This window comes from Pseudomonas sp. GW531-T4 (genome assembly GCF_017349615.1).
Classification (GTDB): domain Bacteria; phylum Pseudomonadota; class Gammaproteobacteria; order Pseudomonadales; family Pseudomonadaceae; genus Aquipseudomonas; species Aquipseudomonas chlororaphis_I.
The window spans coordinates 1-111,238 of sequence record NZ_JACMZT010000012.1 but is presented as its reverse complement, the minus strand read 5'-3'; the positions used below and the strand labels follow the sequence as shown (position 1 = coordinate 111,238).

Genomic DNA, 111,238 nt, shown 5'->3' with positions numbered 1-111,238 from the left:
CCGGTCAGGTCTTCGGTGGAACCGTTGCCGGCTTCCATCTTCATGCGCACGGTCGGGAACAGCGGCGTCAGGTTTTCGAACAGGATCTTGTTCTTCGCGTTCTCGGGACGATCGTAGTTGATCGTGTCGACCTTCAGCAGTGCGAAGTAACGCTCGCCTTCCTTTGGAGGGCGGATCTTGCCAACGATGGTGTCACCGGTGCGCAAGTTGAAACGACGGATCTGGCTCGGGGAGACGTAGATATCGTCTGGGCCGGCCAGATAGGAGGCGTCGGAGGAGCGAAGAAAGCCGAAGCCGTCCTGGAGGATCTCCAGCACGCCATCACCGGAGATTTCCTCGCCGCTTTTAGCGTGCTTTTTCAGCAGGGAGAAAATCACGTCCTGCTTGCGCGAACGGGCCATATTTTCTATGCCCATCTGTTCGGCCAATTCGAGCAGTTCGGTAATCGGCTTTTGCTTGAGTTCAGTCAGATTCATATAGGAATGACGTAATCATTTATGGAGGGGGGAAATTAAGCTTTTGGCTTAATGATGCCGCGCCGCGGAGAAGGCGACAGGATCGCGTACTTATTCGAAAAGGAGAGCGTCGGCGACGGCTTGCAGGGGGCAGAGGAGAAACCAGTGCGGGGCCGAATGTAACACCTGAGTTTCTGAGCGTCTAGCCCTGAATAATGAAAAAGCCCCGCTATTTACGGGGCTTTTTTGATGCGATTTACAACGACGCTTAGATGTTGGCGTCGAGGAAAGCAGCCAGTTGCGACTTGGACAGTGCGCCGACCTTGGTGGCTTCGACGTTGCCGTTCTTGAACAGCATCAGCGTCGGGATACCACGCACGCCATGCTTGGCCGGGGTTTCCTGGTTTTCGTCGATGTTCAGCTTGGCAACGGTCAGCTTGCCTTTGTAGGTTTCAGCGATTTCGTCCAGGACCGGAGCGATCATTTTGCATGGGCCGCACCACTCAGCCCAGTAGTCGACCAGTACAGCGCCTTCGGCCTTGAGTACGTCAGCCTCGAAGCTAGCGTCGCTAACGTGTTTGATAAGATCGCTGCTCATGGAAGTCTCCAGGTTGTAAGCAAAAAAACGTGGCCCATCATAGCCGCCCTTCCCGCGTTCAGGAAGCCGGAGTTGATTGACTCTCGCTATGGTGCCCGATGAATTTGGGTATAGCTCAACTGGAAACTATGCGGGGGTGACAAAGGCGATTCCGGTGCGCAACGCCGCGCCGCGCACATGCTCCTGCATGGCCTTCTGCGCCGCTCCAGAGGCATGCCGGGCCAGCCCGCGCAGGATCTTGCGGTGCTCCTGCCAGGTTTCCATGGCCCGCTCGGGCCGGATGAACGGTAGTTTCTGGCTCTCCAGGAAGATCTCGGCGCTGGTACTGAGAATGCTCACCATTGCCTGATTGCCGCTGGCCTGCAGGATCTTCTGGTGAAACTCGAAGTCCAGCCGCGCCGCCGCCTCGAAATCCGCCGCCCGCAGCTCGTTGCGCATGGTCTCGACATTGTCCTGCAGCGCATCCAGCTCGTCGGCGGTCAGGGTCACGGCCGCCAGCCCCGCGGCGAAGCCTTCCAGGGCGTAACGCAGTTGGAAGATATCCGTCGGCGAGGCCTGGGCCGCGAACGGCCAGCTCAGCCCCGCGCCATTGACCGGCGACTCCGCGGCCTGCACGAACACGCCCTTGCCGGGCTGCACGCTGATCACGCCCAGGGCACTCAAGGATGACAGCGCCTCGCGCAACGAGGCCCGGCTGACCCCCAGCTGCACGGCCAGATCGCGCTGCGACGGCAGCGCATCGCCCGGGCCGAAGCCGCGCTCGTTGATCAATTGGCGGATGGCTTGCAGCGCCACCTCGGGTACGGCGCGGGAGATCGAGTTCATAAAATTCAGGCTGGCCGGTCCAGGAAAAAGCTAGTTGTAAAGCTATTCGCCGAGCCCGGCAAGTCGTGCCCCAAGGGGGTTCGGGCGCATCGCCGGACGCTCGATAAGGGGGCAGAAACGCCAACAACTGTTCAGACCAGTAAGACCGAACAAAACCAGCAAAACCCAGCACTCCAGGGCTTTTACCGGCGCTTGGCACGGCCTGTGCTGTGTCGCTGCGCAGAAATCACTTCCCGTGAATCCGGAGATTTGCCATGACCAAGCGTTTCAGCGCCCTGCTCTCTGCCCTGTTTGCCAGTCTGATGCTGAGTCAGATGCCCGCCCACGCCAACGGCCTGGACGATGTCGTCGCCCGTGGCACCCTCAAGGTGGCCGTGCCCCAGGATTTCCCGCCGTTCGGCTCGGTCGGTCCGGACATGAAACCCCGCGGCCTGGATATCGACACCGCGAAACTGCTGGCCGACCAGCTCAAGGTCAAGCTCGAACTGACACCGGTCAACAGCACCAACCGCATTCCGTTCCTGACCACCGGCAAGGTCGACCTGGTGATCTCCAGCCTCGGCAAGAATCCGGAGCGCGAGAAGGTCATCGACTTCTCCCAGGCCTACGCACCCTTCTACCTGGCGGTATTCGGCCCACCCGAGGCGCCAATCGCCACCCTCGACGACCTCAAGGGCAAGACCATCAGCGTCACCCGTGGCGCCATCGAAGACATCGAGCTGACCGCCGTGGCCCCGCAAGGCGTGACCATCAAGCGCTTCGAGGACAACAACTCGACCATCGCCGCCTACCTGGCCGGCCAGGTCGACCTGATCGCCAGCGGCAACGTGGTGATGGTCGCCATCAGCGAGCGCAACCCGAAACGCATCCCGGCGATGAAGGTCAAGCTCAAGGATTCCCCGGTCTATGTCGGCGTGAACAAGAACCAGCCGGAGCTGCTGGACAAGGTCAACCAGATCCTCACCACCGCCAAGGCCGACGGCAGCCTGGAAAAGAACGCCCAGCTGTGGCTCAAGCAGCCGTTGCCGGCTGGCCTCTGATCGCGGTCGCGGAGGTTATCCATGGCTTATCAGTTCGACTTTCTACCGGTGCTGGAAAACACCGGCCTGCTGCTGCGCGGCGCCCTGTTCACCCTTGAGCTGACCGCCATCGGCGCGCTGCTCGGGGTCGGCCTGGGCATCGTCGGCGCGGTGGTGCGGGCCTGGAAGATCCAGCCCTTCTCGGCCCTCTTCGGCGTCTACGTCGAGCTGATCCGCAACACCCCGTTCCTGGTGCAGCTGTTCTTCATCTTCTTTGGCCTGCCGTCCCTGGGGCTGCAGATTTCCGAGTGGCAGGCGGCAGTGCTGGCAATGGTGATCAACCTGGGCGCGTACTCCACGGAAATCATCCGCGCCGGCATCCAGGCCATCCCCCGCGGCCAGCTGGAAGCCGCGGCGGCCCTGGCCATGACCCGCCTGGAAGCCTTCCGCCACGTGGTGTTGCTGCCGGCGCTGGGCAAGGTGTGGCCGGCCCTGAGCAGCCAGATCATCATCGTCATGCTCGGTTCGGCGGTGTGTTCGCAGATCGCCACCGAGGAGCTGAGCTTCGCCGCCAACTTCATTCAGTCGCGCAACTTCCGCGCCTTTGAAACCTACGCCCTGACCACGCTGATCTACCTGTGCATGGCCCTGCTGATCCGGCAGCTGCTGAACTGGGTCGGGCGCCGCTATATCGCGAGGAGCAGCCAATGAGTGATTTCAGCTTCTGGGACATCGTGCGCAACCTGCTGACCGGCCTGCAATGGACCCTGCTGCTGTCGCTGGTGGCCTTTGTCGGCGGAGGCCTGATCGGCTTGCTGATCATGACCCTGCGCATTTCCAAGAAGGCTTTCCCCAGCCATTTCGCCCGCCTGTACATCGAGCTGTTCCAGGGCACGCCGCTGTTGATGCAGCTGTTCCTGGTGTTCTTCGGCATCGCCCTGCTGGGTGTGGATATCTCGCCCTGGCTGGCGGCGGCCATCGCCCTGACGCTGTTCACCAGCGCCTACCTGGCGGAGATCTGGCGCGGCTGCGTCGACTCGATCCCCAACGGCCAGTGGGAAGCCTCCTCCAGCCTGGCGCTCAACCCTTATGAACAGCTGCGCCATGTGATCCTGCCACAAGCTCTGCGGATCGCCGTGGCGCCCACCGTGGGCTTTTCGGTGCAGGTGGTCAAAGGCACCGCGGTGACCTCGATCATCGGCTTCACCGAGCTGACCAAGACCGGCGGCATGCTCGCCAACGCCACCTTCGAGCCCTTCATGGTCTACGGCCTGGTGGCGCTCGGTTACTTCTTGCTGTGCTACCCCCTGTCCCTCAGTGCGCGCTACCTGGAAAGGAGACTGCATGCCTCTGCTTAGAATTTCCGCCCTGCATAAATATTACGGCGACCATCATGTGCTCAAGGGCATCGACCTCAGTATCGAGGAAGGCCAGGTGGTGGCGATCATCGGCCGCAGCGGCTCGGGCAAGAGCACTTTGCTGCGCACCCTCAACGGCCTGGAGTCGATCAACGACGGGGTCATCGAAGTCGACGGCGAATACCTCGACGCCGCCCGCGCCGACCTGCGCAGCCTGCGGCAGAAGGTCGGCATGGTGTTCCAGCAGTTCAACCTGTTCCCACACCTGACCGTCGGCGAGAACGTCATGCTCGCGCCGCAAGTGGTGCAAAAGGTGCCCAAGGCCAAGGCCGCCGAACTGGCGCGCGAGATGCTGAAACGGGTCGGCCTGGAGGAGAAGTTCGACGCCTTCCCCGACCGTTTGTCCGGCGGCCAGCAGCAGCGGGTAGCGATTGCCCGGGCCCTGGCCATGTCGCCCAAGGTGCTGCTGTGCGACGAGATCACCTCGGCCCTCGACCCGGAACTGGTCAACGAAGTCCTGAGCGTGGTGCGCCAGCTGGCCAAGGACGGCATGACCCTGATCATGGTGACCCACGAGATGCGTTTTGCCCGGGAAGTGGGCGACAAGCTGGTGTTCATGCACCAGGGCAAGGTGCATGAAGTGGGCGACCCGAAAGTGCTATTCGCCAACCCGCAGACGCCGGAGCTGGCGAACTTCATCGGGACCAACGAAAGCGCTTGATGCTGACTGGAGCCGCTGCCGCAGGCTGCGATAAGGCCCGCAGGGCCTTCCTGGGCCTTCAAGAACAGCGCCTGCTGCGCAGCCTGCGGCAGCGGCTACAGGAGCTGTGGCGCAAGGATTCATGCGTTGAATCAACGCATTGGACACTGCGCGTTGGCGCGAGCGATTGATCGTGGCAGGATGGCAAGGTTATCGACCGAGACCCCCAAACCATGCCGCAAACCCAAGCCAAGAATCTGTCCCTGATCGCCGCCATCGACCTGGGCTCCAACAGCTTTCACATGGTCGTGGCCAAGGCTCACCATAATGAAATCCGCATTCTCGAGCGGCTCGGTGAAAAGGTGCAGTTGGCCGCAGGGATCGACGAAGACCGTCAACTCAACGAAGAATCCATGCAGCGCGGGCTCGATTGCCTGAAGCGCTTCGCCCAACTGATCAACGGCATGCCCTTGGGCGCGGTGCGTATCGTCGGCACCAACGCCCTGCGCGAAGCCCGCAACCGCGGCGAATTCATCCGCCGCGCCGAGGAGATCCTCGGCCACCCGGTGGAAGTCATCTCCGGTCGTGAAGAAGCCCGCCTCATCTACCTGGGCGTGTCCCATACCCTCGCCGACACCCCGGGCAAACGCCTGGTCGCCGACATCGGCGGCGGCAGTACCGAATTCATCATCGGCCAGCGCTTCGAGCCGCTGCTGCGCGAAAGCCTGCAGATGGGCTGCGTCAGCTTCACCCAGCGCTATTTCCGCGACGGCAAGATCACCCCGGCGCGCTACGCCCAGGCCTACACTGCGGCGCGCCTGGAAATCATGAGCATCGAACACGCCCTGCATCGCCTGACCTGGGATGAAGCCATCGGCTCCTCGGGTACCATCCGCGCCATCGGCCTGGCGCTCAAGGCCGGCGGCCACGGCAGCGGTGAAGTCAACGCCGAAGGCCTGGCCTGGCTCAAGCGCCGGTTGTTCAAGCTGGGCGACGTAGAGAAAATCGACTTCGAAGGCATCAAGCCGGATCGCCGGGCGATCTTCCCGGCCGGCCTGGCGATTCTCGAAGCCATCTTCGACGCCCTCGAACTGCAGCGCATGGACCATTGCGAAGGCGCCCTGCGCGAAGGCGTGCTCTACGACCTGCTGGGCCGCCATCACCACGAAGACGTGCGCGAGCGCACCCTTGGCTCGCTGATGGAGCGCTATCACGTCGACCTGGAACAGGCTGCCCGGGTCGAGCGCAAGGCGCTCCACGCCTTCGACCAGGTGGCCGAGGACTGGGACCTGGAGGACGGCGTCTGGCGCGAACTGTTGGGCTGGGCCGCCAAGGTCCATGAAGTGGGCCTGGACATCGCCCACTACCATTACCACAAGCATGGCGCCTACCTGATCGAGCACTCGGACCTTGCCGGCTTCTCCCGCGAAGACCAGCAAATGCTCGCGCTACTGGTACGCGGTCACCGCCGCAACATTCCCAAGGACAAGTTCGCCGAATTCGGCGAGGAAGGCAGCAAGCTGATCCGCCTGTGCGTGCTGCTGCGTTTCGCCATCCTGTTCCACCACATCCGCGGCACCCAGGAAATGCCCCAGGTAAAGCTGCACGCCGCCGGCGACAGCCTGGAGGTGATGTTCCCGGCAAACTGGCTGGACGAGAACCAGCTGACCCAGGCCGACTTCGCCCTGGAAGCGGAATGGCTGACCCGGGTCGGCATCACCCTCAACGTGCACTGATCTCTGCGTAGGAGCCGGCTTGCCGGCGAAGAGGCCCTCGAGCCCTGCATCAGCCTTGAGGACGCCTCGCCGGCAAGCCGGCTCCTACAATCCCCAGCCAAGCGATATAACAACAAAAAGGCCAGCCCGATGTTCGGGCTGGCCTTTTTGTTGGCGGCACCTGAGGTGCTCAGCGCACCGCCAGCACCGGGTTGCTCAGGCGCTCCAGCAATGTGGCCTGGGCGCTGCGCGGGTTCTGGTTGCCGGTCGGCGTGTTGCGGATGTAGCGGCCGTCCGACTGCAGGCTCCAGCTGTGGGTGTTATCGGTGAGATAACTTTCCAGCTCCTTCTTGACCCGCAGGATCAGCTTCTTGCCCTCGACCGGGAAGCAGGTCTCGACACGCTTGTCGAGGTTGCGCTCCATCCAGTCGGCGCTGGACAGGAACATCTGCTCCTCGCCGCCATTGAGGAAATAGAACACCCGGGTGTGCTCCAGGAAGCGACCGATGATCGAACGCACATGGATGTTGTGCGACACGCCGGCGATCCCCGGACGCAGGCAGCACATGCCCCGCACCACCAGATCGATGCGCACGCCCGACTGGCTGGCCTTGTACAGCGCGCGGATGATCTTCGGATCGGTCAGCGAGTTGAACTTGGCGATGATGTGCGCCGGCTTGCCGTCCAGGGCGAACTGGGTCTCCCGGGCGATCATGTCGAGCATGCCCTTCTTCAGGGTGAAGGGCGCATGCAGCAGCTTCTTCATGCGCAGGGTCTTGCCCATGCCGATCAACTGGCTGAAGAGCTTGCCGACGTCTTCGCACAAGGCATCGTCGGAGGTCAGCAGGCTGTAGTCGGTGTACAGGCGGGCGTTGCCGGCGTGGTAGTTGCCGGTGCCCAGGTGGGCATAGCGCACGATCTCACCGGATTCGCGACGCAGGATCAGCATCATCTTGGCGTGGGTCTTGAAGCCGACCACGCCGTAGATCACCACCGCGCCGGCCGCTTGCAGGCGGCTGGCCAGTTGCAGGTTGGACTCTTCGTCGAAACGCGCGCGCAGCTCGATCACCGCGGTGACTTCCTTGCCGTTACGCGCCGCGTCCACCAGCGCATCGACGATTTCCGAGTTGGCGCCGCTGCGGTACAGGGTCTGGCGCACCGCCAGCACGTGCGGGTCCTTGGCCGCCTGGCGCAGCAGGTCGACCACCGGAGTGAAGGACTCGAACGGGTGCAGCAGCAGGATGTCCTGCTTGCTGATCACGCTGAAGATGTTCTCGCTGTTCTGCAGCAGCTTGGGAATCTGCGGGGTGAACGGCGTGTATTGCAGCTCCGGATGGCTGTCCAGGCCGGTGATGCTGAACAGACGCGTCAGGTTCACCGGACCGTTGACCTGGTACAGCTCGGTCTCGCTCAGGTTGAACTGCTTGAGCAGGTAGTCGGACAGGTGTTTCGGACAGGTGTCGGCCACTTCCAGACGCACCGCATCGCCGTAACGACGGGAGAACAGCTCGCCGCGCAGGGCGCGGGCCAGGTCTTCGACGTCCTCGGTGTCCACCGCCAGGTCGGCGTTGCGGGTCAGGCGGAACTGATAGCAGCCCTTTACCTTCATGCCCTGGAACAGGTCATCGGCGTGGGCGTGGATCATCGACGAGAGGAATACATAGTTGTCGCCAGGGCCGCCGACTTCTTCCGGCACCTTGATGATCCGCGGCAGCAGGCGCGGCGCCGGGATGATCGCCAGGCCGGAATCGCGGCCGAAGGCGTCGATCCCTTCGAGTTCGACGATGAAGTTCAGGCTCTTGTTCACCAGCAGCGGGAACGGGTGCGTAGGGTCGAGGCCGATCGGGGTGATGATCGGCGCGATCTCGTCGCGGAAGTAACGACGGACCCAGGTCTTGAGCTTGGTGGTCCAGTAACGGCGACGGATGAAGCGGACCTGATGTTTCTCCAGCTCCGGCAACAGAATGTCGTTGAGGATCGCGTACTGGCGGTCGACGTGACCGTGCACCAGGTCGCTGATGCGCGCCAGGGCCTGGTGCGGTTGCAGGCCATCGGCACCGGCCTGTTCACGGGCGAAGGTAATCTGCTTCTTCAGGCCGGCGACGCGGATCTCGAAGAACTCGTCCAGGTTGCTGGAGAAGATCAGCAGGAACTTCAGGCGCTCCAGCAACGGGTAGGACTCGTCCAGCGCCTGTTCCAGCACGCGGATGTTGAACTGCAGTTGCGACAGCTCGCGATGGATATACAGGCTGCTGTCATCCAGGCTCGGGATGACCAGGGTCGGCATCGCCACATGCGGCGCGTCCGCTTGCACCGGCGGGGCTTCCAGCTCCGGTGGTGTTTCAACAACCTGCTCGACCACGGGTTGAGCTTCTTTTACGGCAACTTCAGTGAGTCCTTCGGTATTCATCGCGTGTTCCTGGGAGGGCTATTTTTGCTCTCGTAACAATTGAGCAGCACGAACGGCAAAGTAAGTCAGGATGCCATCGGCACCCGCGCGTTTAAAGGCGGTCAAGGACTCGAGGATAACCCCTTCGCTCAACCAGCCATTCTGGATCGCCGCCATGTGCATGGCGTATTCGCCGCTGACCTGATAGACAAAGGTCGGCACCTTGAATTCATCCTTGACCCGCAAAAGGATGTCCAGGTAGGGCATGCCCGGCTTGACCATGACCATGTCTGCGCCTTCGGCGAGGTCGACGGCCACTTCATGCAGGGCTTCGTGGCTGTTGGCCGGGTCCATCTGGTAGGAGGCCTTGTTGGCCTTGCCCAGGTTCAGCGCCGAACCGACCGCGTCGCGGAACGGGCCGTAATAGGCGCTGGCGTACTTGGCCGAATAGGCCATGATCCGCACGTTGACGTGCCCGGCCAGCTCCAGGGCTTCGCGGATCGCCTGGATGCGGCCGTCCATCATGTCCGAAGGCGCGACCACCTGGGCGCCGGCTTCGGCATGGGACAGGGCTTGCTTGACCAGCGCGTCGACGGTGATGTCGTTCTGCACATAGCCTTCTTCGTCGAGGATGCCGTCCTGGCCGTGAGTGGTGAACGGGTCGAGCGCCACGTCGGTGATCACCCCCAGCTCGGGGAAACACTCACGCAGCGCGCGGGTGGCGCGCTGGGCAATGCCGTTCGGGTTCCAGGCTTCGGCGGCGTCCAGCGACTTGAGCTCCGCCGGGGTCACCGGGAACAACGCCAGCGCGGGAATCCCCAGCTCGACCCACTGCGCCGCTTCCTCCAGCAGCAGGTCGATGGTCAGGCGTTCGACGCCCGGCATCGACGCCACCGCTTCCCGGCGATTCTCACCGTCGAGCACGAATACCGGCAGGATCAGGTCATCGGTGGTCAGGACGTTTTCACGAACCAGGCGACGAGAAAAATCATCCCGACGATTGCGACGCAGGCGGGTGGCAGGAAACAAACGGTTGGCTGGGGTAAAGCTCACGACAGACTCCTGAGCCCGCGCAGGCGGGCGAGCGTGACAGTTATAAGCGCCCATTATGACGAACGGATGACAGTTGTGCTTAACCCTGTGACCGGTAGTCGCAGCTATTGTCCAGCCAGCATTTGTTCACGTCGAGACACATTTGGATACTTTCCTCCATGGGCTCGAAGGGTTAGGCTGCGCGTTCATTTCGCCAGCATCCAGACAATGCTCCAACAATTTCTTCAGGAATTCGGCTACTTCGCCCTCTTTCTCGGCACATTCTTCGAAGGCGAGACCATCCTGGTTCTGGCCGGCTTTCTCGCGTTTCGCGGATACATGGACATCAACCTGGTGGTGGTCGTGGCCTTCTTCGGCAGCTATGCCGGCGACCAGCTGTGGTACTTCCTGGGACGCAAGCACGGGCGCAAGCTCCTGGCGCGCAAGCCGCGCTGGCAATTGATGGGCGATCGGGCGCTGGAGCATATCCGCAAGCATCCGGACATCTGGGTGCTGAGCTTCCGCTTCGTCTACGGCCTGCGCACCGTGATGCCGGTGGCCATCGGCCTGTCGGGGTATCCGCCGGGACGTTATCTGTTGCTCAACGGCATTGGCGCGGCGATCTGGGCCGCCGCCCTGGCCGCCGCGGCCTATCACTTCGGCGCCGTGCTCGAAGGCATGCTGGGCAGCATCAAGAAATACGAACTCTGGGTGCTCGGCGCCTTGCTGGTCCTGGGCTTTGCCCTGTGGCTGCGCCGCCGCTTCAAGAATGCGCGGCTGGCCAAGGCGATCTACGAAGCCGAACAGGTCAAGCAGAACGATTGCTGCAAGTCTAAGACGCCAGTCGAGTAAGGCGGCCCCGGCAGCAGTAAAGCGCAATGCCACTGAGCAGGCTGTAACTGATCAGGCCGACCCAGCCCAAGGCGCTGGCCGGCCATAGCCCGACCAGGGGCGCCAGCCACACCAGCGGCAGGTTCGACGCCAGCCGCAGCGACTCCATCTTCAGCGCCCACGGGCGATCCTCCAGCGCCACCCCCAGCACGAACAGACCGAAGGCCATGGCGCTCCAGCCCAGCACCAGGGCCGCGACCGGCAGGCTGTCGCCCAGGTTCATCAGGTAGCTGCCAAAGGCGGCGTACACCGCGAACTGCAACACCACATACCCCTGCTGCCAGACATCCAGCGGCACCTCGAACTTGCGGAACTGGCTCAGGTCCGGCTTGCGCAGCGGGTATTTGGCCGCCACATCCGCCGGGCGCCAGCCGGTACGCATGAGCCAGATCCGCAGCTTGTCCCAAACGCGCTCGGTACGCCGCGCATCGTCCAGCAACTGGGCATAGAACTGCAGGTTGGCCCACACCGGGTTCCAGCTGGCCAGGGGCGTGGTGACGCCGAAGATCACCGGCTCGTTGTCGTCCTCCTCCTGAAAGGTGCCGAACAGCCGGTCCCAAATAATGAACACGCCGCCGTAGTTGCGATCCATGTAGAGAGCGTTCTGTGCATGGTGGGCCCGATGATTGGACGGCGAGACAAAAAACCATTCGAACCAGCCGAGCTTGGGAATGTGCCGGGTGTGCACCCAGAACTGATACAGCAGGTTCAACGCCCCCACGCTGACAAACACCAGCAGCGGCACCCCCAGCACGGCCATCGGCAGGTAGAAGATCCAGCTCAGCAGGAAGCCGGTGCTGGTCTGGCGCAGCGCCGTGGAGAGGTTGTAATCCTCGCTCTGGTGATGCACCGAATGCGCCGCCCAGAGAATGTTGCGCTCATGGCCCATGCGGTGCAGCCAGTAGTAGCAGAAGTCGTAGAGGACAAAGGCGAACACCCAGACCCAGGCGCTCTCGGCCGACAGGCTGAAGATCCCCAGGTGTTCCAGGGCAAAGGCGTAGGTCACCAGGCCGACGCCCTTGGTCAGCAGCCCGGTGGTGGTCGACAAGGCCCCGGTGCTGAGGCTGTTGATGGCGTCCGCGACCCGATAGTTGTTCACCCCCCGCCAGCGGTCGACCAGCAGCTCGAGGGCGATCAGCACAAAGAAGAACGGCACTGCATAAAGAATGAAATTCATGACACGACCTGATCGGAATCCTGATCGAAGATTAGGTCGGGCGGCGGGATAACCCTATGGCAACGGGCGACAAATTAGTGGACATTTAACGCCATGAATCTGGAGAAAAAACCATGAGCAAAAAAGTTGCAGTGATCCTTTCCGGCTGTGGCGTCTATGACGGTGCCGAGATCCACGAAAGCGTCATCACCCTGCTGCGCCTGGACCAGCGTGGCGCCCAGGTGCAGTGCTTCGCCCCGAACATCGCCCAGCTGCATGTGATCAACCACCTGACCGGCGCAGAGATGCCCGAGTCGCGCAATGTCCTGGTGGAATCGGCGCGCATCGCCCGTGGCCAGGTGAAAGACATTCGTGAGGCCGACGCCGAAGACTTCGACGCGCTGATCGTGCCGGGCGGTTTTGGCGCGGCGAAAAACCTCTCCAACTTCGCCGTGGAAGGGGCCGGTTGCACGGTCCAGCCGGATGTCCTGGCGCTGACCGAAGCCTTCGCCGAAGCCGGCAAGCCGGTGGGCCTGATCTGCATCTCGCCGGCCTTGGCGGCGAAGATCTACGGCCCGGGCGTCACCTGCACCATCGGCAACGACGCCGATACCGCAGCCGCCGTCAGCAAGATGGGTGCGACCCACACAGAGTGCGCCGTCGGCGACATCATCGAGGACAAGGCACGCAAGCTGGTCAGCACCCCGGCCTACATGCTCGCGCAGTCCATCAGCGAAGCGGCGGCGGGGATCAATAAGCTGGTGGATCGGGTGCTGGAACTGACCCACGAAAACGACGAGTAATCCAAAAACCGTGGCGAGCCGGCAAGCGCCCTCGCCTCGCGGGAATCGTCAGGCCTGGCGCGCCAGCCGCGTCAGGATGCGGTCCAGGGCATTGGCGAAGGCCTGCTTCTCGCGGTCCCCATAAGCGCCTGGCCCACCACCGACCTGCCCCTGCTCGCGCAGATCGGTAAACAGGTTACGCACCGCCAGCCGCTCACCCATGTTCTGCGCATCGAATTCCTTGCCCCGCGGGTCGAGGGCGGCGACGCCTTTCTTCACCAGGCGGTCGGCCAGGGGCACGTCGCTGCAGATCACCAGTTCGCCCGGCACCGCGTGTTCCACCAGGTAGTCGTCGGCCGCATCCGGGCCGCTGGGCACCACGATCAGCTTGACGCAGGCAAAGGCCGGCTTGATCTGCGGCTGCCCCGCCACCAGCACCAACTCGAACTGACGCTTGAGGGCAAACCTCACCACCTGGTCCTTCGCCGCCTTGGGGCAGGCGTCGGCATCGATCCACACACGCATTGCGTTATTCCTCTGAAAGCATCGCGGGCAAGCCGCGCGCCTACAGATCTCGATGAACTGTGGGCGCGCGGCTTGCCCGCGATAATGAGCGAAACGGATGCCTCAGGAAACCTGGGGCCGCCGTTTCTCGGCAATGCGGCTGCGACTGTAGAGCACGATGATCGCCACGATCGCCACCGCCTGTGCCGTCAGCGAGTAGGCATCGGCGTGAATGCCCAGCCAGTCGAAGTCGAAGAATGCCACCGGCCGCGTACCGAAGACTCCGGCCTCCTGCAGCGCCTTGACGCCATGCCCGGCAAACACCACCGACAAGGCGCACAGCAATGCCGCGTTGATGCCGAAGAACAGGGCCAGCGGCAGCTTGGCCGAACCGCGCAGGATCACCCAGGCCAGGCCGAACAGCAGCACCAGCGCCGTGGCGCCGCCGGCCAGCACCGCGTTGTGGCCCGCCGGGCCGGCCTGCAGCCACAGGGTTTCGTAGAACAGGATCACTTCGAACAGCTCGCGATAGACCGAGAAGAACGCCAGCACCGCAAAGCCGAACCGGCCTCCACCGCCCACCAGGCTGCTCTTGATGTAGTCCTGCCAGGCCGCCGCGTGCCGACGGTCGTGCATCCACACGCCGAGCCACAGCACCATGACACTGGCGAACAAGGCCGTGGCGCCTTCCAGCAACTCGCGCTGGGAGCCGCTGACGTCGATCACATAGGCCGCCAGCGCCCAGGTCGCCAGGCCGGCCAGCAAGGCCAGGGCCCAGCCGACGTTGACGCTGCGCACCGCCGATTGCTGGCCGGTATTACGCAGGAAGGCCAGGATCGCCGCCAGCACCAGGATCGCTTCCAGGCCCTCGCGCAACAGGATCAGCAGGCCGGAAATGTAGCTCAGCGACCAGCTCAGGCCGTCGCTGCCCAGCAGGCCCGCCGACTCTGTCAGCTTGGCCTTGGCGGCAGCCAGACGCTGCTCGGCCTGCTCTGCCGGCAAGCCGTCCTGCAGCGCCTGACGATAGGCCATCAGGGCTTTCTCGGTGTCCTTGCGCACGTTGGCGTCGACGTTGTCGAGGGAGCTTTCCACCAGCTCGAAGCCTTCCAGGTACGCCGCCACCGACAGGTCGTAGGCCTGTTCGCGGTCACCGGCGCGGTAGGCGGCCAGGCTCTTGTCCAGGGTCGAGGCGGTGTAGTCGAGCAGTTGCGCCGGGCCGCGCTTGACCTGTGGTGGCTGGGCGCGCTGGGCACGGAAGGTGGCCGCGGCCTGCGGGCCTTCGGCGGCCTCTACTTCGCTTGGGGTCTGGCGGGCCAGGTCGGCGAGGTTGTAGCTCTTGTCGCCCTTCGCCGCGGCCGGGTCGGCGGTGAAGCCGGCGATATAGGTCGCCAGGTCCCAGCGCTGGCGGTCGTCCAGCTGATCGGCGAACGACGGCATGTCGGTGCCTTCGACGCCCAGGCCGAGGGTGTTGTAGATCGCGTAGAGGCTCAGGTGATCCGTGCGCGCCGCATCCCGCAGGTTGGCCGGTGGCGGCGTCAGGCCAACACCGGCCGGGCCGTCGCCGGCACCGGTGTCGCCGTGACACACTGAGCAGTGCTGGGCATACAAAGGCGCGCCACGGCTCGGGTCCGGGGTGATGATCGGGGCCTGGCTGACCTCATAGGCCACCGCCAGCCTGGCGCCCAGCTGCCGCGCCTGGCGGGCGACGAGGGCACCGTCCGCCTTGGCCTTGACCGCCTCGTTCAGGCTGGCGATGCCCTGCTCCAGCTCGGCCTTCTCCGGCTTGGCCGGCAAATCGGCGACCAGCCCCTGCAACACGCCGAGAAACTCGACCTGCTCACGGTACTCGGAGTCATCAATGACCTTGCCCGCCTCGACCGTCGGTGGGTAGTCCGCACCAATGTAGTCGAGCAGGTGCAGCGCCTTGGGCGCGCCTTCTACGGTGTCCGCCAGCAGGTTGGCGCTGCACAGGGCCAATAGCGGCAGCACGAGCCACGCCAGGAAACGGGAGGGGGCAGTCATGAACGAATCTCAAATGGAAATACGAAGTAACACATTGTTCACTTCCAATGAGTTTCACTCAAGCGTTGTCACGCGCGACACCCAGACGCAGTCGCGCCTGATGCCTGGCCAAAGCCTTGAATCACCTGGGGTCCGGGGTTTCCTGAACAAAGATGAAATAAATCCGGACATCACCGGGACCGGTTCATGCTCCCGGATCCCCCGGGGACACAGGCATAAAAAAGGCGCCCTCGATAGGCGCCTTTTTGTAGGGCGAGTCTCTTAGACCGGCGCTTTGCGAATGGTCGCCAGCAAGCCGGCGGCGCCGAGGAACAGACCGGCGAAGGTGCGGTTCATCCGGCGTTGCTGGGTCGGCGTGCGCAGCAGGCGCAGGACCTTGGAAGCCAGGCTGGTGTAGCCGGCCATGACGATCAGGTCGACGGCGATCATGGTCGCACCGAGGATCAGGTACTGCTTCACCAGCGGCGCGTGGGGATCGATGAACTGCGGCAGGACCGCCAGCATGAACACCAGCGCCTTGGGGTTGCTGATGTTGACCAGGAACCCGCGGAACACCAGGGCCAGGGGTTTGCCGATCGGCCGGATCACGGCGTCGTCGCTCAGGTCGCTGGGCAGCGCGCGCCACTGTTTGACCGCGAGGTAGACCAGGTAAGCCACGCCGAACCATTTGATCGCGTAGAAGGCGGTCGAGGATGCCGCGAGAATCGCCCCCACGCCGGCGGCGACAATCGCGATCTGCATGGCCAGGCCCAGTTGCAGGCCCAGGGCGTTCCAGTAACCGCGCCAGAAACCGTATTGCAGACCGCAGGACATCGACGCAATCGCGCCGGCCCCCGGGGAAAGGCTGATCACCCAGCAGGCGGCAAAAAACGCCAGCCATGTCTCAAGAACCATCGCACACCTCGGCTCGAATTCGTCGTAGACGCCTAAGCTAATGCGCTGGCGGGCGGATGACCATAGATTTTTGTCGGACAGATACCCCTGACTGCCGAAGGCTGCGCTAAGGCCCGCAGGACCTTCCTGCGATCTCAAGAGCGCGTCTGCTTCGCAGCCGATCGCTGCCTCGCGATGCTCGGCAGCGGCTACAGGGACGGTACAGGGGGACTATTTCTCGCCGGAGCCTATCGACAGCGCATCGCTGCCACGCCAGCGGCGCACCGAACGCTGGAAGAACAGGCTGTTGGGCACTTGCACCATGACGCCGCCGGTGCCGGCTTCCTCGGCCTCGATCAACGAGGTGTACAGCAGGTTGATTGCCACCACCCGGCCCTTGATGCCCGGTTTGTCGAGGGTGTCCACCAGCTCGACCACATCGCCGATGCGGAACGGGCCCACGGTAAAGATCAGGATGGCGCACAGCAGGTTGGACAGCACGCTCCACATGGCGAAGAAGGCCACCGCCGCCACCGCGACAAAACCGGACAGGGCAGTCCAGAGCACCGTCGCCGACACCCCGAGCCGCTCCAGCACGAAGATCAGCGCACTGCCCATGATCAGCCAGCGCAAGCCACCGCGCAGCGGCATCAGCAGCTGCGGCGGGAACGGATAACGTTCACCCAGGCGGGTCAGGCAGCGCGCGACAAAACGCTGGGTGATGTAGCCAGCCAGCAGGATCAGCAGGATTTGCACGGTGACCCACAGCGGCTCGACCCACGTGATCGGCACAGGCAGCTTGAACGCTTCCATCAGGACAAGGCTTCCAGTTCCGCCTGCATGCTTTCCAGCAGTTCCAGGGCTTCCATCCAGGCCTCTTCCAGCTCGCCTTCGCGCACCTTCAGCTTGGCCTGCTCGGCCAGCAGATCACGCAATTCATCCTTGCGAGCCGCTTCGTAGACACCACTGTCGCCAAGGCTGGCTTCTATTTTCGCCAGCCGCTCGTGGACCTTGCCCAGCTCGGTTTCCAGCTTGTCGGCTTCGCGCTTGTGCGGGGCCAGCTGCTGGCGCAGGGCCGCGGCTGCCTGGCGCTGGGCCTTCTTGTCGGTCTTGTCCGGGTTGACCGTGGTCGTGCTGGCCGGCGCGTTGCGCTGGCGGTAGTCCACCAGCCAGCGTGCGTAGTCGTCCAGGTCGCCGTCGAACTCCTCGACCTTGCCGTCGGCCACCAGGAAGAAGTTGTCGGTGGTGCTTTTCAGCAGGTGACGGTCGTGGGAGACCACCAGTACCGCGCCGCTGAACTCTTGCAGGGCCATGGTCAGGGCCAGGCGCATCTCCAGGTCCAGGTGGTTGGTCGGTTCGTCGAGCAGCAGCAGGTTAGGGCGGTCCCAGGCGATCAGGGCCAGGGCCAGGCGCGCCTTTTCGCCACCGGAGAAGTTCAGCACCGGCTCGTCGATACGCGCGCCGCGGAAGTCGAAGCCGCCGAGGAAATCGCGCAGGGTCTGCTCGCGCTCGGTCGGCGCCAGGCGCTGCAAATGCAGCAACGGGCTGGCCTTGGCGTCGAGCGAGTCCAGCTGGTGCTGGGCGAAGTAGCCAACCACGGTGTTCTCGCCACGGGTCAGGCGGCCGCCCAGCGGCGACAGCTCGCCGGAAAGGTTCTTGATCAGGGTCGACTTGCCGGCGCCGTTGGGGCCGAGCAGACCGATGCGCGCACCCGGGGTCAGTTGCAGCTTGACCTTCTCCAGCACGGTCTTCTCGCCGTAACCCAGGCGGGCATCGGACAGATCGAGCAGCGGGCTGGAGATCTTTTCCGATTCGCGGAAAACGAAGTCGAACGGCGAGTCGACGTGGGCGGCGGACAGCTCTTCCATCCGCTCCAGGGCCTTGATCCGGCTCTGGGCCTGGCGGGCCTTGGTGGCCTGGGCCTTGAAGCGCGCAATGTACTTTTCCATGTGCGCGCGTTGCGCCTGCTGCTTCTCGTAGGCTTGCTGCTGTTGCGCCAAGCGTTCGGCACGGGCCCGCTCGAAGGCGCTGTAGCCACCGCGATAGAGGGTGATCTTGCGCTGATCGACGTGAGCCACATGGTCGACCACGGCATCGAGGAAATCGCGGTCGTGGGAAATCAGCAACAAGGTGCCGGGGTAGCCCTTGAGCCAGTCCTCCAGCCAGAGGATCGCATCGAGGTCCAGGTGGTTGGTCGGTTCGTCGAGCAGCAGCAGGTCCGACGGACACATCAGCGCCTGCGCCAGGTTCAGGCGCATCCGCCAGCCACCGGAGAAGTCGCCGACCTGACGGTCCATCTGCTCGTTGCTGAAGCCCAGGCCGGCCAGCAACTTGCGCGCCCGGGCGTCGGCGGTATAACCGTCGGCGCTGTCCAGCTCGGCATGCAGGCGTGCCAGGGCTGCACCGTCATGGGCCGCTTCGGCGGCGGCCAGCTCACGCTGCACCTGACGCAGGCGCAGGTCGCCATCGAGCACGTAGTCGACCGCCAGCCGCTCGAGGGTGTCGACCTCCTGGCGCATATGGGCGATGCGCCAGTCGGCGGGCAGGAAGCAGTCGCCCGAATCCGGGTGCAACTCGCCACGCAGCAAGGCGAACAGGCTGGATTTGCCGGCGCCGTTGGCACCGATCAGGCCGGCTTTCTGGCCGGCGTGCAGGGTCAGCTCGGCGTCTTCTAGCAGACGTTGCGGACCACGCTGTAAAGTCAGGTTCTGAAGTCGAATCATAATGGCGGCGGAGTCTACCAGCTTCGTTCGCAACTGGCGCGAGTAGCAATATGTCCTCTGACCTGTGGAGCTTCACCCTCAAGACCTACGCCCGCCCAGGCGTCGAAGAAGCCTGCCTGGACCTCCAGGCGGCCGGGGCCAATGTCTGTCTTTTACTCTGCGCAGCCTGGCTCGGCGCGCGTGGGGTGACCTGCACTGCACAGCGCCTGCAACAGCTGCGGAGCCTGGGCCAGCCTTGGCACGACGAAGTCGTCAGGCCGCTGCGCCAGCTGCGCACGCAATGGCGCCCGGCCGCGAGCGCGGATCCGGAACTGGCGGTCTTGCGCGAACAGGTCAAGGCATTGGAACTGGAGGCCGAGCGGCAACTGCTGCTGCGCCTGGAAGCGCTGGCGGGGGGATGGTCGGAGGGTGAAGCGCAGGATCTGACGAACTGGCTGGAAGGACTGGCGGCCGAAGCCGCCAACCTCAACCGCGACGCGCTGCAGGCGCTGCGCGTCGCGGTGACCGGCGCTTAGGAAGCGCTGGTTGGCGTGGTGCTGGCAGGCGCGGCAGTCGGAGCCGAAACTGGCGCAGCAGCCGCCGCTGGAGCGGGCGAAGATACCGGTGCCGCCGGCTTGGCAGCCGGGGTTGCCGGGGTGACTGGCCTGGCGGCCGCTGGAGCGGTGGCCGGTTTGGCTGCGGCAGGTTTGGCGGCGACAGGCTTCTTCGCGGCTGGTTTTGCAGCCGGCTTGGCAGCAGGTTTTACTGCGGGTTTTGCCGCAGGCTTGGCGGCTGGTTTTGCTGCAGCGGGTTTAGCCGCTGCTGGCTTGGCGGCAGTGGAAGCTGCCGGCTTGGCTGCTGCAGGTTTGGCGGCGGGCTTGGCTGCTGGTTTAGCCGCAGGTTTAGCTGCCGCCTTCACCGGAGCTTTTGCCGCAGCCGGTTTGGCGGCCGGCTTCGCAGCAGTTTTTGCCGCCACCGGTTTAGCCGCTGGCTTGGCAGCTGCAGGCTTGGCCGCTGCGGTTTTAGCCGCGGGCTTAGCGGCGGGTTTGGCCGCAGGTTTTGCTGCTGGCTTGGCAGCGGGTTTCGCTGCAGCCGGTTTGGCAGCCGCTGTTTTCGCAGCAGGTTTGGCGGCAGCTTTCGCAGGGGCTTTTGCAGCAGCCGGTTTAGCCGCTGGCTTGGCAGCTGCAGGTTTGGCAGCGGCGGTTTTCGCCACTGGCTTGGCAGCAGGTTTGGCGGCCGGTTTGCTGGCAGCTTTTACCGGTGCTTTAGCAGCAGCTTTGGCAGGGGCTTTTGCCGCTGGCTTGGCTGCGGCTTTCTGTGCTGGAGCGGCTGCCGGTTTGGCGGAGCGAGTGCTCAGCACCTTGGCTGCGGCTTCTTTCACACGACCGACGCCCTGGGCCAGTTTCAGGCTTTCCTGAGCGTCGCGCTTGAGTTGCAGAATGTAGGCGCGGGTTTCGGATTGACGTGCCTTGAGTGCATCGAGCAGGTCTTCAAGTTCTTTCACTGCGTCCTTGGCTTTGGCTTGTGCCTTGGCCTTGCCGGCCGCCGCGGCGTCCTGCAATTTGGTGCGCGATTTGTGCAGTTTTTCCTGTGCCTTACCGCGTTGCTTTTCCAGTTTGGCGAGCAGTTTTTCAGCATCAGCCAAGGCTTGAGAACAAGCGTTTTCCAAGTGTTCGAGCAGGCTGCCCGAAAGCTGTTGGAGCAAATGCAACGGAGTACTTACAGGCTTCTTATTGGCCGACATGGTTTACCTCCTGGCTGACGTGAGTTGCGGCTCATACTAGACCTCTGCTGCTACCGCCGCTAGGGCATGTTGACAGTATCGAATGCCATGCGTTGCAGAGGATCGAAAATGTTCTTCGCGCACAAGAAAGTTACTCACCAGCCGCCACACCCACGCTGGCATAATCCACCTCGTCTCAGGCCGGAGAGCGCCCATGTCGCGTTACCTTTTTTTATCCTTGTGTGTGTTGTTGCCACTGGCTCAGGCCGCCGAAGATTCGCAGAAAAACGATGCTCACGATCTCGCCTACAGCCTGGGTGCCAGCCTCGGCGAACGCCTGCGCCAGGAGGTGCCGGACCTGCAGATCCCGGCATTGCTGGAGGGCTTGAAACAGGCCTACCAAGGCAAGCCTCTGGCACTCAAGGACGAGCGCATCGAACAGATCCTCGCCCAGCATGAGGCACAGGTCAGCGAGCAAGCGGGCAAGCCGCGAATCGAAGTGGCGCTGGAAAACGAACAACGTTTTCTCTCGGCCGAAAAAGCCAAGCCGGGCGTACGCGAACTGGAAAACGGCATCCTGCTGACCGAGTTGGCACCCGGCAGTGGAGCACGGCCGGGGGCCAATGGTTCGGTACAGGTTCGCTACATCGGACGCCTGCCTGACGGCACGGTGTTCGATCAGAATCAGCAGCCGCAGTGGTTTCGCCTGGACAGCGTGATTGCCGGATGGCGCAGCGCGTTGCAGCAGATGCCGACGGGGGCGAAGTGGCGCCTGGTGATTCCTTCGGCCCAGGCTTACGGCGCCGACGGCGCAGGCGACCTGATCGCGCCTTACACACCCCTGGTGTTTGAAATCGAGCTGCTGGGGGCTAGCGGCTAAGGGGCGCAGAAACGAAAAACGGTGCGCAATGCGCACCGTTTCGGTAAAGCTTTCGCTGCAAGTCAGGCCTGAACGGCGGCCTCTTCCTTGTGAGCGTTGTGCAGCACTTCGATCAGGCAATCTTCCAGCTCGAAGCGCTCATGCAGCAGACCACCCAGCTCCTTGAACTTCTCCGCCACGCATTTTCCTTCGTCGCACAAATCGTTGAACGCCAACAGCTTTTCAGTAATGACATCGATCCGAGGATAAATGGTTTCGGCCAGTTCGAGCCCGCGCTTGTCGTTGAAGGCCTTGGCCTCGCCGGTCAGCTGCTCGTAGATTTCAAAGTGGCCGGCGGAGACGTAGTCCACCAGAATTGCGCAGAACTCCTGCAGCGGCTGTCGGTTTTCAGCCAGCGTCTCAGGCTCCGCGCCGAGAGCATCATAGGCCCGAACCAGTTCGTGACGCTCCTGCAACCAGCGATCGATCAGCAGATGCACTCCACCCCAGCGTTCCTGAGCATTCTGACAACTTTCGAGCATGGCGATCTCTCTTCCCTTATGGGTCATGCCGCTCTGAATCCGTCACTGGACTGAACATCAGCATCCGGCCAGGCAGAACAGCATCGAGCAACGTAATTGCGGTGACACGTGCGGGCCAGATTATGCCCGCTCGACAGCCGCTTCAAGGTACGCAGGAGATAAAGTTCATACAAGTGTTTAATCTTTAGCCCCGTCGCAAAACGACGATTCAGGTCGCAGCCGCCCTGCGCCGGCCCCGTGGTAGAAGCCGCACCAGGCGATAGGCACTCAAAATCATCACAGCGATGAAAAACAGCAGGCTCCACTCCGCGGCGCTCATGTCCAGCAGCGTCCAGGTGACCTCCGCGCACTGCGCAGTCCCGGTGAAAACCAACTGCAAGGCACGCCCCCAGGACAGATTGCCCAGCATGAACGGCATGTCCGGCAAGCACGCCAGCAACTGATCCGAAGGAATGTTCTGCAACAGCACATGGCGCCCTGCCGTGATCACACCCGCCAGGCTGCAGAGCAGTTCCAGCAGCCAATACAGGGCACTCGCCGGGTATTGTGGCCCCTGCACGACCGCAACCAGGCTGATCGAAGTCAACAGCAGCGCGAAGAAACGTTGCACCACCCACAGCAGGCAAGGCTCGAGCCCAATCCCGTACTCCAGGTGAAACGAAGCCCACAGGGCCAAGGCACCGGTAAAAAACACAAGGGAGAACAGCAAGCGTGAGCCGGCCAGCGACATGGTGTATCCACAACGGAAGAAACAGGCTGCCACGGTAGAGAAAGCGCTCGGCCCTTTCAAGGCGCGCCATGACAAGATCGAGCGCGGCAAACGGGCACAGAGGCCAGATCGGGGGGAATTGCGGAACGGGCCGCCCCCTCAGGGACGGCCCAGCCCTGCGGGTTTATACCCTGGCGGGCACCGGCAACGGCGATGCCAGGAGGCGCTCGTCCAACAGCCCCAGGCCTTCCTGGAACAGCTGGTTGCTGCGCTCGGTATCGCCCAGCTGCGCCAGCAACCGGGCCAGCTCGGCGCAAGCCTCAGGGTTGCGCTGCAGGCGCAGGCTGCTTTCCAGATAGTCCCGCGCCTTGCCCCATAGGCTGGTTTGCAGGCACAGGCGACCCAGGGTCAGCAGCAGGCTCGGATCGTTCGGATGATCCTTGAGCCACTGCTCGGCGAACTGCAGCTGCCGCGCCGGATCACTGCCGCGCAGCAAGCCGTAAAGCCGCGCCAGATGGCTGTCGTATTTGCGCTTGAGAGCAACGCGCAGCACTTCTTCGGCCTCGGCCTCGGCGCCCAATTGGCGCAGCTGTTCGGCATAGGCCAGCACCAGTTGCGGCTCCTGGCGTTGAGCCGCGGTCAGTTGCTGCCAGGCGCGATTGAGCGATTGCAGGCCAACCGCACCGTCTTCTTCGCGATGCGCCGCAAGGGTCAGGTTCTCGCCCCAGGCCCGACGTTCCAGTTCGGCCAGTTCGTTGGCGGGCAGGACTTTGTCCTTGCGCAGTTCGGGCAGCAGGCGAATCACCGCCGACCAGTCGCCCCGCTGTTGGTGCAGACGCTGCAACTGCCGCAGCACCTGGACACTGTGCGGGTGACGCTCGTGCATGGCTTGCAGGGTGCTCAGGGCGCCTTCGGTATCACCGCGATCGGTCTGCAGTTGGGCATGACTCAAGGCCACCGCCAGCTCGGCCTGGGGCTGCCGTTCGAGGGCACGCTCCAGCAGGCTGTCGCACTGCTCGTAGTTTCCCAGCTCGTTCGCCGCCCGCGCCGCGCCGAGGTAGTACAGAAGAGGCTGGCGCTCGGCTTCCGCGGCACGATGCAAATGCTTCTGGGCGCTGGCCCAGCGGCCTTCGGCAAGATCCATCTGGCCCTGCTCGATGGCGATCTGCACGCGACGGCTGCGGTTGCGCCGTGACCAGGGATTGACCACGCCGCTGGAGGCCATCACCAGTTCGATCAGCGCCTTGATCCCCCAGATCACCAGCCAGATCACCGCGACCAGTGCCAGGGTCGCCCACAGGCTCGACTCATAACGGAAGCTGTCGTAGGCAATCAGGATGTACCCGGAATGCTCGGCAATCGCCAACCCCAGCAATCCCGAGGCGGCGATCACCAGGAACAGAATCACGTACAGGCGCTTCATGGGCTGGTCTCCTGCGGGGTATTCGCAGCAGGCTTGGCCAGTGGTTTCACCGACTCTTCAGCGCTCAGGTTGCGCCGCTCCAGGTAGGCCTGAACGGCGCTCAGGGTCTTGGTCAGGTCCGGCGTCTGCACGGTGACCGGCTGTTTGCTCAGTTCGGACACGCGCTCCAGCATGAGCTTGCTTTGCGGGTTGTCCTGATTGAAGTTGCCCTTCAACACATCGCGGGCCTCCGCCAGCGCCTGGGTGTACACCGGCGCCTGGCCGTTCAGCGCCGCCCACTGGGCCTGTTCCAGGGCCAGGCTCAAGGCCAGGCGCACCTGCGTCAGGCTTTGCCCGGCGAGCAGCGGCCGCACGTTCTTGTCCGCATTGAAGTCGATACGAATGTAGCGCGAGATCTGGTCCCACCATTGCGCCCAGCGGCTGGCGCCATCGCCGTCGGCGGTCAGGCCCAGCAGCGAATCGCCACGGTCACGGTACTCGGGGGCCAGCTCGGTGAGCTCGACCACCTGATCGCGCAGTGCACCCAGTTGCAGGAACAGTCCGGTGCGATCCGGCTGTTCGGTGCTGCGCAGAGCCGCGAGGCTCTTGGCCAACTGCTCGCGCGCGGCGAAAGAACCGGGATCGTTCTGCTCGCGCAGGATCTCGTCGGCGCCCTGCACCAGGGCCTGGGCACTGCTGATGTCCTGCAAGGCCGAAAGGCGCAGGCTGGCCAGACGCAACAGATGTTCCGCCTCGGCCAGACGCCAGTCCTTGCGGCTGGCACCCAGCACGCTCTCCAGCTTCTGATTGAGTCGCTGCTGGTCGCCCTGCAACTGCGCGACCAGACGGCGGCGCTCTTCCAGTTCATCGGCCGCCGGCAACTGCTCCAGGCGGGCCGTCAGGCGCTGCTCGTTGAGCTTCAGGCTCTGCGCCTCGTCACCCAAGGCCTGCAACTGCCCCAGTTGCTGTTGATTGTTGGCCTGCAGGCTGCGCACCTGCCAGACCCCCCAGCCGCCGGCAGCGACACCGGCCGCCCCCAGCAGCAGGGCGAGGATCGCCAACCCGTTGCCGCGACGCTGCACAGCTGGGGTTGCAGATTCAGCCGGTGCATCGATTACCGGCTGGACATCATCTTTAGGCAAGGCTGTTTCGCTCACGTATCCATCCTTTGCGTTTAGAGAACGGGCACGGGTTGCTCCCGTAACGCCGTTAGCAAGGCCGCGGCGCTGGCGCCACGGCAATCCACAACTTTCTCGGCCCCGGCGGCACGCGCCATTTCGGCGACCCGGGGGCTCGGTACAAACAACGGCAGCCGCGCCACCTGTGGCCAGGCCTCGCCGGCCAACTGCTGCAAGTGCTCGAAACCCTGCCCACTGCTGACCACCAGCCCATTCAAGCGTTCCGCCTGGATGCGTTGCATCAGGACCCCGTTGGCATAGCGCGGCAGGTCGCGGCGGTACAGCTCCAGATAATCGACACTAGCACCTTGGCCGCGCAAACGCTCAGCCAGCAGCTCGCGGCCACCCTCCCCGCGCACGATCAGCACCCGTGGAGCAGGCCGTGCAATAGCCTCGCGCAACTGGGGAAGTTCAAGCAAGGCTTCGCTGTCATCGCCTTGCTCGGGGAAAAAAACATCCAGGCCGTGATCGGCCAGAATCTGCGCCGTGGCGGCGCCCACACTGAACCAGCGCTGGCTCGGCGGCTGCGGCCAGAACTGCTCGAGCAGCTGCACGGCCATTCGCGCGGCCGGCTTGCTGACCGCGATCACCGCGCAGTAGCGGTGCAGCTCAAGCACCCTGGCGCGCTGGGTATCGTCAAAAGGCAGGGCCTGGATTTCCAGCAACGGCAGGCTGCTGCTGAACACTCCCGCGTCGCCCAGAACCTCAGCCAGCTGCGCCGACTCGTCCGTGGGCCGGGTCAGCAGCACACGCCAGTCGCTCACTCTTCGCCAGCCTCGCCATAGACCGCGCGCAGAATATCGTCGGCGCCCTGGGCCAGCAGATCCTCCGCGACCTGTACGCCAAGCGCCGCCGCCGCGCTACGTGGAGCACGCGCCTCGGCGCTGAGCAGCACACCGCCGCTCGGTTCGCCGACCAGGCCGCGCAGCCACAGCTGATCGCCTTCGAGCACCGCATAGCAGGCGATAGGCACTTGGCAGCCGCCATTCAGATGCTTGTTGAGGGCCCGTTCGGCGGTGACCCGATCCGCCGTATCGGCATGATGCAGCGGCGCCAACAGCTTGTGGATCTCGCTGTCGGCCGTGCGGCACTCGATGCCCACCGCGCCCTGGCCGCCCGCCGGAAGGCTGTCGTCGACGCTGATCGAAGAGCTGATGCGATCTTCGAAACCAAGACGGATCAAGCCCGCAGCGGCCAGGATAATGGCGTCGTACTCACCGGCGTCGAGCTTGGCCAGGCGGGTATTGACGTTGCCGCGCAGGAAACGGATCTGCAGGTCCGGACGACGAGCCAGCAGCTGCGCCTGGCGACGCAGGCTGGAGGTCCCCACGACGCTGCCCGCGGGCAGCTCGTCGAGACTGGAGTAGGTATTGGAGACAAAGGCATCGCGCGGGTCTTCGCGCTCGCAGATGCAGAACAGGCCCAGGCCTTCGGGGAAATCCATGGGCACGTCTTTCATCGAATGCACGGCGATATCCGCTTCGTTTTCCAGCAGCGCGGTTTCCAGTTCCTTGACGAACAGACCCTTGCCGCCGATTTTCGACAACGGCGAGTCGAGCAGCTTGTCGCCGCGACTGACCATGGGCACCAGCGTCACGATCAACCCCGGGTGAGCGGCTTCCAGACGAGCTTTGACGTATTCTGCTTGCCACAAGGCCAAGGCACTTTTGCGGGTAGCGATGCGGATTTCGCGAGAGGACATGGATCAATCCGTACTGATAGAAAATACGGCAGATGATAACAGCTCAGCCAAATCAGCTTTGACTTGTATCAGGAACCGCAGCCCCTCCCTGGCTGCAGGAACGTTGCGGGCGGGGTGCATGACCCGCCCGACTGTCCGGATCTAGAGCTGCTGCATCATCTTGCGCACGCCGGCCACATGCCGTCGGCTGACGATCAGCGCATCACCATTGAGCCCCTTGAGGAACAGCTGGAAATGCCCCAGCGGCGTACGCTGCAGGCGTTCGATGCGTTCACGGGCCACCAGGGCGTTGCGATGGATGCGAACGAAACGCTCGCCAAACTCGTCCTCCAGCGCCTTCAGGGGTTCGTCCAGCAGGACTTCGCCGCTCTCATGGCGCAAGGTCACGTATTTGTGGTCGGCAATGAAATAGACGACCTGATCCAGCGGGATCAGTTCGATACCTTTGCGGGTCCGTGCACTAATATGGCTACGGGGACCGCTGCCGCTTTCGGCGGCGGGCCGGGTCAGGGCCGCCAGCTGGACCCTGTTGGGGCGGTCGGCCTTTTTCAGTGCCTCGAGCAGATGCTCGGAACGCACCGGTTTGAGCAGGTGACCGACCTCGCTGACATCAAAAGCCTCGAGGGCGAATTCATCAGGGGCGGCACAAAACACCACGGCTGGCGGCGCTTCGCGTTCGCACAGGCGGGCGGCAACCTGCAGGCCATCGAGACCCGGCATGCGGATGTCGAGAAGCACGATATCCGGTTTCAGGCTGTCGATCAGGGCCAATGCCTCTTCGCCATTGGTGGCGCTGGGCTCCAGGACACTGTATCCCTCAAGCTCACTGACCATACGGCTCAGTCGCTCGCGGGCTAGGGGTTCGTCATCAACGATCAGGACATTCATATTGCGCTGGATTCCTGCGTGAGTCTCGCACAAGGATAGCGTAGACAGGTGAAGTGACGTCCGTCACGGCGATCCACGCTAAGACTAGTGCGAGGGCCAAAAAGTGCCCCACGACGGGCACCATTATTTACCCGGGCCTGCCCGACACCGCTCAAGGCCCGCCACTGCACGACATGGTCATGGGGACTGCTGATACAGGACACAAACACCCCCTCTTTTATAGTCGGCTTCCACCCAGGCCGCCTCCCTCGTGACTCGCGAGGCGGTGCCGGGGCCGGAGCGCATGCGACAACGGTTGCGTGATCAGCGACCAGGCTCGATGAAACATCCGAGATTGCGCTGTTCCTTCAGTCCAACTGTAGACGGTTGCCAAGACGATATTGCTCAAACGATAAATATCGTTACATCACCCCTCGCCCCCCGCCTTCGCTCGCCTAGTCTCTGCGCGCCCGAGGTCGGCGACAAGCGCCCGCGGCCCCCATGGCAGAAATAAAAACCTGCCGACCAGTGCCAGCTACAGGATTGGCAACCCTGTTATTATCCGCGGCAACTTTTCACCTCATTTCCCTTCCAGCCGATCACGAGCGAATTCATGAGCACTGACAAGACCAATCAGTCCTGGGGCGGCCGCTTCAGTGAGCCCGTCGACGCCTTCGTCGCCCGCTTCACCGCCTCCGTCACTTTCGACCAGCGCCTCTATCGTCACGACATCATGGGCTCGATCGCCCACGCCACCATGCTGGCCAAGGTCGGCGTACTGACCGATGCCGAACGCGACAGCATCATCGACGGCCTGAAAACCATCCAGGGCGAAATCGAGGCGGGCACCTTCGACTGGCGCGTCGATCTGGAAGACGTGCACATGAACATCGAAGCACGCCTGACCGACCGCATCGGCGTCACCGGCAAGAAGCTGCACACCGGCCGCAGCCGCAACGACCAGGTAGCCACCGATATCCGTCTGTGGCTGCGCGACGAAATCGATCTGATCCTGGCGGAAATCACCCGCCTGCAAAAAGGCCTGCTGGAACAAGCCGAGCGCGAAGCCGACACCATCATGCCGGGCTTCACCCACCTGCAGACCGCGCAGCCTGTGACCTTCGGTCATCACATGCTGGCCTGGTTCGAGATGCTCAGCCGCGACTACGAGCGCCTGGTCGATTGCCGCAAGCGCACCAACCGCATGCCTCTGGGCAGCGCCGCGCTGGCCGGCACCACCTACCCGATCGACCGCGAGCTGACTTGCCAACTGCTGGGCTTCGACGCCGTCGGTGGCAACTCGTTGGACAATGTGTCTGATCGCGATTTCGCCATTGAGTTCTGCGCCGCCGCCAGCGTGGCCATGATGCACCTGTCGCGTTTCTCCGAAGAGCTGGTGCTGTGGACCAGCGCGCAGTTCCAGTTCATCGATCTGCCCGACCGTTTCTGCACCGGCAGCTCGATCATGCCGCAAAAGAAAAACCCGGACGTTCCGGAGCTGGTTCGTGGCAAGAGCGGCCGCGTGTTCGGCGCCCTGATGGGTCTGCTGACCCTGATGAAGGGCCAGCCCCTGGCCTACAACAAGGACAACCAGGAAGACAAGGAACCGCTGTTCGACGCCGCCGACACCCTGCGCGACTCGCTGCGCGCCTTCGCCGACATGATCCCGGCGATCAAGCCCAAGCACGCGATGATGCGCGAAGCGGCGCTGCGCGGTTTCTCCACCGCCACCGACCTGGCGGACTACCTGGTACGCCGTGGCCTGCCATTCCGCGATTGCCACGAAATCGTTGGCCACGCCGTGAAGTACGGCGTGGAAACCGGCAAGGACCTGGCGGAAATGAGCCTGGAAGAACTGCGCAAGTTCAGCGACCAGATCGACCAGGACGTGTTTGCCGTGCTGACTCTGGAAGGCTCGGTCAACGCCCGTGACCACATCGGCGGCACCGCGCCAGCTCAAGTCAAGGCAGCGGTGGTTCGCGGCCAGGCGTTGTTGAGCAGCCGCTAAAAGCCAGCGCGGGCAAGCCACGCTCCCACAAGAGTGTGGCTTGCCCGCGATCAGCGACCTGAAGCCTTTCTACTTCTTGCTGGCGATCATCGCCAGGAACTGCGGCATTGCCACGTCCTTGTCCGCCGCGACCCGCTGCACGTTGGGCATCTGTTCCAGGCGCGCCATCAAGGCTTTGGCTGCCGGCATCTCGGCCAGAAGATCCATACCGAACAGCTTCTGCCCTACCGCGCAGGCCAGGCTCACGCTGTACAGGAAATACAGGTCCGCCACGCTCAGGCTGCTGCCCGCCACATAAGGGGCGAACTTGCCGTGCCTGGCCAGCGAGGCGAATCCCAGCACCAGCTCATTGCGGGACTTCTCCTTGATGGCCTCGGGAACCGCCGTGCCAAAAAACGCCTCGCCGTAACAGGCCCGCGCCGGCAACTCGATGTAAAGCTCGATCTCCTTGGCCAGCGCCAGCACCTGGGCACGCTCGAACGGATCGCTTGGCAGCAGCGCCGGGCCCGGCTGGGTTTCGAGGTATTCGAGGATCACGCTGGTTTCGTTGATAACGCCCCGCTCCACCCCCAGTACCGGCACCTTGCCGCGCGGGCTGATGGCTAATGCTTCAGGGCTTTGCCCGGCGTAGAACGGCACTTCCTCGAAAGGCAGGCCTTTTTCCAGCAATGCCAGTTTCACCATGTTGTAGTAGTTGCTGACGGCGAATCCATAAAGCTTGAGCATGCGTAGCCTCCAGGCCGGGTACGGGGTTGGCAGCCACTCTTATAGATCCTCGACAGCCGACTGGCCAGCAGCATCAGGCTCCTGAATACGAGTAAACTGGCGACCTTTCCTTGAGGAGCCTGCCATGAGCGAGCCAACCCCCGACACCCACGAAGACGACAACGACGAAGAAGCGTTCACCGAAAACACCCTGATCGAAGCGATCGAAAACCAGATCGAAAGCGACAACCCGCCAGCGGCCAAAGCCACCTTCAACAAGCTGACCCTGGTCGGCTATGAGCGTGACGAAATCCTCAACCTCATGGCCCATGTCCTGGCGGTGGAAATCGACGCGATCCTCGAAGAAGACCGCGCGTTCGATACCCAATGGTACGAAGCCGCGCTGCGTGCCCTGCCCGAGCTGCCGCCCGAGAAGAAGTAAGCCCGCCACGCCCCGCGCCCGCGCCTGGCCGGCGCGATTGCGGGCCTTGACTACACTGGTACGCGCCCTGCGGCCAAATACCGCCGCCCAGGGGCGTAAAAGTCCGCAGCGGACACTGGACAGGCTGCACAACTGCGGTCACCTTAAGGACGCTGTCGTCTAATTCCTAGAAAGTCTGGAGTCCTTATGTCGTATACCCCTGAGTTGGTTGCCGAACTGGAAATCCTTGCACTCTTCAACCTGGACAGTTCCCAGGAAGGCCTGAAAATCCATCAGACCGCTGCCCCCCAAGCTATCGCCGCCGCACGACGCCTGTTTGAAAAAGAGCTCATTACCCAGCCCGATGGTGGTTACCTGACCAGCCTGGGCCGCGATGCCGCCGAGCATGCCCAAGGCCTGCTGACCATTCTGACGGTCAAAGAAGCCGCCTGAACGCTCTCCCCTACGGCCCTCGGAATCCCCGCCTGTCGGATTCCGCGGGCAAGCTCCAGCGGCATGTTGGAAATCTGACGTCAAAAATAAAATTCAGCTTAAAGCTCGCCCTCGACTGGCTGTAAACTCCTGCGCACAAGACCTCCCACGTTCAAGCTTCGCGAGCCTGTTTGAATGACCCGCACCCATGAAATCCGCCCAGATCTGGACGAGGGAATCGATCGCAAGGTTCTCAGCCAGTTGCGCGCGCGCTTTCTGAAGCTCAATGAGGGGCGCCTGGGCCGGGCCATGGAAGGGTTGTCGCCACGCCAGCAACTGGTGCTCAACCTGTTGCCGCTGTTCTTTCACGTCAACCACCCGCTATTACCGGGTTATGTGTCGGGCGGCACACCGGCCGGGCTGTCGAACTACGAGCCCGACACACCGACGCTCAACGAAGCCCAGCGCCTGACCCGCTCGTTTTCCTACAAGGCCCGCCCCGGAAATGCGCCGCGGCCTATCCACGGCCTGTTCCTGATGGGCAGCCTGGGCACCCTGGCCCAGGCCGACCAGAGCGATATGGACGTGTGGGTCTGCCATGCGCCCGACCTCGGCGAAAACGAACTGGCCGAACTGCGCAAGAAATGCCTGCTGCTGGAAGCCTGGGCCGCCAGCCAGGGCGCCGAGGCGCACTTCTTCCTGATCGACCCCAGCCGCTTTGTCCGTGGCGATCGCGACACCCAGCTGAGCTCCGACGATTGCGGCACCACCCAGCACTACCTGCTGCTGGACGAGTTCTACCGCACCGCCATCTGGCTGGCCGGACGCACGCCGCTGTGGTGGCTGGTGCCGGTGTACGAAGAAGCCCGCTACCACGAATACACCCATACGCTGCTGTCCAAGCGTTTCATCCCCGCCGACGAAAACCTCGACCTTGGCCATCTGGCCCATATTCCGCCGGGCGAATTCATCGGTGCCGGGCTCTGGCAACTGTTCAAGGGCATCGAGTCGCCGTACAAGTCCGTGCTCAAGTTGCTGCTGACCGAGGTCTACGCCAGCGAACACCCGCGGGTGGAATGCCTGAGCCTGCGCTTCAAGCAGGCGGTGTTCGCCAACCGCCTGGACCTCGACGAGCTGGACCCGTACATCGTGGTCTACCGGCGCATCGAGGAATACCTCAAGGCCCGCGGCGAGCCGGAGCGCCTGGAGCTGGTGCGTCGTAGCCTGTACCTGAAGGTCAACCGCAAGCTCACCGGCAACAACGGTGCACGCAACCCGAGCTGGCAGCGCACGCTGCTCGAACGGCTGGCCCACGAATGGGGTTGGGATCAGCGCCAGCTGGCGATGCTCGACAGCCGCAGCCAGTGGAAAGTCCGCCAGGTCAGCGCCGAGCGCCGGGCCCTGGTCAATGAGCTGAATTACAGCTACCGCTTCCTGACCCAGTTCGCCCGTACCGAGCAGACCCTTGGCCTGATCAACAAGCGCGACCTGAATATCCTTGGCCGCCGCCTGTACGCGGCCTTTGAACGCAAGGCCGGCAAGATCGAGTTCATCAACCCCGGCATTGCCCCGGACCTGGCCGAAGACACCCTGACCCTGGTGCAGTCGCCCAACAAGAAAGAGCCGGGGCAAACCCACTGGGGCCTGTACAACGGCAGCCTGAATGCCCTGGAGTGGGAACACTTCGCGCCGATCAAGCGCAGCCGCGAACTACTGGAGCTGTTGACCTGGTGCCATCGCAACGGGGTGATCGACAGCAGCACGCGCCTGGCGCTGCACCCGGGCAGCAGCGACTTGAGCGAGTTCGAGCTGTTCAATCTGCTGGGCAGCCTGCAACAGACCATCGCCCTGCCCCTGGGCACCGTCAGCGAAGAACACCTGCTGCACAGCAGCGTGCCCAGCGAAGTGCTGATCCTGGTGAACGTCGGCCACGACCCGCTCAAGCACCACCGCGACCTGAACATCCTGATGACCACCGAGCGCACCGACTCTTTGAGCTACGCCGGGGTGCGGGAAAACCTGGTGCTGACCCTCGACCAGGTGACGCTCAACAGCTGGAACGAGGTCTTGGTCGGTCGTTACGACGGCGCCCATGCCCTGCTCGACTGCCTGCGCGACTACCTCAACAACCTGCCGCGCGGCCCCGAGCAGCCGAAGCTGCGAGTGCGCTGCTTCTGCCACAACCGCGCGCAGTTCATCGCCCAACGGGTCGAAGAGCTGTTCGACACGGCGCAGAACCTGTTGCTCAGCCAGCTCAATCACCGCTACCTGATCCAGGTGCAGCAGCATTACCACGTGCTGGAACTGGTGCCGGGCCAGGTCAATCATGTAGCGCTGGCGAGCCTGCCGGCGCTGATTGACTACCTGGGCGAAGAGCAGTCGAGCTACAGCCCGCTGCACCTGGACCCGATGGCCCTGGAAGAACACGACCTGGCGCTGATCCTGCCGATGGGCCAGCCTGATTGCATCCAGGTGTTCTACCGCGTCGTCGAGGCCCAGGCCGAGCTGTACGTGCTGGATGAATTCGATGCGCTCTGGCAGCAACGCCTGCCCTACCACGACGAACAGAGCCTGCTGGTGCCCCTGCAACGCTTCCTGCAGTCGATCCTCTATCGGCGCGACGCCCAGCTGCCGATGGAGGCTTCGCAGCCCCTCGTGCCGCTGGACATTTTGTATTACCAGATATTGCCTTCAGGCAGCACAAGGGCCCGTCGAATCGAGCCACGCCCAGCGCCGCAGACGCCAGCGAACAAAGCCTTTTATGACGTGCAGGGCATCATCGGCAAAGCCGCACCGGGGCAGGTACAGGTCACCCTGTATTGCAATCAACGGGAGTTTTCCGAGCTGGAGCATGGCGACCAGTTGTTCGCCGCAGTCGCCCAGGAGATTGTCGGCCAGCGCCGCGAAGCTGAACGCTATCGCTGCTACATCACCGACCTGGACCTGTCCGGCCTGCTCGGTGACCACCACGGCTCAAGCAATCTTTACCTGCGCTACAAGGCCGACCTGGAGCGCGCCTTGAACGACGCGCTCGAGCAGGTCTAGCCGCTCAGAGACGCTTAATCAGAGGTGAAAATCGCCAGCCGCTTCGGGCTGGTATTCCACTTCCAGCAGGGTCAGCTTCAGGGTCTTGCCGCCCGGTGCTGGCCAGTCGATGTACTGCCCGACCTGCAAGCCGAGCAAGGCGCTGCCCACCGGCGCCAGGATAGAGATCCGGCCTTCGTCGGCATTGGCGTCCTGTGGATACACCAGGGTCAGGTGATAGTCCTTGCCGCTGCCCTCTTCGCGGCAATGCACGCGCGAGTTCATGGTCACGACACCGGGCGGGACTTCATCGTGGCCCACCAGGGTTTCGGCGCGATCCAGCTCGGTCTGCAACGCAATGACGCCAGGCAGCGTGTCGTCCAGGCTGTCGATCAGGCGCTCCAGACGCTGCACGTCGAGGCGGGTGAGAATGATGGAAGGTGCGGTGCTCATGATCCAGGCAGACTCCTTTTTTCGGCACAAAAAAGCAAAACCCCGTCCAGATAAGACGGGGTTTTCACCGGCCTCGATGTGGCGAGGCGTAACCGGACACTACCACAGCAGCACAAATAAACAAGCTACCGGATTTAGGGGCCCGGGCTAGCCGACGCTCGGCGCCGCCGCCCGCTTGCGCTCCAGCGCCTGGCGACAGATGACGCGCCGACGCTCATCGTCCGCCGAGCGCCATTCGCGAATGTCTTCGACATGCCGGAAACAGCCCTTGCAGACTTTTTCCTCGTCCAGCCGGCACAGGCTGATACAGGGCGAGGCCACGGCCGGGCTGACATTGCTGTACAGCGGCTTGGGCGGGCGCACCGGGGCGGTTGGCGTCACGGTCTCAGAGCCCTTCGAACTCGAGCTTGATGTCGGCCTGCTCGAGGACGATGCGCTCGAGCATTTCGCCCAGCTGCTCTTCGCTCTTGTCGCACATCCAGCGCTCGCTTTCTTCGTCGTAGTCGAAGTGGAAACCACCGGAGCGCGCGGCCAGCCACAGCTGACGCAGCGGTTCCTGGCGGCTGAAGATCACCTGGCTACCGTTTTCGAACTTGACGGTGAGCACACCGGCGGAGCTCTCCAGATCGATATCCAGGTCACTCTCCTCGAAAATGTCCTCCAGCGTCTGCTGGGTGGCATCGACCAGGTCGTGGAAACGGGCTTCAGTCAAACTCATTGCGGGAACCTCGAAAAGTGTCTACTCACGCTCAAGCGCCGCAAGATACGGGCGCATCCGGGCGAATGCAAAGGATACCGATCAAGGGCGTGGACAGCAGAGAAAATATCCCCGCAACCGCCGCGCCCACCCCCTGCGCCCGGGGCAAAGGCCCGCCGGACGGGTGTTCCAGCGCATAGGCAAGCCGTCGGGTGGTCGGTATACTCGGGCGCAATTAACGCATTCTCAAGGATTTCGCCATGAAGCGCCTGATCTCTTCCCTTGCTGCGCTCGTCGCGGTTGCCTGCCTTGTCACTGCCTGCGGTCAAAAAGGCCCGCTGTATCTTCCCGATGACAGCAAATCCCCCGAAGACCAGGGTCACTCGCAGTCGCACAAGCACGACACCAACTAAGGGAACCCCATGGACGCTTTTAACTACCGCGACGGGCAGCTGTTCGCGGAAGGTGTAGCGTTGTCCGCCATTGCCGAACGCTTTGGCACGCCGACCTACGTCTATTCCCGAGCGCATATCGAAGCGCAGTACCACGCGTACGCCGATGCCCTCGCCGGCATGCCGCACCTGGTCTGCTTCGCGGTAAAGGCCAACTCCAACCTGGGTGTACTGAATGTCCTGGCGCGTCTGGGCGCCGGTTTCGACATCGTCTCCCGCGGCGAGCTGGAACGCGTCCTGGCAGCTGGCGGCGCGGCCGACAAGATCGTCTTCTCCGGTGTCGGCAAGACCCGTGACGACATGCGTCGCGCCCTGGAAGTCGGTGTGCACTGCTTCAACGTCGAGTCCAGCGACGAGCTGGAGCGCCTGCAACAGGTCGCCGCCGAACTCAATGTTCGCGCGCCGGTCTCGCTGCGGGTCAACCCGGATGTCGACGCGGGCACCCACCCGTACATTTCCACCGGCTTGAAGGAAAACAAGTTCGGTATCGCCATCGCCGATGCCGAAGACGTGTACATCCGCGCGGCCCAGTTGCCGAACCTGGAAGTGGTCGGCGTCGACTGCCATATCGGCTCGCAACTGACCACCCTGGCCCCCTTCATCGATGCCCTCGACCGTCTGCTGGACCTGGTCGACCGCCTGGGCGAATGCGGCATCTACCTGCGCCACATCGACCTCGGTGGTGGCCTGGGCGTGCGTTATCGCGATGAAGAGCCGCCGCTGGCCGCCGACTACGTCAAGGCCGTGCGCGAACGCCTCGACGGCCGCGACCTGGAACTGGTCTTCGAACCCGGCCGCTTCATCGTCGCCAACGCCGGGGTACTGCTGACCCGGGTCGAGTACCTCAAGCACACCGAACACAAGGACTTCGCCATCGTCGACGCGGCAATGAACGACCTGATCCGCCCGGCCCTGTACCAGGCCTGGATGGACGTCAGCGCCGTGCGCCCGCGCAATGGCCAGGCACGTACCTACGACATCGTCGGCCCGATCTGCGAAACCGGCGACTTCCTGGCCAAGGAACGTCAGCTGGCCCTGGAAGAAGGCGACCTGCTGGCCGTGCATTCGGCCGGTGCCTACGGTTTCGTCATGAGCTCCAACTACAACACCCGCGGTCGCGCTGCTGAAGTGCTGGTCGATGGTGAACAGGCTGTTGAAGTGCGTCGCCGCGAGACGGTAGCCGAGTTGTTTGCTGGCGAAAGCCTGCTGCCGGAGTAGAACCATGCTGCTGCGTTTTACCAAGATGCACGGCCTGGGTAATGACTTCATGGTCCTCGACCTGGTCAGCCAGCACGCGCACATCCTGCCCAAACATGCCAAGCAATGGGGTGATCGCAACACCGGTGTCGGTTTCGACCAGTTGCTGATCGTCGAGGCGCCGAGCAACCCGGACGTGGACTTCCGCTACCGGATCTTCAATGCCGACGGCTCCGAAGTGGAGCAATGCGGTAACGGTGCGCGCTGTTTCGCCCGTTTCGTCCTGGACAAGCGCCTGACCACCAAGCGCCAGATCCGCGTCGAGACCAAGAGCGGCATCATCGAACTGGATGTGCGCAACGACGGTCAGATCAGCGTCGACATGGGCGCGCCGCGCCTGGTGCCCGAGCAGATCCCGTTCGTGGCGCCAGCCCAGGCCTTGAGTTACCAGGTCGAAGTCGACGGCCAGAGCGTCGAGCTGGCCGCCGTGTCCATGGGCAACCCCCATGCCGTGCTGCGGGTCAACGACATCAACAGCGCGCCGGTGCATGAGCTGGGACCGAAGATCGAACATCACTCGCGCTTCCCGGCCCGGGTCAATGTCGGCTTTATCCAGGTCATCGACCGTCAGCGCGCGCAGTTGCGGGTCTGGGAACGTGGCGCCGGGGAAACCCAGGCCTGCGGTACTGGCGCCTGCGCCGCCGCAGTGGCCGCGATCAGCCAGGGGTGGATGGATTCGCCGCTATTGATCGACCTGCCGGGCGGGCGCCTGTCCATCGAGTGGGCAGGCCCTGGCCAACCGGTGAAGATGACCGGCCCGGCAGTGCGCGTATACGAAGGACAGGTGCGTCTTTGAATGAGCGAAAACCATGACTGATCAGCCTCAGGTTCCAGCCGAACAGCCCGACGAATCTCCTGCCGAAAACCTCGAGGCGGCGGCGATCGCCGCGTATCTGGAGGCGCATCCGGACTTCTTCGTCGAGCATGAAGAACTGCTCCCGGCGTTGCGCATTCCCCATCAGCGCGGTGACACCATCTCGCTGGTGGAGCGGCAGATGAAGATCCTGCGCGAGCGCAACATCGAGATGCGCCACCGGCTTTCGCAGTTGATGGACGTGGCCCGCGACAACGACCGGCTCTTCGAGAAGACCCGCCGCCTGATTCTCGCGCTGATGGATGCCAACAGCCTGGAAGACGTGGTGATGAGCGTCGAAGACAGTCTGCGCCAGGACTTCCAGGTGCCGTTCGTGAGCCTGATCCTATTCAGCGACAGTGCCATGCCGGTAGGCCGCTGGGTCACCGCCGCCGACGCCCAGACCGCCATCGGCGGCTTGCTGACCGAAGGCAAGAGCGTCAGCGGCAGCCTGCGCGAGCATGAGCTGGACTTCCTGTTCGGCGAAGAACAGCGCCAGCAGATCGGCTCCAGCGCCGTGGTCGCCATCGCCCATCAGGGCATTCACGGCGTGCTGGCCATCGCCAGCCGCGACCCGCAGCACTACAAAAGCTCGGTGGGGACGCTGTTCCTCAGCTACATCGCCGAAGTCATGGGCCGCGTGCTGCCGCGCTTCACTCACTCGCTACGCTCGGTTCGCTGACCATGGAACGACAACTGGACGCCTACTGCGAGCACCTGCGCAGTGAGCGCCAAGTGTCGCCCCATACGCTGCAAGCCTACCGCCGCGACCTGGAAAAAGTGCTGGCCTTCTGTGCCAAGCAGCAGGTTTCCAGCTGGTCCGACCTGGACATCCAGAGCCTGCGCAGCATGATTGCGCGCCTGCACCAGCAGGGCCAATCCTCCCGCAGCCTGGCGCGCCTGCTCTCCGCCGTGCGCGGCCTGTATCACTATCTGAACCGCGAAGGCCTGTGCAATCACGACCCGGCCAACGGCCTGGCGCCGCCCAAGGGCGAGCGTCGCCTGCCCAAGACCCTGGACACCGATCGCGCCTTGCAATTGCTCGATGGCGCGGTGGAAGACGATTTCCTCGCGCACCGCGACCAGGCGATTCTCGAGCTGTTCTATTCCTCCGGGCTGCGCCTGTCGGAGCTGACCAGCCTGGACCTCGAACAACTGGACCTGGCCGACGGCCTGGTGCAGGTGCACGGCAAAGGCAGCAAGACACGGGTCCTGCCGGTCGGCAAAAAGGCCCGCGAGGCGCTGCAACTCTGGCTGCCACTGCGGGCTCTGAGCAATCCGCCGGACGACGCGGTGTTCGTCAGCCAGCAGGGCCGGCGCCTGGGTCCACGGGCGATCCAGCTGCGGGTCAAGGCCGCCGGCGAGCGCGAGCTGGGACAGAACCTGCATCCGCACATGCTGCGACACTCCTTCGCCAGCCACATGCTGGAATCCTCCCAGGACCTGCGCGCCGTACAGGAACTGCTGGGGCACTCGGATATCAAGACCACGCAGATCTATACCCACCTGGACTTCCAGCACCTGGCAGCGGTCTACGACAGCGCCCACCCACGGGCCAAACGCAACAAAGGCGGTGAGTAATGACGATCAAGCTGATCACCTTCGATCTCGACGACACGCTGTGGGATACCGCGCCCGTGATCGTCAGCGCCGAAGCCGTACTGCGCCAGTGGCTGACCGACCACGCTCCGCAGCTGGGCAGCGTACCGGTGGAGCATCTCTGGACCATCCGTGAACGGGTGCTGAACAACGAACCGGGGCTCAAGTACCGCATCAGCGCGCTGCGCCGGCGGGTGCTGTTTCATGCGCTGGAGGAAGCCGGCTACGACCTGGGACAGGCCAATGCCCTGGCTGACCAGAGTTTTGAAGTGTTCCTGCATGCCCGGCATCAACTGGATATCTTTCCCGAAGTGCAGCCGACCCTGGAAGCGCTAGCCAACCACTTCGCGCTGGGCGTGGTCACCAATGGCAACGCCGATGTGCGCCGCCTGGGGCTGGCGGATTACTTCAAGTTCGCCCTGTGCGCCGAAGACATCGGCATCGCCAAGCCCGATGCACGGCTGTTTCACGAGGCCCTGCAACGGGGCGAGGCGACGCCGGACACCGCCGTGCACATCGGCGACCACCCGGGCGACGACATCGCCGGGGCGCAGCAGGCCGGCTTGCGGGCCATCTGGTTCAACCCGGCCGGCAAGGTCTGGGAGGCCGAGCGGCTGCCGGACGCGGAAATCCGCAGCCTGACCGAACTGCCGAAACTGCTGGCGCGCTGGCACAGAGGCGCCTGATAGCTCGATCACCGCAATACGGTGTCATTGCCCAACAAGCGCCCATGAAAAAGCCCGCAGCGACGGCGGGCTTTTTCAGCAAGCAAGTGGCGGGCGCTTAGATAGGCCGGCTACCGTACTTGTTATCAGGCTTCTTGGGCGGATCGGCAACCACATTGGCCTCGACTTCCTGCACTTTACCGCCACGGGCCAGGAACTCCTCCATGGCGCGCGCCAGTGCATCACGCTCTTTGTTCTTGGCTTCGACACTCGGCAACTCGTCTACCGAGACGGCAGCCTTGGCCTTGCCTTTGGCGGTCGGGGCAGGAACATCACTGCCATCGTCTTCCGCCACATCGTCGGCGGCCGCTTCAAGACCTTCTTCGGTTTCGTCTTCGTCGCCTACTTCGAGGTCGTCGTTTTCCAGATCATCGTCGCTCATGTTCTACCTCATGACTTGCGAAAAGCAGATTAGTTATAGCCCAGCTGAGCCGACTGTCGAAGGCCGCTGGAAAAAAATCAACATCCACTGATAACCAGCGGCTTATGCCTTATCACCGTGCAAGGTGGCAAGGACTTTGCGGGCACCGCCATGATCGCGATGCTCGCCCAGATAAACGCCTTGCCAGCTGCCTAACGCCAAGCGACCTGCCGATACCGGCAAGCTCAATTGACAGCCTAGCAAACTGGCCTTGAAGTGCGCCGGCAGATCATCGGGCCCTTCGTCGTCATGTTCATACCCGGCCATGCCTTGCGGCACCAGGGTGTTGAAAAAACGCTCGAAGTCACGACGAACCGCAGGGTCGGCATTCTCGTTGATGGTCAACGAGGCCGAGGTATGCTGCAGCCACAAATGCAACAGACCGACCCGGCATGCCTTCAGTTCAGGCAGGCCGGCGAGCAACTCGTCCGTTACCAGATGAAAGCCCCGGGGCCTTGCCCGCAGGGTAATCAGAGTCTGTTGCCACATACAGTTCTCCGCACATTCGGCGCGCATTCTAGCGCGCTCTGGGAAAAAACAAAGTGCCGAATATTCCTCCAATGCTGTAAGTCATTGACCCGAAAAAAAAGCGCTCATCAAACTGGCTGACAAGCTCTGGGAAAAACCTTTCAGCTGTCTCTCAATGACAAAACGCAGACAAAAAAATGCCCGGCAAGCCGGGCATTTTTTTCAGGCGAAATTACAGGTTGTAACCACGCTCGTTGTGTTGCGCCAGGTCGAGGCCGACCGACTCTTCTTCCTCGGTGACACGCAGCCCGATGACCACATCCAGCACCTTGAGGATGATGAAGGTGACGATCGCGGTGTAGATCACCGTGAAGCCCACGCCTTTGCACTGGATCCACACTTGTGCGGCGATGTCGGTCACGGTGCCGAAGCCGCCCAGCGATGGCGCGGCAAACACGCCGGTGAGGATCGCGCCGAGGATACCGCCGATACCGTGCACGCCGAAGGCGTCCAGGGAGTCGTCGTAGCCCAGTTTGCGTTTCAGGGTGGTCGCGCAGAAGAAGCACACCACGCCCGCAGCCAGGCCGATCACCAGGGCGCCCATCGGGCCTACGGTGCCAGCGGCAGGCGTGATCGCCACCAGGCCGGCAACCACACCCGAGGCGATGCCCAGGGCGCTTGGCTTACCGTGGGTCAGCCATTCGGCGAACATCCAGCCCAGCGCCGCGGCGGCGGTGGCGATCTGGGTCACCAGCATCGCCATGCCGGCGGTGCCGTTGGCGGCGGCGGCGGAACCGGCGTTGAAGCCGAACCAGCCGATCCACAGCATGGCCGCGCCCATCAGGGTGTAACCCAGGTTGTGCGGCGCCATCGGGGTGGTCGGGAAGCCTTTACGCTTGCCCAGCACCAGGCAAGCCACCAGGCCGGCGATACCGGCGTTGATGTGCACCACGGTGCCGCCGGCGAAGTCCAGCACGCCCCAGTCCCACATCAGGCCGCCATTGCCGGACCAGACCATGTGCGCGATCGGCGCGTAGACCAGGGTGAACCAGATGGCCATGAAGATCAGCATGGCGGAGAACTTCATCCGCTCGGCGAAGGCACCGACGATCAGCGCCGGGGTAATGATGGCGAAGGTCATCTGGAAGGTGATGAACACCGCCTCGGGGAACAGCGCCGCCGGGCCGGTCAGGCTCGCCGGGGTGACGCCGGCCAGGAAGGCCTTGCCCATGCCGCCGACGAAGGAGTTGAAGTTGACGACGCCCTGCTCCATGCCGGTGGTGTCGAACGCGATGCTGTAGCCATAAATGACCCACAGGATGCTGATCAGACCGGTAATGGCGAAGCACTGCATCATCACGGAAAGAATGTTTTTCGAGCGCACCATGCCGCCGTAGAACAGCGCCAGGCCGGGAATGGTCATGAACAGCACCAGGGCCGTCGAGGTCAGCATCCAGGCGGTATCGCCGGAATTGAGGACTGGGGCTGCCACTTCGTCCGCCGCCATGGCCAGGCCAGGCATTACGAGGGACAACAGGGCTCCTAGCCCTGCGATTTTACGCAGAGTCATATTGTTTTCTCCTGGGGCGTTGGGTTTGGGGCGGCTTAGATGGCGTCGGTATCGGTTTCGCCGGTACGGATGCGAATAGCCTGTTCCAGATTGACCACGAAGATCTTGCCGTCACCGATCTTGCCGGTGTTGGCGGCCTTGGTTATCGCCTCGATGACCCGATCAAGATCCTTGTCGTCGATGGCGACGTCGATCTTCACCTTGGGCAGGAAGTCGACTACGTACTCCGCGCCGCGATACAGCTCGGTGTGCCCCTTCTGCCGGCCGAAGCCTTTGACCTCAGTAACGGTAATGCCCTGCACGCCGATCTCGGACAGCGACTCGCGCACGTCGTCCAACTTGAACGGCTTGATGATGGCAGTGACTAGCTTCATGAAACTTTCTCCCGAATTGGTGGACTTGCCCCAGGAAAACAAACCCGACTCAAGTCTAAGCGCAGTGCCTGGCTTTGTAACGCATCGTCGGCCTTCCTCGACCAGACCGACGCCAGCTAACCGCTGCCGACGAAACACTTCCCCGCTCCGCCTGCCGCACTGCATTCGTCACAGCGACTGCATCAGTGCATGGGTCATCAGCGACTAAGCAGAAACCTTGCCATCTCATGAAAACCCACTGATTTCAGTCCCTTGGCCGCCGCCACGGAGACCACTTCGCCATCATCGCCACGGATACGCACAACAACGGTGCGCCACTGCCCGGCGCAATGCGCGAAAAGCGTGCATCCCCGCCTGCCAATTGACTATAGACAGTGCGTGATACACTGCCCGCCATTGTTTTCAGGACACCTCCCATGCTCGCGCCCAAAGACCTCCTCGATGCCCTGAGCGGCCATGCCGCCCGCCTGTTCAGCGGCGATACCCCACTGCCCCGCGCCGAAATCGAAAGCCAGTTCAAGGCCCTGCTGCAAAGCGGCTTCAGCAAGCTGGACCTGGTCAGCCGGGAAGAATTCGACAGCCAGATGGTCGTCCTGGCCCGCACCCGCGCCCGCCTGGAAAGCCTCGAGGCGAAGGTGGCCGAGCTGGAAGCGAAGCTCAATCCGAGCGAGCAATAACCAGCTCGACCGCGCTCCTGCGCATAGGCTCGACCGGACAGCACCTGCCATCGGTCGAGCCGGGCCCTGCCAGCAAAGATTTTCCGCCCCGCCCGTTCATTTCCCCCTACTCCGCCGATAACATGTCCAGCGTTTGCGATCCTGGCCCCCCTTGGGCGAGTCATGCCCCGCAACACCGCCAAGCAACGCGAACGCTTGCCTCGACTTAATTGCACCAGGTAGCCCTATGACCGCGCCAAAACCCTTCAGCCGCTTGGCCTTCTTCGTTCATACCGCCGAGATGCTCAATCACTATCAGGCGGTCTGGAGCCTGCTCGGGGCCGACGCTTTCGACGTGGTCCTGCATGGCACCCATGAAGAGCGCGCGCAAAGCCGCGAACTGATCGGCGGCCTGGGTTACAGCTGCCACGGCAGCCTGGATGTGATCAAGGCCAATCACCGCTATGACGTGGTGGTCTCCAACCACAGCATGTACGACCACGGCTCGCAGCCGATGATCAAGGCGCTGGGCCATCGGCAGGTGCGCTTCATGTACGCCCTGGGCAAGTACAAACACAACTTTTCCAGCTGGAACCAACACTACGACCTGATCCTGTGTTTCGGCCCCTGGCAGGCCGAGCGCCTGCGCGAATGCTGCGACGCCGTGACCTTCCAGATGGGTTACCCGCGCTACGACGCCTACTTCCGCGAAACCTCGCTGCAAGGCCAGCACCCGGCGGACCTGGCCCTGGACCGGGCGAAAAAGACCGTGCTGTGGCTGCCGACCTGGATGGAGCTGTCGTCGATCAGCCGCTTCGCCGACGCCATGGCCGGGTTGTGCGATCGCTACAACGTCATCGTGAAGACCCATCCGCTGTCGGCCGAGGCCGATCCCGAGGCGCTGAAACTGCTTGAGCAATACCCGTTCACCGCGGTGATTACCCGCGTCTACGACAACCTGACCCTGTTCCGCTGCGCCGACTATGTGGTTTCGGACTACGGCGGAACCGCGTTCGGCGCCCTGTACCTGGACAAGAACCTGCTGCTGTTGAACGTACCGGACGCCGAGCAGGACGCGCTGACCGGCGAGGAATCGCCCGATGTGCTGCTGCGCAACGACATCGTCAACCTCGACCCTGAGGCGCGTTGGCAACTGGCCGACCTGCTGGGGGACGAAAGCCTCTGGCAACAGCAGGCCGCGGTCCGCCAGCGCCTGCGTCGCCATTACTTCGCGCCCAGCTATGGTTTCTCGGCGGAGCTGGCGGTCCTGGCGCTGCGCAACATCGAAAACATACTCAAGCAGGGGTGAAACCATGGTGATCTGGCTGGTCGGCATGTCAGGAGCGGGCAAAACCACGATTGGCCGGGCCCTGTATGCCAGCCTGAAAGCGCAGCGGCCGCAGACCGTGTTCGTCGACGGCGACGAGATTCGCGCGCTGTTTCGCCATGACCAGCGGGCGGATGCCTACAGCGTCGCCGGACGGCGGGTCAACGCCGAACGGATCCAGGCCCTGTGCGGCTGGCTCGATGGCCAGGGCATCGATGTGGTCTGCTGCATCCTGTCGATGTTCCAGGACATCAGCGACGACAACCGCCAGCGTTTCTCCAGCTACCGGGAAGTGTTCGTCGATGTGCCGCTGAGCACCCTGGTCAGCCGTGACAACAAGGGGCTGTATCAGTCCGCCCTGCGGGGCGAACAGAGCAACGTGGTGGGCGTGGACATCGAATACCCGCCGCCGCAACACCCGGACCTGGTGTTGCACAACCGTCACGAGCCCGACGATATTCCTGGCTACGTGGAACGCATTCGCCAGCTCTGTGGGTATCCACCGTCATGCTGAACTACGCCTACAGCGACGGGGACCTGCTGGAAACCCCGCAGACCTACCGTTACAGCAGCTTCCAGGGCGAAGCCTTAGTCGACGCCTGGCGCACCTCGCGCCTGGCTGCGTGCGCCCACTTGCCGGCGCCGGCCTTGCCCACACTGCATCCACAAGGCCCGGCGCACGCCGAGGACAGCACGGCGCTGCTGAGCCACCTGTGCCTGGAAATGCGCGCGGGCGCCGGAGTCTCCGGCCCGCTGGCAGCCTACTGGCTGCCGCGCCTGCTGAAGAAATTCGAAGTGAGCAAACGCCTGTATACCGGCTACGAAGCCGCGGCTCCGCACCGTCCGCTGCCCCACGGCAGCTACGGGTCCGTACCGCCTTATCTGCTGCTGGCCGAGTGCATGCTGCACGGCTGGCAAGCGAGCGGCGCGGCCTATTACCTCAATGGCCTGCTCAAGCTGACGGACACCCTGGTGTCGCAGCAGGGCCGCCTCGACCCGGACCAGGCCGCCTACCTGGCCTGGCTGCTGACCCAGGAACAACAGGTGCTGGCCACCGTCGCCCGGGAGGCCGGCCTATGAGTCGCGCCCGCCTGCTGATCCTCTGCGCCCACACCGCGCGCTCGGTCGCCTACCTGCAAGGCATGGCGGCAGCCGGTATCGAACCTGACGCGGTGATTGTCTACGGCCAGGGCGGCGGCGCGTTGCAGACCACCCGCGAGTTGCAGGTACAGCCACTTGCAGGGTTGTTCTGCCCGGACCTGAGCCAGGACCTCGACACCTGCCTGGCCGCCCTGGACTGGTCCCACGAGGTGTGCCCGGCCCCGGCTCTCGACGACCCGCAGTTGCTCGCACTGATCGCCCGCCAGGCGCCGGACCTGCTGGTCTACTCTGGGTACGGCGGGCAACTGGTGCCGGCGGCCCTCTTGAGTCGTTACCCGGTGCTGCATATCCATTCCGGCTGGCTGCCGGATTATCGCGGCAGCACCACCCTGTACTACCAGATCATCGAACAGCGTGAATGCGCCGCCAGCGCCCTGCTGCTCGACGAGCAGATCGACACCGGCCCGGTAATGGCGCGCAAGGCTTATCCGCTGCCGCCGCCAGGCATGGACGTCGACTACCTGTATGACAATGCGATCCGCGCCGACCTGCTGGTACAAGTCCTGAGCCACTGGCGTCGCGAAGGCGCCCAGGCCCTGCGACCCCTGCCGGCCGAGGCCGAGAAGCCGCCTTACTTCATCATTCACCCGTTGCTCAAGCACCTGGCCCTGTTGGCGGTGGACAAGCACGAGGACGCGCCATGAACCAGGCCGCCGCGAACACCATTCGTTTCGGGACCAAGTCCGAAACCCTGGAGCGCCTGCAACCACGGGTCACTCGCTCGCGAATCCTGCCGCTGTATTTCTTCACCGCGCGGCAGTGGCTTGATGCCCCCGCGAACGTGCTGCAGAACATCGCCAGGATGGAGCATGGCGGTTGCGTGATCGTGCGCAGCAGCGCGCAGAACGAAGACAGCGTCAACAGTTCCATGGCCGGCCTGTTCACCAGTTGCCTGAATGTCAGTATCACCGACCCTCGGGCCTTGAGCGTCGCCATCGAACAGGTGATCGCGTCCTTTGCCGAGCACCGCTGCGAGGACAACCAGATCCTGATCCAGCCGATGCTGACCTCGATCCAGATGAGCGGCGTGGTGATGACCCACGACCTGGAACATGGCGCCCCTTATTACGTGGTGAACTACGACGACGAGAGCGGCCTGACCGATACCATCACCGGCGGCCAGGGCATCCAGAAAACCGTGCTGGTCTACCGCGACACCGAGAGTGCCCAGTTGCGCTCGCCACGCCTGCAGGCAGTGATCGACGCCTGCAGGGAGCTGGAAACGCTCTGCGGCAACGTGCCGCTGGACATCGAATTCGCCGTCGACCACCACCAGCAGGTGTATGTGTTGCAGGTACGGCGCATCACCCTGTGCAACACCTGGCATCCGGTCACCGAACGGCGGGTGGCGCGCCAGCTCGAGCACATCCAGCGCTTCCTGGGCAAACGCCTGGCGCCCCAGGCCGGTCTGTATGGCGACAGCACCTTGCTGGGGGTGATGCCCGACTGGAACCCGGCGGAAATCATCGGCACCACTCCGCGCCCGCTGGCGGCCTCGTTGTATCGGCGCCTGGTGACCGATTCGACCTGGCGCGAAGCGCGCGCCCTGATGGGCTATCACCACCCGCGGCACCAGGCGCTGATGGTGATGCTAGGCCATCACCCGTATATCGACGTGCGCTGCAGCTTCAACTCGTTCCTGCCGGCGGGCCTGGAACCGGGGTTGTGCACCAGGCTGGTCAACGCCTGGCTACAGCGACTGCAAGCCCACCCGCAATGGCACGACAAGGTCGAGTTCGAAGTCGTCCAGACCTGCCTGGACTTCACCTTCGACGCCGACTTCGCCGAGCGTTATGGCGACAGCCTCAGCGCCGCCGAGCAACGGGCCTATCGCTCGGCCCTCGACCAACTGACGCTGCGCGCGCTGAGCGGTAACGGCGCCGGCGCTCTGCCGCCCTTGCTGGACCAGGTGCGCGCCCACGAGCGCCAGCAGCAACGCCGGCGTCTCGATGCCATTCCAGCCGACCTCGACAGCATCCACCGCCTGCTGCTGGACTGCCGCGAGCAAGGCACGCTGCCGTTCGCCATGCTCGCCCGGCATGCATTCATCGCCGAAGCCCTGCTGCGCTCGGCCTGCCGCCGTGGCGCCCTGAGCAACGAGCGCCTGCTGTCCTGGAAGCAGTCGATCCACACCGTCACCACCGAACTGACGCGCGAATACGCCCAGGTCTGCGCCGACGTCCGGACACTGCCAGCCTTTGTCGCCAAGTTCGGCCATCTGCGTCCCGGTACCTACGACATCACCTCATTGCGTTATGACGAGCGCCACGACCTGTTCGCTGCCGCGACCGTCGAGCTAGGTCATGGCGAGAGTTCGCAAGCAACCTTCCAACTGCAACCCGAAGAGCGCCAGGCCCTGCAGCAGTTGATCGACGAACAAGGCTGGCCGCTGTCGACCGAACACCTGCTGGACTATGCCAGCCAGGCCATCCAGGCCCGGGAATACGCCAAGCTGGTGTTCACCCGGGACCTGTCCGACGCCCTGCAACTGCTGGTGAGTTGGGGCGCCGACGTTGGCCTGGCCAGGGAAGACCTGTCCTTTCTCGATATCCACCCGCTGCTCGACAGCCTCACCACGCCGCTGATGGACGACACCGACCGGGTCCTGCTGGAGTCGGCCAGCCAGGCGCGACGCAGTTATGAGCAGGGCATCTCGCTGAAGCTCGGGCACCTGATCAGCGCCGTCGACGATGTGTTCGTCGCGCCGCTGCATCGCAGCCTGCCCAACTTCATCACCCGGCAGAACGTCGAAGCCGTCGGCATGGAATTGCGCCAGGACACCCCGGCCTCGGCGCCGCTCAAGGGCAAGATCGTCTGCATCGAAAATGCCGACCCCGGCTATGACTGGGTCTTCACCCGCGGTATCGCCGGGCTGGTCACCCAATACGGCGGGGCCAACTCGCACATGGCCATCCGCTGCGCCGAATTCGGCATTCCGGCGGCCATCGGTTGTGGCGAACAGCTGTTCAACCGGATCCTGCGCAGCCCGCGCATCGCCCTCAATTGTCGCGACAAGACCCTGAACCCGGTGCAGCCATGAAACGCCTCGGCATCACCCTGAGAACCTGCAACCCGCAGGCCTATCACGAACCGCGCGACGGCCTGGCCAGGGACTGGTACCGCTTTTTTGCCGAACTCGGCTGCGGCAACCAATGGCTGCTGCTGCCCCACCTGGGCGAGGACACCGTGGCCTATGCCCGTGCCCAGGGCGTGCAAGGCGTGATCTTCAGCGGTGGCGACGACCTCGGCGGCGACCCGTTGCGCGACCGGAGCGAACAGGCGCTGCTGGCCCATTGCGTGGCCGAGCGGTGGCCGGTGCTGGGGGTCTGCCGCGGGTTGCAACTGATCCACAGCTTTTTCGGCGGCCGGCTGGCCGATGCCGACCGCGACGTGCACGTCGCGCAACGCCACCTCATCACCTTGCTGGCCGCCGACGAGCTGCCCTGGCTACCGGGCCAGGCCGCTTCGCGCTCGGTCAATTCCTTCCACGGCAAACAGTTGCTCGACCCGCTGCCCGCCACCCTGCGCCCCTGGGCCCTGGACGCAGCCGGAACCTGCGAGGCCCTGGTGCATACCAGCCTCAAGGTGGCCGGCATCATGTGGCATCCCGAGCGCGAAGCAACGCTGGACGAAGCCGATCGACAACTGTGCCAATGGCTCTTTGAGTGACCTGACATGAAAGCCGTAATTCTCGCCGCCGGCCGCGGCTCCCGCCTGAAACACCTGACCGCCGCGCAACCCAAGCCCCTGGCCCGCCTGGCTGGCAAGCCGCTGCTCGAATGGCAACTGCAAGCCCTGGAAAACGCCGGTGTCGACGAGGTGCATCTGGTCAGCGGTTATTGCAGCGAAGCCCTTGAAGGCTATGGCCAGAGCCGGCTGTACAACCCGCATTGGGCCAGCAGCAACATGGTGCGCAGCCTGATGCGCGCCGATGCCCTGCTATCCAGCGAACCGACCCTGGTGTGCTACGGCGATATCGTCTACCGCCCGGACATCGTCCGTGACCTGATGGCCTCCCAGGCCCCCCTGAGCATCACCTACGACCTCGACTGGTGGGACCTGTGGTCGGCGCGCTCCGATGATCCCCTCAGCGACGCCGAAAGCTTCCGTCAACAGGCTGGCCAGTTGCTGGGTATCGGTGAAAGGGTCGCCAGCCGCGAGGAAATCGAGGGCCAGTACATGGGCCTGCTGAAATTCACCCCCGAAGGCTGGAGCCAGGTCCGGGCGCTGCTGTCCGGCATGAGCGACCCGCAGATCGACAAACTGGACATGACCAGCCTGCTGCGTGCCCTGCTCCAGGCCGGCACCGCTATCGCCACCGTGGCCATTCGCGGCGGCTGGGTGGAAGTCGACAATCAGTCGGACATCGCCCTGTACGAACAGCGCATCGCCCAACCGGGCTGGTCCCACGACTGGCGCGGCTGAGCCGCCCGCCGCAACATCCTGAGTCTATTTGCTGGTGCGGCGTAGCCTCGGCCGGGGCTAGGCTTGCACAACCGCAGGACGCGGTTTCCCAGCCTCAAGGAACGAGTCATGTCTCTGGCCATCGTCCACAGCCGTGCCCAGACCGGCGTGCAAGCGCCGGCCGTGTCGGTCGAAGTCCATCTGGCCAACGGCCTGCCGGCCCTGACTCTGGTGGGCCTGCCCGAAGCGGCGGTCAAGGAAAGCAAGGACCGGGTGCGCAGCGCCATTCTCAATGCCGGCTTCGATTTTCCGGCCCGGCGCATCACCCTCAACCTCGCCCCGGCCGACCTGCCCAAGGACGGCGGGCGCTTCGACCTGGCAATTGCCCTGGGCATTCTTGCCGCCAGCGTGCAGGTGCCGACACTGGCCCTGGAGAATGTCGAATGCCTGGGCGAGCTGGCGCTTTCCGGCGCGGTTCGCCCGGTGCGCGGCGTGCTGCCGGCGGCCCTGGCCGCGCGCCAGGCCGGCCGCATGCTGATGGTGCCGCGCGCGAATGCCGAGGAAGCCTGCCTGGCCTCAGGACTGAAGGTGATTGCCGTCGAGCATTTGCTGGAAGCCGTCGCTCACTTCAACGGCCACACCCCGATCGAGCCCTATGCCTCGGACGGCCTGCTCTACCAGAACCGCCCCTATCCCGACCTGAATGAAGTGCAGGGCCAACTGGCTGCCAAACGCGCGCTGCTGGTGGCCGCGGCCGGTGCGCACAACCTGCTGTTCAGCGGCCCACCAGGCACCGGCAAGACCTTGCTGGCCAGCCGCCTGCCTGGCCTGTTGCCGCCGCTGGAGGAACAGGAAGCCCTGGAAGTGGCCGCCATCCAGTCGGTCACCAGCCACATTCCCCTGAGCCATTGGCCGCAACGGCCCTTCCGTCAACCTCATCACTCGGCTTCTGGACCGGCGCTGGTGGGGGGTGGCTCGAAACCGCAACCCGGGGAAATCACACTCGCCCATCACGGTGTGCTGTTCCTCGATGAATTGCCGGAATTTGATCGCAAGGTGCTGGAGGTGCTGCGCGAACCCCTGGAGTCGGGGCAGATCGTCATTGCCCGGGCCCGCGACCGGGTACATTTCCCCGCGCGCTTCCAGTTGGTGGCAGCAATGAACCCCTGCCCCTGTGGATATCTGGGCGAACCCAGTGGCCGCTGCCGCTGCACACCGGAGCAGATCCAGCGTTATCGCAACAAGCTCTCGGGGCCGCTGCTCGACCGCATCGACCTGCACCTGACCGTGGCCCGGGAAAGCACGGCCCTCAACCCCAAGCCCCCGGCTGGGGACAACACCGCGCAAGCCGCGGCCCTGGTGGCCCGCGCCCGGGAGCGGCAACAGCGACGCCAGGGTTGCGCCAATGCTTTTCTCGACCTGCCGGGCCTGCGCCGGCATTGCCAGTTATCCACAACCGACGAGCGCTGGCTGGAAACCGCCTGCGAACGCCTGACCTTGTCCCTGCGCGCCGCCCACCGCCTGCTCAAGGTCGCCCGCACCCTGGCGGACCTCGAGCAGGTCGAGCAGATCAGCCGCGAGCACCTGGCCGAAGCGCTGCAATACCGGCCGGCCGCGAGCTGAGGAGGATCACTCCTTGCTCAGGTCCACCAGTGGCGTCGGCCGTACTTCGGTCTGCCGGCCGTTCTGGATCTGGCTGATCTCGGCCAGGGACTTATCCACAGCCGCCTTGTCGGCCAGCAGGCTGTAGCGGATCTGGAATTGCTTGCTCTGCCTGGCCTCGATGGTCGGCACCAGGCCCAGCGGGCGCTGGTAGCGGCGGTTGTAGGAGAAACTGGTGCCCGGCTCCAGGCCGGTCACATAGCCCTGGCCCTGGGTGTCGGTGTTTTTCCACAGGGAGAACACCGGCAGCTGCCGGGTATTGAAGCCCACCGCCACGCCAAGGCTGCCGGCCTTGTTATGCAGCACCGTCAGGGTATCGCCCTGGGCATCGGCATAAGGCACCACGTTGTAGACGGTCTCGTCGTAGTCCCGGGTCGGGCCGCGGTAGGTTTGCCAATCGGTAAGGTCGGCCTTGGCCTTGTCATTGAAGGGCGACACCTGCTTCACCGGTGCAGTGAACTTCGCGCCCTCTTCGAGGAACGGCGTGCTGAAGTTGCTGTGATACAGCGCCTGGTATTCCTTCGGGTAATCGCCGTTGTTGGTCAGGGTGTCGTTGAGGGCGAAACTGACACTGCCCGGCTCGGTCACCAGCTCAGTGGCCACCGAGAAATCGACCTTCTTGAACGCCTGTTCCTTGAGCTCGCCGCGCAGGCTGATGGTGTACGGCGGCTTCTCGTCGATATGCAGGGTGACCTTGTTCGCCGGGATGTTCGCCGCGCGACCGTGCAGGGTCAGCAGCTCGCCGTTATCCATGCCCGGGTGCCCGACCCACTCGTAGCCACAGCGGGTCACCAGCTCGTTGAACCCTTCCAGCCAGCCCAGGCCGCCACGACCGTTGAGCTCGATGAACGACGGATTGACCACCTCCTTGACCGGCGAATCCCACCCCATGCGCACCGGGCCGACGGAAGCCTGCAGCACGTTCATGCCGCGGGTCGGCACTACCGAGAGTTTCATCGCACCGTTGTCGATATCGACAATGCTCACCCCCTCCTGGCGCCCGCCATGCAGGGTACGCAGGGTCACGGAAAAGGGCTTGGCGGTTTTCACCCCCAGCTGCGCGCTGGTGATATGGAAGTCCTGGGCGGCCTTGTCGGTATCGAGCAGAACATAGTCCCAGGCCATGGCGTGGGAAGCAGCGGTGAATGCGGAAAGAGCGACCAGCAGTCTGAGTGGAGTCATGGGCGTGTGCCTTTATTGGAGTTGTGGGATTTTTATAGCGCTGATGAATCGTTTCAGCAACCTAATTTCCGCAACCGGTCGGCACACTCGAACGCCTCTCCCGGGCTCAGCGAATCTTCAATAACAACTCGACCACTTCCATCACCTCGTCCATCGCCGCTGCGGCGGCCTCGGCCGAGGGTCGCAGCAACAGGCCGTCGGCATAGCCCATGATCTGGGCGAAGATCTGCCGGGCTGCGCGTGCGGGTGATGCGCACTGGAACACCTGGGCCTGCACGCCGGCTTCGATGATGCTGGCGAGCATGGCCTGCCACTGCTCATCCACCTTCTGGTAGGCCTCGGCCAGCGCGGTGTCGTGCATGGCTTCATCCCAGGCATCGAGCCACAGCGCCCAGCTGTCTTCGGCGGAAACCGGCAGGCAATCGCGCAGGAATCCATGCAGGGCCGCAAGCGGCGGCAAGCCAACCAGGGGGGCGCCTACGGCGTCCAGTTGCTCTGTGGCAAAACGCACGAAGGCTTCGCGACGCAATTCGTTCCAATCGCTGAAGTAGTGATAGATGTGGCTACGGGACAGGCCAGCGTGGTCCGCCAGGTCGCGGGTGGAAACGGCGGCGAAGCCCTTGCTGAGAAACAGCTCCAGGGCGGCGGCGATGATCTGGTCTTTGCGGTCGGTACGGGACATACGGGCATTACCTCAGGGCGCCGGTGGATGGATGGCGCTTGCATTTTGAGCGATCGCTCAAATACCATTGAGCAGTCGCTCAATAATAGCGTTTATCTTCCCTCCGGTGCACCCATGTCAGCCGTTACCCCGCAAGTCCTGATCGATGAAAGCAAGAAAATCGGCCAGCAATCCGCCAGCCAGACCCTGAAAGCCATCGCCCGCGCCTACCCCGGCAAGCTGTTCTGCACCTTGTCACTGGTGGCGCTGGAGAACGCGTTGCTGCTGGCCTACCCGCTGTTTGCCGGGTTCGCGGTGGACTCGATCATTCGCGGCGACGCCGGCAGCGCCCTGGTCTATGCCCTGGTGGTGCTGGGGTTCTGGGTGGTCGGGGCCGCGCGGCGGGCGGTGGATACCCGCACCTTCACGCGGATCTACGCCGACCTGGCGGTGCCGGTGATCCTCAACCAGCGCCTGCAGAACCAGAGCACCTCCACCGCCGCGGCGCGGGTGGTGCTGGCTCGGGAGTTCGTCGACTTCTTCGAGAAGCACGTACCGACCATCGCCACCGCGCTGGTCTCGATTGTCGGCGCGGCGGTGATGCTGCTGGTGATCGAACCCTGGGTCGGCCTGGCCTGCCTGGTGGCCTTGCTGCTGTGCATCACCCTGCTGCCGCGTTTTGCCCGGCGCAATCAGGAGCTGCATGAGCGCCTGAACGACCGGCTGGAAAAGGAAATCGGCCTGGTGGCCAAGGTCGGCGCCACGTCCCTGCAACGGCACTACCGGCTACTGTCGCGGCTGCGGATCTGGCTGTCGGACCGCGAGGCGGCGGCCTATCTCCTGCTTGGCTCGGCGGCCGCGCTGCTGTTCGTGATCGCCATCAGCCAACTGGCCCTGACCGAAGGGGTCAAGGCCGGGCATGTGTACGCGGTGATGACCTACCTGTGGACCTTTGTCAGCAGCCTGGATGAAGCACCGACCATGGTCGACCAGCTGGCGCGCCTGCGGGATATCGGCAAGCGGGTGGACCCGGGGCTCGCCGAACCGGACGAGCCCCGCTGAAACATTAGAACGGCCGGATGCGATAGCCGTTGCCATCCTTGGCTTCGGCGAACTTGTAATACGCCGACAGATTGACCTTCTCGGCGATGTGCTGGGTGAATGACACGCCGTCATCACCCCACACCCGACCGATGTGGCTGTAGGCAAAGGCTTGTGCGGCCCACTGCTTGTCGCCCTTGCCCATGTTGTTCATGGCCACGTAACCGGACGACGTCCGGGACATGCCGCTGACCTCGCCACTGACATCGTTCTGGCCGTTGGTGACCGGTGAAATGAACACCTTGGCGCTGGTGGTTCGGGCTTCGGCGTATTGCGAGAGCTTCTGGTTCTCCGAGTGGTTGAGCACCAGCAGCACCTTGCCCTGCAGTTGGCTAGCGGTCGGCCAGGACTTGCCCTTGAGCGAGCCCTGCAAGGCACCGCTGCTGACACCCAGGTGCTGGGCCAGGTCGCCCGGGGTATAGAGCTTGCCCTGGAAAATCCGGCTGACCAGATCATCGAAGTCTTTCGGCGTACGCCCGGAGCTTTCCTTCGACCAGCCCTGCTTCTTGTCGAGGATCAGGGTAATCGGGAAGTGCCCGGGATGGCTGTCGCTCCAGAGCCTGATGTCGTTGAGGCAGGCCTCGAGATCGTTGGTGCCTTTGCCGTCGCCGGTGCAGTTGTTGTCATTGCCGGACTGGAACAGCGTGCCGGGGTTGTGCCGCACGAACCAGTGACCGGCCGAACCACCGGTGACCGCATCGCGCTGGTCCCAGAAATCCAGCTCCAGGGTACGCACGCTGTCGAGCACACTGGTGAAGGTGCTGGCGTACTGTTTTTCGTAGCAGTTATGGCACGCCACCTGGGCGATAGCGTTGAAGGCGCTGTACCAGGAAGCCGGAGAAATGAATCCCGCGGCCTCCTGGCTGGACGCCATCTGGCTGGCCAGCGCCAGGGGCAGTACGGCTGTACGGAGGGCAAAACGAGTGAGACGGGACATGTCAGCTCCTGCCGGGAAGGCATCCTGTAGGGAAATTGCCCCTATGTTTTAGCCCAGCCCCACGCATTTGCAATCGGCCTCCCCGCCGCTGCCCAGCGGCCACGCGATCGGAGCACGCAACCGGTATCAACGGAACCGATCGACCTCCTGGCGCAAGTCCGCCGCCAGCTTCTCCAGTTCCTTGGCGGTGATCGCCAGGTTCGACACCACTTCGCGCTGTTCGCTGTTGGCCAGGGCAATGCTTTGCAGGTTGCTGCTGAGCAGGGTTGCGGTGCTGCTCTGCTCCTGGGTCGCGGTGGTGATCGCGGCGAACTGCTGGCCGGCCGAGCGGCTCTGCTCGTCGATGCGCGCCAGGGCCGAGGCGACATTGGCGTTGCGCGACAGGCCTTCCTGCATCAGCACATTGCCCTGCTCCATGGTGGCGATGGCGTTGCCGGTTTCCTGCTGGATGCTGTTGATCATCCCCGAGATTTCGTCGGTGGCCTCACGGGTCCGCGACGCCAGGTTGCGCACCTCATCGGCGACCACGGCAAAACCACGGCCCTGCTCACCAGCACGCGCGGCTTCGATGGCAGCGTTGAGCGCCAGCAGGTTGGTCTGGTCGGCAATCGCGGTGATCACCCCGACGATGCCGCCGATTTCCTCGGAGCGCTGGCCCAGGGTATTGATCACCGTCGCGGTGCTGTTCAAGGCGCCGGCGATCTGCTCCAGCGAGGCCGAGGCCTCTTCCATCGAGGTGCGGCCGATCCGGGTCTGCTGGGCATTTTCCTGGGCCAGGCGTTCGGTGTTGCCCATGTTGTCGGCGATGTTCAGCGAAGTGGCGCTGAACTCCTCCACCGCCCCGGCCATGCTGCTGATTTCGCCCGACTGCTGCTCCATGCCCTCGTACGCCCCGCCTGACAGCCCGGACAGCGCCTGGGCCCGGCCATTGACCTCCTCGGCGGCCCTGCGGATGTGCTCGACCATGGTCGACAGGGCCTGGCCCATCTGGTTGAAGCTGCTCGCCAACTGGCCGATTTCATCCTGGCTGGAGACATTCAGGCGCGCGCTCAGGTCGCCCTTGCCCAAAGCGTCGGCCTGGCGCACCAGGTCGCCCAGGGGCGCAAGCTTGCTACGCAGCAGCCAGACCGTGGCGCCCACCGCCAGTAGCATCGCCAACAGGCTGCCAATGACCAGGCGCGTGCCGACGCTCCAGGTCACCGCACGGATCTCGGCCTTCGGCATGCTCGCCACCACCGACCAGGGCCCGCCTTCGAAGGGGACGGCGACACTGTAGAAGTCCTCGCTTTTGTCGCTCCAGAAGCGGCCCTTGCCCGGCTGCCCGGCCAGTTCGGTAATGGTCGTGGCCGACTGCTCCAGTGCCTGTACGCCAGCCGGCGGCACCAGCCATTTATGCTGCTCGTCGAGCAACGCCAGGGAGCCGGTCTGGCCGATGCGGAAGCGCTTGAGGTTGTCGAACTGGGCGTTCTGCGCGTCGGTGTAGTCGAAGCCGACGAACAACACCGCAATCACCTTGCCGGCGCTGTCCCGCACCGGCGTGTACTGGGTCATGTACAGGCGCTCGAAGAGCAGCGCGCGACCGACATAGCTCTGCCCCGCCATGAGTTTCTGGTAGGCCGGGTGCGCGTGGTCCAGCAGGGTGCCGATGGCGCGGCTGCCATCCTGCTTGCTCAGCGAGGTGCTGACGCGGATGAAATCGTCGCCGCTGCGCACGAACACGGTCGCCACGCCGGCGGTCATCTGCTTGAACTCGTCGACTTCCTCGAAGTTGTTGTTCAGCACCACGTCACCCAGGTGCAGGCCCGGGGTCTGGGTACCGGCCACGGTCACCGGCTGGTCCGGGTGCAGGCTCAGGCCGCCGCTGAAACGCTTTTCGAACAGCCCGCTCAGGCGCTGGGTGCTTTCGCGCAGGGTGCCGTGGAAGGTATTGAGCTGGTCGGCCAGCAGCCGTGCCTCACTGGCCAGGTGTTCTTCCCGGGTGGCGAGGTTGGCGGCGTCCAGCGAGCGCAGGGCGAAGACGGTACTGCCGCTGATCACGATCGCCAGTACCACGGCGAGTGCGAGACCAAGCTGCGAGGCGATCCGGGCACGAGGTTGAGGCATGACAGCTCCTGGCCGAGAGACCGGATCGTCCTGATCGCGTCACACGCTCGGCAATGGTTCTAATAAGAATGAGATGTCGGAACCGATCAGAACGAAGGTTCCACTTCCAAGGATTCGGCGGCGCCGCTCAATACTTGAGCGAGTCGCACGGGTATCGCGCAGGCCCCTGGTCATGGGGCCTTCATCGTTTCAGCCGAGCCGCTCTACGTCGGGCAATTGCATGGCCCGGACCTCGTTCTGGAGAAAGTCGCTGAGGCGGCGCAAACGTTCACCTCCAGGCCGGGTCTTGGGCCAGACCAGGTAGTAATTCTCGCCACTGGCCACCGCCGTCGGCCAGGGCAGGCTCAGCCGCCCCTGGGCCACATCCTCGGCCACCATCAGCAGATCACCCATGGAAACCCCGTAACCCCGGGCCGCGGCGATCATGCCCAGCTCCAGGGTGTCGAACACCTGCCCACCCTTGAGCGAGACCTGTTCGGACAGCCCCATGCGCTCCAACCAGTTGCGCCAGTCGCGGCGATCCGGGGTCGGGTGCAGCAGCTCGGTGGCGGCCAGTCGCGCCACGTCCCACGGCTGGTCGTTGAGCAGGTTCGGCGCACCCACCGGGATCAGCAATTCCGGAAACAGGTAGCTGGCCTCCCAGTCCGGCGGAAAGTGGCCGTTGCTCAGCAGCACCGCGCAGTCGAAGGGCTCCTGGTTGAAGTCCACCGAATCGACGTCCATCCAGGCGCTGGTCAGTTGCACCTCGTTGCCCGGCTGCAGATGGCGGAAGCGGCTCAGACGCGCCAGCAGCCAGCGCATGGTCAGGGTCGAGGGCGCCTTCATGCGCAGGATGTCGTCTTCGGCGCGCAGGGTATTGCAGGCGCGCTCGAGGGCGGTGAAGCCTTCGCGGATACCTGGCAGCAGCAGGCGCGCGGCCTCGGTCAGCTGCAGGTTGCGCCCGCTGCGCTGGAACAGCCGGCAGGCGAAGTGGTCTTCCAGGGTGCGGATATGCCGGCTGACCGCACTCTGGGTGATCGACAGCTCCTCCGCCGCGCGGGTGAACGAGCTGTGTCGCGCCGCGGCTTCAAAGGCGCGCAAGGCATACAGGGGCGGAAGACGACGGGGCATGGCAGCACTCCACAGGCGCAATGGCGCCAACTTACCAGAATCGGCAAAGCATGAGTTTTAATCATGCCACCAATCGTTTTTATCCCTTTGTGAAAGTCGCCGAGAGCGCCGAGAATCAACCCTCTTAACTGCCTCCCCCGTATCGAGACCGATGACCATGCAGCATCCAGCACGCACCGAACTCTGGGCCATCCTGCGGCTGGCCGGGCCGCTGATCGCCTCACAGTTGGCGCACATGCTGATGGTGCTGACCGACACCCTGATGATGGCCCGCCTGAGCCCGGAAGCCCTGGCCGGCGGCGGTCTCGGCGCGGCCACCTATTCGTTCGTGTCGATCTTCTGCATCGGCGTGATCGCGGCGGTCGGGACCCTGGTCGCGATTCGCCAGGGCGCCGGCGACATCGAAGGCGCCGCGCGCCTGACCCAGGCCGGGCTCTGGCTGGCGTGGCTGATGGCGCTGGTCGCCGGCCTGCTGCTGTGGAACCTCAAGCCGGTGTTGCTGCTGTTCGGCCAGACCGAAACCAACGTGCAGTCCGCCGGCCAGTTCCTGCTGATCCTGCCGTTCGCCCTGCCCGGCTACCTGAGCTTCATGGCCCTGCGCGGCTTCACCAGCGCCATCGGCCGCGCCACGCCGGTGATGGTCATCAGCCTGGCCGGCACGGTGGCCAACTTCCTGCTCAATTACGCCTTGATCACCGGCATGTTCGGCCTGCCGAAACTGGGGCTGGTGGGGATCGGCCTGGTCACCGCGATCGTCGCCAACTGCATGGCCGTGGCGCTGGCCTGGCACATCAAGCGCCACCCGGCCTACGCCGCCTACCCGCTGCGCCAGGGCCTGGCGCGGCCCAATCGCCAGTACCTGCGGGAACTCTGGCGCCTGGGCCTGCCCATCGGCGGCACCTACGCGGTGGAAGTCGGGCTGTTCGCCTTTGCCGCGCTGTGCATGGGCACCATGGGCAGCACCCAGCTGGCGGCGCACCAGATCGCCCTGCAGATCGTCTCCGTGGCCTTCATGGTGCCGGCCGGGATTTCCTACGCGATCACCATGCGCATCGGCCAGCACTACGGTGCTGGGCAACTGCTACACGCGCGCATGGCCGGGCGGGTCGGGATCGCCTTTGGCGGCGCGGCCATGCTGGGTTTCGCCATGATTTTCTGGCTGCTGCCGAACCAGTTGATCGGGCTGTTCCTCGACCATGACGACCCGGCCTTTCGCGATGTGATCAACCTGGCGGTCAGCCTGCTGGCGGTCGCGGCCTGGTTCGAGCTGTTCGACGGCACGCAGACCATCGCCATGGGCGCGATTCGCGGGCTCAAGGACGCCAAGACCACCTTCCTCGTGGGCCTGGGCTGCTATTGGCTGATCGGTGCGCCGGCGGCCTGGCTGATGGCCTTCACCCTGGGCTGGGGCGCGACCGGCGTGTGGTGGGGCCTGGCATCGGGGCTGGCGTGCGCCGCCATCAGCCTGACCCTGGCCTTCGAATGGAAGATGCGGCGGATGATTCGCCGGGAAGGCGCGGAACCCGCGCCACGGGATAACTTCCAGACCGCCCAGGATTCCCTGTAGCGACAGGAGCTCGAGGGCTCCTGCCGCTACAGCGGGATGCCGTCAGCTGACCTCGCCGACCAGGACTTGCTGGCTTGCGCCGAACGTCAGGTATTCCACCAGTTCCGCCAGCGGCAGCGGCTTGCTGATCAGGTAGCCCTGCGCCTGATCGCAACCAAAGCTGCGCAGCAAGGCCAGCTGCTCGGGGGTTTCCACGCCCTCGGCCACCACCTCGAGATGGAGGTTGTGAGCCAGGTTGATCATGGCGTGCACCAGCTTGCGGTTCTCTTCGCGCTGCTCCATGCCGCCGACGAAGCTTTTGTCGATCTTGAGCAGGGCAATCGGCAGGCTGTTGAGGTGCACGAAAGACGAAAACCCGGTGCCGAAGTCGTCCAGGGAAAACCGCACTCCCAGACGCCCCAGCGCATCCATGGTCTGCTTGACCAGGTCGCTGCGGCGCATCACCGCGGTTTCGGTCAGCTCGAACTCCAGCCATTGCGCCTCGACACCCCGCTCGGCAATCAGCCGGCTGAGGGTCGACAGCAGCTGGCTGTCCTGGAACTGGCGGAACGACAGGTTGACCGCCATGTGCAGCGGCGCCAGGCCGCGTTCGCGCAGGGCCTGCATGTCGCGCAGCGCCCGGGAAATCACCCAGTAGCCCAGCGGCACGATCAGGCCGCTCTGCTCGGCCAGCGGCACGAATTCGCTCGGCGGCAACAGCCCGCGCTCGCCATGGCGCCAGCGCACCAGGGCTTCGAGGCCGACGATCTGTCCGTCATGCAGGTTCAGGCGCGGCTGGTAGTGCAGCTCCAGCTCGTCGCGGCGCAAGGCCCGGCGCAGTTCGCTTTCCAGGTCGGCGAGGCTGCGGGCATTGCGGTTGATGCGTTCGTTGAAAATATGAAAGGTACAGCCCTGGGTGCTTTTGGCCTGCTGCATGGCGATGTGCGCGTGCCACATCAGCGGGTCGGCGCCGGCATTCGCCCTGGCGTGGGCGATGCCCAGGCTGCAGCCGATCAGCAGGCTTTCACCGTCGATCCAGTACGGCTCGGCCATGACTTCGGCGATGCGCTCGGCCATCCACTCGGCGCGTTGCGGCGCCCGGCGGGTATCGATCAGCAGGGCGAATTCGTCGCTGCCCAGGCGCGCCAGCTGGTCCCCGGCCTCAAGCTGGCTCTTGAGCCGCGAGACCACTTGCAGGATCAACCGGTCGCCGGCCTGGTGGCCCAACGCATCGTTGGCATGCCGGAAGTTGTCCAGGTCCAGGTGCCCCAGCGCCAGTCCGCGCCCTTCGTTTTCCGCCAGGCGCGCCGCCAGCAGGGTCTGGAAACCCTGGCGGTTGGCGATGCCGGTCAAAGGGTCCTGCTCGGCCAGGCGCAACAGGGTGCTTTCCAGCACCCCGCGCTCACGCACATGGCGCAGGCAACGGCGCACCGTATCGGTACTGAGGCTTTTATTCACCAGCCAGTCGCTGGCGCCGGCTGGCGTGTTCAGCGGCTCCTGCTCCAGCAGCAATACCGTGGGCAGGCTGCAACGACCGGGAGCCGGTTGCAGTTGGGGAACGGTTAACAAAATCGCAGAGCGATCTTCATCGAACAGACGGCTGACAGATTCCCAGGTCGGCGCACTGATCAGCACCACCGAGTCTCCCAACGGAGCGAGACACTCGCGCAACAACGCTGCCCATGCCGGCTCTTCGGCCAGCAGCAGCAAGCGCAAGGGTTCGACAGGCTTGGACAAGCTAGCTCCCTAGACTCTGTAATAGAAGTTGGCGGCGGGCATTATGACGCGTGGATAAACAATGACAAATGATATTGATTATCAAACGCGGTTTCTTGTATCGCTCTAACTCGAACATTAGACGCATATTCAGCGCGCATCCTGAGGGAAAGTATCAAAACCGGCAAATTTAGATAGCGTGCTGCGTCACAAGTCGGAGAGAGCAGCAGAATCCGTCCAGCCTGTTAAAATGCCCGCCCATTTCGTTACAGACCCCTTTTTTCGTCATGTCCCGACTCAATCCCCGGCAGCAAGAAGCCGTGAACTATGTCGGCGGCCCTCTTTTGGTGCTCGCCGGTGCAGGCTCCGGCAAGACCAGTGTAATCACGCGCAAGATCGCCCACCTGATCCAGAACTGCGGCATTCGCGCGCAGTACATCGTCGCCATGACCTTCACCAACAAGGCCGCGCGGGAGATGAAGGAGCGGGTCGGCACCCTGCTGCGCAGTGGCGAGGGCCGTGGCCTGACCGTGTCGACCTTCCACAACCTGGGGCTGAACATCATCCGCAAGGAGCATGTGCGGCTGGGCTACAAGCCGGGCTTCTCGATCTTCGACGAGACCGACGTCAAGGCCCTGATGACCGACATCATGCAAAAGGAATACTCGGGCGACGACGGCGTCGACGAGATCAAGAACATGATCGGCGCCTGGAAGAACGACCTGATCCTGCCGGCCCAGGCCCTGGAGAACGCGCGCAACCCCAAGGAACAGACCGCGGCCATCGTCTACACCCACTACCAGCGCACGCTCAAGGCGTTCAATGCAGTGGACTTCGACGACCTGATCCTGCTGCCGGTGAAGCTGTTCGAGGAACACGCCGACATCCTGGAGAAGTGGCAGAACAAGGTGCGCTACCTGCTGGTGGACGAATACCAGGACACCAACGCCAGCCAATACCTGCTGGTGAAAATGCTCATCGGCAAGCGCAACCAGTTCACCGTGGTGGGCGACGACGACCAGTCGATCTACGCCTGGCGCGGTGCCCGCCCGGAAAACCTGATGCTGCTCAAGGAGGACTACCCATCCTTGAAGGTGGTGATGCTCGAGCAGAACTACCGCTCCACCAGCCGCATCCTGCGTTGCGCCAACGTGCTGATCTCCAACAACCCCCACGAGTTCGAGAAACAGCTGTGGAGCGAGATGGGCCATGGCGACGAGATCCGCGTGATCCGCTGCCGCAACGAGGACGCCGAGGCCGAGCGGGTGGCCATGGAAATCCTCAGCCTGCACTTACGCACCGACCGGCCCTACAGCGATTTCGCGATCCTCTATCGCGGCAACTACCAGGCCAAGCTGATCGAGCTGAAGCTGCAGCATCACCAGATTCCCTATCGCCTGTCCGGCGGCAACAGCTTCTTCGGGCGCCAGGAAGTGAAGGACCTGATGGCCTACTTCCGCCTGATCGTGAACCCGGACGACGACAACGCCTTCCTGCGGGTGATCAACGTGCCGCGCCGGGAAATCGGCTCGACCACCCTGGAAAAGCTCGGCAACTACGCCACCGAACGCAAGATCTCGATGTACGCCGCCACCGACGAGATCGGCCTGGGCGAGCACCTGGACAGCCGCTTCACCGACCGCCTGGCGCGCTTCAAGCGCTTCATGGACAAGGTGCGCGAGCAGTGCGCCGGCGAAGACCCGATCTCCGCCCTGCGCAGCATGGTCATGGACATCGACTACGAGAACTGGCTGCGCACCAACAGCTCCAGCGACAAGGCCGCCGACTACCGCATGGGTAACGTGTGGTTCCTGATCGAGGCGCTGAAGAACACCCTGGAAAAAGACGAAGACGGCGAAATGACCGTCGAAGACGCCATCGGCAAGCTGGTGTTGCGCGACATGCTGGAGCGTCAGCAGGAAGAGGAAGACGGCGCCGAGGGCGTGCAGATGATGACCCTGCATGCCTCCAAGGGCCTGGAATTCCCCTATGTGTTCATCATGGGCATGGAGGAGGAAATTCTCCCCCACCGCTCCAGTATCGAAGCCGACACCATCGAGGAAGAACGCCGCCTGGCCTACGTGGGCATCACCCGCGCGCGCCAGACCCTGGCCTTCACCTTCGCCGCCAAGCGCAAGCAGTACGGTGAAATCATCGACTGCGCCCCCAGCCGCTTCCTCGACGAACTGCCGCCGGACGACCTGGCGTGGGAAGGCAACGACGACACCCCGACCGAGGTCAAAGCCGTTCGCGGCAATAACGCGCTGGCGGATATACGGGCGATGTTAAAACGCTAGAATTGAACACTTTTTAGCCGCAGCATTTTCAACCCAAGCATTTTTAACCGAACACCTTTTATCAGAGCTCAGGCGCACAAGGCGCCAAAAGAGGAAAGCTTCATGGAAGCACTGCACAAGAAAATTCGCGAAGAAGGCATCGTGCTTTCCGACCAGGTCCTGAAAGTCGACGCCTTTCTGAACCACCAGATCGACCCGGCCTTGATGAAGCTGATCGGCGACGAATTCGCCACGCTGTTCAAGGACTCGGGCATCACCAAGATCGTCACCATCGAAGCCTCGGGCATCGCTCCGGCGATCATGACCGGCCTGAACCTGGGCGTACCGGTGATCTTCGCGCGCAAGCACCAGTCCCTGACCCTGACCGAGAACCTGCTGTCGGCGACCGTGTATTCGTTCACCAAGCAGACCGAAAGCACCGTGGCGATTTCCCCGCGCCACCTGACCAGCAGCGACCGCGTGCTGATCATCGATGACTTCCTGGCCAACGGTAAGGCGTCCCAGGCGCTGATCTCGATCATCAAGCAGGCGGGCGCCACCGTGGCCGGCCTGGGCATCGTGATCGAGAAGTCGTTCCAGGGCGGCCGCGCCGAACTGGACGCGCAAGGCTATCGCGTGGAATCCCTGGCCCGGGTCAAGTCCCTGGCCGGTGGCGTGGTGAGCTTTATCTAAAGAGGCGTTGCCTCTTCAATCGCAAGCACGTCTCGCACCTACAGATGCCGCCCGCTTCTGTAGGAGCGAGGCTTGCCCGCGATGACGCTGCCAGGCGTCTACCTTATGCCTGCGCTGTCTCGCGTAAGGCGGCCAGCAGCAAACGCTGATAGATCTCCTCGCGCCAACCATCGGGTTTCACCAGTTGCATCCGCTGCAGATGCGCCGGGAAGGCTTCCGGTGGTGGCGCATCCAGCGCCGCCTTGCCCAATTCGAGAATCTCGCTGAGCTTGAACTTGCTCTTCAGCCAGTTCAGCGCCCGCAGCAAATCCCGCTCCTCCACGCTGAAGTCGCTGCCCAGCGGATATTCCGGGAACAGGTGCCGGTGCTGCGCCTGGATCGCCAATAGGCGTTGTGGGTGGTTATCGGTGAAGCGCGGATCGAGGCGGAAGTCCTTGGGCAGCTTGCCGGCCTTCTGCGCCTGTTCGATCAGGCCCGGCTGGAACCGCGAGTCGCTGATATTGAGCAACGCTTCGACCACTTTCGCATCGGTCTTGCCGCGCAGATCGGCGATGCCATATTCGGTGACCACGATGTCCCGCAGGTGCCGCGGGATGGTGCAATGGCCGTATTCCCAGACGATGTTGGAGCTGACCAGGCCCGCGGACTCGCGCCAGCTGCGCAGGATCAGGATCGAGCGCGCGCCTCGCAGCGCATGGCCCTGGGCGACAAAGTTGTACTGCCCGCCGACGCCACTGAGCACCCGGCCGTCTTCCAGCTGATCCGCCACCCCGGCGCCGAGCAGGGTGACCATGATCGAGCTGTTGATGAACCGCGCATCCTGGCGCTGCAGGCGCTTGAGCTCTTCCTGGCCATACAGCTCGTTGATGTAGCTGATGGCGGTCATGTTGAACTCGCCAAGCTTGCTCTTGGGCAGATCCCTGAGGCGCTGGTAGAAACTGCGCGGCCCGAGGAAAAAGCCACCATGCACCGACACCCCGCCCGGCGCCTGGTCTTCATCCAGGGTCCCGGCGTTGGCCTGTTGCTGCAGGGCCACCGAGGGATAGACCTTGCGCCGCACAATGCCAGCATCGGCCAGGGCCAGCAGGCCGTTGACGAACATCTCGCTGCAGCCATACAGGCCCTTGGCGAAAGGCTCCACCCCGCCTTCGCGCTCGATCAGCGGTTTCCAGCACTGGATCTCCAGGTCCGCCAGCAGCGCCCGATAGCCGTCGTTGTCCGCCTGGCGCGCCAGCAACGCCGCCGTCAACGCATCGCCCATGGAGCCGATGCCGATCTGCAGGGTGCCGCCGTCGCGCACCAGGGTGCTGGCGTGCAGGCCGATAAAATGATCCTGGAACCCCACCGGCATGTTCGGCGTGGAAAACAGCGTGCTGCCTTCCTCTTCGTCGATCAGCAGGTCGAAGGTGACGGCGTCGATCTCGGCGTCGCCCGGCATATAAGGCAGGTCGCGATGCACCTGGCCCAGCAGCAGGATGGTTTCGCCGGCGGCACGTCGCTCGGCGATCATCGGCAGCAGGTCGAGGGTGATGTCCGGGTTGCAGCTCAGGCTCAGGCGGTCGGCCTGTTGCGGGTCCCGGGCCACCAGTTGCGCGACCAGGTTCAGGCCGGCGGCATTGATGTCGCGCGCGGCGTGGCTGTAGTTGCTGCAGACGTAATCCTGCTGCGCCGTTGCACTGTTGAGCAGGCTGCCGGGTTGCATGAAGAACTGTTCGATATGGATATTGGCCGGCACCTGGTTGCGGTGCAGGTCGGCGAGGAATTCCAGCTCGGGGTAGTCGCCGAATACCTGCTCGATGAAAGGCTCGAGGAAGCGCCGTTGCAAGCCATCACCCAGTGGCGGGCGGCCCAGGCTCAGGGCGGTGTAAATGGTCAGTTGGCGTTCGGGCAGCTGTGCAACCCGACGATACAGGGCATTGGCGAAGCGGTTGGGTTTGCCCAGCCCCAGCGGCATGCCCATGTGAATATGCGCCGGCAAGCGTGCCAGGACCTCATCGACCGCCCGCTCGATAGAACATGACTGCACCATCCGATCCTCCAGAACCTTCCATGAATTGAGGTTGGACCGAGCTTGCCGGGTCTTTGCTGCAATGAACAGCCCCGGCCGGATCGCAGGCATGAAAAAAGCCGCTCGTAAGCGGCTTTTTTGCGGAAGATACAGGCTTATTTCAAGCCGGACATCTTCTGGATGGCGCCCTTGAGCTCTTCGTCGGAGCAATCGGCGCAGGTGCCTTTAGGCGGCATCGCGTTGATACCGGTAATGGCCTTGGCCAGGATGCCGTCGAGACCGCCCTGGTGATCCGCGCGCTCTTTCCAGGCAGCGGCGTCGCCGATTTTCGGCGCGCCCAGCAGGCCGGAACCGTGGCAAGCATTGCAATGCTTGGCAATCACTTCGTCTGGAGTCTTCGCACCACCGCCACCGGCGGCAACAGCGACTTCCATACCCTTGCATTCCTGCCCCTGGACGCAGACCTGGCCAACCGGCTCGAGGCGCTTGGCAATATCGTCGTTGGTCGCAGCTTGAGCGCTGACAGCCCAGAGGGCCAATACGGTTGCTGGTGCAGCCAGCATTTTCATAATTAGGTTCACGCGTACACCCTCAATGGTGGCTAGTCACGCCCACGGCCACGGTTTCGCGGGCGGGCGCAAGTATAACGGTTAGCCCGCCACTCTGAAACAACCCTAGATTCAAAGGGGGATTAGAGAGGGGCGAAATACTGCTTCGGGCACCGCTGCAATCCTTGCAGGACGCCTCTTCTATTAGAAGTTCGCGGGCGTGGCTGCGCTGATTAGTCGCGCGGGTGCATCGAAAGGATTACGGAAACGGTGTGGCTTGGTGCTTTCGAAATAGTAGCTGTCACCAGCTTCGAGCACGAATGTCTCAAGGCCCACCACCAGTTCCAGGCGCCCTTCCACGAGAATCCCGGTTTCCTCGCCTTCGTGGGTGAGCATCTCTTCACCGGTGTCGGCGCCCGGTGGGTAGATCTCGTTGAGAAAAGCGATCGCCCGACTCGGATGTGCCCGGCCCACCAGTTTCATGGTCACCGCGCCATCGGAAATATCGATCAACTCGTTGGCTTTGTAGACGATCTGGGTAGGTTTTTCCTGGAGGATTTCTTCCGAGAAAAACTCGACCATCGACATGGGAATGCCGCCAAGAACCTTTCTCAGCGAACTGATCGAGGGGCTGACGCTGTTCTTCTCGATCATCGAAATGGTGCTGTTGGTGACGCCCGCGCGCTTGGCGAGTTCACGCTGGGAAAGGCCTTTGAGTTTACGGATGGATTGCAGTCGTTCACCGACGTCCAATGCGGCAGCCTCCTAGGGATCAGGCGTTGTTGTAGTTGAGCGTTATCATGGCGATAGCGTTCAGTATTTACAACACTTGGGCCCCAATCCCGGGGGCAAGGCGACTTTCGGCAGTGCGCGGCGCCGCTCAGTCCCCGGAATAGATGCGTGGCACCCGACGCAGGTTGCAGAACAGCTGGTAAGGAATGGTATCGGCGGCGGCCGCCAGCTCGCTGGCGAGGATGTGCTTGCCCCACAGCTCGACAGTAGAACCCAGCCCAGCCTCTGGCACATCGGTCAGGTCGATGCACAACATGTCCATGGAGACCCGGCCGAGCAGTTGGGTACGCTGCCCCGCCACCAGCACCGGCGCACCGGTCGGCGCATGCCGCGGATAACCGTCGGCGTACCCCATGGCCACCACGCCGATCCGCATTGGCCGCGGCGTGACAAATTTGGCGCCATACCCCACCGGTTCGCCGGGCGGCAGTTCGCGCACGCAGATCACTTTCGATTCCAGGGTCATCACCGGTTGCAGGCGCGCGGCCAGCGGATGTGGCTCTTCGAACGGGGTCGAGCCATACAGCATGATGCCGGGGCGTACCCAGTCGCTGGGGATATTCGGCCAGCCGAGCACGGCTGGCGAGTTGCGCAGGCTGATCTCGGCGGACAAGCCCTGGCGCGCCGCCTCGAACACCGCGACCTGCTCGTCGCTGCGGCTGCAGCTGAGCTCGTCGGCGCGGGCGAAGTGGCTCATCAGCACGATCTTCGCCACCTTGCCGCTGGCCAGCAGTCGTTGATAAGCCGGTTGGTAATCCTTGGGATGCAGGCCGACGCGGTGCATGCCCGAATCCAGCTTGAGCCATACCGTCAGCGGCTTGGCGACGCTGGCCTGCTCGATGGCTTCCAGCTGCCACAGCGAATGCACCACGCACCAGAAATCATGCTCGACGATCAGGTCCAGCTCATCGGCCTCAAAAAAACCTTCGAGCAGCAATATCGGCGCGCGAATCCCCGCCGCCCGCAGCTCCAGGGCCTCTTCGATACAGGCTACGGCAAAGCCGTCGGCCTCGGCTTCCAGCACCTGGGCGCAGCGCACCGCGCCATGGCCATAGGCATCGGCCTTGATCACCGCGAGCGCACGGGCGCCCGGCGACGCTTCGCGGGCCAGTTGGTAGTTGTGACGCAGGGCTTGAAGATCGATCAGGGCACGGGCAGGACGCATGGCGGCAGACTTCTAGGCGGTCATGTGGGAAGAAAAAACCGGCGCCGGCCGACAGCGTTAACCATCGGTGGCGCCGGGAGAGGGATCTTGCTTAAGGCAGAGCGGCCACGACGGACAGCTCGACCAGGATTTCCGGTTCGCAGAGCTTGGCTTCGACGGTTGCGCGGGCCGGGGCGACGCCTTTTGGCAGCCACTGGTCCCATACGCTGTTCATCCCGGCGAAGTGCGCATCGATGTCCTTCAGGTAGATAGTCACCGACAGCAGGCGCGACTTGTCGGTGCCGGCCAGGTCCAGCAAACGCTCGATGTTGGCGAGGGTTTCACGGGTCTGCTGTTCAATCCCGGCGTTCAGGTCGTCGCCGACTTGCCCGGCCAGATACACGGTACCGCTGTGAACGACGATCTGACTCATGCGCTCATTGGTGAGCTGGCGCTGGATTGACATGTTTTGCAGGCTCCTGAGAATTACCGTAACGAGAAATATCGAGACCTTCGGCGCTGATCTGCGGCTTTTTCTTCGCCATCAGGTCAGCCAGCAGACGACCGGAACCACAAGCCATGGTCCAGCCAAGCGTGCCATGCCCCGTGTTCAAGAACAGGTTGCGCATGGGCGTGGCGCCGACGATCGGCGTGCCGTCCGGAGTGGTAGGACGCAGGCCGGTCCAGAAACTGGCCTCGGACAGATCGCCGCCCTGAGGATAAAGATCGTTGACGATCATCTCCAGCGTTTCGCGCCGGCGCGGATTCAGCGAGAGGTCAAAACCGGCGATTTCCGCCATGCCGCCAACGCGAATACGGTTGTCGAAACGGGTGATCGCCACCTTGTAGGTTTCGTCGAGGATGGTCGAAGTCGGGGCCATGGCCGGGTTGGTGATCGGCACGGTCAGCGAGTAACCCTTGAGCGGGTACACCGGGGCCTTGATGCCCAGCGGCTTGAGCAGTTGCGGCGAATAGCTGCCGAGGGCCAGCACGTAGCGATCGGCGGTTTCCAGCTTGCCGTCGATCCAGACGCCGTTGATGCGGTCGCCGGCGAAGTCCAGGCGCTGGATGTTCTGGTCGAAGCGGAATTCCACACCCAGCTTGGTGCACATTTGCGCCAGGCGCGTGGTGAACATCTGGCAGTCGCCCGTCTGGTCGTTCGGCAGGCGCAGGGCGCCGGCCAGGATGTCGGTCACGCTGGCCAGGGCCGGCTCGACGCGGGCGATGCCTTCGCGGTCCAGCACTTCGAAAGGTACGCCGGATTCCTTGAGCACGGCGATATCCTTGGCCGCGCCATCCAGTTGCGCCTGGGTGCGGAACAGCTGGGTGGTCCCCAGGCTGCGGCCTTCATAGGCGATGCCGGTCTCCAGGCGCAGTTCGTCGAGGCAGTCGCGGCTGTACTCGGACAGACGGACCATGCGTTCCTTGTTCACCGCGTAGCGGGCAGCGGTGCAGTTGCGCAGCATCTGCGCCATCCACAGGTATTGATCGATGTCGGCGGTGGCCTTGATCGCCAGCGGCGCGTGGCGCTGCAGCAGCCACTTGATGGCCTTGAGCGGCACGCCCGGCGCAGCCCAGGGCGAGGCATAACCCGGCGAAACCTGGCCGGCGTTGGCGAAGCTGGTTTCCATGGCAACGGCCGGCTGACGGTCGACAACCGTCACTTCGAAACCGGCACGGGCCAGATAGTAGGCACTGGTGGTACCGATCACGCCGCTACCCAAGACCAGAACGCGCATTTTCATATCCCTCATCGCGGATAACCGCTGACGTTTGTTATTCAGAGCGAAGATGCGCGCAGTATAAAAAGCAATGACCAGTGCTTTTCACTATATAAACGCCTATATTTGGCGAGAATTCTCGGCAAAAACCCTTTTCACGGAGGCGCATCCCCTATGCGGACCAACCACCAGACGAAGCGCGAGCTGGACAAGATCGATCGCAATATCCTGCGCATCCTGCAAGCCGATGGGCGCATCTCCTTTACTGAGCTGGGGGAAAAGGTCGGGCTGTCGACCACGCCGTGCACCGAGCGGGTCCGCCGCCTGGAGCGCGAAGGCATCATCATGGGCTACAACGCCCGGCTCAACCCGCAGCACCTCAAGGGTAGCCTGCTGGTGTTCGTCGAAATCAGCCTGGACTACAAGTCCGGCGACACCTTCGAGGAGTTCCGCCGTGCGGTGCTGAAACTGCCGCACGTACTGGAATGCCACCTGGTGTCGGGGGACTTCGACTATCTGGTGAAGGCGCGGATTTCCGAAATGGCCTCGTACCGCAAACTGCTGGGCGACATCCTGCTCAAGCTGCCCCACGTGCGCGAATCCAAGAGCTATATCGTGATGGAAGAGGTGAAAGAGAGCCTGAGCCTGCCGATTCCGGATTGATTGCAACGGCCCGGAGACCCTGTCGTCAGGGCAATCGCTTTCGCGGGCAAGCCTCGCTCCTACCGGACTTGTGCAACCTGTAGGAGCGAGGCTTGCCCGCGATGGCTTTGGATCAGACCAGCACCTGCCGGGTGCTCGCCATGTATTCATGGATCTGCTTTTCCACCCGCGGGTGGATCAGTTCCACCGGGCGCCGGCCATTGGGGCATGGCAGGCTCGGCGTGGTCCCGAACAGGCGACAGATCAGCGGCCGCTCGTCATACACCGTGCAGCCGTTGGGCCCCAGGTGCACACAGTTCAGCTCCTCCATCGCCGCGTCCTGCTCGGCCCGGGTCTTGCGCGGCAGGCGCGACATTTCTTCGGTCGAGGTGGTGACCGGGCCGCAGCAGTCGTGACAGCCGGGCACGCACTCGAACGAGGGGATCTGCTGTCGGAGCATGCGGACTTTCTGGCTGTTGCAGCTCATCGAAACGCTTACCGGGAGTATGGAGAGACAGCGATTTTGCCCTAAAAGCCCTGTTCCAGACAGCACTGGCCGACTAGTGTTGCCGCGCCGGAAAGGTCCGGCTTATGCTCCGTCAAATTTTCCAAACACACGAATCAGGATGATCCACATGAACACCCGTGTTCAGCCGTCGGGGCCAGGCCATTCGCACCCCGCCTCCTACTACGCCGCCAGCAGCCTGCCCCAGCCCGATTATCCGGCGCTGACCGGCGAGCAGGTGGCGGATGTCTGCGTGGTCGGCGGCGGCTTTTCCGGGCTCAACACCGCGATCGAGCTGGCCGAGCGCGGGCTCAGCGTCATTCTGCTGGAAGCGCGCAAGATCGGCTGGGGCGCCAGCGGGCGCAACGGCGGGCAACTGATTCGCGGGGTCGGTCATGGCCTTGAGCAGTTCGCCCCAATAATCGGCGAAGACGGCGTACGCCAGATGAAGCTGATGGGCCTGGAAGCGGTGGAAATCGTCCGCCAGCGCATCGAACGCTTCCAGATTCCCTGCGACCTGACCTGGGGTTATTGCGACCTGGCCAACAAGCCGCGCGAGCTCGAAGGTTTCGCCGAAGATGCCCAAGAGTTGCGCGACCTGGGCTATCGCCATGAAACCCGCCTGCTGCAAGCCCATGAGATGCACAGTGTGGTGGGCTCCGACCGTTATGTCGGCGGCCTGATCGACATGGGCTCGGGGCACCTGCACCCGCTGAACCTGGCCCTGGGCGAAGCCGCGGTCGCGCAGCAACTGGGCGTGCGCCTGTTCGAACACTCGGCCGTGACCCGCATCGACTACGGGCCGCAGGTCAAGGTCCATACCGCCCAGGGTTCGGTGCGCGCCAACACCCTGGTGCTGGGCTGCAACGCCTACCTCAACGACCTCAACCCGCAACTGGGTGGCAAGGTGCTGCCGGCCGGCAGCTACATCATCGCCACCGAACCCTTGAGCGAAGAGCTGGCCCACGCCCTGTTGCCCCAGAACATGGCGGTCTGCGACCAGCGAGTGGCCCTGGATTACTACCGCCTTTCCGCCGACCGCCGCTTGCTGTTCGGCGGCGCCTGCCATTATTCCGGCCGCGACCCGCGGGACATTGCTGCTTATATGCAGCCGAAGATGCTGCAGGTGTTCCCGCAACTGGCGGCAGTGAAGATCGACTACCAATGGGGCGGCATGATCGGCATCGGCGCCAACCGCCTGCCGCAGATCGGCCGGCTCAAGGACCAGCCCAATGTGTATTACGCCCAGGCCTATTCGGGCCACGGCGTGAATGCCACGCACCTGGCCGGCAAGCTGCTGGCCGAAGCCATCAGCGGCCAACAGAGCGGCGGTTTCGACCTGTTCGCCCAGGTCCCGCACATCACCTTCCCGGGCGGCAAGCACCTGCGCTCGCCCCTGCTGGCGCTGGGGATGCTCTGGCATCGGTTGAAAGAATTGCTCTGAAGGTGCCTGTAGCCGCCACATGGCAGGCATGAAAAAGGCCGCATCCGGTGAAATCGGATGCGGCCTTTTGCGGTTGCTACGCAACCGATCGCAGGCTGCGCCAGCGGCTACCGATCAGCGGGGCTTTCACAGCCGCCAGAACGGCTTGAGCCCTTCCTGCCGCGCCTGTTCGCGACTCAGGCCGATATCGCGCAACTGTTCGGTGCTCAACTCAAGCAGTGCCTTGCGTGTACGCAGTCGATGCCAGTACAGGCCCCAGAGACCGAGACCGGACGGCGCATTGCGGGCGGACGTCGCCCCTGCTGCCCGCTCCTGCCCAGCCGCCAGTTCCTGACTGTGTAACGACAGACGCACATCGCTCAAGCCGTTCATGTTTGCTGCTCCTGTTTACTTGGGTCGCTATGAGCAGACATCATGCGCGGGTGCTAAAAACCATTACAGATTCAAAGCACCGCTATTATTTCCATACAGAATTTCCCCTATCCGGGCTGAATCCTGTAATTTTGCGCCATCTGTACCGGTCACCCGATTAAATCACCCCGAGGCTGCGCCATGACCCTGTACGTCAATCTCGCTGAACTGCTGGGCACACGTATCGAACAAGGCTTCTATCGCCCCGGCGACCGGCTGCCGTCGGTACGGGCCTTGAGTGTCGAACACGGGGTCAGCCTGAGTACCGTGCAACAGGCTTATCGGGTGCTGGAAGACAGCGGCCTGGCGACGCCCAAGCCCAAGTCCGGCTACTTCGTGCCGGTCAGTCGCGAGCTGCCGGCATTGCCCGCGGTGGGCCGCCCGGCGCAGCGGCCGGTGGAGATTTCGCAGTGGGACCAGGTGCTGGAGCTGATCCGCAGCGTGCCGCGCAAGGACATCGTCCAGCTGGGCCGCGGCATGCCCGATGTCACCAGCCCGACCCTCAAGCCCCTGCTGCGCGGGCTGGCCCGCATCAGCCGGCGCCAGGACATGCCTGGCCTGTATTACGACACCATCTACGGCGTGCACGAACTGCGTGAACAGCTGGCGCGGCTGATGCTCGATTCCGGCTGCCAGCTCGGCGCCAACGATCTGGTGATCACCACCGGCTGCCACGAAGCCCTGTCCACCAGCATCCGTGCCACCTGCGAGCCCGGGGATATCGTCGCCGTCGACTCGCCGAGCTTCCACGGCGCCATGCAGACCCTCAAGGGCCTGGGCATGAAGGCCCTGGAAATCCCCACCGACCCGCTCACCGGCATCAGCCTCGATGCCCTGGAACTGGCCCTGGAGCAATGGCCGATCAAGGCCATACAGTTGACCCCCAACTGCAACAACCCGCTGGGCTATATCATGCCGGAGTCGCGCAAACGGGCCTTGCTGACCCTGGCCCAGCGCTTCGACGTGGCGATCATCGAAGACGATGTGTATGGCGAGCTGTCCTACACCTACCCACGCCCGCGGACCATCAAGTCGTTCGACGACGATGGCCGGGTGCTGCTCTGCAGTTCCTTCTCCAAGACCCTGGCACCGGGGCTGCGCATCGGCTGGGTCGCCCCCGGGCGCTACCTGGAGCGGGTGCTGCACATGAAATACATCAGCACCGGCTCCACCGCGCCACAGCCGCAGATCGCCATCGCCGAGTTCCTCAAGAGCGGTAATTTCGAGCCGCACCTGCGGCGCATGCGCACCCAGTACCAGCGCAACCGCGACCTGATGATCGACTGGGTCAGCCGCTACTTCCCCACCGGCACCCGCGCCAGCCGGCCGCAGGGCGGGTTCATGCTGTGGGTCGAGCTGCCGGAAGGCTTCGACACCCTGCGCCTGAACCGTGCGCTGCTCGGCCAGGGCGTGCAGATTGCGGTGGGCAGCATCTTTTCGGCCTCGGGCAAGTACCGCAATTGCCTGCGGATGAACTACGCTGCCAAGCCAACCCCACAGATCGAGGAGGCCGTGCGCAAAGTGGGGGCCGCGGCCATCAAGCTGCTGGCTGAAGAGTGCGCAACGGACTGACCTTTTCCTGTGAAACCGGCGTCACAGCTAGACCATCGCAGCGATTCGAGATGAGCTGACTTGAGATCCCGACAGGCCCTGGCCTTCCTTATGCTGATCGCGCTGTGCCTGAGCGGCTGCGTCAGCCTCAATGTGCCTCGCGAGCCCAGCCAGGCACTGCCGGCCGCCGACTCGGCCTTCGGTCGCTCGATCCAGGCCCAGGCCGCGGCCTATCAGGGACGCTCCGGCTTTCGCCTGCTGTCCGACAGCAGCGAAGCCTTCATGGCCCGCGCCGAACTGATCCGCAATGCCCAAAGCAGCCTCGACCTGCAGTACTACATCGTCCATGACGGCATCAGCACCCGGATGCTGGTGGACGAACTGCTCAAGGCTGCCGACCGCGGCGTGCGCATCCGCATTCTGCTGGACGACACCACCAGCGACGGCCTGGACCAGATCATGGCCACTCTCGCCGCCCATCCGCGGATACAGATCCGCCTGTTCAACCCCCTGCACCTGGGGCGCAGCACCGGCGTGACCCGTACCATGGGGCGCCTGTTCAACCTGTCGCTGCAGCATCGGCGGATGCACAACAAGCTGTGGCTGGCGGACAACAGCGCGGCCATCGTCGGCGGGCGCAACCTGGGGGATGAGTACTTCGACGCCGAACCCAACCTGAATTTCACCGACATCGACATCCTCGGCGTCGGCCCGGTGGCCGAACAGCTCGGACACAGTTTCGACCAGTACTGGAACAGCGCCCTGAGCAAACCCATAGGCGAGTTTCTGTCGCGCCTGCCATCGGCCAGGGAGCTGGCCAACACCCGGCTGCGCCTGGAGCAATCGCTGGACGAGGCGCAGCAACAGAACCATGCGCTGTTTCAGGAGCTCAAGACCTATCGGACCCAGCCGCGCATGAACACCTGGCGCAAGGAGCTGATCTGGGCCTGGAACCAGGCGCTGTGGGATGCTCCGAGCAAGGTCCTGTCCAACGGCGAGCCCGACCCGCGCCTGCTGCTGACCACCCAGCTGGCACCGGAGCTGCAGAGCGTCAGCAAAGAGCTGATGATGGTTTCGGCCTACTTCGTTCCCGGCCAGCCGGGCCTGGTCTACCTCACCGGGCGCGCCGACGCCGGGGTTGCAGTGAGCCTGCTGACCAACTCCCTGGAAGCCACCGACGTACCGGCGGTCCACGGCGGCTACGCACCGTATCGCAAGGCGCTGCTGCAACACGGCGTGAAACTCTACGAACTGCGGCGCCAACCCGGTAACGGCGGCGGCAGTGGACCTCATCTGTTCCACAGCGCGTCGTATCCTGGCTCGGACTCCAGCCTGCACAGCAAGGCGATGATTTTCGATCGCCAGAAGTCCTTTATCGGCTCCTTCAATTTCGACCCGCGCTCGGTGCTGTGGAACACCGAAGTCGGGGTACTGGTGGACAGCCCCGAGCTGGCCGAACGCGTTCGCAGCCTGGCGCTGCAAGGCATGGCGCCGGCCCTGAGCTACGAAGCGAAGCTGCAGGACGGCAAGCTGGTCTGGGTCACCGAAGACAACCAGCAACTGCACACCCTGACCCGCGAGCCGGGCAGCTGGTGGCGGCGCTTCAATGCCTGGATGAGCAATACCATCGGCCTCGAACGGATGCTCTGACCCCGGCCCTTGTAGGAGCGAGGCTTGCCCGCGATGAGGGACTGACAGTCAACATCTTGATTGAATGCAGTTCCGCTATCGCGGGCAAGCCTCGCGCCTACAGAGCTTGTGGCTGGACCGCGCCAAACGCGCCTTCACGCAACAACAGCACAATCAGCCCCATGGCCCCGGCAGCCATCAGCAACAGCAAGGCATGCCCGCTGATCCACTGGCTGCCCGCCCCCGCCACCAGCGGCCCGATCAGGCAGCCAATGCCCCACAGCTGGGCGACGTGGGCATTGGCGCGCACCAGCGCATCGTCGCGGTAGCGTTCGCCGATCAGAATCAACGACAAGGTGAACAGCCCCCCGGCGCTGGCGCCGAACAGCACCCACAGCGGCCAGATCAGCAGGGCGTCGAGCAGCAACGGAATGGCCAGGCTCGACAGCAGCAGGATCACCGCACAACCGGCGAACAAGGCGCGCCGCGATATGCGGTCGGCCAGGGCGCCGATTGGCAACTGCAACAAGGCATCGCCCACCACCACGGTGCTGACCATTGCCAGGGCGATTTCCTCGGTAAACCCCTGGCGCAGGCAGTAGACCGGCAGCAGGGTCAGGATCATCGCTTCAAACGCGGCGAACAGCGCCACCGCCCAGCCAATGGCCGGCAGGCCACGGCAGAACCGCCATAGGTCACCGAAGGTCACGCTGCAGGACTCGCTGCTCGGCGCGCCGCTGCGGCCCATCAGCAGCAAGGGCGACACCACCAGCAGCACGACGCCCACCCAGAAACCGTAGTCATGCTCGGTGCCCAAGGCCCCCAGCAGCAGCGGGCCGGCCAACTGGCTCAGGGCATAGCTGCTGCCATACAGCGCCACCAGGCGACCGCGCCACCGCTCCACCACCAATTGGTTGATCCAGCTTTCGCCAAGAATGAAGACAATGGTCAGCACCACGCCAATCATCAGCCGCAGCACCAGCCATAGGGGATAACTCGGCAACAGCGCCAGCAGGCCAATGGAGATCGCCCCGCCCCACAGGCACAGGCGCATCAGCCCCGCCGTGCCAAAGCGCGCCGCCAGGCGGCTGGACACCTTCGCCCCGAGCAAGACGCCAATCGCCGGCATCGAGGCCATCACCCCGATTGCAAAGGGCCCATATCCCCAGCTCTCCAGGCGAAACGACACCAGCGGCATGCTCACGCCCAGGGCCAGGCCCACACTCAGGACAGCCGCCAAAACGGCGAAATAAGTTGCCCAGCGCATTTCCACGCTCCTGTGGATGGTTTTTTTCATGACAGAGACAACGCAGCCGGACCTCCCTGGCGGAAAGTCCGGCTGCGATATGGATCGGCTAACGGTGCGCGGGGTGGCGTCTGTTCAGATGCCCGAGATCCGCGCCCCTTGAATTACAGCTTGATCCAGGTCGCCTTCAGTTCGGTGTACTTGTCGAACGCGTGCAGCGACTTGTCGCGGCCGTTGCCCGACTGCTTGAAGCCACCGAATGGCGCGGTCATGTCGCCGCCGTCGTACTGGTTGACCCAGACACTGCCGGCACGCAACGCCTTGGCGGTCAGGTGGGCCTTGGAGATATTGGCCGTCCATACCGCCGCGGCCAGGCCATACGGCGTGTCGTTGGCGATCTGGATGGCTTCTTCCACCGTGTCGAAGGCGATGACCGAAAGCACCGGGCCGAAGATTTCTTCCTGGGCGATCTTCATCGCGTTGCTGACGCCGTCGAAGATGGTCGGCTCGACATAGGTCCCGCCGGTTTCCTGCAGGGTGCGCTTGCCGCCCACCACCAGCTTGGCGCCGTCGGCATGGCCAGACTCGATGTACGACAGCACGGTGTTCATCTGCTGGGTATCCACCAGCGCACCGACGTTGGTGGCCGGATCCAGCGGGTTGCCCGGTTTCCAGGCCTTGAGGGCCTCGATCACCAGCGGCAGGAATTTATCCTTGATCGAACGCTCCACCAGCAGGCGCGAACCGGCGGTGCAGACTTCGCCCTGGTTGAAGGCAATGGCGCTGGCCGCGGATTCGGCCGCGGCCTGCAGGTCCGGGGCATCGGCGAACACGATGTTCGGGCTCTTGCCGCCAGCTTCCAGCCAGACACGCTTCATGTTCGATTCGCCGGAGTAGACCATCAGTTGCTTGGCGATCTTGGTCGAACCGGTGAACACCAGGGTATCGACGTCCATGTGCAGGGCCAGGGCCTTGCCCACGGTGTGGCCATAACCTGGCAGCACGTTGAGCACGCCAGCCGGAATCCCGGCCTCGACAGCCAGCGCAGCGATACGGATAGCGGTCAGCGGCGATTTTTCCGATGGTTTGAGGATCACCGAGTTACCGGTGGACAGCGCCGGACCGAGTTTCCAGCAGGCCATCATCAGCGGGAAGTTCCACGGCACGATGGCGCCGACTACGCCCACCGGTTCGCGAGTCACCAGGCCCAGTTGATTGTGGGGCGTGGCGGCGACTTCGTCGTAGATCTTGTCGATGGCTTCGCCGCTCCAGCTCAGCGCTTGCGCAGCGCCCGGAACGTCGATACCCAGGGAGTCACTGATCGGCTTGCCCATGTCCAGGGTTTCGAGCAGGGCCAGCTCTTCGGCGTGCTGCTTCAGCAGGCCGGCAAAACGAATCATGGTGGCCTTGCGCTTGGCCGGCGCCAGGCGCGACCAGACGCCGGAGTTGAAGGTGGCGCGGGCGTTTTCCACGGCACGTTGCGCGTCGGCGGCGTCACAGCTGGCAATACTGGCCAGCAGACGGCCATCGACCGGACTGATGCATTCGAAGGTGTCATTGGAAACGGCGGCGGTGTATTCGCCATTGATGTAGGCGCGGCCTTCGATTTTCAGTTCGCGGGCGCGTTGTTCCCAGTCGGCTCGAGTCAGGGTGGTCATGCGAGTGTCCTCCTCTTGTTGGATACAGGCGCCACGCGATCGATGCCGGCACCTTCAGGAATTCTGCCCGGCCAGCCTGCTTCGGCCCATGGCATTCGCCACCCTAAACCAGCGGCACCCGAAGTTTCAATATATTTGACAGAGGCCGGGCAAACGCCATTGCTATGTTCATTTTAATAAACATAGACTTTGGGCTTTCCAGCCACTCGCAGCACAACCAGGGGGGAATACCAGCATGAGCATCCAGGACATCGTCGACTTCAATCAGGCCAACACTGCAGCCGAGCGGTATCGCCCCGCCCAGGAAAAAGTCCTCAAGGGCGACCCCGAGCAAACCGTGTTCAACCACTACAACAGCCCGTGCGGCCAGATGAACGCCGGAGTGTGGGAAGGCGAGGTCGGCCAGTGGACGGTGAACTACACCGAGCATGAGTATTGCGAGATCGTGCAGGGGGTTTCGGTCCTGCGTGATGGCGAGGGCAATGCCAAGACCTTGCGCGCTGGTGACCGTTTCGTCATTCCCGCCGGTTTCCGCGGCACCTGGGAGGTGCTGGAGCCGTGCCGCAAGATCTATGTGATCTTCGAACCGAAAGCCTGAATCGCAGGCACAAAAAAACCCGCTTGAAGGCGGGTTTTTTTGTCAGAAGAAAAATCAATTACTTGATTTTGCCTTCCTTGTAGATCACGTGCTTACGAACAACCGGATCATATTTCTTGATCTCGATTTTGTCCGGAGTAGTGCGCTTGTTCTTGTCGGTAGTGTAGAAGTGACCAGTACCGGCGCTCGAAATCAAACGAATCAATTCACGCATGATTAGCTCCCTTAAACCTTGCCATCGCGACGAAGTTCGGCCAGCACGACATCAATGCCACGCTTGTCGATGATACGCATGCCCTTGGCAGATACGCGCAGACGCACAAAACGTTTCTCGGACTCAACCCAGAAGCGGTGATGCTGCAGGTTCGGCAGGAAACGACGACGGGTTTTGTTGTTTGCGTGGGAAATGTTATTCCCAGTCACCGGACCCTTACCGGTAACTTGACAGACTCTCGACATGCCTCAGCCCTCTAAAACCACATGCCCAACCCGGCATGGGTTGGCCGCTTAATCTCTCAGTCATTTGGCGCCAGGCGCCGCGTTTCTTTAGGGTCTTACCGGCTACACCTACAAGCGAAGGAACCGGGCCCCTAGAAAAGAGCGCTGCTTTATACCAGAAAGACCCCGTAGCAACAACAGCCGGTGTGCTTTGGATTTCGAAAACTCCCTGTTTTCTTGCTCCGGATGCCTGCACCAAGGGCTGGGGCCATGGCTGACCGCTCGTCGCAGAATAAATTTTCCGTGGCCGAAACAAACGGCAAAACCAGCATGAACCGCCGCTGCGCCGGTCACTCCAGGTCAATATATGGAAAAAACTCTGTCAATTTATGCCTAATGTGACCATGGCAGCCGGCCGCAGAGAGGCTTGGCGCAGTAATAAATGCAAACCTTTCCGGTCCGCAGGCCCAAAAAGGGGATAGTCATTTTCCAGCGAGGCCACTAGGGTAGGCCTTTTCCAGACTGCACTCGCAGATGGGCCTTCGATCTGCAAAGGAAGCCAAACATGCGCCTCGCTGCCCTCCCGCTCCTGTTCGCCCCTCTTCTTCTGAGCCCGCTGGCCCACGCCGCCGCGTTAAGCGTGTGCACCGAGGCCAGCCCGGAAGGTTTCGACGTAGTGCAGTACAACTCGCTGACCACCACCAACGCCTCGGCCGATGTGCTGATGAATCGTCTGGTGGAGTTCGACGCCAGCAGCGGCAAGGTGGTGCCGAGCCTGGCCGACAGCTGGGAAGTCTCGGCTGACGGCCTGACCTATGTGTTCAAGCTGCACCCGAGAGTGAAGTTTCACCGCACCGCGTACTTCAACCCAAGCCGCGAGCTGACTGCCGAAGACGTGAAGTTCAGCTTCGACCGCATGCTCGACCCGGCCAACCCCTGGCATAAAGTGGCGCAGAGCGGCTATCCCCATGCCCAGTCGCTGCAACTGCCGGCGCTGATCAAGAAGATCGACGCCCTGGATCCGCTGACCCTGCGCTTTACCCTCGACCACGCCGATTCGACCTTCCTCGCCACCCTGAGCATGGGGTTTGCGTCGATCTACTCCGCCGAATACGCCGACCAGTTGCTCAAGGCCGGTACCCAGGACAAGCTCAACAGCCAGCCGATCGGCACCGGGCCCTTCGTTTTCGGCCGCTTCCAGAAAGACGCCTCGATCCGCTACAAGGCCAACCCCGACTACTTTGCCGGCAAGCCGGCGGTGGACTCGCTGATATTCGCCATCACCCCGGACGCCAACGTGCGCCTGCAGAAACTGCGCCGCAACGAATGCCAGATCGCCCTGTCGCCCAAGCCGCTGGACGTGACCGCCGCACTTGAAGAGCCTGCGCTCAAAGTCGAGAAAACCGCGGCTTTCATGACCGCGTTCGTTGCTATCAACAGCCAGCACCCACCGCTGGACAAACCTGAAGTGCGCCAGGCCATCAACCTCGCCTTTGACAAGGCCAACTACCTGAAAGCGGTCTTCGAAAACACCGCGGAACCCGCCAACGGCCCCTTCCCGCCCAACACCTGGAGCTACGCCAAGGAGTTGCCGGGCTACGCCCACGACCCGGCGAAAGCGCGCCAGCTGCTGGCCAAGGCCGGCCTGAAGGACGGCTTCCAGACCACAATCTGGACCCGCCCTTCCGGCAGCCTGCTGAACCCCAACCCGAGCCTGGGCGCGCAACAGCTGCAAGCAGACCTGGCGGAAGTCGGGATCCAGGCGGAGATCCGCGTAATCGAATGGGGCGAACTGATTCGTCGGGCCAAGGCCGGCGAACACGACCTGCTGTTCATGGGCTGGGCCGGCGACAACGGCGACCCGGATAACTTCCTCACCCCGCAGTTCACCTGCGCGGCAGTGAAGTCCGGGACCAACTTCGCCCGCTACTGCGACCCGGGCCTGGACAAGCTGATCACCGCTGGCAAGACCACCACCGAGCAGGGCGTGCGCAGCAAGCTTTATCAGCAGGCGCAAACCCAGATCCAGCAGCAGGCCCTGTGGCTGCCGCTGGCCCATCCGACCGCCTTCGCCCTGACGCGCAAGGATGTCCATGGGTATCAGGCCAGCCCATTCGGGCGCCAGGATTACTCGAAGGTCAGCCTCAAGCCCTGACCGATGGCTACATCCATCCGTACTCGGCCATCGACAGCGGCTCGCCCTCGCCGACGATGAAATGGTCGAGTACGCGCACATCCACCAGGTCCAGCGCCTCCATGAGCCTGCGGGTCAGCACCCGATCCGCCTGGCTCGGCTCGGAAACGCCCGAAGGATGGTTGTGACACAGGATCAGGGCTGCCGCGTTGTGCGCCAGGGCACGCTTGACCACCTGCCGCGGATAGACGCTGGTGGTGTTGATGGAGCCCTGGAACAGCGCTTCGAACGCCAGCACCCGGTGCTTGGAGTCGAGAAACAGGCAACCGAAGACCTCATGCGGCTCATGCCGCAACATCGCCTTGAGGTAGTCGCGGACCGCCACCGGGCTTTCCAGCACCGAATTGCGACTGAGCTTTTCCGCCAGATGCCGCCGCGCCATTTCCAGCACCGCCTGCAATTGCGCGAACTTGGCCGGGCCCAGACCCAGTTGCCGGCTGAAGGTCAATTGGTCCGCCTCGAGCAGGCCACGCAGGCTGCCGAACTGATGCAACAGGTGTCGCGCCAGGTCGACCGCGCTTTTTCCAGCGACCCCGGTGCGCAGGAAGATCGCCAGCAATTCGGCGTCGGAAAGGGCCAGCGCGCCCTGCTCGAGAAGCTTCTCCCGCGGGCGCTCCGCCGCAGGCCAGTCGCGAATGCTCATAGCACCTCCATGTGTGTGGGCGCCGCTGTTCCATAGCGGTCGCTGTGCTATCTTAGCCCATCTTTTTGCGTGGGATTTCCCCTGGGGAGGGGGTGTTACACGCAGCAATCATTGAACTGAAAGGCAGGCCTATGCAGCGGCTGTATCGGAAACGCATCGTTCTCGGCGTCGGCGGCGGCATCGCTGCCTATAAGAGCGCCGAGCTGGTTCGCCGACTCCTCGACCATGGCGCGGAAGTGCGTGTGGTCATGACCCGTGGCGGCAGTGAATTCATCACCCCGCTGACCATGCAGGCCCTGTCCGGGCACCCGGTCCACCTGGACCTGCTCGACCCCGCGGCCGAAGCCGCCATGGGTCATATCGAACTGGCCAAATGGGCCGACCTGGTGCTGATCGCCCCGGCCACGGCCGACCTGATCGCCCGTCTGGCCCAAGGCATCGCCGACGACCTGCTGACCACCCTGGTCCTGGCCACCGATGCCACTGTCGCCATCGCCCCGGCCATGAACCAGGCCATGTGGCGTGACCCTGCCACCCAGGCCAATACCCAGCTGCTGCAAAGCCGTGGCCTGAAGGTCTTCGGTCCGGCGTCCGGCAGCCAGGCCTGCGGCGACGTCGGCCTGGGCCGCATGCTCGAAGCCAACGATCTGGCACTGTGCGCCGCCGACTGCTTCCAGCACCTGGCGCTGACCGGCAAACACGTGCTGATTACCGCCGGCCCGACCCAGGAAAACATCGACCCGGTGCGCTACATCACCAACCACAGCTCCGGGAAAATGGGCTTTGCTCTGGCCGAAGCCGCGGTCGAAGCCGGCGCCCGGGTGACCCTGATCACCGGCCCTGTGCACCTGCCGACCCCGGATCGTGTGACCCGCATCGACGTGGTCAGCGCCCGCGATATGCTCGCCGCCTGTGAGGCCGCCATCCCCTGCGACCTGTTCATCGCCTCGGCCGCGGTCGCGGACTACCGCCCGGAAGTCGTCGCCCCACAGAAATTGAAGAAAGACCCTACGAACGGCGACGGCCTACTGCTGCAGATGGTGCGCAACCCGGACATCCTGGCCACCATCGCCACCCGCCCCGACCGCCCGTTCAGCGTCGGCTTCGCCGCTGAAACCGAACACTTGCTCGACTACGCTGCGCGCAAACTCAAAGACAAGAACCTCGACCTGATCGTCGCCAACGACGTGGCCAACCCGAGCATTGGCTTCAACAGCGAGGAAAACGCCTGCAGCGTGATTGACCGGGAGTTGCACGCAACTCTCTTCGCCCAGACCAGCAAGGGCAAGATTGCCCGCCAACTGATCTCTTTCATCGCCGAACGGCTGAACCAGGTTTAACTCGCATGCACGCTTTACAAGCCAAGATCCTCGACCCACGCATCGGCAACGAATTCCCTCTGCCGCAGTACGCCACGCCAGGCTCCGCCGGCCTCGACCTGCGCGCCATGCTCAAGCAGGACACTATCCTGGAACCGGGCCAGACCCTGCTGATTCCTACCGGCCTGTCCGTCTACATCGGCGACCCTGGCCTCGCCGCGCTGATCCTGCCGCGCTCCGGCCTGGGCCACAAGCACGGCATCGTCCTGGGCAACCTGGTCGGCCTGATCGACTCCGATTACCAGGGTGAACTCATGGTCTCCTGCTGGAACCGTGGCCAGACCGCGTTCAACATCGCAGTGGGCGAACGCATTGCCCAGCTGGTGCTGGTACCTGTGGTCCAGGCGCACTTCGAAGTGGTCGAAGCCTTCGACGAAAGCCAGCGTGGCGCCGGCGGTTTCGGTCACTCCGGCAGCCATTGAGCAAAAAAACGGGCCGAGCCAACAGCTCGGCCTGAGATTGGTGGGTTGTGTTTCAACACTAAAATTCTGCTGCTTTACTCAGAGACTGAGCCGCCCGGAATCAAGGCTGAAGGTGGTCGAAAAAGAGCTGACGCTCATCAGATGGCATTTTTGCACCATGAACCCAAGGGCAAAAACGCCGTCATACCCTTCAGTTTGAGCCTTCCGGTCAGTATTCCGGCCTGTCCTGCCCCCTTTTAGACGGAGCACCCCCAGTGATGAGCAATGCAGCCCAAGTCGTACCCAAGTTCCCTGAAAGCATCTTTCGCGCCTACGACATTCGCGGAACCGTTCCGGAAACCCTGAACGCAGAAACCGCCTACTGGATCGGTCGCGCCATTGGCTCCGAGAGCCTGGCCCAGGGCGAACCCAACGTTTGCGTAGGCCGTGACGGTCGCCTGTCCGGCCCCGAGCTGGTGGAGCAACTGATCCAGGGCCTGCACGACAGTGGTTGCCACGTCAGCGATGTCGGCCTGGTACCGACACCGGCGCTGTATTACGCGGCCAATGTGCTGGCTGGCAAATCCGGGGTGATGCTGACCGGCAGCCACAACCCGTCGAACTACAACGGCTTCAAGATCGTCATCGCCGGCGATACCCTGGCCAACGAACAGATCCAGGCCCTGCACGATCGCCTCAAGACCAACAACCTGAGCAGCGGCCAGGGCAGCATCACCAAGGTCGATATCCTCGATCGCTACAACACTGAAATCGTTCAAGACATCAAACTCGCCCGCCGCCTGAAAGTGGTGGTCGACTGCGGTAACGGTGCTGCCGGCGTCATCGCGCCTCAGTTGATCGAAGCCCTGAACTGCGAAGTCATCCCGCTGTTCTGCGAAGTGGACGGCAACTTCCCCAACCATCACCCGGATCCGGGCAAGCCCGAGAACCTGGAAGACCTGATCGCCAAGGTCGCCGAAACCAACGCCGATCTCGGCCTGGCCTTCGACGGCGACGGCGACCGTGTCGGCGTAGTAACCAACACCGGCAGCATCGTCTTCCCCGACCGCCTGTTGATGCTGTTCGCCAAGGACGTGGTAGCCCGCAACCCGGACGCGGAGATCATCTTCGACGTCAAATGCACCCGCCGCCTGATCCCGCTGATCAAGGAATACGGCGGTCGCCCACTCATGTGGAAGACCGGCCACTCGTTGATCAAAAAGAAAATGAAGCAGACCGGCGCGTTGCTGGCCGGTGAAATGAGCGGGCATGTCTTCTTCAAGGAACGCTGGTTCGGTTTCGACGACGGTATCTACAGCGCCGCGCGGCTGCTGGAGATCCTCAGCAAGGAAAAATCCAACGCGGAAGAGCTGTTTGCCACCTTCCCGAACGATATTTCTACGCCGGAAATCAATATCCATGTGACCGAAGAGAGCAAATTCAGCATCATTGATGCGCTGCACGACGCGCAGTGGGGCGAAGGCGCCGACCTGACCACCATCGACGGCGTACGAGTCGACTACCCCAAAGGCTGGGGCCTGGTTCGCGCCTCCAACACCACGCCGGTGCTGGTGCTGCGCTTCGAGGCCGATGACGAAGCCGAACTGCAGCGCATCAAGGATGTGTTCCACACCCAGCTGAAACGTGTTGCACCTGACCTCCAACTACCGTTTTGATTTTCTTCAAGCGCCTTTATTGAAGTGCCGGAGCCCTGAATGACCCTCGAACGCGATGCCGCCGCCAATACCGCCAAGGTCCTGTCCGAAGCGCTGCCTTATATTCGCCGCTATGTCGGCAAGACCCTGGTGATCAAATACGGCGGCAACGCGATGGAAAGCGAGGAGCTGAAGACCGGCTTCGCCCGCGACATCGTGCTGATGAAGGCTGTCGGGATCAACCCGGTGGTGGTGCACGGCGGCGGTCCGCAAATCGGTGACCTGCTCAAGCGCCTGTCCATCGAAAGCCACTTCATCGATGGCATGCGCGTCACCGACGCGGCGACCATGGACGTGGTGGAGATGGTCCTCGGCGGCCAGGTGAACAAGGACATCGTCAACCTGATCAACCGGCATGGCGGCAGCGCCATCGGCCTGACCGGCAAGGACGCGGAGCTGATTCGCGCGAAGAAGCTCACCGTCACCCGCAAGACGCCGGAAATGACCACCCCGGAAATCATCGACATCGGCCACGTCGGCGAAGTGGTCGGCATCAACACCGACCTGCTGAACCTGCTGGTCAAAGGTGATTTCATCCCGGTGATCGCGCCGATCGGCGTCGGCGCCAACGGCGAGTCGTACAACATCAACGCTGACCTGGTAGCCGGCAAGGTGGCCGAGGCGCTGAAAGCCGAGAAGCTGATGCTGCTGACCAATATCGCTGGCCTGATGGACAAGTCGGGCAAGGTCCTGACCGGCCTGACCACCCAGCAGGTCGATGCCCTGATCGAAGACGGCACCATCTACGGCGGCATGCTGCCGAAGATTCGCTGTGCGTTGGAAGCAGTACAGGGTGGCGTGGGCAGCTCGTTGATCATCGACGGCCGCGTACCCAATGCGATTCTGCTGGAGATCTTCACCGATACCGGTGTCGGCACCCTGATCAGCAATCGCAAGCGCCCTTAAGCGCTGCAAATAAAAAGACCCCGCCTGGCCAAGCCAGGCGGGGTCTTTTTATTGCGCCTTCCGTAGGAGCGGAGCTTGCCCGCGATAGCGGTGTATCAGGTTAGACCGCTATCGCGGGCAAGCCTCGCTCCTACAGAACAGGGTCAAACGCCGAATTGCGCGCGGTAGGCTTCCACCGCCGGCAGATGCTGCTTGAGTGCCGGATCGTCCGCCAGGAACTGCAGGACCTGGGTCAGGGAAACGATGCTCACCACCGGAATGCCGAAATCGCGCTCGACTTCCTGGATCGCCGACAACTCACCGTTGCCACGCTCCTGACGGTTCAGGGCAATCAACACACCCGCCGCCTTGGCGCCTTCCTGGGACTCGATGATCTGCATCACTTCGCGAATCGCGGTGCCCGCGGTGATCACGTCGTCGATGATCAACACATCGCCAGTCAATGGCGCGCCGACCAGGCTGCCGCCTTCGCCGTGAGCCTTGGCTTCCTTGCGGTTGAAGCACCATGGCAGATCGCGCTGATGATGCTCGGCCAGGGCCACGGCCGTCGCTGCCGCTAAAGGAATACCTTTGTACGCAGGACCGAAAAGCACATCGAAAGGAATGCCGCTGTCGACGATCGCCGCGGCATAAAAACGCCCCAGCTGCGCCAGGGCCGAACCGCTGTTGAACAGGCCGGCATTGAAGAAGTAAGGACTGGTACGCCCGGACTTCAGGGTGAACTCACCGAAGCGCAAAACCCCGCGATCGATGGCAAAACGAATGAAATCGCGCTGATACGCCTGCATGAAAAAGCCCCAAATACCACGGATTTAGCTAATTAGGTAGACCTCGGGTATCATACACGCACGTGATTTTTGGGGCCATTTATGCGGATCATCAGTGTGAACGTCAATGGTATTCAGGCTGCAGTGGAGCGAGGTTTGCTCAGTTGGCTGCAAGCACAGAATGCCGACGTCATCTGCCTGCAGGACACCCGCGCCTCCGCCTTTGAACTGGACGATCCAGCCTTCCAACTGGATGGCTACTTCCTTTATGCCTGCGATGCCGAAGTTCCCGCCCAAGGCGGTGTGGCTTTGTACTCGCGGTTGCAACCGAAGGCTGTCATCAGCGGTCTCGGCTTCGAGACGGCCGACCGCTACGGGCGCTACCTGCAAGCCGATTTCGACAAGGTCAGCATCGCGACCTTGCTGCTTCCTTCCGGGCAGAACGGCGATGAAGACTTGAACCAGAAGTTCAAGCTTATGGACGACTTCGCCCGTTACCTGGATAAACAGCGGCGCAAACGTCGCGAGTACATTTATTGTGGCTCGCTGTACGTGGCGCAACAGAAGCTGGATATCAAGAACTGGCGTGACAGCCAGCAATCTCCGGGTTTCCTGGCGCCTGAGCGTGCCTGGATGGACGAGATTGTCGGCAACATGGGTTATGTCGACGCCCTGCGCGAAGTCAGCCGTGAAGGCGATCAATACAGCTGGTGGCCAGATAACGAACAGGCCGAGATGCTCAACCTGGGCTGGCGCTTCGACTATCAGCTGCTGACCCCAGGCCTGCGTCGCTTCGTGCGCAGCGCACGCCTGCCACGCCAGCCGCGCTTCTCGCAGCACGCGCCGCTGATCGTGGACTACGACTGGACGCTGACCATCTAAGCGTCTTTTCGCAGCCACAAAAAAGCCGACATCACTGTCGGCTTTTTTGTGGGCGCTCGGCCTATTTGATCAATCGCCAGGTGAACGGGTAGCGGTACGCCATCCCTTCATTGGCCTTGACCCCGGCGATGATGGTCAGCACCAGGGCGCCGATCGCCAGCAGACCGAAGAGCAGGAAACCCACCAGCACCACCATCAGCAGGAAACAGACCAGCGAGGCAAGAGCCACGGTGATCTGAAAGTTCAGCGCTTCCTTGCCCTGGGCATCGATGAACGGGTCCGTCTCGCGCTTCATCTGCCAGAGCACCAGCGGGCCGATCAGGGTGCCGAACGGAATCCAGATGCCCAGCAACGCCGACAGGTGACAGAACATCGCCCACTGACGCACCTCATGGCTCGGGACAGGTTGCGGAAGCTGGTCGTCGTTCATGCTGCTCTCCTTGCTGAAAGCTACCGGGCAATCAGTCAGCCAGGGCTGCCTGTTGCAATTCAAAGATCTCGCTCATGCCTTTCTTGGCCAAAGCCAGCATGGCGTTCAGTTCTTCCGGCTGGAACGGCGCGCCTTCGGCAGTGCCCTGGACTTCGATGAAACCGCCAGTGCTGGTCATGACCACGTTGAGGTCGGTCTCGGCCGCCGAGTCTTCCAGGTAATCCAGATCCAGCACCGGCTCACCCTGGTACATGCCCACGGACACCGCCGCGATCATTTGCTTGATCGGGTCGCCGCCCTTCAGGCCGCCACGCTTCTTGATCACTTTCAAAGCGTCCACCAAGGCCACCATGGCACCGGTGATCGACGCGGTACGGGTACCGCCATCGGCCTGGATCACATCGCAGTCGACATACAGGGTGACGTCGCCCAGCTTGGTCATGTCCAGCGCAGCGCGCAGGGAACGACCGATCAGACGCTGGATCTCCAGGGTACGGCCGCCTTGCTTGCCGCGACTGGCTTCACGCTGGTTACGCTCGCCGGTGGCGCGCGGCAGCATGCCGTATTCGGCGGTCAACCAGCCCTGGCCCTGACCCTTGAGGAAGCGGGGCACGCCGTTCTCGACGCTGACCGTGCAGATCACTTTGGTATCACCAAACTCGACCAGTACAGATCCCTCGGCGTGTTTGGTGTAGTTGCGGGTGATGCGGATCGAGCGGAGCTGATCGGCAGCGCGACCACTTGGACGTTTCATAGGGAATACCTGTACGGGGACGGAAAACTGCCGATCATTATAGAGCCCACGGCCTTGCCTGGGCAGTTCTAAAAACCCCGGCCCGTCGGCGATACCTCTGGAACGGCCCTCCGGTCGCTTCGCAGCGCTTTGTCACACCCGCGGTTTGGGAGCATCCACCGCACTGCGCTACAATCCTGCGCCTTCGCAGCCTGTCGGCTTCAATTCATTCATATCGGGCCCGTACAACCCTTTGCGGTTGGTGGCGGACCTGTATCGGAGGTACCTCCATGGTGCACAGCATGACCGCCTTCGCCCGGGTAGAACGGGCCGGCACTCAGGGCACCCTGAGTTGGGAACTGCGCTCGGTCAACAGCCGTTACCTGGAACCGCACCTGCGCTTGCCGGAATCCTTTCGCGATCTGGAAGGCGCGGTCCGCGAGGCGCTGCGCCAGGGACTGTCGCGCGGCAAGCTCGAATGCACCTTGCGCTTCACCGAAGAAACCACCGGCAAACCACTGCAGGTCGACCGGGAGCGCGCCGCGCAACTGGTGGCGGCAGCCGAGTCCGTTGCCAGCCTGATCAAGCAGCCGGCGGCGCTGAACCCACTGGAAGTGCTGGCCTGGCCCGGCGTCCTGGTGGCCGATGCCAGCGACCCGCAGGCGCTGAACAACGAAGCCCTGAGCTTGTTCAACCAAGGGCTGAAAGAGCTGAAGAGCGGCCGCGAGCGCGAAGGCGCGGAGCTGGCCCGGCTGATCAACGAACGCCTGACCTCCATCGAGGAAGATGTCGTGACCCTGCGCGAACTGGTCCCGCAGATGCTCGCGACCCAGCGCCAGAAGGTTCTCGATCGCTTCGCCGACATGCAGGCCGAACTGGACCCTACCCGCCTGGAACAGGAAATGGTGCTGCTCGCCCAGAAGAGCGACGTCGCCGAAGAACTGGACCGCCTGAGCACCCACATCATCGAAGTGCGCCGCGTACTCAAGTCCGGCGGCGCCGCTGGACGGCGCCTGGACTTCCTGATGCAGGAACTCAACCGCGAAGCCAACACACTGGGCTCCAAGGCCTTCGACCCGCGCAGCACCCAGGCTGCGGTCAACCTCAAGGTGTTGATCGAGCAGATGCGCGAACAAGTACAGAATATTGAGTAAGGCTACCCAGACATGAACCACAGCACCGGCACCCTCTACATCATTTCCGCCCCCTCGGGCGCGGGCAAGACCAGCCTGGTCAAGGCCCTGATCGACGCCGACCCGTCGATCCGCGTTTCCGTTTCCCACACCACTCGCGCCATGCGCCCGGGCGAAGTGGACGGCGTGAACTACCACTTCGTCTCCCGCGAAGCGTTCGTGAAGATGGGCGAACACGGCGACTTCCTCGAGCGCGCCGAAGTCTTCGGCAATCTCTATGGCACCTCCCAAAGCCACTTGCAGCAGACCCTGGACGAAGGTCACGACCTGATCCTGGAGATCGACTGGCAAGGTGCCGAGCAAGTGCGCAAGCTGATGCCCCAGGCGCGTTCGATCTTCATCCTGCCGCCGTCCCAGCAGGCCTTGCGCCAGCGCCTGACCAACCGCGGCCAGGACAGCGACGAGATCATCGAAGGCCGGATGCGCGAAGCCGTCAGCGAAATGAGCCACTACGTCGATTACGACTACCTGATCATCAACGACGATTTCGCCCATGCGCTGGACGACCTGAAGGCGATTTTCCGCACCAACCAGCTGCACCAAAAGCACCAGCAACAGCGTTTCGGCAAATTGCTCGCCGAATTGCTGGGCTGAATAGCACTTCCCAAAACCGCTGCAAGGGCTTTACATTGGCGCTTGTAGCGCGTCGGAAAGCTTGGTTAAAAAATCAGCGCTTCCCTAATCGCTGGTGATTTTTTAAACTGTTGAGTCCGCTCGCCCATCCGGGCAGCGCGCATATTGCATTTGCTACGAGGAAGACCATGGCCCGCGTAACCGTTGAAGACTGTCTAGAACACGTGGATAACCGCTTTGAGCTGGTCATGCTCTCTACCAAGCGTGCCCGTCAACTGGCAACCGGCGGCAAAGAGCCGAAAGTAGCATGGGAAAACGACAAGCCTACCGTCGTCGCCCTGCGCGAAATCGCTGAAGGCCTGATCGACTACGCAGCTATCGCCGAAGCCGAAATCGTTGAAGATGAACCGCTTTTTGCTGCTTTCGAGGACGAGTCCAACGAGGCCGTCTAAGCCTATGCCTGGTCGACGTAGCACGGCGCGGGATCACAGCCTACGGCAGGAGTCATCATGCCGAGCATAGACGCCCTCGCCGATCGCTTATCGACCTATCTCGGCACGGACCAGGTCAATCTGGTCCGCCGAGCGTATTTCTACGCCGAACAAGCCCATGACGGTCAGCGCCGTCGCAGCGGCGAGGCGTACGTCACGCACCCATTAGCGGTCGCAAACATTCTCGCCGACATGCATATGGACCATCAGAGCCTGATGGCGGCCATGCTGCATGACGTGATCGAAGACACCGGTATCGCCAAAGAAGCGCTGCAAGCGCAGTTCGGTGAAACCGTGGCCGAACTGGTCGACGGGGTCAGCAAACTGACCCAGATGAACTTCGAGACCAAGGCCGAAGCCCAAGCGGAAAACTTCCAGAAGATGGCCATGGCCATGGCGCGCGACATTCGCGTGATCCTGGTCAAGCTGGCCGACCGCCTGCACAACATGCGCACCCTGGAAGTGCTGTCCGGTGAAAAACGCCGGCGGATCGCCAAGGAAACCCTGGAGATCTATGCGCCCATCGCCAACCGCCTGGGCATGCACAGCATCCGCATCGAATTCGAAGACCTCGGTTTCAAGGCCATGCACCCGATGCGTTCCGCGCGGATCTACCAGGCGGTCAAGCGCGCCCGGGGCAACCGCAAGGAAATCGTCAACAAGATCGAAGAATCCCTGAGCCACTGCCTGGCCATCGACGGCATCCAGGGAGAAGTCAGCGGCCGCCAGAAACACTTGTACGGCATCTATAAAAAGATGCGCGGCAAACGCCGGGCCTTCAACGAGATCATGGACGTCTACGCGTTCCGGATCATCGTCGACAAGGTCGACACCTGCTACCGCGTGCTCGGCGCCGTACACAACCTGTACAAGCCGCTGCCAGGTCGCTTCAAGGATTACATCGCGATTCCCAAGGCCAACGGCTACCAGTCGCTGCACACCACGCTGTTCGGCATGCACGGCGTTCCGATCGAGATCCAGATCCGCACCCGCGAAATGGAAGAGATGGCCAACAACGGCATCGCCGCCCACTGGCTGTACAAATCCAGCGGCGACGAGCAGCCAAAGGGCACTCATGCCCGGGCTCGTCAGTGGGTCAAGGGCGTGCTGGAGATGCAGCAACGCGCCGGCAATTCCCTGGAGTTCATCGAGAGCGTGAAGATCGACCTGTTCCCGGACGAGGTCTACGTGTTCACGCCGAAGGGCCGGATCATGGAGCTGCCCAAAGGCTCCACCGCAGTGGACTTCGCCTACGCGGTGCACACCGACGTGGGCAACAGCTGCATCGCCTGTCGTATCAATCGCCGCCTGGCGCCGCTGTCCGAACCGCTGCAAAGCGGCTCCACCGTGGAAATCGTCAGCGCCCCGGGCGCACGCCCCAACCCGGCCTGGCTCAACTTCGTGGTCACCGGCAAGGCTCGCACCCACATTCGCCATGCGCTGAAACTGCAACGCCGCTCCGAGTCCATCAGCCTGGGCGAACGCCTGCTGAACAAGGTGCTCAACGGTTTCGACAGCGCGCTGGAAAAGATCCCCGCCGAACGCGTGCAAGCGATGCTCACCGAGTATCGCCTGGAACTGATCGAAGACCTGCTGGAAGACATCGGCCTGGGCAACCGCATGGCCTATGTGGTCGCCCGCCGCCTGCTCGGCGAAGGCGAACAGCTGCCAAGCCCGGAAGGTCCGCTGGCCATTCGCGGTACCGAAGGCCTGGTCCTGAGCTACGCCAAGTGCTGCACGCCGATCCCGGGCGACCCGATTGTCGGCCACCTGTCCGCGGGCAAGGGGATGGTGGTGCACCTGGACAACTGCCGCAATATCAGCGAAATCCGCCACAACCCGGAAAAATGCATCCAGCTTTCGTGGGCCAAGGATGTCACCGGCGAATTCAACGTCGAGCTGCGCGTCGAGCTGGAACACCAGCGCGGCCTGATCGCCCTGCTGGCCAGCAGCGTCAACGCGGCCGACGGCAATATCGAGAAAATCAGCATGGACGAACGGGATGGTCGCATCAGCGTGGTCCAACTGGTGGTCAGCGTGCACGACCGCGTGCACCTGGCTCGTGTGATCAAGAAACTGCGCGCCCTGACCGGGGTCATTCGCATCACTCGCATGCGTGCATAGCTCGCTATACAGCCCGCCCATTACAAGGAGTCATTCATGACCAAGACCGTTATCACCAGCGACAAGGCACCCGCCGCGATCGGCACCTATTCCCAGGCGATCAAGGCAGGCAACACCGTCTACATGTCCGGCCAGATCCCGCTCGATCCAAAGACCATGGAACTGGTGGAAGGCTTCGAAGCCCAGACCGTCCAGGTATTCGAGAACCTCAAGTCCGTGGCCGAGGCCGCCGGTGGTTCGTTCAAGGACATCGTCAAGCTCAACATCTTCCTCACCGACCTGAGCCACTTCGCCAAGGTCAACGAGATCATGGGCAAGTACTTCCAGCAGCCTTACCCTGCCCGCGCCGCCATCGGCGTTGCCGCCCTGCCAAAAGGCGCGCAGGTTGAAATGGATGCCATCCTGGTCATCGAGTAACACGTCCGGCGCGGCTACCCAGGCCGCGCCGTCTTCGTTCTGAAAGGATTTCCTCATGCGCAAAGCGCTAGCCCTCTCGTTGTGCGCCCTGTTCCTCGGCGGCTGTGCCAGCGATCCCGCCGACCGTGACATCAGTGGCACCTGGATCAATCAGGTCGCCATCGACGCCGCCGCCAAAGGCGGACCGCTGCGCGAAGCCCTGCAAGGCTACGGCCCGAACCTGGAATGGGACGTCAACACCAAGGCCAGCCAGGCGCGCTACACCAACGGCTTCGAAAATGTCGAAGGCAAGGTGCTGGCTGAAGAGTCCGGCTCCTGGAAAATCGATTTCTACGGCAGCTCTGCCAGCGAATTGAAACGCGACGGCAAACAATTGCTGCAAGAAGCCAACGACAACGAGCCGGAACAGGTCTTCGATCGTCCCAAGGACCCGGCCCCGGAAGGCGCGCCACTGGGCGCCAACTTCGAGCGCGCGCTGTACTCGGCCTACCTGGGCGGCGAATGGAAAATCGTCAACGGCCCGGGCCAAGGCGGCACCGTACTGTTCCAGTCCAACGGCCAGGTCATGGGCCTGCCGGGCGCCGATCGCTATGCACTCTGCCTTGCCGGCGACTGCGCGTCGATGAGCGGCGGCTACGACAACCTCTGGCTGCAGCTCAACGGCCAGGGCAACCCGTGGATCTTCGCGCGTAACGGTGAGCAACTGGAGATCTTCCAGACCATCAACACCGCCCAGGCGGACGAGGTACCTTCCCTCACCCCGGGTACGCGCCAGTGGCTACTGGAAAAACAGTGATCCCCGCCTCCCTGTAGGAGCGAGCTTGCTCGCGATCAGCGGTGTCTCAGGTTAGACCGCTATCGCGAGCAAGCTCGCTCCTACAGTTTCAGCCTTCGATAATCTCCGCATACCCCTCGCGAAAACTCGGATAACGCGGCTCCCAGCCCAGGGCCCTGGCGCGGGCATTGCTGCAGCGCTTGCTGCCGGAGCGCCGCACACTCGAATTATCCGCCCACTCGGTCACGCCCAGGTACTCGCGCAGCCAGCCCACCACCTCCGCCAATGGCACCGGCGCGTCGTCGACCCCGATGTAGCAGTCCTCAAGCTGCACGCCACGCCGATCGGCCTGCAGCAGGAAGGCCAGCAACCCCGCGGCGTCGTCGGCATGGATGCGGTTGCCATACAACGGCGGATCGATGGCCACGCGATACCCCTGGCGCACTTGGTTCAACAGCCATTCCCGCCCCGGGCCGTAGATCCCGGTCAAGCGCACCAGGCTGGCTGGAATGCCACTCTGCAACGCCACTTGCTCGGCCTCGAGCATCAGCCGGCCGGAATAGCCGCCGGCCTGCGCCGGCGAAGTTTCGTCGATCCACTCGCCGTCTTTCTGCCCATAGACGCTGCTGCTGGAAACGAACAACAGGCGCTTCGGAGACTGCCCGTTCTGCTTGAGCCAGCCCAGCACATGGGTCAGCCCCTCGACATAGGCCGCGCGATAGCCCGCCTCGTCATGCTCGGTAGCGGCCGCGCTGTACACCAGGTAATCCAGCGATGTGGTGGGCCAGGCTGCCGGGCACTGCTCGCTGAAAAGATCGCCCGCCACGCCGATCACCCCTTCCGGCAATTGCGAAACCGTGCGCCGCAGGCCGTAGACCTGCCAGTTTTCAGCCAGCAGTTGCTTCGCCAGACGGCTGCCGACATCACCACAGCCAGCGATCAGAACAGAAGGGGCGGACATCAGAAAACTCCTATCAGAAAGGCACAGACTAGCGTCGGCAATGGACGAGCGGCTAGCAATCAAAGAAAAAAAGATACTCTATTACTTCTGTTAACAAGAATTAGTTGCAATAATGACGGCCCATTTGTTCTCGGCCCTGCGAGGCCTAGAAGGACACTTACCCTTTTCCCTCTCAGGTCCGGCCAGCATGACACGCAATCCATTCTCCGCTTCGCCAACCCAACGCCCAAGCCCGCTGCGCGCCATGAGTGCGGCCGCGGCGTTGCTGTTCAGCCTGCTGCTGGCACCGACCGCGGCCTTCGCCGATGAGCAGGCCCCGACTGGCGCCTCGACACCTGCGGCAGCCCACGCGCCGGCCGATGCCACGGCGCCGGTAGCCACCCCGGTCGCCGCAGCGCCGGCACCTGCCGAAGGCGAGCCGGCCGACGACGCACCTGAAGTCCTCGAAGCGGACAACAGCCTGGGCATGGCGCACGACCTGTCTCCTTGGGGCATGTACCAGAACGCCGACATCATCGTGAAGCTGGTGATGATCGGCTTGGCCATCGCCTCGATCATCACCTGGACCATCTGGATCGCCAAAGGCTTCGAGCTGATGGGCGCCAAGCGTCGCCTGCGCGGTGAGATCCTCGCCCTGAAAAAGGCCACCACCCTCAAGGAAGCCAGCGTCACCGCCGCCAAAGAAGGCACCCTGGCCAATCTGCTGGTCCACGATGCCCTGGAAGAAATGCGCCTGTCGGCCAACAGCCGCGAGAAAGAAGGCATCAAGGAACGCGTCAGCTTCCGCCTCGAGCGCCTGGTAGCCGCCTGCGGCCGCAACATGAGCAGCGGCACCGGCGTGCTCGCCACCATCGGTTCTACCGCGCCCTTCGTCGGCCTGTTCGGTACCGTGTGGGGCATCATGAACAGCTTCATCGGCATCGCCAAAACCCAGACCACCAACCTCGCCGTCGTCGCCCCCGGCATCGCCGAAGCCCTGCTGGCCACCGCCCTGGGTCTGGTCGCGGCCATTCCGGCGGTGGTCATCTACAACGTCTTCGCCCGCTCCATCGCCGGCTACAAGGCCCAGGTCTCCGACGCTTCCGCAGAAGTCCTGCTGCTGGTCAGCCGTGATCTCGATCACCTGCCGACCGCCGAGCGCTCTGCGCAACCTCATGTGGCCAAAGTAGGGTAATCCGCCATGGGCCTGCATTTGAAAGAAGGCGCAGAAGACGATCTCGCCGAAAACCACGAAATCAACGTCACGCCGTTCATCGACGTGATGCTGGTGCTGCTGATCATCTTCATGGTCGCGGCGCCGCTGGCCACCGTGGACATCAAGGTCGACCTCCCGGCCTCGACGGCCAAACCGGCGCCACGCCCCGAGAAACCGGTGTTTCTCAGCGTCAAGGCCGACCAACGCCTGTACCTCGGCGACGACGAAGTGAAGGCCGAAGCCCTCGGCGCCACCCTCGACGCCAAGACCCAGGGCAAAAAAGACACGACGATCTTCTTCCAGGCCGACAAAGGCGTGGATTATGGCGACCTGATGAGCGTGATGGATGCCCTGCGGGCCGCCGGATACCTAAAGGTCGGCCTGGTCGGACTTGAGACGGCTACCAAGAAATGATCACGACGCGCCAAAAACTGACGCGTTACAGCGGTAGCCTGGCCATCGTACTGGGGGTCCATGCGGTCGCGATCCTGCTCGCGCTCAACTGGAGTTCCCCCACGCCGGTCGAGCTGCCACCCCAGGCGATGATGGTCGAGTTGGCGCCGCTTCCGGCACCGCCTCCTCCCGCACCGCCCAAGGTCGTGACGCCACCGCAGCCGCCGGCTCCGGTCGAAGAGTTGCCGCTGCCCAAGCTCGCGGAAGCGCCGAAGCCGACGATTTCCGTGCCCAAGCCGGTCAAACCCAAGCCCAAGCCACAACCGCCCAAGCCTGTGGAGAAAAAACCGGAACCGCCGAAGGAAAAGCCCAGCGAAGAGAAGCCCAGCGACGCTCCGCCGACGCCCACTGCGGCACCGTCCTCGGCACCTGCTCCGGGCCCCTCGCCGGCCCAGATCGCCGCCAAGGAAAGCTGGCAAGGCACGCTGCTGGCGCACCTGGCCAAGTACAAGAAGTACCCGCCGGGCGCTCAGGCACGCGGCAAGGAAGGCCTGAACCGGCTGCGCTTCGTGGTCGATGCTCAAGGCAACGTGCTGTCCTATGAACTGGTAGGACGCTCGGGCAACGCCGATCTGGACCGGGCCACCCTGGAAATGATCCGCCGCGCCCAGCCGCTGCCCAAGCCACCGGCGGACATGCTCAACAACGGCTCGATCGAGATCGTCGCGCCCTTCGTTTACTCCCTGGAGAAACGTCGCCGCTGAGCATGACGCACAGGCGATCCCCAGCAGAAAGGCACCCTAAAGGTGCCTTTTTGCTTTTCCAGGCATGACCCGCATGCATTGCCCGGTGTCACAGCGAGCATTGAGTCTGATAACGTGCGTCTATCGATTGCAGCCGGTATGCTTGGCCCGCAACCTCATGGACGTCCGCTATGACTCTTACTGAATTACGCTACATCGTTACCCTCGCCCAAGAGCAGCACTTCGGCCACGCGGCCGAGCGTTGCCATGTCAGCCAGCCGACCCTGTCGGTGGGCGTGAAGAAGCTTGAAGACGAACTCGGTGTGCTGATTTTCGAGCGCAGCAAGAGTGCGGTACGTCTGACGCCGGTCGGCGAAGGCATTGTCGCCCAGGCGCAAAAGGTCCTCGAACAGGCCCAGGGCATTCGCGAACTGGCCCAGGCTGGCAAGAACCAGCTGACCGCCCCGCTGAAAGTCGGCGCGATCTACACCGTCGGCCCGTACCTGTTCCCGCACCTGATCCCGCAACTGCACCGGGTCGCCCCGCAGATGCCGTTGTACATCGAAGAGAACTTCACCCACGTACTGCGCGACAAGCTGCGCAACGGCGAACTGGACGCGATCATCATCGCCCTGCCGTTCAACGAAGCCGACGTGCTGACCCTGCCGCTGTACGACGAACCCTTCTACGTGCTGATGCCAAGCACCCACCCCTGGACCCAGAAAGAGAGCATCGACGCCAACCTGCTCAACGACAAGAGCCTGTTGCTGCTGGGCGAAGGCCACTGTTTCCGCGACCAGGTACTCGAGGCTTGCCCGACCCTGGCCAAAGGCAACGACGGCGCCAAGCACACCACGGTGGAATCCAGCTCCCTGGAAACCATCCGCCACATGGTCGCTTCCGGCCTTGGCGTCTCGATCCTGCCGCTCTCAGCGGTGGACAGCCATCACTACGCCCCCGGCGTGATCGAAGTACGGCCGCTGAGCGCGCCCGTGCCGTTCCGCACCGTGGCGATCGCCTGGCGCGCCAGCTTCCCGCGGCCGAAAGCCATCGAGATCCTCGCCGACTCGATCCGCCTGTGTTCGGTGGCCAAGCCGCCTGCCGCGAGTTAAACCGTCGCGATGACTGAGCTGTCGAAAGTGCCGGTCACGGCACTCAAGGGCGTCGGCGAAGCCATGGCCGAAAAGCTGGCCAAGGTCGGCCTGGAGAACCTGCAGGACGTGCTGTTCCACCTGCCCCTGCGTTATCAGGACCGCACGCGCGTGGTGCCGATCGGCGCGCTGCGCCCCGGCCAGGATGCGGTGATCGAAGGCACCGTCAGCGGCGCCGACGTGGTGATGGGCAAGCGCCGCAGCCTGCTGGTACGCCTGCAGGATGGCACCGGCGGGCTCAGCCTGCGCTTCTACCATTTCAGCAACGCGCAGAAGGAAGGCCTCAAGCGCGGCACCCGCGTGCGCTGTTATGGCGAAGCCCGCCCTGGCGCCTCGGGGCTGGAAATCTACCACCCGGAATACCGCGCCATCAGCGGCGATGAACCGCCGCCCGTGGACCAGACCCTGACCCCCATCTACCCGCTCACCGAAGGCCTGACCCAGCAACGCCTGCGCATGCTGTGCCAGCAGAGCCTGGCCCTGCTCGGCCCGCGCAGCCTGCCGGACTGGCTGCCGCAAGAGCTGGCGCGGGATTACCAGCTGGCGCCGCTGGACGATGCGATTCGCTACCTGCACCACCCGCCGGCCGACGCCGATGTCGACGAACTGGCCCTGGGTCACCATTGGGCACAGCATCGCCTGGCGTTCGAGGAACTGCTGACCCATCAGTTGTCCCAGCAGCGCCTGCGCGAAAGCCTGCGCTCGCAACTCGCTCCGGCGCTGCCCAAGGCTACCCGGCTGCCGGCGCAGTACCTGAAGAACCTCGGCTTTCCACCCACCGGCGCGCAGCAGCGGGTCGGCAACGAGATCGCCTACGACCTCAGCCAGCCCGAGCCGATGCTGCGGTTGATCCAGGGTGACGTAGGCGCCGGCAAGACCGTGGTCGCCGCCCTCGCCGCCCTGCAGGCGCTGGAGGCTGGCTACCAGGTGGCGCTGATGGCGCCGACCGAGATCCTCGCCGAGCAGCACTTCATCACCTTCAAGCGCTGGCTCGAGCCGCTGGGGCTGGAAGTCGCCTGGCTGGCCGGCAAGCTCAAGGGCAAGAACCGCACAGCGGCCCTGGAGCAGATCGCCGCCGGCGCGCCGATGGTGGTCGGCACCCACGCGCTGTTCCAGGACGAAGTGCAGTTCAAGAACCTGGCGCTGGTGATCATCGACGAACAACACCGCTTCGGCGTACAGCAGCGCCTGGCCCTGCGCCAGAAAGGCGTGGGTGGGCGCCTGTGCCCGCACCAACTGATCATGACCGCCACGCCGATCCCGCGGACCCTGGCCATGAGCGCCTACGCCGACCTGGACACCTCGATCCTCGACGAACTGCCCCCAGGCCGCACGCCGGTGAACACCGTGCTGGTGACCGACTCGCGCCGCGTCGAGGTCATCGAGCGGGTGCGCGCCGCCTGCGCCGAAGGGCGCCAGGCCTATTGGGTGTGCACGCTGATCGAGGAATCCGAAGAGCTGACCTGCCAGGCTGCGGAAACCACTTACGAAGACCTGCGCAGCGCCCTGGGCGAACTGCGGGTCGGCCTGATCCACGGGCGCATGAAGCCGGCGGAAAAGGCCGAGGTCATGGGCCAGTTCAAGGCCGGTGAGTTGCAACTGCTGGTGGCCACCACGGTGATCGAAGTCGGCGTCGATGTGCCCAACGCCAGCCTGATGATCATCGAGAACCCCGAGCGCCTGGGCCTGGCCCAGCTGCACCAGCTGCGCGGTCGCGTTGGTCGGGGCAGCGCCGCCAGCCATTGCGTCATGCTCTACCATCCTCCTCTGTCGCAGATCGGCCGCCAGCGCCTGGGCATCATGCGCGAAACCAACGACGGTTTTGTCATCGCCGAAAAGGATTTGGAACTGCGCGGCCCCGGCGAAATGCTCGGCACCCGCCAGACCGGCCTGCTGCAATTCAAGGTCGCCGACCTGATGCGCGATGCCGACCTGCTGCCGGCCGTGCGCGATGCCGCCCAGGCCTTGCTGGAGCGCTGGCCGCATCACGTCAGCCCGCTGCTGGAACGCTGGCTGCGCCACGGGCAGCAATACGGCCAAGTGTGAGCAGCGTCTCAGTTAAGGGGCGAATGCCCCGATCAAGCTGGTTATACTCCTGAAATTGTTTGAAAACGGATACAGACCATGACAGAAGTTGCCCTCGCCACCGCAGCCCCGCACGCTCCGTCTGTAATCCGGCTGCTGCTCGGCAAGCTGGACATCGGCTTCACGGAAGTCCTCGATCACCCGAACCTGCCAGCCGCGCGCAAGGTACAGGCCGTCCTGCTGGATGATGCCGTCGGCGCGCTGATGGTGCTGTTCCCGCAGAGCCAGCTGCTGGACCTCAATCGCCTCGCCGAACTGACCGGCCGCCGCCTGACCGCCGTCTCCACGGAACGCCTGGAGCGCATGCTCGGCAAACACAACCTGAGCCTGCTGCCCGGCCTGCCGGCGCTCACCAGCTCGCCCTGCCTGTACGAAGAAAGCCTGCTGCGCGAGCCGCACCTGCTGATCAACTCCGGCGAGCCGGGCCTACTGCTGGAAATCACCAGCGACGCCTTCAAGAGCATGCTGAGCAAGGCCAGCGCCGGCAACTTCGGCGAAGCCCTGAGCAGCATCCGCCCGAACCTCGACCGCCCGGACGACGACCGCGAGGAAATCACCCAGGCCATGCAGGCCTTCACCGCCCGGCGTATCCAGCAACGCCTGGAAGCGACCATCGAGATTCCGCCGCTCGCCGAAACCGCGCAGAAGATCATCAAGCTGCGGGTCGACCCCAACGCCACCATCGACGACATCACCGGCGTGGTGGAAACCGACCCGGCCCTGGCCGCGCAAGTGGTGAGCTGGGCGGCTTCACCCTATTACGCTTCGCCGGGCAAGATCCGCTCGGTGGAAGACGCCATCGTCCGCGTGCTGGGCTTCGACCTGGTGATCAACCTGGCGCTGGGCCTGGCCCTGGGCAAGACCCTGAGCCTGCCCAAGGACCACCCGCAACACAGCACGCCGTACTGGCAGCAGTCGATCTACACCGCCGCCGTCATCGAAGGCCTGACCCGCGCCATGCCGCGCGCGCAGCGCCCGGAATCCGGCCTGACCTACCTCGCCGGCCTGCTGCACAACTTCGGCTACCTGCTGCTGGCCCACGTCTTCCCGCCGCACTTCTCGCTGATCTGCCGCCACCTGGAGGTCAACCCGCACCTGTGCCACAGCTACGTCGAACAGCACCTGCTGGGCATCAGCCGCGAGCAGATCGGCGCCTGGCTGATGCGCTACTGGGATATGCCGGACGAGTTGTCCACCGCCCTGCGCTTCCAGCACGACCCGAGCTATGACGGTGCCTACGCCGAATACCCGAACCTGGTATGCCTGGCCGTGCGCCTGCTGCGCAGCCGCGGCATCGGCTCCGGCCCCGTCGAAGACATCCCTGACGCCCTGCTCGAACGTCTCGGTCTATCCCGCGATAAAGCCGAAGACGTGGTCAGCAAAGTCCTGGAAGCCGAAGTGCTGCTGCGCGAACTGGCCTCGCAGTTCAGCCAGCACTGAAAACAAAACGGACAAGCCCCGCCCCTGTAGGAGCGAGGCTTGCCCGCGATGAATCCACCTCGGTCTACCTGACCGGCCTCACGCCTTCGGCTTGGCCTTCTTCGGCTTCAGGTACTTGGTCAGCCCCTGGAACCAGATCACCAGCGCCGGGTTGCCCTTGATCTGGATCGACTTGTCCTGAATCCCGGTCATAAAGGCCAATTGCTTGTTCTTCGCCTGCATCGTGGCAAAACCATAAGCCGCGTCTTTAAAGGCAATGGCGAACGCCGGCTCGGGATAGACACCGGACTTGCTGGTAATCCGCTGATCCTTCACCCGGAAATGCCGCGCCACCTTGCCATCCAGCGTCTGCAGCTGGAATACCAGTTCCTTGTCACCCAACTGCTGCTGGAACGCAGGATTGGTCCGGCTGGCCTTGCCCATCAACAGCCCCATCATCCACAGCAGAAAACGAAATTTCATGCGCAAAGCCCCAAAGAAAAAATGAACGGCTGGCGCAGTGTAGCGGCTTCGGAAGGGAACGCCACAGTTATGCAGCGTTAAGGGAAGATGAACGCGTTATTGGGGATTATGACTGCCAAGTCACGCTCGTTTTCGAGCAGCCTTTATAAGTCGTCACGAAGAGACCTGCTCATAACCCTGCGAATCCTGAAACCTGCTCCAGCCTTATCCACTCCTGGGCCAGGCAATAGCCAGCACTCCAGACAACAGGCTCAAGGCGAGCAGCACTTTGGCAACCAGGAACGCAACGTCGACAGAGTCGGAAATGCCCCCACTGCCGCTTGCCCCGCCAGCAATGCCAGCCAACCCGAGCAAAGCGCTGAGTATCGAGATGGCAAGCAGCAAAATCGCCAGTACCGTGAATATCTTATGCATTGTGCGGCTCCTTTCTCGGGACAGCTCATCAATCCGTTTTGATACTTCGCATAGGCTCGTTGACGCTATTTTTTTCGGGATATTTCTCGTTGTGGGTTTTCCCCTAATAATCGTCATCACGTCCGGTTGGCTTCCAGTTGATGTCTTTGTCGGCGTGATAGCCCTGCACAGGGTTCGGTGGCAGCGGGTGATCTTTGGCCAGATTGGGAAAGCGCAAATCTGGATTTTTAGCAAGTTCCCTGGATACTTTGTAGTATGCATCTTCAGTCTTCTTGTCTTTATTATAAGAAAACTTACCATTTTGAAATACATCTTCTATTTCCATGGCACCTTTCCGCTCACCTAGAGCTGCAGCTCTTTGATAATAATGCAAGGCTACAGGGTAATTCCTATCCAAGATCTCGTAGTATGTGGCCAATTCATAATTCGCGCTTGCATCGTTTTGATCTGCAGCACAGCGTAGATAGGAAACCCCTAGGTCTCTTTTTTTGGTCTCATAAATATAGATATTTCCCAGCCTGACTTGAGCTATCGGACTACCTACATCTCCCGCCTTGAGCAAATATATTACTGACTGCCTATCAGACTGCACCACACCGATGCCTCTTTTGATCATTGCACTCATATCGTAATAACCCAGCGGCACCTGTAGCTTGATCATTTCCAGATACAGATCAATAGCCTTATTCGTATCCTTGACTACCCCGTCACCGCGTAAATATAGCTCTGCAAGGTTGTGCATCGCTTTCCAATGGTTCTTTTCTACAGCCTGCTGGTACAGGCTGGCCACTTTGCTCCAGTCAGCCGGGCGTTTTTTGCTAAGCACCCGAGCTTGCTTGAACCATTGGTCTGCTTGCTGGTCCAGAGGCGGGGCAGTGTCTTTTTCATGAACACACTTGAAATCGTATGCCATGGAAAAACCACTGCTGCCCAATAGCACAACAGCCAGCAGTGCTTTAATAGTCGTCATCACGTCCGGTCGGTTTCCAGTTGATGTCTTTGTCGGCGTGATAGCCCTGAATGGGGTGCGGTGGAAGTGGATGCTCTTTGGCTAAATCAGGAAAGCGAAGGTCGGGTTTTTTGTACAACTGACTGGAAATATTACTGTACGCAAGTGCTATTTTTTCATCTTTTTTATAACCAAAGTCGCCATCCGCAAAAGTGCTTTCAATTACCAATGCTGCCTTCCGCATGCCCAACGCAGTAGCCCGCTGATAATAATACATTGCAACTGGATAGTTCTTATCAACATTACTGTTATAAGATGCAATTTTATAGCTAGCATCTGCATAACTTTGCCTGTCAGCACATTTAAGAAGCTTCAACCCCAACTGATCATTATTTTTTTCATATATATATATGTACCCAATATGGGTTAAAGCCTGAGGATTACCTAAATTTGCGGCCTTAATTAAATACTGCATTGCACTCTTATCGGACTGAACAACTCCTACGCCCCGTTGTACCATCACACTCATATCGTAATAGCCCAACGGAACCTCAAGCTCGACCATTCGCATATAAAGATCGATAGCTTTATTTGTATTTTTCGGCACACCATCTCCACGCAAATATAATTCCGCCAAATTATGCATGGCCTTCCAGTGGTTTTTTTCTACAGACTTTTGGTACAAATCAGCAACCTTCGCCCAATCCGGCAGCCGTTCTTTGCTAATAGTACGAGCCTGTTCAAAAAACTGATCTGCCTGTTTATCTAAAGGGGGTGCAACATCTGTTTCATGGACACACTTAAATTCGTCAGCCATGGCCTCTACTCCAGTCAAACAAAAAAATATGGCAAATATTGTATTAATCAAGAGCTTTTGCATAAGGTGTCACCACATCCCAGAATCGAACTATTGTTCCAACCAACGGAAGTTTTTTCTTCTGTTTCTCCCAATTGTCCGTTATTACTCGATCCCATATTTCATAATCATCTGCAACATTCTCACTCAAGGTAGGCTTATTGCTTTTAATTGCTTTCCCCGAATGCATCCCCCACAACCGCTCCCGCCAGGTCCGGGTGGTTTGCGGGCTTGGCATGGCGATATTCAGTTCGGAGTCGGAGTTCAGACTGCGTTCGTTGATGTTGGCGGAGCCTAGGGTGAAGAACAGGTCGTCCACCAGCAGCAGCTTGCTGTGTACATAGATGGACTTGTACTGCGCCATGCCTTGTTCCGGGCCGAGGTGTTCGGTGATATCGCGTTCTGTCTGGCGTTGCTCGCGCGTCTTGGCAGTCGCAGTTTCGCCGCCGTCCTTGCAACTGACCAGGGTCGCGACAATGATTTTCAACCCCTTGGGCGGCAGCAGCTCCGGCTCCAGCTCGCGAGCCGCGGCCTGGTTGTAGTGTTTGTTGGGGTCCATGGCCAGGAGTTCATCCGCGCGACTCGGATCGATACCCTGCTCATGCATTTGCGTCTGTACCTTGGCCAGTTCCTGATCGCGTGTCGGTGATGCGTCGCGGGCCTTCAGTTCGCGCTGGCGATAGGCAAGCTGGCGTTGATCGTAGAGCATGTCGCGGTGGGCCAAAGGCATCAGTTCGCCCTGACCAAGGGTGTCGAGCATCTCGTAGGTGGAACTGGAGAAGTGCCCGCTCTCCGGGTTGTTGGTGACCACGAACAGGTGCAGATCCTGTTGTTTGCCAGCAGCGACATAGTCGGCGGCAACTTTCTTCAGGCGTTCGGCCAGCGGTTTGTAGCGGAAGTACTGGTTTTCGATATAAGCGTACTGGTGCACATTGCCCAAGGCCTTTTCATATACCTCGAGAATGGTTTTTTCCGGGCCTTCTTCCGGTTGGGTCCGGCAAATCTGCGCGGGCTCTCCACCGTCACGAATCAGGCTCAGCGGTTTCACCGACGAGCGCTCGTGATTCAGGGTGCCCTTGAAGACCCGGCGTATCCAGCTGCTGCTCTTGTCCCAGGCATTGCAGAAGTTGTGATTGAGGTCGAACAGCACCGGACCGAGTACGTGCAGTGAGAGGTCCTGCCAGGGGCCGAAGCCCAGGTCGCGCTTGCCGGCTGCATCGTCGTAGGCGTGGGCGGTGGTGTCCCAGTAGTTGCGCTGCAGGTTGTGGCCCATCACGAGACCTTCCGCCTTTTGCGGGTCCATGTAGTCGACCACCAGAGTTTTCTGGTGATGGCTGGGAAACAGGCTCAGGAGCATCATCTGCATGAAGGACACATCGTGAGACTCGTCCTTGAGCAGTCGCCACAGGATGGCAAGGCGCCCCCAATGCATGCGCAGGCCATTTTGATCGTCGTAGGTCAACTGTCCTATGAACTCGAAATCCCGCGTACGAAACTCGATATTGCGGGCTTCGCGGCTGTTTACCCAGCGATACCAATCTCGGGTCTCGACCTGTTCGTTCGGGGCTTGAACCGTCCCTCCCGAATCACGGCCCTTGGTGTACCCGCTGTTCAGGGCATCCAGGCTTTGCTGGATGTCGATCAGACGGTCGCGCGTGGCTCGTCGGCCAGCCTCGTCGTTTGCCGGAAGTTTTTCCAGGCGTGCCTGCTCCTGCTGCTGTTTTTCCAGAAGCTTTTTCCGTTTTTCACCCAGGGCGCTGGTGTCAGCCGGCTTGCCCGCGGTCATTCCGGAACCCATCGATGTTCCGCCGGCGCCGCTCCAGCCCTCGCCGATCACCGAGTTTTCACCGAGCTGGGCCAGTCGGTTGTTCCAGATCAGTACCCGTACCTCGACACCACTTTCGGCCTTCTGCCTGAGCAGTTTTCCCAGACTGGGGCTGTCGGTCGAGGCCCGGTCGAGACGCAATCCAGGGTCGAAGCCCCAACTGATGAGGTCGATGCTTTTCGTAGCTGCCTGGATGCATTCATAGACCTTCTTGAAGGCTTCCTCGCCACACACCAGCGGCGTCACCACGTTGCCTGCCGGACGTGGCGGGCTTAGCGGATTGTTCTTGTGAGCGAACCAATCCGAGGTCAGGGTTGCGGCGCTTTCTTCAAGCGAGATCGACAGTTTCTGATCGAGGTATGTCATGGAGTGCTTCCTTTACTCTTTCTGCTCGCTTTGATCCGCCCACAATTGGCGGAACGCCTCACTGCTGCTCAACGCCTCCAGAGAGGCCGCCGCGCCCGGGAAGTCGCGATATCCCTCACGCCCCAGGCGCTCACTGCGTTGGCGCGTCTGTTCGGTCGAGGTCTCGCTCATGTCCAGGTTGAAGCGGTGTCCATTCACCGTTTCCACCGAGTAGTTGCGGGTACCGGGAATATGCTGGAAAAGCACATTGCCCTTCTCGTCGCTGAAACCTTTGTCGATAAGTGCGCCATCGGCGTAGAGCTGATAGGGCTCATCCGGATACCCCGGCATGTTGGGCAACGGGGAAATACGAATGCACAGCTGACCCGGCACGGTTTCTTTCGCCGGGTTGGCCAATGCCTCCTCCATCAGGCTGCCAGCCTTGTCCGCATCGGCCGCCCCCG

The 111,238-nt window shown here is 62.9% G+C and carries 109 protein-coding genes and 3 pseudogenes (1 of these 112 cut by a window edge); 55 read left to right on the top strand and 57 right to left on the bottom strand.

The features are described 5' to 3' along the window. From rho to J4D28_RS12470, 3 genes are all read right to left on the bottom strand, one after another. On the bottom strand, positions 1-476 hold the start of the coding sequence (gene rho / locus J4D28_RS12480; RefSeq protein WP_007926725.1) for a transcription termination factor Rho. 784 nt of this gene lie to the left of the window's left edge; only the first 476 of its 1,260 coding nucleotides appear in the window; its start codon is at positions 474-476; the stop codon falls past the left edge of the window. Between the two features lie 247 nt (positions 477-723). Next, on the bottom strand, positions 724-1,053 hold the full coding sequence (trxA, locus tag J4D28_RS12475) for a thioredoxin TrxA (RefSeq protein WP_003206727.1): 330 nt from the start codon (positions 1,051-1,053) through the stop codon (positions 724-726). A 126-nt stretch (positions 1,054-1,179) separates the two neighbouring features. Continuing rightward, positions 1,180-1,878, bottom strand: a complete 699-nt coding sequence (locus J4D28_RS12470) for a FadR/GntR family transcriptional regulator (RefSeq protein ID WP_038635974.1) — start codon at positions 1,876-1,878, stop codon at positions 1,180-1,182. A 254-nt stretch (positions 1,879-2,132) separates the two neighbouring features. Here J4D28_RS12470 and J4D28_RS12465 point away from each other — a divergent pair, with 254 nt between their 5' ends. The 5 genes from J4D28_RS12465 (at position 2,133) to ppx (ending at position 6,691) form a co-directional block, all read left to right on the top strand. Continuing rightward, on the top strand, positions 2,133-2,918 hold the full coding sequence (locus J4D28_RS12465; RefSeq protein ID WP_028683681.1) for a transporter substrate-binding domain-containing protein: 786 nt from the start codon (positions 2,133-2,135) through the stop codon (positions 2,916-2,918). 21 nt (positions 2,919-2,939) lie between these two features. Beyond that, positions 2,940-3,608: an amino acid ABC transporter permease gene (locus tag J4D28_RS12460; RefSeq protein WP_007926722.1), complete on the top strand. Its 669-nt coding sequence runs from the start codon at positions 2,940-2,942 to the stop codon at positions 3,606-3,608. Beyond that, the gene (locus tag J4D28_RS12455; protein ID WP_023967887.1) at positions 3,605-4,255 is read left to right on the top strand and encodes an amino acid ABC transporter permease; all 651 of its coding nucleotides are present in this window, start codon (positions 3,605-3,607) and stop codon (positions 4,253-4,255) included. Before J4D28_RS12460 ends, J4D28_RS12455 begins: the two co-directional genes overlap by 4 nt. Then, positions 4,242-4,976 (top strand): amino acid ABC transporter ATP-binding protein, encoded by a 735-nt coding sequence (locus J4D28_RS12450; RefSeq protein ID WP_009051420.1) that lies wholly within the window; start codon positions 4,242-4,244, stop codon positions 4,974-4,976. Before J4D28_RS12455 ends, J4D28_RS12450 begins: the two co-directional genes overlap by 14 nt. A gap of 212 nt (positions 4,977-5,188) precedes the next feature. Then, complete coding sequence (gene ppx, locus J4D28_RS12445) at positions 5,189-6,691, top strand: exopolyphosphatase (protein ID WP_009051421.1); 1,503 nt, start codon at positions 5,189-5,191, stop codon at positions 6,689-6,691. A 169-nt stretch (positions 6,692-6,860) separates the two neighbouring features. Here the strand turns inward: ppx and ppk1 are convergent, their stop codons facing one another. Then, positions 6,861-9,080 (bottom strand): polyphosphate kinase 1, encoded by a 2,220-nt coding sequence (gene ppk1 / locus J4D28_RS12440; RefSeq protein ID WP_009051422.1) that lies wholly within the window; start codon positions 9,078-9,080, stop codon positions 6,861-6,863. Between the two features lie 18 nt (positions 9,081-9,098). Next, on the bottom strand, positions 9,099-10,112 hold the full coding sequence (hemB, locus tag J4D28_RS12435) for a porphobilinogen synthase (RefSeq protein ID WP_103330866.1): 1,014 nt from the start codon (positions 10,110-10,112) through the stop codon (positions 9,099-9,101). Between the two features lie 207 nt (positions 10,113-10,319). Here hemB and J4D28_RS12430 point away from each other — a divergent pair, with 207 nt between their 5' ends. Then, complete coding sequence (locus J4D28_RS12430) at positions 10,320-10,943, top strand: DedA family protein (protein ID WP_041985046.1); 624 nt, start codon at positions 10,320-10,322, stop codon at positions 10,941-10,943. On the opposite strand, the gene J4D28_RS12425 is transcribed toward J4D28_RS12430, so the two are convergent. Next, on the bottom strand, positions 10,924-12,159 hold the full coding sequence (locus J4D28_RS12425) for a sterol desaturase family protein (protein WP_103330865.1): 1,236 nt from the start codon (positions 12,157-12,159) through the stop codon (positions 10,924-10,926). The two genes, J4D28_RS12430 and J4D28_RS12425, sit on opposite strands and share 20 nt — an antisense overlap. A 113-nt stretch (positions 12,160-12,272) precedes the next feature. Here J4D28_RS12425 and elbB point away from each other — a divergent pair, with 113 nt between their 5' ends. Then, positions 12,273-12,941, top strand: a complete 669-nt coding sequence (gene elbB / locus J4D28_RS12420) for an isoprenoid biosynthesis glyoxalase ElbB (protein ID WP_101283906.1) — start codon at positions 12,273-12,275, stop codon at positions 12,939-12,941. Between the two features lie 48 nt (positions 12,942-12,989). Here the strand turns inward: elbB and J4D28_RS12415 are convergent, their stop codons facing one another. The 5 genes from J4D28_RS12415 to abc-f all read right to left on the bottom strand — a co-directional run bounded on the left by J4D28_RS12415 (position 12,990) and on the right by abc-f (position 19,042). After that, on the bottom strand, positions 12,990-13,445 hold the full coding sequence (locus J4D28_RS12415; RefSeq protein WP_016703198.1) for a YaiI/YqxD family protein: 456 nt from the start codon (positions 13,443-13,445) through the stop codon (positions 12,990-12,992). Positions 13,446-13,547: 102 nt separating this feature from the next. Beyond that, positions 13,548-15,446: an FTR1 family protein gene (locus tag J4D28_RS12410; protein ID WP_041985053.1), complete on the bottom strand. Its 1,899-nt coding sequence runs from the start codon at positions 15,444-15,446 to the stop codon at positions 13,548-13,550. 261 nt (positions 15,447-15,707) lie between these two features. Beyond that, complete coding sequence (locus J4D28_RS12405) at positions 15,708-16,340, bottom strand: LysE family transporter (protein WP_103330864.1); 633 nt, start codon at positions 16,338-16,340, stop codon at positions 15,708-15,710. 210 nt (positions 16,341-16,550) lie between these two features. Next, on the bottom strand, positions 16,551-17,132 hold the full coding sequence (locus tag J4D28_RS12400) for a mechanosensitive ion channel family protein (protein WP_009046137.1): 582 nt from the start codon (positions 17,130-17,132) through the stop codon (positions 16,551-16,553). Further along, on the bottom strand, positions 17,132-19,042 hold the full coding sequence (gene abc-f / locus J4D28_RS12395; protein WP_041985056.1) for a ribosomal protection-like ABC-F family protein: 1,911 nt from the start codon (positions 19,040-19,042) through the stop codon (positions 17,132-17,134). Before abc-f ends, J4D28_RS12400 begins: the two co-directional genes overlap by 1 nt. Positions 19,043-19,092: 50 nt before the next feature. Between abc-f and J4D28_RS12390 the strand changes: the two genes are divergently transcribed. Beyond that, positions 19,093-19,557, top strand: a complete 465-nt coding sequence (locus tag J4D28_RS12390) for a TIGR02444 family protein (protein WP_053270167.1) — start codon at positions 19,093-19,095, stop codon at positions 19,555-19,557. Here the strand turns inward: J4D28_RS12390 and J4D28_RS12385 are convergent. Beyond that, positions 19,554-20,765 carry an AlgP family protein gene (locus J4D28_RS12385; RefSeq protein ID WP_009051431.1) on the bottom strand — a complete coding sequence of 404 codons (1,212 nt, stop codon included), beginning with the start codon at positions 20,763-20,765 and terminating at the stop codon, positions 19,554-19,556. The genes J4D28_RS12390 and J4D28_RS12385 overlap by 4 nt on opposite strands. Positions 20,766-20,958: 193 nt before the next feature. Between J4D28_RS12385 and J4D28_RS12380 the strand changes: the two genes are divergently transcribed. Continuing rightward, complete coding sequence (locus tag J4D28_RS12380) at positions 20,959-21,624, top strand: FKBP-type peptidyl-prolyl cis-trans isomerase (RefSeq protein ID WP_009051432.1); 666 nt, start codon at positions 20,959-20,961, stop codon at positions 21,622-21,624. A gap of 62 nt (positions 21,625-21,686) precedes the next feature. Here the strand turns inward: J4D28_RS12380 and J4D28_RS12375 are convergent, their stop codons facing one another. From J4D28_RS12375 to J4D28_RS30690, 8 genes and pseudogenes are all read right to left on the bottom strand, one after another. Continuing rightward, complete coding sequence (locus J4D28_RS12375) at positions 21,687-22,145, bottom strand: Rsd/AlgQ family anti-sigma factor (protein ID WP_009051433.1); 459 nt, start codon at positions 22,143-22,145, stop codon at positions 21,687-21,689. 208 nt (positions 22,146-22,353) lie between these two features. After that, positions 22,354-22,875 (bottom strand): disulfide bond formation protein B, encoded by a 522-nt coding sequence (locus J4D28_RS12370; protein ID WP_009051434.1) that lies wholly within the window; start codon positions 22,873-22,875, stop codon positions 22,354-22,356. A 163-nt stretch (positions 22,876-23,038) separates the two neighbouring features. Then, positions 23,039-24,277, bottom strand: coding sequence for a heme biosynthesis protein HemY (locus J4D28_RS12365; RefSeq protein ID WP_038635956.1), 1,239 nt, complete (start codon positions 24,275-24,277; stop codon positions 23,039-23,041). Next, positions 24,274-25,413: a uroporphyrinogen-III C-methyltransferase gene (locus J4D28_RS12360; protein ID WP_009051436.1), complete on the bottom strand. Its 1,140-nt coding sequence runs from the start codon at positions 25,411-25,413 to the stop codon at positions 24,274-24,276. Before J4D28_RS12360 ends, J4D28_RS12365 begins: the two co-directional genes overlap by 4 nt. Positions 25,414-25,430: 17 nt before the next feature. Beyond that, complete coding sequence (locus tag J4D28_RS12355) at positions 25,431-26,198, bottom strand: uroporphyrinogen-III synthase (protein WP_041985067.1); 768 nt, start codon at positions 26,196-26,198, stop codon at positions 25,431-25,433. Then, entirely contained in the window at positions 26,195-27,136 is a 942-nt protein-coding gene (gene hemC, locus J4D28_RS12350; protein ID WP_038635950.1) for a hydroxymethylbilane synthase, read from the bottom strand. Before hemC ends, J4D28_RS12355 begins: the two co-directional genes overlap by 4 nt. A 141-nt stretch (positions 27,137-27,277) precedes the next feature. Then, on the bottom strand, positions 27,278-28,024 hold the full coding sequence (locus tag J4D28_RS12345) for a LytTR family DNA-binding domain-containing protein (RefSeq protein WP_016703190.1): 747 nt from the start codon (positions 28,022-28,024) through the stop codon (positions 27,278-27,280). Next, positions 28,021-28,173, bottom strand: a pseudogene (locus J4D28_RS30690) (sensor histidine kinase); the annotation flags it as partial. The pseudogene J4D28_RS30690 and the gene J4D28_RS12345, both read right to left, overlap by 4 nt. Positions 28,174-28,616: 443 nt before the next feature. Here J4D28_RS30690 and argH point away from each other — a divergent pair. Continuing rightward, a complete protein-coding gene (argH, locus tag J4D28_RS12340) occupies positions 28,617-30,011 on the top strand; it encodes an argininosuccinate lyase (RefSeq protein ID WP_009051440.1) in 1,395 nt (464 codons plus the stop codon). A 69-nt stretch (positions 30,012-30,080) separates the two neighbouring features. Here argH and J4D28_RS12335 read toward each other — a convergent pair whose 3' ends face one another. Next, positions 30,081-30,737, bottom strand: a complete 657-nt coding sequence (locus tag J4D28_RS12335; RefSeq protein ID WP_016703189.1) for a glutathione S-transferase family protein — start codon at positions 30,735-30,737, stop codon at positions 30,081-30,083. A gap of 124 nt (positions 30,738-30,861) precedes the next feature. Here J4D28_RS12335 and J4D28_RS12330 point away from each other — a divergent pair, with 124 nt between their 5' ends. The 3 genes from J4D28_RS12330 to J4D28_RS12320 all read left to right on the top strand — a co-directional run bounded on the left by J4D28_RS12330 (position 30,862) and on the right by J4D28_RS12320 (position 34,614). Further along, on the top strand, positions 30,862-31,158 hold the full coding sequence (locus J4D28_RS12330; RefSeq protein WP_016703188.1) for a hypothetical protein: 297 nt from the start codon (positions 30,862-30,864) through the stop codon (positions 31,156-31,158). A gap of 186 nt (positions 31,159-31,344) precedes the next feature. After that, complete coding sequence (locus J4D28_RS12325) at positions 31,345-31,590, top strand: TIGR02647 family protein (RefSeq protein WP_007926676.1); 246 nt, start codon at positions 31,345-31,347, stop codon at positions 31,588-31,590. A 174-nt stretch (positions 31,591-31,764) separates the two neighbouring features. Continuing rightward, entirely contained in the window at positions 31,765-34,614 is a 2,850-nt protein-coding gene (locus tag J4D28_RS12320) for a class I adenylate cyclase (RefSeq protein WP_103330863.1), read from the top strand. An 18-nt stretch (positions 34,615-34,632) separates the two neighbouring features. Here the strand turns inward: J4D28_RS12320 and rnk are convergent, their stop codons facing one another. The 3 genes from rnk to cyaY form a co-directional block, all read right to left on the bottom strand. Beyond that, positions 34,633-35,046 (bottom strand): nucleoside diphosphate kinase regulator, encoded by a 414-nt coding sequence (gene rnk / locus J4D28_RS12315; RefSeq protein WP_007926672.1) that lies wholly within the window; start codon positions 35,044-35,046, stop codon positions 34,633-34,635. 147 nt (positions 35,047-35,193) lie between these two features. Beyond that, the gene (locus tag J4D28_RS12310; protein ID WP_009051444.1) at positions 35,194-35,427 is read right to left on the bottom strand and encodes a DUF1289 domain-containing protein; all 234 of its coding nucleotides are present in this window, start codon (positions 35,425-35,427) and stop codon (positions 35,194-35,196) included. Positions 35,428-35,431: 4 nt separating this feature from the next. Then, complete coding sequence (cyaY, locus tag J4D28_RS12305; protein WP_007926670.1) at positions 35,432-35,764, bottom strand: iron donor protein CyaY; 333 nt, start codon at positions 35,762-35,764, stop codon at positions 35,432-35,434. Positions 35,765-36,003: 239 nt separating this feature from the next. Here cyaY and J4D28_RS12300 point away from each other — a divergent pair, with 239 nt between their 5' ends. The 6 genes from J4D28_RS12300 to J4D28_RS12275 are packed head-to-tail and all read left to right on the top strand — an operon-like array spanning position 36,004 to position 40,590. Then, on the top strand, positions 36,004-36,156 hold the full coding sequence (locus J4D28_RS12300) for an LPS translocon maturation chaperone LptM (RefSeq protein WP_007926668.1): 153 nt from the start codon (positions 36,004-36,006) through the stop codon (positions 36,154-36,156). Between the two features lie 9 nt (positions 36,157-36,165). Next, positions 36,166-37,413, top strand: a complete 1,248-nt coding sequence (gene lysA / locus J4D28_RS12295) for a diaminopimelate decarboxylase (protein WP_009051446.1) — start codon at positions 36,166-36,168, stop codon at positions 37,411-37,413. 4 nt (positions 37,414-37,417) lie between these two features. Then, the gene (dapF, locus tag J4D28_RS12290; RefSeq protein WP_009051447.1) at positions 37,418-38,248 is read left to right on the top strand and encodes a diaminopimelate epimerase; all 831 of its coding nucleotides are present in this window, start codon (positions 37,418-37,420) and stop codon (positions 38,246-38,248) included. A 13-nt stretch (positions 38,249-38,261) separates the two neighbouring features. Then, on the top strand, positions 38,262-38,987 hold the full coding sequence (locus J4D28_RS12285; RefSeq protein WP_009051448.1) for a DUF484 family protein: 726 nt from the start codon (positions 38,262-38,264) through the stop codon (positions 38,985-38,987). A 2-nt stretch (positions 38,988-38,989) separates the two neighbouring features. Next, entirely contained in the window at positions 38,990-39,886 is an 897-nt protein-coding gene (xerC, locus tag J4D28_RS12280) for a tyrosine recombinase XerC (protein WP_009051449.1), read from the top strand. Next, a complete protein-coding gene (locus J4D28_RS12275; protein WP_103330862.1) occupies positions 39,886-40,590 on the top strand; it encodes an HAD family hydrolase in 705 nt (234 codons plus the stop codon). The genes xerC and J4D28_RS12275 overlap by 1 nt, the downstream gene beginning before the upstream one ends. Positions 40,591-40,687: 97 nt before the next feature. Here J4D28_RS12275 and sutA read toward each other — a convergent pair whose 3' ends face one another. The 4 genes from sutA to glnK form a co-directional block, all read right to left on the bottom strand. Next, the gene (gene sutA, locus J4D28_RS12270; RefSeq protein WP_007926654.1) at positions 40,688-41,011 is read right to left on the bottom strand and encodes a transcriptional regulator SutA; all 324 of its coding nucleotides are present in this window, start codon (positions 41,009-41,011) and stop codon (positions 40,688-40,690) included. A gap of 102 nt (positions 41,012-41,113) precedes the next feature. Then, complete coding sequence (locus tag J4D28_RS12265) at positions 41,114-41,539, bottom strand: secondary thiamine-phosphate synthase enzyme YjbQ (protein WP_016703180.1); 426 nt, start codon at positions 41,537-41,539, stop codon at positions 41,114-41,116. 211 nt (positions 41,540-41,750) lie between these two features. Next, positions 41,751-43,088 carry an ammonium transporter gene (locus J4D28_RS12260; protein ID WP_009051452.1) on the bottom strand — a complete coding sequence of 446 codons (1,338 nt, stop codon included), beginning with the start codon at positions 43,086-43,088 and terminating at the stop codon, positions 41,751-41,753. A gap of 35 nt (positions 43,089-43,123) precedes the next feature. Beyond that, complete coding sequence (glnK, locus tag J4D28_RS12255) at positions 43,124-43,462, bottom strand: P-II family nitrogen regulator (protein ID WP_002555808.1); 339 nt, start codon at positions 43,460-43,462, stop codon at positions 43,124-43,126. A 416-nt stretch (positions 43,463-43,878) separates the two neighbouring features. On the opposite strand from glnK, the gene J4D28_RS12250 reads away from it, so the two are divergent. The 9 genes from J4D28_RS12250 to J4D28_RS12210 all read left to right on the top strand — a co-directional run bounded on the left by J4D28_RS12250 (position 43,879) and on the right by J4D28_RS12210 (position 52,633). Continuing rightward, positions 43,879-44,139: an accessory factor UbiK family protein gene (locus J4D28_RS12250; protein ID WP_007926648.1), complete on the top strand. Its 261-nt coding sequence runs from the start codon at positions 43,879-43,881 to the stop codon at positions 44,137-44,139. Positions 44,140-44,365: 226 nt separating this feature from the next. Beyond that, positions 44,366-45,427, top strand: a complete 1,062-nt coding sequence (locus J4D28_RS12245) for a CDP-glycerol--poly(glycerophosphate) glycerophosphotransferase (protein ID WP_038635928.1) — start codon at positions 44,366-44,368, stop codon at positions 45,425-45,427. 4 nt (positions 45,428-45,431) lie between these two features. Continuing rightward, positions 45,432-45,959, top strand: a complete 528-nt coding sequence (locus J4D28_RS12240; RefSeq protein WP_103330861.1) for an adenylyl-sulfate kinase — start codon at positions 45,432-45,434, stop codon at positions 45,957-45,959. Further along, positions 45,953-46,525, top strand: a complete 573-nt coding sequence (locus J4D28_RS12235; protein ID WP_103330860.1) for a hypothetical protein — start codon at positions 45,953-45,955, stop codon at positions 46,523-46,525. The genes J4D28_RS12240 and J4D28_RS12235 overlap by 7 nt, the downstream gene beginning before the upstream one ends. Beyond that, the gene (locus J4D28_RS12230) at positions 46,522-47,250 is read left to right on the top strand and encodes a formyltransferase family protein (RefSeq protein ID WP_103330859.1); all 729 of its coding nucleotides are present in this window, start codon (positions 46,522-46,524) and stop codon (positions 47,248-47,250) included. Before J4D28_RS12235 ends, J4D28_RS12230 begins: the two co-directional genes overlap by 4 nt. After that, positions 47,247-49,646 (top strand): PEP/pyruvate-binding domain-containing protein, encoded by a 2,400-nt coding sequence (locus J4D28_RS12225; RefSeq protein WP_053270177.1) that lies wholly within the window; start codon positions 47,247-47,249, stop codon positions 49,644-49,646. Before J4D28_RS12230 ends, J4D28_RS12225 begins: the two co-directional genes overlap by 4 nt. Then, on the top strand, positions 49,643-50,275 hold the full coding sequence (locus J4D28_RS12220; RefSeq protein WP_103330858.1) for a gamma-glutamyl-gamma-aminobutyrate hydrolase family protein: 633 nt from the start codon (positions 49,643-49,645) through the stop codon (positions 50,273-50,275). The genes J4D28_RS12225 and J4D28_RS12220 overlap by 4 nt, the downstream gene beginning before the upstream one ends. Positions 50,276-50,281: 6 nt before the next feature. Beyond that, positions 50,282-51,031 carry a phosphocholine cytidylyltransferase family protein gene (locus J4D28_RS12215; RefSeq protein WP_009051459.1) on the top strand — a complete coding sequence of 250 codons (750 nt, stop codon included), beginning with the start codon at positions 50,282-50,284 and terminating at the stop codon, positions 51,029-51,031. A 108-nt stretch (positions 51,032-51,139) separates the two neighbouring features. Continuing rightward, the gene (locus tag J4D28_RS12210; protein ID WP_041985083.1) at positions 51,140-52,633 is read left to right on the top strand and encodes a YifB family Mg chelatase-like AAA ATPase; all 1,494 of its coding nucleotides are present in this window, start codon (positions 51,140-51,142) and stop codon (positions 52,631-52,633) included. Between the two features lie 6 nt (positions 52,634-52,639). Here the strand turns inward: J4D28_RS12210 and J4D28_RS12205 are convergent, their stop codons facing one another. Together J4D28_RS12205 and J4D28_RS12200 are read right to left on the bottom strand one after the other, a co-directional pair. Further along, positions 52,640-53,854, bottom strand: coding sequence for an aldose 1-epimerase family protein (locus J4D28_RS12205; protein WP_101283938.1), 1,215 nt, complete (start codon positions 53,852-53,854; stop codon positions 52,640-52,642). 106 nt (positions 53,855-53,960) lie between these two features. Further along, complete coding sequence (locus J4D28_RS12200) at positions 53,961-54,536, bottom strand: TetR/AcrR family transcriptional regulator (protein ID WP_009051542.1); 576 nt, start codon at positions 54,534-54,536, stop codon at positions 53,961-53,963. A gap of 114 nt (positions 54,537-54,650) precedes the next feature. Between J4D28_RS12200 and J4D28_RS12195 the strand changes: the two genes are divergently transcribed. Then, on the top strand, positions 54,651-55,577 hold the full coding sequence (locus J4D28_RS12195) for an ABC transporter six-transmembrane domain-containing protein (protein ID WP_173424530.1): 927 nt from the start codon (positions 54,651-54,653) through the stop codon (positions 55,575-55,577). A gap of 4 nt (positions 55,578-55,581) precedes the next feature. Here J4D28_RS12195 and J4D28_RS12190 read toward each other — a convergent pair whose 3' ends face one another. The 3 genes from J4D28_RS12190 to J4D28_RS12180 all read right to left on the bottom strand — a co-directional run bounded on the left by J4D28_RS12190 (position 55,582) and on the right by J4D28_RS12180 (position 59,766). Next, positions 55,582-56,553 carry a Ca2+-dependent phosphoinositide-specific phospholipase C gene (locus J4D28_RS12190; RefSeq protein ID WP_028683659.1) on the bottom strand — a complete coding sequence of 324 codons (972 nt, stop codon included), beginning with the start codon at positions 56,551-56,553 and terminating at the stop codon, positions 55,582-55,584. Positions 56,554-56,679: 126 nt separating this feature from the next. Continuing rightward, complete coding sequence (locus J4D28_RS12185) at positions 56,680-58,656, bottom strand: methyl-accepting chemotaxis protein (RefSeq protein WP_028683658.1); 1,977 nt, start codon at positions 58,654-58,656, stop codon at positions 56,680-56,682. Between the two features lie 189 nt (positions 58,657-58,845). Further along, on the bottom strand, positions 58,846-59,766 hold the full coding sequence (locus J4D28_RS12180) for a LysR substrate-binding domain-containing protein (RefSeq protein ID WP_009051546.1): 921 nt from the start codon (positions 59,764-59,766) through the stop codon (positions 58,846-58,848). 157 nt (positions 59,767-59,923) lie between these two features. On the opposite strand from J4D28_RS12180, the gene J4D28_RS12175 reads away from it, so the two are divergent. Next, the gene (locus J4D28_RS12175; protein WP_172833386.1) at positions 59,924-61,333 is read left to right on the top strand and encodes a NorM family multidrug efflux MATE transporter; all 1,410 of its coding nucleotides are present in this window, start codon (positions 59,924-59,926) and stop codon (positions 61,331-61,333) included. A gap of 42 nt (positions 61,334-61,375) precedes the next feature. Here J4D28_RS12175 and J4D28_RS12170 read toward each other — a convergent pair whose 3' ends face one another. Then, positions 61,376-63,049 (bottom strand): bifunctional diguanylate cyclase/phosphodiesterase, encoded by a 1,674-nt coding sequence (locus J4D28_RS12170; RefSeq protein ID WP_028683656.1) that lies wholly within the window; start codon positions 63,047-63,049, stop codon positions 61,376-61,378. Positions 63,050-63,315: 266 nt separating this feature from the next. Between J4D28_RS12170 and rep the strand changes: the two genes are divergently transcribed. Together rep and J4D28_RS12160 are read left to right on the top strand one after the other, a co-directional pair. Continuing rightward, complete coding sequence (rep, locus tag J4D28_RS12165; protein WP_009046172.1) at positions 63,316-65,325, top strand: DNA helicase Rep; 2,010 nt, start codon at positions 63,316-63,318, stop codon at positions 65,323-65,325. A gap of 102 nt (positions 65,326-65,427) precedes the next feature. Then, on the top strand, positions 65,428-65,997 hold the full coding sequence (locus tag J4D28_RS12160; protein WP_009051549.1) for a xanthine phosphoribosyltransferase: 570 nt from the start codon (positions 65,428-65,430) through the stop codon (positions 65,995-65,997). A gap of 103 nt (positions 65,998-66,100) precedes the next feature. On the opposite strand, the gene J4D28_RS12155 is transcribed toward J4D28_RS12160, so the two are convergent. From J4D28_RS12155 to dadA, 6 genes are all read right to left on the bottom strand, one after another. Continuing rightward, entirely contained in the window at positions 66,101-68,026 is a 1,926-nt protein-coding gene (locus tag J4D28_RS12155; protein WP_009051550.1) for an acetyl-CoA hydrolase/transferase C-terminal domain-containing protein, read from the bottom strand. Between the two features lie 134 nt (positions 68,027-68,160). Then, positions 68,161-68,574 carry a cytochrome c5 family protein gene (locus J4D28_RS12150; protein WP_009046174.1) on the bottom strand — a complete coding sequence of 138 codons (414 nt, stop codon included), beginning with the start codon at positions 68,572-68,574 and terminating at the stop codon, positions 68,161-68,163. Positions 68,575-68,757: 183 nt separating this feature from the next. Further along, entirely contained in the window at positions 68,758-69,306 is a 549-nt protein-coding gene (locus J4D28_RS12145; RefSeq protein WP_007932420.1) for a cupin domain-containing protein, read from the bottom strand. Positions 69,307-69,433: 127 nt separating this feature from the next. After that, positions 69,434-70,510 (bottom strand): alanine racemase, encoded by a 1,077-nt coding sequence (alr, locus tag J4D28_RS12140; protein ID WP_103330857.1) that lies wholly within the window; start codon positions 70,508-70,510, stop codon positions 69,434-69,436. A 91-nt stretch (positions 70,511-70,601) separates the two neighbouring features. Then, entirely contained in the window at positions 70,602-70,955 is a 354-nt protein-coding gene (locus J4D28_RS12135) for a RidA family protein (RefSeq protein ID WP_009046176.1), read from the bottom strand. Then, positions 70,927-72,228, bottom strand: a complete 1,302-nt coding sequence (gene dadA, locus J4D28_RS12130) for a D-amino acid dehydrogenase (RefSeq protein ID WP_009051552.1) — start codon at positions 72,226-72,228, stop codon at positions 70,927-70,929. The genes J4D28_RS12135 and dadA overlap by 29 nt, the downstream gene beginning before the upstream one ends. A 156-nt stretch (positions 72,229-72,384) precedes the next feature. Here dadA and J4D28_RS12125 point away from each other — a divergent pair, with 156 nt between their 5' ends. Beyond that, positions 72,385-72,873, top strand: coding sequence for an Lrp/AsnC ligand binding domain-containing protein (locus J4D28_RS12125; RefSeq protein ID WP_007932443.1), 489 nt, complete (start codon positions 72,385-72,387; stop codon positions 72,871-72,873). 112 nt (positions 72,874-72,985) lie between these two features. Here the strand turns inward: J4D28_RS12125 and J4D28_RS12120 are convergent, their stop codons facing one another. Beyond that, positions 72,986-73,339, bottom strand: a complete 354-nt coding sequence (locus J4D28_RS12120; RefSeq protein WP_009051553.1) for a YkgJ family cysteine cluster protein — start codon at positions 73,337-73,339, stop codon at positions 72,986-72,988. 148 nt (positions 73,340-73,487) lie between these two features. Here J4D28_RS12120 and J4D28_RS12115 point away from each other — a divergent pair, with 148 nt between their 5' ends. Further along, positions 73,488-74,801, top strand: a complete 1,314-nt coding sequence (locus J4D28_RS12115) for an FAD-binding oxidoreductase (RefSeq protein WP_103330856.1) — start codon at positions 73,488-73,490, stop codon at positions 74,799-74,801. A 126-nt stretch (positions 74,802-74,927) separates the two neighbouring features. Here the strand turns inward: J4D28_RS12115 and J4D28_RS12110 are convergent, their stop codons facing one another. Continuing rightward, entirely contained in the window at positions 74,928-75,173 is a 246-nt protein-coding gene (locus tag J4D28_RS12110) for a DUF1127 domain-containing protein (RefSeq protein WP_016703163.1), read from the bottom strand. Positions 75,174-75,353: 180 nt separating this feature from the next. Between J4D28_RS12110 and J4D28_RS12105 the strand changes: the two genes are divergently transcribed. Further along, complete coding sequence (locus J4D28_RS12105) at positions 75,354-76,784, top strand: PLP-dependent aminotransferase family protein (protein ID WP_016703162.1); 1,431 nt, start codon at positions 75,354-75,356, stop codon at positions 76,782-76,784. Positions 76,785-76,844: 60 nt separating this feature from the next. Further along, positions 76,845-78,413, top strand: a complete 1,569-nt coding sequence (locus tag J4D28_RS12100) for a phospholipase D family protein (RefSeq protein ID WP_173477467.1) — start codon at positions 76,845-76,847, stop codon at positions 78,411-78,413. Between the two features lie 97 nt (positions 78,414-78,510). On the opposite strand, the gene J4D28_RS12095 is transcribed toward J4D28_RS12100, so the two are convergent. Further along, on the bottom strand, positions 78,511-79,659 hold the full coding sequence (locus J4D28_RS12095) for an MFS transporter (protein WP_103330855.1): 1,149 nt from the start codon (positions 79,657-79,659) through the stop codon (positions 78,511-78,513). Positions 79,660-79,802: 143 nt separating this feature from the next. Next, positions 79,803-81,296: an aldehyde dehydrogenase gene (locus J4D28_RS12090; RefSeq protein ID WP_038635886.1), complete on the bottom strand. Its 1,494-nt coding sequence runs from the start codon at positions 81,294-81,296 to the stop codon at positions 79,803-79,805. Between the two features lie 235 nt (positions 81,297-81,531). On the opposite strand from J4D28_RS12090, the gene J4D28_RS12085 reads away from it, so the two are divergent. Next, entirely contained in the window at positions 81,532-81,894 is a 363-nt protein-coding gene (locus J4D28_RS12085) for a cupin domain-containing protein (RefSeq protein ID WP_016703158.1), read from the top strand. A gap of 58 nt (positions 81,895-81,952) precedes the next feature. Here the strand turns inward: J4D28_RS12085 and rpmG are convergent, their stop codons facing one another. Continuing rightward, on the bottom strand, positions 81,953-82,108 hold the full coding sequence (gene rpmG / locus J4D28_RS12080) for a 50S ribosomal protein L33 (protein ID WP_003177274.1): 156 nt from the start codon (positions 82,106-82,108) through the stop codon (positions 81,953-81,955). Positions 82,109-82,119: 11 nt separating this feature from the next. Beyond that, positions 82,120-82,353 (bottom strand): 50S ribosomal protein L28, encoded by a 234-nt coding sequence (gene rpmB / locus J4D28_RS12075; protein ID WP_007921114.1) that lies wholly within the window; start codon positions 82,351-82,353, stop codon positions 82,120-82,122. Positions 82,354-82,897: 544 nt separating this feature from the next. On the opposite strand from rpmB, the gene J4D28_RS12070 reads away from it, so the two are divergent. Beyond that, positions 82,898-84,487 (top strand): ABC transporter substrate-binding protein, encoded by a 1,590-nt coding sequence (locus tag J4D28_RS12070; protein ID WP_103330854.1) that lies wholly within the window; start codon positions 82,898-82,900, stop codon positions 84,485-84,487. A 7-nt stretch (positions 84,488-84,494) separates the two neighbouring features. On the opposite strand, the gene radC is transcribed toward J4D28_RS12070, so the two are convergent. Beyond that, positions 84,495-85,169: a DNA repair protein RadC gene (gene radC / locus J4D28_RS12065; RefSeq protein WP_009051562.1), complete on the bottom strand. Its 675-nt coding sequence runs from the start codon at positions 85,167-85,169 to the stop codon at positions 84,495-84,497. A 131-nt stretch (positions 85,170-85,300) separates the two neighbouring features. Between radC and coaBC the strand changes: the two genes are divergently transcribed. The 4 genes and pseudogenes from coaBC (at position 85,301) to argB (ending at position 89,570) form a co-directional block, all read left to right on the top strand. Next, positions 85,301-86,509, top strand: coding sequence for a bifunctional phosphopantothenoylcysteine decarboxylase/phosphopantothenate--cysteine ligase CoaBC (coaBC, locus tag J4D28_RS12060; RefSeq protein ID WP_007921117.1), 1,209 nt, complete (start codon positions 85,301-85,303; stop codon positions 86,507-86,509). 5 nt (positions 86,510-86,514) lie between these two features. Next, positions 86,515-86,970 (top strand): dUTP diphosphatase, encoded by a 456-nt coding sequence (gene dut / locus J4D28_RS12055; protein ID WP_016703155.1) that lies wholly within the window; start codon positions 86,515-86,517, stop codon positions 86,968-86,970. Between the two features lie 251 nt (positions 86,971-87,221). Further along, positions 87,222-88,625: pseudogene (locus J4D28_RS12050) on the top strand (phosphomannomutase/phosphoglucomutase); the annotation flags it as partial. A 39-nt stretch (positions 88,626-88,664) separates the two neighbouring features. Further along, complete coding sequence (argB, locus tag J4D28_RS12045) at positions 88,665-89,570, top strand: acetylglutamate kinase (RefSeq protein WP_007921120.1); 906 nt, start codon at positions 88,665-88,667, stop codon at positions 89,568-89,570. Between the two features lie 143 nt (positions 89,571-89,713). Here argB and pyrE read toward each other — a convergent pair whose 3' ends face one another. Then, positions 89,714-90,358: an orotate phosphoribosyltransferase gene (gene pyrE, locus J4D28_RS12040; RefSeq protein WP_009051565.1), complete on the bottom strand. Its 645-nt coding sequence runs from the start codon at positions 90,356-90,358 to the stop codon at positions 89,714-89,716. An 81-nt stretch (positions 90,359-90,439) separates the two neighbouring features. Between pyrE and J4D28_RS12035 the strand changes: the two genes are divergently transcribed. Beyond that, positions 90,440-91,219: an exodeoxyribonuclease III gene (locus J4D28_RS12035; RefSeq protein WP_003176915.1), complete on the top strand. Its 780-nt coding sequence runs from the start codon at positions 90,440-90,442 to the stop codon at positions 91,217-91,219. 61 nt (positions 91,220-91,280) lie between these two features. On the opposite strand, the gene J4D28_RS12030 is transcribed toward J4D28_RS12035, so the two are convergent. Then, positions 91,281-91,649 (bottom strand): DUF4870 domain-containing protein, encoded by a 369-nt coding sequence (locus J4D28_RS12030; RefSeq protein WP_009051566.1) that lies wholly within the window; start codon positions 91,647-91,649, stop codon positions 91,281-91,283. 31 nt (positions 91,650-91,680) lie between these two features. Further along, entirely contained in the window at positions 91,681-92,403 is a 723-nt protein-coding gene (gene rph, locus J4D28_RS12025; protein ID WP_007921124.1) for a ribonuclease PH, read from the bottom strand. A 269-nt stretch (positions 92,404-92,672) separates the two neighbouring features. On the opposite strand from rph, the gene J4D28_RS12020 reads away from it, so the two are divergent. From J4D28_RS12020 to J4D28_RS11995, 6 genes are all read left to right on the top strand, one after another. Next, positions 92,673-93,536 (top strand): YicC/YloC family endoribonuclease, encoded by an 864-nt coding sequence (locus tag J4D28_RS12020; RefSeq protein WP_007921125.1) that lies wholly within the window; start codon positions 92,673-92,675, stop codon positions 93,534-93,536. 12 nt (positions 93,537-93,548) lie between these two features. After that, positions 93,549-94,169 carry a guanylate kinase gene (gmk, locus tag J4D28_RS12015; protein ID WP_009051568.1) on the top strand — a complete coding sequence of 207 codons (621 nt, stop codon included), beginning with the start codon at positions 93,549-93,551 and terminating at the stop codon, positions 94,167-94,169. 167 nt (positions 94,170-94,336) lie between these two features. Continuing rightward, entirely contained in the window at positions 94,337-94,600 is a 264-nt protein-coding gene (gene rpoZ, locus J4D28_RS12010) for a DNA-directed RNA polymerase subunit omega (RefSeq protein WP_007921129.1), read from the top strand. Positions 94,601-94,657: 57 nt separating this feature from the next. Beyond that, the gene (gene spoT, locus J4D28_RS12005) at positions 94,658-96,763 is read left to right on the top strand and encodes a bifunctional GTP diphosphokinase/guanosine-3',5'-bis pyrophosphate 3'-pyrophosphohydrolase (RefSeq protein ID WP_007921131.1); all 2,106 of its coding nucleotides are present in this window, start codon (positions 94,658-94,660) and stop codon (positions 96,761-96,763) included. Positions 96,764-96,799: 36 nt separating this feature from the next. Next, positions 96,800-97,180 carry a RidA family protein gene (locus J4D28_RS12000; RefSeq protein WP_007921133.1) on the top strand — a complete coding sequence of 127 codons (381 nt, stop codon included), beginning with the start codon at positions 96,800-96,802 and terminating at the stop codon, positions 97,178-97,180. Positions 97,181-97,235: 55 nt separating this feature from the next. Then, on the top strand, positions 97,236-97,976 hold the full coding sequence (locus tag J4D28_RS11995; protein ID WP_009051569.1) for a hypothetical protein: 741 nt from the start codon (positions 97,236-97,238) through the stop codon (positions 97,974-97,976). 88 nt (positions 97,977-98,064) lie between these two features. Here J4D28_RS11995 and J4D28_RS11990 read toward each other — a convergent pair whose 3' ends face one another. After that, positions 98,065-98,916, bottom strand: coding sequence for an SDR family oxidoreductase (locus J4D28_RS11990; protein WP_009051570.1), 852 nt, complete (start codon positions 98,914-98,916; stop codon positions 98,065-98,067). A 187-nt stretch (positions 98,917-99,103) separates the two neighbouring features. Here J4D28_RS11990 and exbB point away from each other — a divergent pair, with 187 nt between their 5' ends. From exbB to J4D28_RS11960, 6 genes are all read left to right on the top strand, one after another. Further along, on the top strand, positions 99,104-100,090 hold the full coding sequence (exbB, locus tag J4D28_RS11985) for a tonB-system energizer ExbB (protein WP_009051571.1): 987 nt from the start codon (positions 99,104-99,106) through the stop codon (positions 100,088-100,090). A gap of 6 nt (positions 100,091-100,096) precedes the next feature. Further along, a complete protein-coding gene (gene exbD / locus J4D28_RS11980; protein ID WP_007921142.1) occupies positions 100,097-100,525 on the top strand; it encodes a TonB system transport protein ExbD in 429 nt (142 codons plus the stop codon). Then, complete coding sequence (locus J4D28_RS11975; protein WP_009051572.1) at positions 100,522-101,268, top strand: energy transducer TonB; 747 nt, start codon at positions 100,522-100,524, stop codon at positions 101,266-101,268. Before exbD ends, J4D28_RS11975 begins: the two co-directional genes overlap by 4 nt. Positions 101,269-101,438: 170 nt before the next feature. Beyond that, complete coding sequence (locus tag J4D28_RS11970; RefSeq protein WP_009051573.1) at positions 101,439-102,359, top strand: hydrogen peroxide-inducible genes activator; 921 nt, start codon at positions 101,439-101,441, stop codon at positions 102,357-102,359. Between the two features lie 9 nt (positions 102,360-102,368). Continuing rightward, the gene (recG, locus tag J4D28_RS11965) at positions 102,369-104,444 is read left to right on the top strand and encodes an ATP-dependent DNA helicase RecG (protein ID WP_028683648.1); all 2,076 of its coding nucleotides are present in this window, start codon (positions 102,369-102,371) and stop codon (positions 104,442-104,444) included. Positions 104,445-104,522: 78 nt separating this feature from the next. Further along, on the top strand, positions 104,523-105,923 hold the full coding sequence (locus tag J4D28_RS11960; RefSeq protein ID WP_028683647.1) for an aminoacyl-tRNA deacylase and HDOD domain-containing protein: 1,401 nt from the start codon (positions 104,523-104,525) through the stop codon (positions 105,921-105,923). Between the two features lie 78 nt (positions 105,924-106,001). Here J4D28_RS11960 and J4D28_RS11955 read toward each other — a convergent pair whose 3' ends face one another. The 6 genes and pseudogenes from J4D28_RS11955 to J4D28_RS11930 all read right to left on the bottom strand — a co-directional run. After that, positions 106,002-106,385 carry a hypothetical protein gene (locus tag J4D28_RS11955; RefSeq protein ID WP_009051576.1) on the bottom strand — a complete coding sequence of 128 codons (384 nt, stop codon included), beginning with the start codon at positions 106,383-106,385 and terminating at the stop codon, positions 106,002-106,004. Between the two features lie 204 nt (positions 106,386-106,589). Then, on the bottom strand, positions 106,590-106,799 hold the full coding sequence (locus J4D28_RS11950; protein ID WP_016703149.1) for a hypothetical protein: 210 nt from the start codon (positions 106,797-106,799) through the stop codon (positions 106,590-106,592). Between the two features lie 103 nt (positions 106,800-106,902). Further along, positions 106,903-107,769 carry a tetratricopeptide repeat protein gene (locus J4D28_RS11945; RefSeq protein ID WP_103330852.1) on the bottom strand — a complete coding sequence of 289 codons (867 nt, stop codon included), beginning with the start codon at positions 107,767-107,769 and terminating at the stop codon, positions 106,903-106,905. After that, positions 107,756-108,565: a tetratricopeptide repeat protein gene (locus J4D28_RS11940; protein WP_158250321.1), complete on the bottom strand. Its 810-nt coding sequence runs from the start codon at positions 108,563-108,565 to the stop codon at positions 107,756-107,758. The genes J4D28_RS11945 and J4D28_RS11940 overlap by 14 nt, the downstream gene beginning before the upstream one ends. Before the next feature lie 43 nt (positions 108,566-108,608). Next, a complete protein-coding gene (locus J4D28_RS30435) occupies positions 108,609-110,795 on the bottom strand; it encodes a phospholipase D-like domain-containing protein (protein ID WP_103330851.1) in 2,187 nt (728 codons plus the stop codon). Positions 110,796-110,807: 12 nt separating this feature from the next. Beyond that, positions 110,808-111,238 (bottom strand): annotated as a pseudogene (locus J4D28_RS11930) (type VI secretion system tip protein VgrG); the annotation flags it as partial.

What these genes read in the sequence shown, in the direction of transcription:
- xerC (WP_009051449.1), top strand. Translation starts at nt 38,990, where the DNA reads ATGGAACGACAACTGGACGCCTACTGCGAGCACCTGCGCAGTGAGCGC.
- J4D28_RS12020 (WP_007921125.1), top strand. Translation starts at nt 92,673, where the DNA reads ATGGTGCACAGCATGACCGCCTTCGCCCGGGTAGAACGGGCCGGCACT.
- J4D28_RS12385 (WP_009051431.1), bottom strand. Translation starts at nt 20,765, where the DNA reads ATGTCGGCCAATAAGAAGCCTGTAAGTACTCCGTTGCATTTGCTCCAA.
- J4D28_RS12125 (WP_007932443.1), top strand. Translation starts at nt 72,385, where the DNA reads ATGCGGACCAACCACCAGACGAAGCGCGAGCTGGACAAGATCGATCGC.
- J4D28_RS12370 (WP_009051434.1), bottom strand. Translation starts at nt 22,875, where the DNA reads ATGTCGCTGGCCGGCTCACGCTTGCTGTTCTCCCTTGTGTTTTTTACC.
- J4D28_RS12070 (WP_103330854.1), top strand. Translation starts at nt 82,898, where the DNA reads ATGCGCCTCGCTGCCCTCCCGCTCCTGTTCGCCCCTCTTCTTCTGAGC.
- radC (WP_009051562.1), bottom strand. Translation starts at nt 85,169, where the DNA reads ATGAGCATTCGCGACTGGCCTGCGGCGGAGCGCCCGCGGGAGAAGCTT.
- J4D28_RS12155 (WP_009051550.1), bottom strand. Translation starts at nt 68,026, where the DNA reads ATGGTGCAGTCATGTTCTATCGAGCGGGCGGTCGATGAGGTCCTGGCA.
- J4D28_RS12215 (WP_009051459.1), top strand. Translation starts at nt 50,282, where the DNA reads ATGAAAGCCGTAATTCTCGCCGCCGGCCGCGGCTCCCGCCTGAAACAC.
- J4D28_RS12300 (WP_007926668.1), top strand. Translation starts at nt 36,004, where the DNA reads ATGAAGCGCCTGATCTCTTCCCTTGCTGCGCTCGTCGCGGTTGCCTGC.
- rpmB (WP_007921114.1), bottom strand. Translation starts at nt 82,353, where the DNA reads ATGTCGAGAGTCTGTCAAGTTACCGGTAAGGGTCCGGTGACTGGGAAT.
- J4D28_RS11940 (WP_158250321.1), bottom strand. Translation starts at nt 108,565, where the DNA reads ATGGCTGACGAATTTAAGTGTGTCCATGAAACAGATGTTGCACCCCCT.
- gmk (WP_009051568.1), top strand. Translation starts at nt 93,549, where the DNA reads ATGAACCACAGCACCGGCACCCTCTACATCATTTCCGCCCCCTCGGGC.
- J4D28_RS11955 (WP_009051576.1), bottom strand. Translation starts at nt 106,385, where the DNA reads ATGAAATTTCGTTTTCTGCTGTGGATGATGGGGCTGTTGATGGGCAAG.
- J4D28_RS12425 (WP_103330865.1), bottom strand. Translation starts at nt 12,159, where the DNA reads ATGAATTTCATTCTTTATGCAGTGCCGTTCTTCTTTGTGCTGATCGCC.
- J4D28_RS12090 (WP_038635886.1), bottom strand. Translation starts at nt 81,296, where the DNA reads ATGACCACCCTGACTCGAGCCGACTGGGAACAACGCGCCCGCGAACTG.
- J4D28_RS12460 (WP_007926722.1), top strand. Translation starts at nt 2,940, where the DNA reads ATGGCTTATCAGTTCGACTTTCTACCGGTGCTGGAAAACACCGGCCTG.
- J4D28_RS12030 (WP_009051566.1), bottom strand. Translation starts at nt 91,649, where the DNA reads ATGAACGACGACCAGCTTCCGCAACCTGTCCCGAGCCATGAGGTGCGT.
- abc-f (WP_041985056.1), bottom strand. Translation starts at nt 19,042, where the DNA reads ATGATTCGACTTCAGAACCTGACTTTACAGCGTGGTCCGCAACGTCTG.
- exbB (WP_009051571.1), top strand. Translation starts at nt 99,104, where the DNA reads ATGACACGCAATCCATTCTCCGCTTCGCCAACCCAACGCCCAAGCCCG.
- J4D28_RS12465 (WP_028683681.1), top strand. Translation starts at nt 2,133, where the DNA reads ATGACCAAGCGTTTCAGCGCCCTGCTCTCTGCCCTGTTTGCCAGTCTG.
- dapF (WP_009051447.1), top strand. Translation starts at nt 37,418, where the DNA reads ATGCTGCTGCGTTTTACCAAGATGCACGGCCTGGGTAATGACTTCATG.
- J4D28_RS12230 (WP_103330859.1), top strand. Translation starts at nt 46,522, where the DNA reads ATGAGTCGCGCCCGCCTGCTGATCCTCTGCGCCCACACCGCGCGCTCG.
- J4D28_RS12160 (WP_009051549.1), top strand. Translation starts at nt 65,428, where the DNA reads ATGGAAGCACTGCACAAGAAAATTCGCGAAGAAGGCATCGTGCTTTCC.
- J4D28_RS12405 (WP_103330864.1), bottom strand. Translation starts at nt 16,340, where the DNA reads ATGGTTCTTGAGACATGGCTGGCGTTTTTTGCCGCCTGCTGGGTGATC.
- J4D28_RS12335 (WP_016703189.1), bottom strand. Translation starts at nt 30,737, where the DNA reads ATGCTCAAGCTTTATGGATTCGCCGTCAGCAACTACTACAACATGGTG.
- J4D28_RS12320 (WP_103330863.1), top strand. Translation starts at nt 31,765, where the DNA reads ATGACCCGCACCCATGAAATCCGCCCAGATCTGGACGAGGGAATCGAT.
- J4D28_RS12330 (WP_016703188.1), top strand. Translation starts at nt 30,862, where the DNA reads ATGAGCGAGCCAACCCCCGACACCCACGAAGACGACAACGACGAAGAA.
- J4D28_RS12150 (WP_009046174.1), bottom strand. Translation starts at nt 68,574, where the DNA reads ATGAAAATGCTGGCTGCACCAGCAACCGTATTGGCCCTCTGGGCTGTC.
- J4D28_RS12190 (WP_028683659.1), bottom strand. Translation starts at nt 56,553, where the DNA reads ATGTCCCGTCTCACTCGTTTTGCCCTCCGTACAGCCGTACTGCCCCTG.
- J4D28_RS12205 (WP_101283938.1), bottom strand. Translation starts at nt 53,854, where the DNA reads ATGACTCCACTCAGACTGCTGGTCGCTCTTTCCGCATTCACCGCTGCT.
- J4D28_RS12085 (WP_016703158.1), top strand. Translation starts at nt 81,532, where the DNA reads ATGAGCATCCAGGACATCGTCGACTTCAATCAGGCCAACACTGCAGCC.
- J4D28_RS11975 (WP_009051572.1), top strand. Translation starts at nt 100,522, where the DNA reads ATGATCACGACGCGCCAAAAACTGACGCGTTACAGCGGTAGCCTGGCC.
- J4D28_RS12455 (WP_023967887.1), top strand. Translation starts at nt 3,605, where the DNA reads ATGAGTGATTTCAGCTTCTGGGACATCGTGCGCAACCTGCTGACCGGC.
- J4D28_RS12265 (WP_016703180.1), bottom strand. Translation starts at nt 41,539, where the DNA reads ATGTGGCAACAGACTCTGATTACCCTGCGGGCAAGGCCCCGGGGCTTT.
- recG (WP_028683648.1), top strand. Translation starts at nt 102,369, where the DNA reads ATGACTGAGCTGTCGAAAGTGCCGGTCACGGCACTCAAGGGCGTCGGC.
- dut (WP_016703155.1), top strand. Translation starts at nt 86,515, where the DNA reads ATGCACGCTTTACAAGCCAAGATCCTCGACCCACGCATCGGCAACGAA.
- ppx (WP_009051421.1), top strand. Translation starts at nt 5,189, where the DNA reads ATGCCGCAAACCCAAGCCAAGAATCTGTCCCTGATCGCCGCCATCGAC.
- J4D28_RS12195 (WP_173424530.1), top strand. Translation starts at nt 54,651, where the DNA reads ATGTCAGCCGTTACCCCGCAAGTCCTGATCGATGAAAGCAAGAAAATC.
- argB (WP_007921120.1), top strand. Translation starts at nt 88,665, where the DNA reads ATGACCCTCGAACGCGATGCCGCCGCCAATACCGCCAAGGTCCTGTCC.
- J4D28_RS11995 (WP_009051569.1), top strand. Translation starts at nt 97,236, where the DNA reads ATGCGCAAAGCGCTAGCCCTCTCGTTGTGCGCCCTGTTCCTCGGCGGC.
- sutA (WP_007926654.1), bottom strand. Translation starts at nt 41,011, where the DNA reads ATGAGCGACGATGATCTGGAAAACGACGACCTCGAAGTAGGCGACGAA.
- J4D28_RS12430 (WP_041985046.1), top strand. Translation starts at nt 10,320, where the DNA reads ATGCTCCAACAATTTCTTCAGGAATTCGGCTACTTCGCCCTCTTTCTC.
- exbD (WP_007921142.1), top strand. Translation starts at nt 100,097, where the DNA reads ATGGGCCTGCATTTGAAAGAAGGCGCAGAAGACGATCTCGCCGAAAAC.
- J4D28_RS12210 (WP_041985083.1), top strand. Translation starts at nt 51,140, where the DNA reads ATGTCTCTGGCCATCGTCCACAGCCGTGCCCAGACCGGCGTGCAAGCG.
- J4D28_RS12380 (WP_009051432.1), top strand. Translation starts at nt 20,959, where the DNA reads ATGTCGCGTTACCTTTTTTTATCCTTGTGTGTGTTGTTGCCACTGGCT.
- J4D28_RS12220 (WP_103330858.1), top strand. Translation starts at nt 49,643, where the DNA reads ATGAAACGCCTCGGCATCACCCTGAGAACCTGCAACCCGCAGGCCTAT.
- J4D28_RS11960 (WP_028683647.1), top strand. Translation starts at nt 104,523, where the DNA reads ATGACAGAAGTTGCCCTCGCCACCGCAGCCCCGCACGCTCCGTCTGTA.
- alr (WP_103330857.1), bottom strand. Translation starts at nt 70,510, where the DNA reads ATGCGTCCTGCCCGTGCCCTGATCGATCTTCAAGCCCTGCGTCACAAC.
- elbB (WP_101283906.1), top strand. Translation starts at nt 12,273, where the DNA reads ATGAGCAAAAAAGTTGCAGTGATCCTTTCCGGCTGTGGCGTCTATGAC.
- J4D28_RS12240 (WP_103330861.1), top strand. Translation starts at nt 45,432, where the DNA reads ATGGTGATCTGGCTGGTCGGCATGTCAGGAGCGGGCAAAACCACGATT.
- J4D28_RS12120 (WP_009051553.1), bottom strand. Translation starts at nt 73,339, where the DNA reads ATGAGCTGCAACAGCCAGAAAGTCCGCATGCTCCGACAGCAGATCCCC.
- J4D28_RS12410 (WP_041985053.1), bottom strand. Translation starts at nt 15,446, where the DNA reads ATGACTGCCCCCTCCCGTTTCCTGGCGTGGCTCGTGCTGCCGCTATTG.
- J4D28_RS12390 (WP_053270167.1), top strand. Translation starts at nt 19,093, where the DNA reads ATGTCCTCTGACCTGTGGAGCTTCACCCTCAAGACCTACGCCCGCCCA.
- pyrE (WP_009051565.1), bottom strand. Translation starts at nt 90,358, where the DNA reads ATGCAGGCGTATCAGCGCGATTTCATTCGTTTTGCCATCGATCGCGGG.
- hemC (WP_038635950.1), bottom strand. Translation starts at nt 27,136, where the DNA reads ATGTCCTCTCGCGAAATCCGCATCGCTACCCGCAAAAGTGCCTTGGCC.
- J4D28_RS12185 (WP_028683658.1), bottom strand. Translation starts at nt 58,656, where the DNA reads ATGCCTCAACCTCGTGCCCGGATCGCCTCGCAGCTTGGTCTCGCACTC.
- J4D28_RS11990 (WP_009051570.1), bottom strand. Translation starts at nt 98,916, where the DNA reads ATGTCCGCCCCTTCTGTTCTGATCGCTGGCTGTGGTGATGTCGGCAGC.
- J4D28_RS30435 (WP_103330851.1), bottom strand. Translation starts at nt 110,795, where the DNA reads ATGACATACCTCGATCAGAAACTGTCGATCTCGCTTGAAGAAAGCGCC.
- J4D28_RS12415 (WP_016703198.1), bottom strand. Translation starts at nt 13,445, where the DNA reads ATGCGTGTGTGGATCGATGCCGACGCCTGCCCCAAGGCGGCGAAGGAC.
- rpoZ (WP_007921129.1), top strand. Translation starts at nt 94,337, where the DNA reads ATGGCCCGCGTAACCGTTGAAGACTGTCTAGAACACGTGGATAACCGC.
- J4D28_RS12095 (WP_103330855.1), bottom strand. Translation starts at nt 79,659, where the DNA reads ATGCGCTGGGCAACTTATTTCGCCGTTTTGGCGGCTGTCCTGAGTGTG.
- J4D28_RS12180 (WP_009051546.1), bottom strand. Translation starts at nt 59,766, where the DNA reads ATGCCCCGTCGTCTTCCGCCCCTGTATGCCTTGCGCGCCTTTGAAGCC.
- lysA (WP_009051446.1), top strand. Translation starts at nt 36,166, where the DNA reads ATGGACGCTTTTAACTACCGCGACGGGCAGCTGTTCGCGGAAGGTGTA.
- J4D28_RS12225 (WP_053270177.1), top strand. Translation starts at nt 47,247, where the DNA reads ATGAACCAGGCCGCCGCGAACACCATTCGTTTCGGGACCAAGTCCGAA.
- J4D28_RS12285 (WP_009051448.1), top strand. Translation starts at nt 38,262, where the DNA reads ATGACTGATCAGCCTCAGGTTCCAGCCGAACAGCCCGACGAATCTCCT.
- dadA (WP_009051552.1), bottom strand. Translation starts at nt 72,228, where the DNA reads ATGCGCGTTCTGGTCTTGGGTAGCGGCGTGATCGGTACCACCAGTGCC.
- rep (WP_009046172.1), top strand. Translation starts at nt 63,316, where the DNA reads ATGTCCCGACTCAATCCCCGGCAGCAAGAAGCCGTGAACTATGTCGGC.
- rph (WP_007921124.1), bottom strand. Translation starts at nt 92,403, where the DNA reads ATGAAACGTCCAAGTGGTCGCGCTGCCGATCAGCTCCGCTCGATCCGC.
- J4D28_RS12110 (WP_016703163.1), bottom strand. Translation starts at nt 75,173, where the DNA reads ATGAACGGCTTGAGCGATGTGCGTCTGTCGTTACACAGTCAGGAACTG.
- J4D28_RS12000 (WP_007921133.1), top strand. Translation starts at nt 96,800, where the DNA reads ATGACCAAGACCGTTATCACCAGCGACAAGGCACCCGCCGCGATCGGC.
- J4D28_RS12115 (WP_103330856.1), top strand. Translation starts at nt 73,488, where the DNA reads ATGAACACCCGTGTTCAGCCGTCGGGGCCAGGCCATTCGCACCCCGCC.
- cyaY (WP_007926670.1), bottom strand. Translation starts at nt 35,764, where the DNA reads ATGAGTTTGACTGAAGCCCGTTTCCACGACCTGGTCGATGCCACCCAG.
- J4D28_RS12250 (WP_007926648.1), top strand. Translation starts at nt 43,879, where the DNA reads ATGCTCGCGCCCAAAGACCTCCTCGATGCCCTGAGCGGCCATGCCGCC.
- rnk (WP_007926672.1), bottom strand. Translation starts at nt 35,046, where the DNA reads ATGAGCACCGCACCTTCCATCATTCTCACCCGCCTCGACGTGCAGCGT.
- J4D28_RS12275 (WP_103330862.1), top strand. Translation starts at nt 39,886, where the DNA reads ATGACGATCAAGCTGATCACCTTCGATCTCGACGACACGCTGTGGGAT.
- J4D28_RS11970 (WP_009051573.1), top strand. Translation starts at nt 101,439, where the DNA reads ATGACTCTTACTGAATTACGCTACATCGTTACCCTCGCCCAAGAGCAG.
- J4D28_RS12175 (WP_172833386.1), top strand. Translation starts at nt 59,924, where the DNA reads ATGCAGCATCCAGCACGCACCGAACTCTGGGCCATCCTGCGGCTGGCC.
- J4D28_RS12105 (WP_016703162.1), top strand. Translation starts at nt 75,354, where the DNA reads ATGACCCTGTACGTCAATCTCGCTGAACTGCTGGGCACACGTATCGAA.
- J4D28_RS12365 (WP_038635956.1), bottom strand. Translation starts at nt 24,277, where the DNA reads ATGAAGCGCCTGTACGTGATTCTGTTCCTGGTGATCGCCGCCTCGGGA.
- J4D28_RS12450 (WP_009051420.1), top strand. Translation starts at nt 4,242, where the DNA reads ATGCCTCTGCTTAGAATTTCCGCCCTGCATAAATATTACGGCGACCAT.
- J4D28_RS12245 (WP_038635928.1), top strand. Translation starts at nt 44,366, where the DNA reads ATGACCGCGCCAAAACCCTTCAGCCGCTTGGCCTTCTTCGTTCATACC.
- glnK (WP_002555808.1), bottom strand. Translation starts at nt 43,462, where the DNA reads ATGAAGCTAGTCACTGCCATCATCAAGCCGTTCAAGTTGGACGACGTG.
- J4D28_RS12400 (WP_009046137.1), bottom strand. Translation starts at nt 17,132, where the DNA reads ATGGAAGCGTTCAAGCTGCCTGTGCCGATCACGTGGGTCGAGCCGCTG.
- trxA (WP_003206727.1), bottom strand. Translation starts at nt 1,053, where the DNA reads ATGAGCAGCGATCTTATCAAACACGTTAGCGACGCTAGCTTCGAGGCT.
- J4D28_RS12260 (WP_009051452.1), bottom strand. Translation starts at nt 43,088, where the DNA reads ATGACTCTGCGTAAAATCGCAGGGCTAGGAGCCCTGTTGTCCCTCGTA.
- rpmG (WP_003177274.1), bottom strand. Translation starts at nt 82,108, where the DNA reads ATGCGTGAATTGATTCGTTTGATTTCGAGCGCCGGTACTGGTCACTTC.
- J4D28_RS12375 (WP_009051433.1), bottom strand. Translation starts at nt 22,145, where the DNA reads ATGCTCGAAAGTTGTCAGAATGCTCAGGAACGCTGGGGTGGAGTGCAT.
- coaBC (WP_007921117.1), top strand. Translation starts at nt 85,301, where the DNA reads ATGCAGCGGCTGTATCGGAAACGCATCGTTCTCGGCGTCGGCGGCGGC.
- J4D28_RS12470 (WP_038635974.1), bottom strand. Translation starts at nt 1,878, where the DNA reads ATGAACTCGATCTCCCGCGCCGTACCCGAGGTGGCGCTGCAAGCCATC.
- J4D28_RS11945 (WP_103330852.1), bottom strand. Translation starts at nt 107,769, where the DNA reads ATGACGACTATTAAAGCACTGCTGGCTGTTGTGCTATTGGGCAGCAGT.
- J4D28_RS12345 (WP_016703190.1), bottom strand. Translation starts at nt 28,024, where the DNA reads ATGAATGTCCTGATCGTTGATGACGAACCCCTAGCCCGCGAGCGACTG.
- J4D28_RS12325 (WP_007926676.1), top strand. Translation starts at nt 31,345, where the DNA reads ATGTCGTATACCCCTGAGTTGGTTGCCGAACTGGAAATCCTTGCACTC.
- J4D28_RS12135 (WP_009046176.1), bottom strand. Translation starts at nt 70,955, where the DNA reads ATGTCAATCCAGCGCCAGCTCACCAATGAGCGCATGAGTCAGATCGTC.
- J4D28_RS12200 (WP_009051542.1), bottom strand. Translation starts at nt 54,536, where the DNA reads ATGTCCCGTACCGACCGCAAAGACCAGATCATCGCCGCCGCCCTGGAG.
- ppk1 (WP_009051422.1), bottom strand. Translation starts at nt 9,080, where the DNA reads ATGAATACCGAAGGACTCACTGAAGTTGCCGTAAAAGAAGCTCAACCC.
- J4D28_RS12235 (WP_103330860.1), top strand. Translation starts at nt 45,953, where the DNA reads ATGCTGAACTACGCCTACAGCGACGGGGACCTGCTGGAAACCCCGCAG.
- J4D28_RS11950 (WP_016703149.1), bottom strand. Translation starts at nt 106,799, where the DNA reads ATGCATAAGATATTCACGGTACTGGCGATTTTGCTGCTTGCCATCTCG.
- J4D28_RS12035 (WP_003176915.1), top strand. Translation starts at nt 90,440, where the DNA reads ATGCGGATCATCAGTGTGAACGTCAATGGTATTCAGGCTGCAGTGGAG.
- spoT (WP_007921131.1), top strand. Translation starts at nt 94,658, where the DNA reads ATGCCGAGCATAGACGCCCTCGCCGATCGCTTATCGACCTATCTCGGC.
- argH (WP_009051440.1), top strand. Translation starts at nt 28,617, where the DNA reads ATGAGCACTGACAAGACCAATCAGTCCTGGGGCGGCCGCTTCAGTGAG.